General features: G+C 53.5%; 63 protein-coding genes. 51 read left to right on the forward strand and 12 right to left on the reverse strand.

The features are described from left to right. The first annotated feature begins 57 nt into the window (after positions 1-57). A complete protein-coding gene (locus HBA55_RS20800) occupies positions 58-429 on the forward strand; it encodes a VOC family protein (protein WP_166995388.1) in 372 nt (123 codons plus the stop codon). A 78-nt stretch (positions 430-507) separates the two neighbouring features. Here HBA55_RS20800 and HBA55_RS20805 read toward each other — a convergent pair whose 3' ends face one another. Both HBA55_RS20805 and HBA55_RS20810 read right to left on the reverse strand, forming a co-directional pair. Further along, a complete protein-coding gene (locus HBA55_RS20805; protein WP_166995390.1) occupies positions 508-1,224 on the reverse strand; it encodes a YebC/PmpR family DNA-binding transcriptional regulator in 717 nt (238 codons plus the stop codon). 89 nt (positions 1,225-1,313) lie between these two features. After that, entirely contained in the window at positions 1,314-2,315 is a 1,002-nt protein-coding gene (locus tag HBA55_RS20810) for a metal-dependent hydrolase (protein ID WP_166995392.1), read from the reverse strand. 215 nt (positions 2,316-2,530) lie between these two features. Between HBA55_RS20810 and HBA55_RS20815 the strand changes: the two genes are divergently transcribed. Both HBA55_RS20815 and HBA55_RS20820 read left to right on the forward strand, forming a co-directional pair. Further along, entirely contained in the window at positions 2,531-4,111 is a 1,581-nt protein-coding gene (locus HBA55_RS20815) for a methyl-accepting chemotaxis protein (RefSeq protein WP_166995394.1), read from the forward strand. Between the two features lie 20 nt (positions 4,112-4,131). Beyond that, positions 4,132-4,989: an Nmad3 family putative nucleotide modification protein gene (locus HBA55_RS20820; RefSeq protein ID WP_166995396.1), complete on the forward strand. Its 858-nt coding sequence runs from the start codon at positions 4,132-4,134 to the stop codon at positions 4,987-4,989. On the opposite strand, the gene HBA55_RS20825 is transcribed toward HBA55_RS20820, so the two are convergent. From HBA55_RS20825 to HBA55_RS20840, 4 genes are read right to left on the reverse strand one after another with little or no spacing between them, the layout of a single operon-like run. Continuing rightward, positions 4,986-5,744: a YciK family oxidoreductase gene (locus HBA55_RS20825; RefSeq protein ID WP_166995398.1), complete on the reverse strand. Its 759-nt coding sequence runs from the start codon at positions 5,742-5,744 to the stop codon at positions 4,986-4,988. The two genes, HBA55_RS20820 and HBA55_RS20825, sit on opposite strands and share 4 nt — an antisense overlap. Before the next feature lie 11 nt (positions 5,745-5,755). Next, the gene (locus HBA55_RS20830; RefSeq protein ID WP_166995400.1) at positions 5,756-6,418 is read right to left on the reverse strand and encodes an HAD family hydrolase; all 663 of its coding nucleotides are present in this window, start codon (positions 6,416-6,418) and stop codon (positions 5,756-5,758) included. A 39-nt stretch (positions 6,419-6,457) separates the two neighbouring features. Further along, a complete protein-coding gene (gene ubiG / locus HBA55_RS20835; protein WP_166995402.1) occupies positions 6,458-7,159 on the reverse strand; it encodes a bifunctional 2-polyprenyl-6-hydroxyphenol methylase/3-demethylubiquinol 3-O-methyltransferase UbiG in 702 nt (233 codons plus the stop codon). A 16-nt stretch (positions 7,160-7,175) separates the two neighbouring features. Continuing rightward, complete coding sequence (locus tag HBA55_RS20840) at positions 7,176-8,510, reverse strand: TRZ/ATZ family hydrolase (protein WP_166995404.1); 1,335 nt, start codon at positions 8,508-8,510, stop codon at positions 7,176-7,178. A gap of 263 nt (positions 8,511-8,773) precedes the next feature. Here HBA55_RS20840 and gyrA point away from each other — a divergent pair, with 263 nt between their 5' ends. From gyrA to cysN, 5 genes are all read left to right on the forward strand, one after another. Beyond that, the gene (gene gyrA / locus HBA55_RS20845) at positions 8,774-11,338 is read left to right on the forward strand and encodes a DNA gyrase subunit A (RefSeq protein WP_166995406.1); all 2,565 of its coding nucleotides are present in this window, start codon (positions 8,774-8,776) and stop codon (positions 11,336-11,338) included. A 20-nt stretch (positions 11,339-11,358) separates the two neighbouring features. Further along, positions 11,359-12,462, forward strand: coding sequence for a prephenate dehydratase (gene pheA, locus HBA55_RS20850; protein ID WP_166995408.1), 1,104 nt, complete (start codon positions 11,359-11,361; stop codon positions 12,460-12,462). 21 nt (positions 12,463-12,483) lie between these two features. Beyond that, the gene (locus HBA55_RS20855) at positions 12,484-14,706 is read left to right on the forward strand and encodes a bifunctional prephenate dehydrogenase/3-phosphoshikimate 1-carboxyvinyltransferase (protein WP_166995410.1); all 2,223 of its coding nucleotides are present in this window, start codon (positions 12,484-12,486) and stop codon (positions 14,704-14,706) included. Between the two features lie 202 nt (positions 14,707-14,908). Beyond that, on the forward strand, positions 14,909-15,820 hold the full coding sequence (cysD, locus tag HBA55_RS20860; RefSeq protein WP_166995412.1) for a sulfate adenylyltransferase subunit CysD: 912 nt from the start codon (positions 14,909-14,911) through the stop codon (positions 15,818-15,820). Continuing rightward, on the forward strand, positions 15,820-17,250 hold the full coding sequence (gene cysN, locus HBA55_RS20865) for a sulfate adenylyltransferase subunit CysN (protein WP_166995414.1): 1,431 nt from the start codon (positions 15,820-15,822) through the stop codon (positions 17,248-17,250). Before cysD ends, cysN begins: the two co-directional genes overlap by 1 nt. A gap of 257 nt (positions 17,251-17,507) precedes the next feature. Here cysN and HBA55_RS37870 read toward each other — a convergent pair whose 3' ends face one another. After that, the gene (locus HBA55_RS37870; protein ID WP_166995416.1) at positions 17,508-17,858 is read right to left on the reverse strand and encodes a ComEA family DNA-binding protein; all 351 of its coding nucleotides are present in this window, start codon (positions 17,856-17,858) and stop codon (positions 17,508-17,510) included. 162 nt (positions 17,859-18,020) lie between these two features. Between HBA55_RS37870 and pyrF the strand changes: the two genes are divergently transcribed. The 32 genes from pyrF to HBA55_RS21030 all read left to right on the forward strand — a co-directional run bounded on the left by pyrF (position 18,021) and on the right by HBA55_RS21030 (position 69,798). Continuing rightward, on the forward strand, positions 18,021-18,719 hold the full coding sequence (gene pyrF, locus HBA55_RS20875; RefSeq protein WP_166995418.1) for an orotidine-5'-phosphate decarboxylase: 699 nt from the start codon (positions 18,021-18,023) through the stop codon (positions 18,717-18,719). Positions 18,720-18,736: 17 nt separating this feature from the next. Further along, entirely contained in the window at positions 18,737-19,405 is a 669-nt protein-coding gene (gene cmk, locus HBA55_RS20880; RefSeq protein ID WP_166995420.1) for a (d)CMP kinase, read from the forward strand. Between the two features lie 17 nt (positions 19,406-19,422). Continuing rightward, on the forward strand, positions 19,423-19,740 hold the full coding sequence (locus tag HBA55_RS20885) for a lipopolysaccharide assembly protein LapA domain-containing protein (protein ID WP_166995422.1): 318 nt from the start codon (positions 19,423-19,425) through the stop codon (positions 19,738-19,740). 2 nt (positions 19,741-19,742) lie between these two features. After that, positions 19,743-20,912 carry a lipopolysaccharide assembly protein LapB gene (lapB, locus tag HBA55_RS20890; RefSeq protein WP_166995424.1) on the forward strand — a complete coding sequence of 390 codons (1,170 nt, stop codon included), beginning with the start codon at positions 19,743-19,745 and terminating at the stop codon, positions 20,910-20,912. 217 nt (positions 20,913-21,129) lie between these two features. Then, entirely contained in the window at positions 21,130-22,812 is a 1,683-nt protein-coding gene (gene rpsA / locus HBA55_RS20895) for a 30S ribosomal protein S1 (RefSeq protein WP_166995426.1), read from the forward strand. Between the two features lie 496 nt (positions 22,813-23,308). Continuing rightward, positions 23,309-23,611, forward strand: a complete 303-nt coding sequence (ihfB, locus tag HBA55_RS20900; protein ID WP_166995428.1) for an integration host factor subunit beta — start codon at positions 23,309-23,311, stop codon at positions 23,609-23,611. Positions 23,612-23,922: 311 nt separating this feature from the next. Next, entirely contained in the window at positions 23,923-25,728 is a 1,806-nt protein-coding gene (locus HBA55_RS20905) for a type I secretion system permease/ATPase (RefSeq protein WP_166995429.1), read from the forward strand. Between the two features lie 30 nt (positions 25,729-25,758). Next, positions 25,759-27,228, forward strand: a complete 1,470-nt coding sequence (locus tag HBA55_RS20910) for an HlyD family type I secretion periplasmic adaptor subunit (protein WP_206019891.1) — start codon at positions 25,759-25,761, stop codon at positions 27,226-27,228. Positions 27,229-27,236: 8 nt separating this feature from the next. Then, entirely contained in the window at positions 27,237-28,655 is a 1,419-nt protein-coding gene (locus HBA55_RS20915; RefSeq protein WP_166995431.1) for a TolC family outer membrane protein, read from the forward strand. A 5-nt stretch (positions 28,656-28,660) separates the two neighbouring features. After that, positions 28,661-29,806 (forward strand): glycosyltransferase, encoded by a 1,146-nt coding sequence (locus HBA55_RS20920; protein ID WP_166995433.1) that lies wholly within the window; start codon positions 28,661-28,663, stop codon positions 29,804-29,806. A gap of 55 nt (positions 29,807-29,861) precedes the next feature. After that, positions 29,862-31,073: a glycosyltransferase family 4 protein gene (locus tag HBA55_RS20925; protein ID WP_166995435.1), complete on the forward strand. Its 1,212-nt coding sequence runs from the start codon at positions 29,862-29,864 to the stop codon at positions 31,071-31,073. After that, a complete protein-coding gene (locus HBA55_RS20930) occupies positions 31,070-31,345 on the forward strand; it encodes a YfiM family lipoprotein (RefSeq protein ID WP_166995437.1) in 276 nt (91 codons plus the stop codon). Before HBA55_RS20925 ends, HBA55_RS20930 begins: the two co-directional genes overlap by 4 nt. A 1,094-nt stretch (positions 31,346-32,439) precedes the next feature. Beyond that, positions 32,440-45,456, forward strand: a complete 13,017-nt coding sequence (locus tag HBA55_RS20935; protein ID WP_166995439.1) for a beta strand repeat-containing protein — start codon at positions 32,440-32,442, stop codon at positions 45,454-45,456. Between the two features lie 203 nt (positions 45,457-45,659). Next, positions 45,660-46,250, forward strand: a complete 591-nt coding sequence (locus HBA55_RS20940; protein ID WP_166995443.1) for a TIGR02466 family protein — start codon at positions 45,660-45,662, stop codon at positions 46,248-46,250. 20 nt (positions 46,251-46,270) lie between these two features. Further along, positions 46,271-47,083: a SapC family protein gene (locus tag HBA55_RS20945; protein WP_166995446.1), complete on the forward strand. Its 813-nt coding sequence runs from the start codon at positions 46,271-46,273 to the stop codon at positions 47,081-47,083. Positions 47,084-47,238: 155 nt separating this feature from the next. After that, positions 47,239-48,510, forward strand: coding sequence for a tetratricopeptide repeat protein (locus HBA55_RS20950; protein WP_166995449.1), 1,272 nt, complete (start codon positions 47,239-47,241; stop codon positions 48,508-48,510). Next, positions 48,507-48,941 (forward strand): FAD synthase family protein, encoded by a 435-nt coding sequence (locus tag HBA55_RS20955; protein ID WP_166995452.1) that lies wholly within the window; start codon positions 48,507-48,509, stop codon positions 48,939-48,941. The genes HBA55_RS20950 and HBA55_RS20955 overlap by 4 nt, the downstream gene beginning before the upstream one ends. 2 nt (positions 48,942-48,943) lie before the next feature. Next, entirely contained in the window at positions 48,944-49,921 is a 978-nt protein-coding gene (locus tag HBA55_RS20960; protein ID WP_166995455.1) for a hypothetical protein, read from the forward strand. A 77-nt stretch (positions 49,922-49,998) separates the two neighbouring features. Further along, a complete protein-coding gene (locus HBA55_RS20965) occupies positions 49,999-51,033 on the forward strand; it encodes a DUF4214 domain-containing protein (protein ID WP_206019892.1) in 1,035 nt (344 codons plus the stop codon). Between the two features lie 197 nt (positions 51,034-51,230). Beyond that, entirely contained in the window at positions 51,231-54,929 is a 3,699-nt protein-coding gene (locus HBA55_RS20970; RefSeq protein ID WP_166995458.1) for an Ig-like domain-containing protein, read from the forward strand. 346 nt (positions 54,930-55,275) lie between these two features. Next, complete coding sequence (locus tag HBA55_RS20975; protein ID WP_166995461.1) at positions 55,276-56,607, forward strand: arylsulfotransferase family protein; 1,332 nt, start codon at positions 55,276-55,278, stop codon at positions 56,605-56,607. Continuing rightward, on the forward strand, positions 56,598-56,912 hold the full coding sequence (locus HBA55_RS20980; protein WP_166994895.1) for a hypothetical protein: 315 nt from the start codon (positions 56,598-56,600) through the stop codon (positions 56,910-56,912). The genes HBA55_RS20975 and HBA55_RS20980 overlap by 10 nt, the downstream gene beginning before the upstream one ends. Continuing rightward, positions 56,909-58,324: a sulfotransferase gene (locus HBA55_RS20985; RefSeq protein WP_166995463.1), complete on the forward strand. Its 1,416-nt coding sequence runs from the start codon at positions 56,909-56,911 to the stop codon at positions 58,322-58,324. Before HBA55_RS20980 ends, HBA55_RS20985 begins: the two co-directional genes overlap by 4 nt. A 128-nt stretch (positions 58,325-58,452) precedes the next feature. Further along, positions 58,453-58,665 carry a DUF6447 family protein gene (locus HBA55_RS20990; RefSeq protein ID WP_166995467.1) on the forward strand — a complete coding sequence of 71 codons (213 nt, stop codon included), beginning with the start codon at positions 58,453-58,455 and terminating at the stop codon, positions 58,663-58,665. Positions 58,666-58,769: 104 nt separating this feature from the next. Then, positions 58,770-59,420: a hypothetical protein gene (locus HBA55_RS20995; RefSeq protein WP_166995471.1), complete on the forward strand. Its 651-nt coding sequence runs from the start codon at positions 58,770-58,772 to the stop codon at positions 59,418-59,420. A gap of 297 nt (positions 59,421-59,717) precedes the next feature. Next, on the forward strand, positions 59,718-60,701 hold the full coding sequence (locus tag HBA55_RS21000; protein ID WP_166995473.1) for a GDP-mannose 4,6-dehydratase: 984 nt from the start codon (positions 59,718-59,720) through the stop codon (positions 60,699-60,701). Positions 60,702-60,728: 27 nt separating this feature from the next. After that, entirely contained in the window at positions 60,729-61,685 is a 957-nt protein-coding gene (locus HBA55_RS21005; protein WP_166995478.1) for a GDP-mannose 4,6-dehydratase, read from the forward strand. A gap of 56 nt (positions 61,686-61,741) precedes the next feature. Further along, on the forward strand, positions 61,742-62,521 hold the full coding sequence (locus HBA55_RS21010; RefSeq protein ID WP_166995480.1) for an ABC transporter permease: 780 nt from the start codon (positions 61,742-61,744) through the stop codon (positions 62,519-62,521). A 2-nt stretch (positions 62,522-62,523) separates the two neighbouring features. Further along, the gene (locus HBA55_RS21015; RefSeq protein WP_166995482.1) at positions 62,524-63,720 is read left to right on the forward strand and encodes an ABC transporter ATP-binding protein; all 1,197 of its coding nucleotides are present in this window, start codon (positions 62,524-62,526) and stop codon (positions 63,718-63,720) included. 17 nt (positions 63,721-63,737) lie between these two features. Beyond that, entirely contained in the window at positions 63,738-65,285 is a 1,548-nt protein-coding gene (locus tag HBA55_RS21020) for a methyltransferase domain-containing protein (protein ID WP_166995485.1), read from the forward strand. Beyond that, positions 65,282-66,370, forward strand: coding sequence for a glycosyltransferase family 4 protein (locus HBA55_RS21025; RefSeq protein ID WP_166995487.1), 1,089 nt, complete (start codon positions 65,282-65,284; stop codon positions 66,368-66,370). Before HBA55_RS21020 ends, HBA55_RS21025 begins: the two co-directional genes overlap by 4 nt. Next, positions 66,367-69,798: a glycosyltransferase family 4 protein gene (locus HBA55_RS21030; RefSeq protein WP_166995489.1), complete on the forward strand. Its 3,432-nt coding sequence runs from the start codon at positions 66,367-66,369 to the stop codon at positions 69,796-69,798. Before HBA55_RS21025 ends, HBA55_RS21030 begins: the two co-directional genes overlap by 4 nt. Positions 69,799-70,196: 398 nt before the next feature. On the opposite strand, the gene HBA55_RS21035 is transcribed toward HBA55_RS21030, so the two are convergent. Both HBA55_RS21035 and HBA55_RS21040 read right to left on the reverse strand, forming a co-directional pair. Next, positions 70,197-72,140 carry a polysaccharide biosynthesis protein gene (locus HBA55_RS21035; RefSeq protein WP_166995491.1) on the reverse strand — a complete coding sequence of 648 codons (1,944 nt, stop codon included), beginning with the start codon at positions 72,138-72,140 and terminating at the stop codon, positions 70,197-70,199. Positions 72,141-72,459: 319 nt separating this feature from the next. Next, entirely contained in the window at positions 72,460-72,972 is a 513-nt protein-coding gene (locus HBA55_RS21040) for a hypothetical protein (RefSeq protein WP_166995493.1), read from the reverse strand. 362 nt (positions 72,973-73,334) lie between these two features. Here HBA55_RS21040 and HBA55_RS21045 point away from each other — a divergent pair, with 362 nt between their 5' ends. Continuing rightward, complete coding sequence (locus HBA55_RS21045) at positions 73,335-74,081, forward strand: outer membrane beta-barrel protein (protein ID WP_166995495.1); 747 nt, start codon at positions 73,335-73,337, stop codon at positions 74,079-74,081. Positions 74,082-74,799: 718 nt separating this feature from the next. Here the strand turns inward: HBA55_RS21045 and HBA55_RS21050 are convergent. Next, the gene (locus tag HBA55_RS21050) at positions 74,800-75,348 is read right to left on the reverse strand and encodes a hypothetical protein (RefSeq protein WP_166995497.1); all 549 of its coding nucleotides are present in this window, start codon (positions 75,346-75,348) and stop codon (positions 74,800-74,802) included. Positions 75,349-75,569: 221 nt separating this feature from the next. On the opposite strand from HBA55_RS21050, the gene HBA55_RS21055 reads away from it, so the two are divergent. From HBA55_RS21055 to HBA55_RS21065, 3 genes are all read left to right on the forward strand, one after another. Continuing rightward, positions 75,570-76,316, forward strand: coding sequence for an outer membrane beta-barrel protein (locus HBA55_RS21055; protein ID WP_166995499.1), 747 nt, complete (start codon positions 75,570-75,572; stop codon positions 76,314-76,316). A gap of 223 nt (positions 76,317-76,539) precedes the next feature. After that, entirely contained in the window at positions 76,540-77,118 is a 579-nt protein-coding gene (locus HBA55_RS21060) for a hypothetical protein (protein WP_166995501.1), read from the forward strand. Then, positions 77,108-78,127: a DUF262 domain-containing protein gene (locus tag HBA55_RS21065; RefSeq protein WP_166995502.1), complete on the forward strand. Its 1,020-nt coding sequence runs from the start codon at positions 77,108-77,110 to the stop codon at positions 78,125-78,127. Before HBA55_RS21060 ends, HBA55_RS21065 begins: the two co-directional genes overlap by 11 nt. A gap of 236 nt (positions 78,128-78,363) precedes the next feature. On the opposite strand, the gene HBA55_RS21070 is transcribed toward HBA55_RS21065, so the two are convergent. Beyond that, positions 78,364-78,618 (reverse strand): hypothetical protein, encoded by a 255-nt coding sequence (locus HBA55_RS21070; protein ID WP_166995505.1) that lies wholly within the window; start codon positions 78,616-78,618, stop codon positions 78,364-78,366. Between the two features lie 200 nt (positions 78,619-78,818). On the opposite strand from HBA55_RS21070, the gene HBA55_RS21075 reads away from it, so the two are divergent. From HBA55_RS21075 to HBA55_RS21105, 7 genes are all read left to right on the forward strand, one after another. Next, on the forward strand, positions 78,819-79,415 hold the full coding sequence (locus HBA55_RS21075; RefSeq protein ID WP_166995507.1) for a recombinase family protein: 597 nt from the start codon (positions 78,819-78,821) through the stop codon (positions 79,413-79,415). Between the two features lie 55 nt (positions 79,416-79,470). Beyond that, the gene (locus HBA55_RS21080) at positions 79,471-79,857 is read left to right on the forward strand and encodes a hypothetical protein (protein WP_166995509.1); all 387 of its coding nucleotides are present in this window, start codon (positions 79,471-79,473) and stop codon (positions 79,855-79,857) included. Positions 79,858-80,463: 606 nt separating this feature from the next. Continuing rightward, a complete protein-coding gene (locus tag HBA55_RS21085) occupies positions 80,464-81,273 on the forward strand; it encodes a hypothetical protein (protein ID WP_166995511.1) in 810 nt (269 codons plus the stop codon). Between the two features lie 455 nt (positions 81,274-81,728). After that, the gene (locus tag HBA55_RS21090; protein ID WP_166995513.1) at positions 81,729-83,636 is read left to right on the forward strand and encodes a DEAD/DEAH box helicase family protein; all 1,908 of its coding nucleotides are present in this window, start codon (positions 81,729-81,731) and stop codon (positions 83,634-83,636) included. A gap of 375 nt (positions 83,637-84,011) precedes the next feature. Then, positions 84,012-84,350, forward strand: coding sequence for a hypothetical protein (locus HBA55_RS21095; protein WP_166995515.1), 339 nt, complete (start codon positions 84,012-84,014; stop codon positions 84,348-84,350). A gap of 84 nt (positions 84,351-84,434) precedes the next feature. Then, complete coding sequence (locus HBA55_RS21100) at positions 84,435-85,457, forward strand: hypothetical protein (RefSeq protein WP_166995517.1); 1,023 nt, start codon at positions 84,435-84,437, stop codon at positions 85,455-85,457. A 3-nt stretch (positions 85,458-85,460) separates the two neighbouring features. Continuing rightward, the gene (locus tag HBA55_RS21105; protein ID WP_166995519.1) at positions 85,461-87,335 is read left to right on the forward strand and encodes a hypothetical protein; all 1,875 of its coding nucleotides are present in this window, start codon (positions 85,461-85,463) and stop codon (positions 87,333-87,335) included. A gap of 872 nt (positions 87,336-88,207) precedes the next feature. On the opposite strand, the gene HBA55_RS21110 is transcribed toward HBA55_RS21105, so the two are convergent. Then, the gene (locus HBA55_RS21110; protein WP_166995521.1) at positions 88,208-88,879 is read right to left on the reverse strand and encodes a hypothetical protein; all 672 of its coding nucleotides are present in this window, start codon (positions 88,877-88,879) and stop codon (positions 88,208-88,210) included. Positions 88,880-89,219: the final 340 nt, after the last annotated feature.

An 89,219-nucleotide genomic window follows, 5' to 3' on the forward strand; every position in this document is an offset into this window, starting at 1 on the left:
CAGGCATGGTGTAGGCTGCAAGGCCCTTATTCCCGAAACTGACTCAGGAGAGATATTGTGATCGGATACGTAACCATCGGTGTCAAGGACATGGAAAAAGCCAAAGCGTTTTATTCTGAGCTGCTGGGTGAGCTCGGTGCCAAGGTGATTTTCGATATGGATCGCATCGCCATGATCGGCAAATCCGCCCATGAGCCAATGCTGGCTGTGTGCATTCCCTTTAACGAGGAAGACCCCAATCCGGGTAACGGCAATATGTTTGCCATTCCCGCTCCTGACAAGCCTACCGTCGACAAGCTCTACAAAAAGGCCATTGAGCTGGGTGCCACCTGCGAAGGCGAGCCGGGACAGCGTATGCCAGACGTATTCTACGGTGCTTACTTTCGCGATCCGGACGGCAACAAGGGCGCGTTCTTCGTCTTTGGGTAATTCAGTCGCTGGCGACTGCCGAGACCTCGGTGTCTCGGCAGTCGTGATGAGATAGATCCCAACCAGGATCCAAGCAGATTAGAGTTCGGCGTTGTGGTAAACCCGCTGAACATCATCAACGTCGTCGAGCATGTCCAGGAACTTGTCGAACATCTCGACGTCGTCGCCACTGACCGCCGTGGTGGTTTGGGGAACAAACTGAATCTCGGCCACTTCGAAATCAATCCCCTCAATAGCATTGCTCAGCGCCTGCTTGGCCTTGAAGAAGTCGGTGTGGGGAGCAAACACGGTGATCATGCCGTCTTCGCACTCGATATCGGTGACGTCCACATCTTCTTCCATCAGCGCTTCCAACGCCACTTCTTCGTCGTCACCCTTAAAGGCCAGAATGGCGCAGTGGTCGAACATGTGGGCGACGGAGCCCTGGCTGCCGATCTTGCTTTTGGTTTTGGTAAAGCACTGGCGCACATCGCCAAAGGTACGATTGGGGTTGTCGGTGAGGCATTCCACTATGACCATACAATTGCCTGGACCGAAGCCCTCATAGCGAGCCACATCAAAGTCTTCACCGCCACCGCCCTTGGCTTTGTCGATGGCTTTGTCGATCACATGAGCGGGAACCTGGTCTTTCTTCGCTCTGTCGATCATGCTGCGCAGTGCGAGGTTGCCATCGGGGTCCACGCCACCCTTCTTGGCGCAGACATAAATCTCACGACCGTATTTGCTGTAAATTTTGGATTTTTGGTCGGCCGTTTTGGCCATGGATTCTTTGCGGTTCTGGAAGGCTCTGCCCATGAAACTGACCTATGCTCTCAATTTTGTGCTCAAAACGCTGGATTCTACCTTTTCAGGGCTTGGGTGAAAACCGCCAGCGAGCACCCGGGCTATTCGACAATCATCTGCCAGAGGTCACCCAGAGCCTTGCGGCCGTCTCCACGATCCGTGTAATAACGGGCAAAATCCTGACTCGTGGCTCCCTGGTCAAGCTGGATTCCCCAAAGGGGATCAATCCGGTGGGGCAGCAGTGAGTAGCGGATATCCACGACCCGCCTGGGGTCATTCTGGTCCAGCGCAATATAACCGGCGGAGAACCATCTGAAGCGTTCAATATCGCGAGCCTGTTGAGTATCGCCGGTAAGCCAGGGCAGATCTCTTGCCAGATCAAGCTTGGGCACGCTGTCTCCTTGCCAGACTCGGCTATTGGACCAACCGGGTTTTACCGCATCCACATAAAAGTGCTGTTCGGTTTCGTAGACCACTTTCCACACCGCCAGGTTGCCGAAGCTGGGTTTGGCCTCCAGACGCTGGGGTTGGTGTCCGCGATCCCGGGCCAGTTGTTCGCCCAGTTGCAACGCCCGTTCATGTTGTATGGCGCCGAGTCCGATATAGGCCAGCCCCCAGATCAGGCCGACCAGGGTCAAGCCGCGCTTGCGGTGTACCGCGGCCAAAATCACCAAGGCCAGCAGCGGTAATGTGAACAGGGGATCGACCACCGAGATCCAGTCCCAGGCAAAGCGGTCATTGCTTAGGGGCCAGAGCAGCTGGGTGCCATAGGTGGTGCAGGCGTCCAACAAGCCGTGGCTGCCGTAGCCCAGCAGGCACCAGATGTAGATTTGCTTGAAGGTCAGGTTCCAGCGACCGGCTAACAGCGGATAAAAGGCCAGTGCGCAAATCAACGCACCGAAGGGGATAAACAGCAGCGAGTGGGTAAAATGGCGATGAAATTCCAGCGCCAGCAGCGGATCGCCCTCGGATCGAATCAGTACGTCCAGGTCTGGCGCCATACCGGCCAGCGCCCCAATCGCCAGCGCCTTGGCGAGCTCCCGCGGCCTGCCACGGGTCTGGGCAACGGCGCCGCCGAGGGCGGCCTGAGTCAATGGGTCCATGTACTGTTCTCCATATTCATAACGTCTTCCGTGCGGGCACCGGCAGGCAGGGATATCCAGTTTAGGGGCAATGGGACGCAGGAAAAAGCCAGGAAGCGTAAAGACAGGACTTTATCTTTGGCGCTTGACGCCGATATCTCATTCAGGAACTAAACTGAACTGGCAGGTCTATACACTGAACGCCAACACAGCCAACACAGAAGCAGGTTGAGATTATGAGCTTTCCCAACTCCATCGCCTTTCGCATTTCTCTGGGGTTCGCCATTAACGCGGTACTGGGTGTGGCCCTGGTGGCCGTATTGATCGGTCTGCACGGCGACGTCTCGAAACAGCTGATGGTGGTGGGGGAGCGTCAGTTACCTCAATTGTTGTCCATCGGTCACACTCGCACCGCCCTGGACCGTCTGCAGGTGATCGCCTACTCACGCTACGCACTGTCGTTGGATGCAGAGCAATACGACCGCCAGCGTCGGGAGCAATTTGGTCGGCTGCGCGAGGGGCTGGAACGTTCTCAGCTGAGTACGTCGGCCGGTCAGGTGGAGCAGGTGCTTGATCGGCTGGGCGCTACCATGAGCGCCGAGTCGGTGGATTGGGATCTGGCGCGAGAACAACTGTCCCAATTGGCGCAGACGGGCACACGTATACAACGCCAGCTTGATGAGCAGGTTGAGCTGATCGAGCAACAGACCTTGGAGGGGTCGCGTGAGTCGCTCTCCTTGCTGGAGCGCGCGACGGTGTTTGCCCAGGGGTTTGCGGTGTTGCTGTTGGTGTTCGCCGCCCTTGCCTATTGGATGGTCAAACAACTCGTGTCCCGCCCAGTGGAAGGCTTGGCTCAACGGCTGGATCAATCGGCCGCGGAACGGGATCTCGGTTGTCAGTTTCCCGCCAATCAGGGCGGTGAGGTCGGACTGATATCCGGTGCGTTGAATAAGCTCTACGAGGGTTTTCGCAGCATGATCGGCGTGGTCCACAGTGTTTCATCGGACCTGAATCAGGCCACGGGTGAACTCAACCAGGTGGTTACCCGCGCCAGCGCCAGTGTCGCGCAACAGATGCAGGCGTCCGGACGCCTGGTGGAGACCATGGACGATTTCAGCCGTGGCGTCGAAGAGGTGGCACACCAGGCGGACGAAGCGGCACGGGGTGCGGAAAGCGGCAAAAGCCAGGCACAAATTGGCGAACAGGAAGTCGACAAAGCGGTGGATCGGATTGCCATGCTGGCTGAGGAAATCGAAGTGGCCAGCAGTCTTATCGAAGCCCTGGGCAGTGAAAGTGCCCGCATCAGTGGATTAGTGGAAGTTATTCGCGAGATTGCAGACCAGACCAATCTTCTGGCCCTGAATGCCGCCATCGAGGCGGCAAGGGCCGGAGAGATGGGACGTGGCTTTGCTGTGGTAGCGGACGAAGTGCGCCAGCTGGCCACTCGCACACAGACGGCCACCGAAGAGATCCAGAGTGTCATCGGGCAGGTCGCCAGCGGCGTGGAAAATTCCGTACAAGCGATGCAGTCCACCCAAAGCTCCGCTGGCGAGGCAGTGGAGCAGGCGCGTAGCGCAGGCTCGTCGCTTGGCGACATCCGCACCGCTATCGAGGTGGTGGTGCAAGCCAATCAGAGTATTGCCAACGCCACCGGTGCTCAGCGTGAGCAGATGGGCAGTGTCGGCGACTTATTGAAAGCTCTGCAGGAGTTGTCGGAATCCGTGGAAAGTGAGACGCACACGGTGAGCGGTGCGTCTCAGTTGGTTGCTGAACGTTTTGCCGTGTTGAATCAGCAAGTGAGCGAATTCAGGCTATAGAGCACTGTGCTGGAAGTCAGGTGAAGCTGATCTTAAGCCGAAAGGGTTTCGATTCGTCGGCGGGAGGTTGTCCCAATCCGCAGTTTCCTGACGGTCGTTTGCTGGCGCTGCCTATTCCCGACCAGCGTTCGCGGATTGCCTATGGCGATCTCCATCATGGCGATGTCAATGTCGGCGACCTGGTGGAACAGTTAACGAAGCGTGGCGTCAGGGCGAATCACGGCGCTCATCTCGATCCCGATATGACTCCTGGTCATTATCGACGCTCTCAAGGTTGGAGACCCGTGCTGGGGCAAGCCGGTTCAGCTCAGGGGCATTTGCGCAAACAGGCGGTTGGGGTTGGAGATGTGTTTCTGTACTTTGGCCTGTTTCGTGAAATCGAGCACCTTGAGGAGGGCTGGCGCTTTAAACCCGGTGCGCCACCAAAGCATGTTTTGTGGGGATGGATGCAAATTGCCCAGGTTCTCAAAGTAGACGAATTGGATCTGCACAACGAACACAGTTGGCTGAGCTATCATCCCCATTGCCATGGCGAGGCCGATGACAATAACACCATTTATGTCTCAGCGAATCGATTAAAGATTAATGGCCGTACGACTCAATTGCCCGGCCATGGGGTATTTGCGAGCGCCGGAAAAAAGCAGATCTTAACGGACCCGGCGGCCCGATCTCCAAGCTTTTGGCGACTGCCCCGTTGGTTTTTTCCGGATAACGGCCAGCCACCACTGAGCTATCATGCCAAGCCGGAGCGTTGGAGCCGAGACGCTCGGCACTGCTTCTTGCGCAGCGCCGCACGGGGACAGGAATTTGTACTTGATACCCAATATTACCCAGATGCGATACGCTGGCTAAAGGGGCTGGTCAATTCCAGTTTCTAACTGCCGGCGTGACTGAATTGTTGTCCGCTGACGTCCTTACTGTCTGCGCCCATCAAATACACATACAGCGGCATGAGATCATCGGCTGATTTAACATCAGCGGGATTTTCAGCAGGGTAAGCCGCCGCGCGCATGGAGGTTCGGGTGGCGCCCGGGTTAATACTGTTGACACGAATTTGAGTGGTACCTTCAAGTTCCTGGGCCAACGTCTGCATCATGTTTTCGTTAGCGGCTTTGGACGCTGCATAAGCCCCCCAGAAGGCGCGGCCTTCGTAACCGACACTGGAACCGGTAAAAACAATGGACCCCGCGTCCGATTTTTCCAGCAGCGGCAGCAGTGCCTTGGTGAGCATAAACGGCGCGTTGACGTTGACCTGCATCACCCGCTGCCAGGTGTCTGCGGAATAGTTGTTGATGGGCGTGCGTTCACCCAGCTCCGCCGCGTTATGCAGCAGGCCATCCAATTTTCCAAACTCGTCGAACAAAGCCTGGGCCATGTCCTCGTAGTCTTTTTCGCAGGCGCCTTCGAGGTTAATCGGATAGATGGCCGGTTGCGGGCCGCCAGCGGCTTCGATTTCGTCGTAGACCATCTCCAGCTTCTGGGTGGTGCGACCGAGCAATACTACCGTGGCACCATGCCTGGCAAAGCTGAGTGCTGCGCTGCGGCCAATGCCGGCACCGGCGCCGGTGATCACAATCACTTTATCGTGCAAAATGTTACTGTCGGGCTGGTAGCCCTGAGGAAGGGTGTTCATGATGCTTGTCTCTACAGGTACTGCTTGACCAAGGGAATAATGTCGCTGGCGTGATCCACAATATGGGTGGCTTGCCAACTTGCCACCTCGGCGACGTCGTTAATATAACCGTAGCGTGTGGCGATGGTAACGCAACCGGCGTTACGGCCGCAGTCGATATCCCGTTGATGATCGCCCACGTAAATAATGTCTTCAACATGGCAATCGAGCAGACGCGCAGCCAGGTGCATGGATTCGGGATCGGGCTTGCGGTTTTGGACGTGGTCCGGACAGATGACGCAATCCGGGCTCAGCCCCAGTGCGTTAACCAGAGGCGTTGTATAGAGCTCCGGCTTATTGGTGGCAATGCCCCAACTGAGGTTGTTGTCCCGCAAAAAAGTCAGCAGTGAATCAATGCCAGGAAAAGGAGCGCTGGCGACGGCGAGATGATCCAAATACAAATCCAGCAAGCGCTGCCGAAGGGCTTCAAAACCCTCATCGCCTTCATCGAGCCCAAAGGCCAAAGTCACCAGTGCGCGGGCGCCATTGGATACGGTGTTTCGGATTGCCAGGCTGTCGAGGGGCGGCAGGGATTGTTCCGCCCGCAACCGATTGAGCACCACTTCAAAGTCAGGTGCCGTGTCCAGCAGGGTGCCGTCGAGATCAAACACCACGGCTTTTACGTTGTTTTTCATAGACGTCTGCTTGTTACTGCTATTTCCTAACGGCTGCCATCAAGCTTCTTTGGTGACGTGAGCCATGTAATTCACATCAACATCGTCGTGCTTGAGGCGGTACACCTTGGTCAACGGGTTGTAGACCAGCCCAGTCATATCCACGAGATTCAGGTCAGCCTGGCGAATCCAGGCTGCCAACTCGGAGGGCTTGATAAACTTGCTGTATTCGTGGGTGCCGCGGGGCAAAAACTTGAGCAGATACTCCGCGCCTACAATCGCAAACGCATAGGCCTTGGGGTTGCGATTAATGGTGGAGAAATACAGATCCCCGCCGGGTTTGCACAGTCGCGCGCAGGCACGGATCACCGAGGCCGGGTCAGGCACGTGTTCGAGCATTTCCAGACAAGTGACAATGTCATATTGCCCGGCCTCCTGGTCCGCCAACTCCTCCGCGGTGATGCGCCGGTAATTGACCTCGACACCACTTTCCAGGCTATGAAGCTTGGCGACTTGCAATGGCGCTTCGCCCATGTCGATGCCATTAACGTCAGCGCCGCGTTGGGCCAGACTTTCGGCGAGAATACCGCCGCCGCAGCCCACATCCAAAACGCGCTTGCCCGCCACCGGGGAGCGCTGATCAATATAATTGCTGCGCAGGGGATTGATATCGTGCAAGGGTTTGAATTCACCGTGTTTGTCCCACCAGCGATTGGCCAGGGCTTCAAATTTGGCGATTTCCGCCTGATCGACATTACTCATACTGTTTTGATCCGAATCATTTCTTTAACTTCGCTTGCCAGCTTTGGGCGTTTGAGCGTATCTCTGCTTCATCCAGGGTTTGCAGTTGCCCGCCACGCAGCAATAGATGGCCGTTAACCCAGACGTCGCTGACTTGTCGAGACACATTGCCGTACGTCAGCAGCGAGACGGGATTATACAGCGGCAGACTTTCCAGGTTGTCGACGGCGATGGCAGTAATGTCCGCGGCCTTGCCCACTTCCAGGCTGCCGATCTCCGCTTCCAGGCCCAGCGCCCGCGCGCCATTGAGTGTGGCCATGCGCAGGGCGGTGTGAGCATCCACGGCACCGGCGTCACCACTCACGCCTTTGGCCAGCAGCGCTGCTGTGCGCATCTCTCCAAGCAGGTCCTGATCATTATTGCTGGCGGCGCCATCCGTACCCAGGGCAACATTAACACCGGCATCCAAGAGCTTTTGCACCGGGCAGAAGCCACTGGCCAGTTTCAGATTGGATTCCGGGCAGTGCACCACGTGAGCACCGGTCTGGGCCACCAACTCGATATCCTGGTCAGTCAATTGTGTCATATGCACGCATTGCGTCTGAGGGCCCAACAGCCCCAGGCGATGGAGCCGCTGGATAGGGCGTTCGCCGCCGTTGGCAGCGACAGCGTCTTCCACTTCCCTGGCGGTTTCATGCAGGTGAATTTGTACCGGTGACTCCAATTGGGCGGCGACGGTGGCGATCTGCTTCAGAGGTTCGTCCGAGACGGTATAGGGTGCGTGAGGGCCGAACACCACCTCCACCAGCGGGTGGGATCGGTAGTCGTCATGCAGGGCCAGGCCCTTGTGAATATAGTCATCGGCATCTCGCCCCCAGGCGCTGGGAAAGTCAAACACCGGGAAGGTGATCTGGCAGCGCATGCCGGCCTCCACCGCCTCCCTCGCCACTTCGTCCGGGAAAAAGTACATATCCGAAAAGCAGGTGGTACCGCTGCGAATCATTTCGGCCATGGATAAGCGTGTGCCCTCACGCACGAATTCCGGGGAGACCCATTCGCCCTCCGCAGGCCAGATGTGCTCCTGCAGCCATGTCTGCAGCGGGTAGTCGTCGGCGTAACCGCGCATCAGTGCCATGGCGGCGTGATTGTGGGCGTTCACCAGGCCGGGAATGAGGATATGCTCATTCAGCTCGTAAGATTCTTCGGCCCGATACAGGCGGTGAGCGTCGTCCCAGGGCACAATTGCCTGGATGCGGCCCTGATGAACCACCAGGCTGCAGTTCTCCAGCACCTGCCCGTCGGGGACCACGGGAATCATCCAGCGGGCGTGGATCAGCAGGTCAACCAGTTGGGAGTTGTCAGTATCTGCCATGGGCGTTCCTTTTGTCGGCAGTCTGAACGTTTATTGGTCTGCCTTGAGTAAATAATGAACGGGTGGCGCGTGTCCGTTGCCAAGGCGCGCCAGTATAACCCGTTCCCGTGGAGGAGGGCACCGCTTTCAGGCGCCCATCAGGCCCCGCAGCGGGCGCTTTTTAAAGCACCGTATAGGTCCCTATGCTGTTGAATTTATGGTAGTATTGCGCGCTTTGGTCAAATCGAAAACCGCCGGCGGACATAATAAGGAATGCCTTTTATATGGGTGAACTAGCAAAAGAACTCCTACCCGTAAATATTGAAGACGAGCTGAAACAATCCTACCTGGATTACGCCATGAGCGTTATCGTCGGGCGAGCCCTGCCCGATGTTCGCGATGGCCTCAAGCCGGTGCACCGTCGCGTGCTGTTCGCCATGAGCGAACTCAATAACGACTGGAACAAAGCCTATAAAAAGTCGGCCCGTGTGGTCGGTGACGTGATCGGTAAATATCACCCTCACGGTGACTCCGCAGTCTACGACACCATCGTCCGTATGGCTCAGCCTTTCTCGCTGCGCTATATGCTGGTGGATGGCCAGGGCAACTTTGGCTCCATCGACGGCGATGGCGCGGCCGCCATGCGATACACCGAGATCCGCATGCAGAAGATCTCCCATGATCTATTGGCGGATCTCGAAAAAGAAACGGTTGATTTCGTGCCCAATTATGACGGCACAGAAATGATGCCTAGCGTTCTGCCCACACGAGTCCCCAACCTGCTGGTGAATGGCTCCTCCGGTATTGCGGTGGGTATGGCCACCAATATCCCACCCCACAATTTGCGTGAGGTGGTGAAGGGTTGTCTGGCGTACATCGACAATAATGACATTGGCATCGATGAGCTGATGGAGATTATTCCCGGCCCGGATTTTCCCACCGGCGGCATTATCAATGGCCGTGCCGGCATTGTGCAGGCCTATCGCACCGGCCGCGGCCGTATCTATGTACGTGCCAAGGCGGAAATCGAACGTGATGACAAGTCCAACAAAGAAACCATCATCATCAATGAGATTCCCTATCAGCTGAACAAGGCGCGTCTGATCGAAAAGATCGCCGAATTGGTAAAAGAGAAGAAGATCGAGGGCATCTCCGAGCTGCGGGACGAATCCGACAAAGACGGTCTGCGCGTGGTGATTGAGCTCAAACGCGGTGAAATGGGCGATGTAGTATTGAATAACCTCTATGCCCAGACTCAGCTGCAGAGCGTGTTTGGCATCAACATTGTGGCTCTGGTGGACGGCCAGCCCAAGCTGCTGAACCTTAAGGACCTGCTGGAGCACTTTGTCCGCCACCGCCGGGAGGTGGTGACCCGCCGTACCGTGTACCTGCTGCGCAAGGCGCGTGAGCGCGGCCATATTCTGGAAGGCCTTGCGGTTGCCATTGCCAATATCGATCCGGTTATTGAGCTGATCAAGAGCTCTGCCACACCTGCCGACGCCAAAGAGGCGTTGATCTCCAAGGGCTGGCCGGTTGGCGACGTGTCCGAATTTCTGGAGCGCGCCGGTGCCGACGCCTGCCGCCCTGAAGACCTGGAGCCTCAGTTCGGGCTGCGTGAAGGCAACTACTATCTGTCTCCCGCCCAGGCTCAGGCTATCCTGGAGCTGCGCCTGCATCGCCTGACCGGCATGGAGCACAACAAGCTGCTCGCGGAATATAAAGAGAAGCTGGAACAGATCGCAGAATTCCTGGAGATTCTGGGCAATTCCCAGCGTTTGATGGAAGTGATCCGTGAGGAGTTGGAAGAAGTTTCCAACAATTACGGCGACGAGCGTCGCACCGATATTCAAAGCTCCCAGCAAGACCTCACCATAGAAGATCTGATTACCGAAGAAGACCGCGTGGTAACCATTTCTCACGGTGGTTACGCCAAGACCCAGCCCCTGGATGCCTACCAGGCTCAACGCCGTGGTGGTATGGGCAAGGCGGCGACGTCGGTTAAGGATGAGGACTTCGTTGAGCACCTGCTGATAGCCAGCACCCATGACACCATTCTGTGCTTTACCAATGCCGGTAAGGTGTATTGGCTCAAGGTGTATCAGATTCCGGTGGCCGGCCGTCAGTCCCGTGGTCGACCCATGGTGAATCTGCTGCCACTGGAAGAAGGTGAACGCATTACTTCTATCCTGCCGGTTAAGGAATACGACGACGACCACTATATCTTTATGGCAACCGCCAAGGGTACCGTGAAGAAAACCACGCTCACCCAGTTCTCCCGTCCACGCAGCGTCGGCCTGATTGCCATTGATCTGGAAGAGGGCGATCGCCTGGTGAGTACGGCGATTACCGACGGTAACTGTGACGTGGTGCTGTTTTCCTCCAGCGGCAAGGCAGCGCGCTTCAAAGAAAGCGATGTTCGTGCCATGGGCCGTACCTCTCGCGGTGTCAGGGGTATTCGCCTGCAGGATGACCACAGCGTAATCTCCATGGTGATCCCGCAGCCCGATGGCAGTATTTTGACCATCAGTGAAAACGGCTTTGGCAAACGCACCAGTGTAGAAGAATTCCCCACCAAGGGGCGTGGCAGCCAGGGTGTAATTGGCATGCAGACCACCGAGCGCAATGGCGCCGTGGTTGGGGCGGTGCAGGTGTTTGCCGGTGACGAGATCATGCTGATTTCTGACCAGGGTACACTGGTACGTACACGCGTCGATGAGGTGTCGGTGTTGAGCCGCAACACTCAGGGTGTCAGGCTGATCAAGGTGAAATCCGATGAGCACCTGGTAGGCGTTGAGCGGATTCAAGAGAGCAGCAACGGTGAAGACGCCGAAGAGTCTGAAGGCGAATAAGTTCGAAGCGGTATTGAGACATGGCACAAGAGACTGAACAGCAGCAATTGGCCAAATTGCGTGATCGTATCGACGATATCGATCTGAAAATCGGTGAGTTGATCAGCGAGCGGGCCAAATGCGCCCAGGACGTGGCAACGGTAAAAAAGGCACACAGCAACGGTGGTGAGATAGTTTACTACCGCCCCGAACGCGAAGCCCAGGTGTTGCGCAAGGCCATGGAGCGTAATCAGGGGCCGCTGGGTGACGAGGAAATGGCGCGGCTGTTTCGTGAAATCATGTCTGCGTGCCTGGCGCTTGAGCAACCCATCAAGGTTGCGTTTCTGGGCCCCGAAGGCACGTTTACCGAACAGGCGGCGCTGAAGCATTTTGGTCATGCCGCGGTAACTACGCCGATGTCCGCCATTGATGAAGTGTTTCGTGATGTCGAAGCCGGCGCCTCACAATATGGCGTTGTTCCCGTAGAGAACTCTACCGAAGGTGTGGTTAATCACACTCTCGACAGTTTTATGGATTCCAACCTCAAGATCTGTGGCGAGGTGGTTCTGCGTATCCACCAGAATTTGATGGTCTCTGAGGTCACCAAAACCGACAGCATTACGCGCATCTACTCCCACTCCCAATCCCTGGCGCAGTGCCGCAAGTGGCTCGATGCCCATTACCCCCATGCTGACCGCGTCGCGGTTAACAGCAATGCCGAAGCGGCCAAACGGGTAAAGGGCGAGTGGAATGCAGCGGCCATTGCCGGTGAAATGGCCGCTGACAAATACGGCCTCATCAAACTGGCGGAAAAGATTGAAGATCAGCCGGACAATTCCACCCGTTTCCTGATCATCGGTACCGAGGGGATTCCGCCGAGTGGCGACGACAAGTCCTCGGTGGTGATCGCCATGCGCAATGAGCCGGGCGCTCTGCATGATCTGCTGGAGCCATTCCATCGCCATAAGATTGACCTGACGCGGGTAGAAACCCGTCCGTCACGCAGCGGTAACTGGAACTATGTGTTCTTTATCGATTTTAATGGTCATCTTGAGAACGAATCCGTGAAGCTGGCGCTTAAGGAAATTGGCGAGCGGGCGGCGGATCTGCGTATTCTCGGTTCATACCCGAAGGGCGTGCTTTAAATCGGATACTGTGGGTCGCTCATGGAACCCTGTGTTAACAAATTAGTCGTTATTGGCATTGGCCTGATTGGCGGCAGTCTGGCCGCCGCGCTTAAGCAGGTGGGTGGCTGCCGTGAGGTGATCGGGGTGGCCCGCCGCCAGGAAACCTGTGACGATGCCGTGCGTCTCGGAGTCTGTGACCGAGCAGTGCTGGGCATCGACCAGGTGGCTGGAGAGCTGGGCGAAGGCGATGTTATCTTTATCGCCGTGCCCACCTTGACCGTGGCCGCCATTCTGGCCCAGGTTGCGCACTGTGTCCCGGCCACGGTGACCATCACCGATGGTGCCAGTGTCAAAGGCTCGGTATTGGCAGCGGTACAGAGTGTATACGGTTGCCTGCCGCCTCAATTTGTCGCCGGCCATCCGATCGCCGGATCTGAAAAGAGCGGTGTTGAGGCCAGCGATCCGCACCTCTATGAAGATCACCGCGTCATCATTACACCGACGCCGGATAGCGGTCAGGAACACATTTGCCGTGTTACGGCCATGTGGCAGGCGGTCGGGGCTGAAGTTCTCACTATGCCGGTGACCGAACATGACGATGTGCTGGCGGCCACCAGCCACCTTCCTCACGTGATCGCCTATTCTTTAGTGGATACACTGGCCAATGATGCCGAAAATGAAAACATCTTCCGCTACGCTGCTGGAGGCTTTCGGGATTTTACCCGGATCGCCTCCTCAGATCCGGTGATGTGGCACGACATTATGAAGGCCAACCGGGACGCCGTATTGGGTGCCCTGGACTTATTTACGGACAACTTGTCCCGGCTGCGCGAGGCTATCGCCAGCGAAGACAGCGAGTTGATGATGGGGGTGTTTACCCGTGCCAAGGCAGCTCGTGACCACTTTACTCGAATGCTAACCAAACAGGCTTACAGTCAATCCATGCAACAGCAAGAAATCACTTATACCGTTAAACCCGGTGGCAACGTCTGCGGCGAACTGCGTGTTCCCGGAGACAAATCCATTTCCCACCGCTCCATTATGCTGGGCTCGCTGGCTGAGGGCGTGACTGAGGTAGAAGGGTTTCTGGAGGGTGAGGACGCCCTGGCAACCCTGCAGGCGTTTCGCGATATGGGCGTGGTGATCGAAGGGCCTGACCAGGGCAAAGTTCGCATTCATGGCGTAGGCCTGCATGGTTTGCAGGCGCCCCCAGGACCGCTCTACGTGGGCAACTCCGGTACCTCGATGCGCCTGCTGGCGGGTCTGTTGGCCGGGCAGGCGTTCGACAGTGAACTGACCGGGGACGAGTCTCTCAGCAAACGCCCGATGAATCGGGTGGCCAACCCACTGCGCCAGATGGGGGCTGAGATAGAAACCGGTGACGAGGGTCGTCCGCCGGTGAAAATCAAGGGTGGCGCCAAGCTTAAGTCGATCAATTACGACATGCCCATGGCCAGCGCTCAGGTGAAATCCTGTGTGCTGCTGGCAGGCCTGTATGCCGACGGCACGACTGAAGTGACGGAACCCGCTCCCACCCGTGACCATACTGAGCGAATGCTCAATGGCTTTGGCTACGATGTGAAACGCGAAGGCGCCAAGGCGACGTTGGCGGCCGGCGGTGCACTCAGTGCAACCCAGATTGAGGTGCCTGCTGACATCTCATCGGCGACCTTCTTTATGGTAGCCGCGGCCATTGCCCCGGGTTCAGATGTCACTCTGACCCACGTCGGCATTAATCCTACCCGCGATGGTGTTATCAATATCCTGCGCTTGATGGGGGCGGACATCACCCTGGAAAATCAGCGTGAAGTCGGTGGTGAGCCTGTGGCTGACATCCGCGTCAAATATGCCCCCCTTAAAGGCATTAACATCCCGCAAGACCAGGTGCCCCTGGCCATCGATGAATTCCCGGCCCTGTTTGTGGCGGCAGCCTGTGCCGAAGGCACGACCGTGTTGACGGGTGCCGAAGAGCTGCGGGTCAAGGAAAGTGACCGCATTCAATCCATGGCGGATGGCCTGGTGGAGCTGGGGGTTAAGGCCCAGGCTACACCTGACGGAATTATCATTGAGGGAGGTCCTATTGGCTCAGGCACCGTCGAAAGTCATGGTGACCACCGCATCGCCATGTCCTTTACCATTGCCGGCCTGCGCGCCGGTGGCGATATCGTGGTTAAGAACTGTGCCAATGTAATGACCTCCTTTCCCACATTTGTGGAACTGGCTCAAAAAGCTGGCATTCAGCTGTCGGTAGCCGACGCTTAAGAAAGACACCGTAGCAGCCCGCTTGAGGGCGACTCTGACCATTGTCGCGGTCAGAGCCCGCTGCTACAGTGCCATTCGGCGCTGATTGCCGGAATACCGTGGAATAAGCATAGAAATAAACAGTTCTTAATTTATGCCATTCAGGCATTTATAATGCCGGCCGTTTTGCCTAGACCATTTTTTGACACTAGAGACGATTTCCATGTCGACTGACTATAATCTGACCCACCTGAAGCAACTGGAGGCGGAGAGTATCCATATCATCCGCGAGGTAGCGGCCGAATTTGATAATCCGGTCATGCTCTACTCCGTTGGTAAGGACTCTGCCGTGATGATGCATCTGGCTATGAAAGCCTTCCATCCAGGCAAGCCACCCTTCCCACTGATGCACGTGGACACCACCTGGAAGTTCAAGGAAATGATTGAATTTCGCGATCAGCGCATCAAGGATCTGGGGTGGGATCTGTTGGTTCACATCAACCAGGAAGGGGTCGAGATGGGCGTCGGTCCATTTACCCATGGCAGCGCCAAGCATACCGACATCATGAAAACCGTCGCCCTGAAGCAAGCGCTCGACAAATACGGTTTTGACGCTGCATTCGGTGGTGCCCGCCGCGATGAAGAAAAGTCTCGCGCAAAAGAGCGCGTATACTCCTTCCGTGACAAGAAGCACCGCTGGGATCCGAAGAACCAGCGTCCGGAGCTGTGGAATATCTACAACGGCAAGGTGGACAAGGGCGAAAGCATCCGTGTTTTCCCTCTCTCCAACTGGACCGAGCTGGACATCTGGCAGTATATCCACCTGGAAGGCATCCCCATTGTGCCCCTGTATTTTGCCGCCAAGCGTCCGGTGGTCAATAAAGATGGCCTGTTGATTATGGTGGACGACGATCGCATGCCCATCGAAGACGGCGAGGTGATCGAGGAGAAAATGGTGCGCTTCCGTACCCTGGGGTGTTACCCCTTGACCGGCGCGGTGGAATCCGAAGCCACCACATTGCCCGAAATTATTCAGGAGATGCTGCTGACCACGACGTCAGAGCGTCAGGGCCGAGCTATCGATCATGACAGTTCCGGTTCCATGGAGAAGAAAAAGCAAGAGGGTTATTTCTAATGTCACATCAGTCCGACCTTATTGCAGAAGATATTGATGCTTATCTGGCTCAGCACGAACAGAAAGAGCTGCTGCGGTTCCTGACCTGCGGCAGCGTGGATGACGGCAAGAGCACATTGATTGGCCGCTTGCTGCACGACTCCAAAATGATCTACGAAGATCAGCTGGCGGCGATTGAAGCCGATACCGTCAAGCACGGTACCACGGGCGAAAAGATCGACCTGGCGCTGCTGGTGGACGGTCTCGCTGCAGAGCGCGAGCAGGGTATCACCATCGACGTGGCTTACCGCTATTTCTCTACCGCCAAGCGCAAATTTATTATTGCAGACACTCCGGGCCATGAGCAGTACACCCGCAATATGGCCACCGGTGCGTCCACCTGCGATCTGGCAGTGATCCTCATTGATGCCCGCCACGGTGTGATGACCCAGACGCGTCGTCATAGCTACATCGCTTCTCTGCTGGGTATTAAGCATATCGTTGTTGCCGTTAACAAGATGGATCTGGTGGACTTCGACGAAGCGGTATACGAGAAAATCAAAGCCGAGTATCAGGTATTTGCCAAGAGCCTCGGCATGGACAATATCTACTTTGTGCCCATGTCCGCGCTGGAAGGTGACAACGTGGTTAACATCAGTGAGAAAACGCCCTGGTATAAGGGTGGCTCACTGATGAATATCCTTGAAACCGTGGAAATCGCCGGCGATAAAAACCTCACTGATTTCCGTTTACCGGTACAGTACGTTAATCGCCCCAATCTCGATTACCGCGGCTTCTGTGGCAACATCGCCTCGGGCATCGTCAAGGTGGGTGATGAAGTCAAAGCGCTGCCTTCCGGTAAGTCCAGCAAGGTTAAAGCGATCGTCACCTATGACGGCGATCTGGAAGAGGCGTTTGCCGGCCAGGCTGTCACCCTGACCCTGGAAGATGAAATCGACATCAGTCGTGGCGATATGATCGTACACGCCAGTGCAGACGTTGCCCAATCCAATCACCTGCAAGCGCATGTGGTCTGGATGAGCGAGACAGCCATGCAGCCGGGCCGCCAGTACCTGTTCAAATTTGCCAGCAAGCAAGTGGCCGGTGAAATCGAAGCGATTGAACATCAGATTGATGTCAACACTCAGGAGCACGCTGAAAAATCCCAGCTGGATCTGAACGACATTGCCCTGGTGAATGTCGCATTGGAGCAACAGGTTGCCATTGATCCCTATCAGCAAAACCGTGGCACCGGTGCCTTTATCGTTATTGATCGCTTGAGCAATATCACCGTGGGCGCTGGTATGGTGAATAAACCGCTGGATCAGCTGCAGCAGGAAGCCGACGTGCCTGCCAATGTCAGTGAGTTTGAACTGGAGCTTAACGCGCTGATTCGCAAACACTTCCCGCACTGGGGTGCCGCCGATCTGCGTACTCTGTTGAAGAAGTAACTGCAGAAACAGCAGCGTTTGGCATGCGTATTTGCCTTCGTCTTTGCCTTTGCTTGGCGGAGGCAAATAAGTGTCATAATGAATGCTGCAGGAAGGTGGGCCGGCTCGAAGGAATCCTTCTGGAGAGTCCTTTGGCCCCTTCCTGGAATACACTGCGCTGTCCCTGCGCAAGCCCCCAATCGGTTTCCCTCGAGCCGGCCCAAAACTGATATCTAAGTGTCGGCGGTTAGCTCAGTTGCTTGCCTCTGGCATTGATACTACAGCTGGATCTTTTGCTGGTTTTTCGCCAGCGTCGAATCGCCGATACCCTTAATGACGGTCAGCTGGTCAATGCTGGTAAAATCGCCGTTTTTTTCCCGCCAGGCGACAATAGCCTGTGCCCGTTTTAATCCAACCCCTTTGAGCGCATCGGCGATTTCTTCGGCGGATGCCGTATTGATGTTGATCGAGACGTCCTGGCTCCAGGCCAGTGCCGGCGCCAATGTACAGGTGGCGAGTAGTGTTCCCACCTTCAAAAAGGAGCGAAAGCGGCTGGCCTTGGCGGTATGAGATGATCTGCCGATCGGGTGGACATTGCCAGATACACTGGCGGTAATGGTGTTGTTCATGATAAACCTCCTTGTTTGTGGAAGGGTAACCATAGCGCTTTTTGACCAACCGGGAACTCAGGAATCTGTATGAATTGCGCGACGCTATCGGCGCTCGCCGGAGCGGGGTTGTCAGGGTACAATCGCCAGCTGCGTAACTAACTGACAAGAGGTGATTGCTCAATGGCTGACTGCCCCCAAATTCTTGTGGCGATGGATTTCGACAACCAAGCGGCCTGTCTGGCCATGGCGGACCGACTGGATCCGACGCTCTGTCGTCTCAAAGTGGGTAAGGAGCTGTTCACCGTTGCAGGGCCGGCAGTCGTGGAAGCGCTGATGGCCAAGGGCTTTGAGATCTTTCTGGATCTCAAATTTCACGATATCCCCAATACCACCGCCAAAGCGGTAAAGGCCGCGGCAGAACTGGGGGTATGGATGGTGAATGTACACGCCAGTGGTGGCGGCAGGATGATGGCCGCTGCACGCAACGAGCTCGAAAAACGCACCGGGCCCAATCCCCTGCTGATCGCGGTGACCGTTCTCACCAGCATGGAGGCCGAAGATCTAAACCAGATTGGTATAGCGCGGGATCCCGAAGATCAGGTCTTGCACCTCGCCAGCCTGGCGCAGCAAAGCGGCATGGATGGCGTGGTGTGTTCTGCCCAGGAGGCGTCCATGTTGAGCCAGAAGCTGGGCAGTGATTTCTGCCTGGTCACTCCGGGTATTCGGCCCGCCGATGCGGCGGCCGACGATCAGCGTCGCATCGTGACTCCTAAGGACGCTATTGACGCAGGCAGCCATTATCTGGTGATTGGCCGTCCCATCACCAAAGCGCTGGACCCTGTCTCCGCCTGTCGCACTATCGCAGCATCAATTGCATAAGGATTACGTTCTCAACCATGACACATGTGATTACGATTGACGGCCCCAGTGGCGCTGGCAAAGGCACTATATGCCAATTGGTGGCGAAGCGACTGGGTTACCACCTGCTCGACAGCGGCGCGCTCTATCGGCTGACCGCCCTGGCCGCCGAACGCCAGGGGGTGGATTTTGAGGATTCCGATGGGCTCGCTCAGGTCGCCGCTCAGCTGGATGTGGTATTTAGCACCACGGAGCTGGGGGTGAATATTCTGTTGGCAGGCGATGATGTCACTCGGGCTATCCGGCAAGAACAGGTGGGCATGAATGCTTCCCGCGTGGCGGCCTGCGAGCCGGTTCGGGCGGCACTGTTGCAGCGTCAGCGGGACTTTCGCCAGGCTCCTGGTCTGGTGGCGGATGGTCGGGACATGGGAACCACGGTCTTCCCGGATGCGCCGGTCAAGGTCTTTTTGACGGCCAGTGCAGAGGAAAGGGCTAACCGGCGAGTCAAGCAGCTGCAAGAAGCGGGTCAAAGCGTCGATTTTAAGGCTATCCTTGAGGATATCGAACGTCGGGATAAGCAAGACAGAGAGCGTACGTCCTCACCATTGGTTGCAGCCGAGGATGCGGTTGAAGTGGATACCACGGCCATGCCCATAGAGCGGGTGCTGGATGTGGTACTGCAGTTGGCTCAAGAACGGCTGGGTTAACAGACAAGGAATTGATGATGAGCCTTATTAAAAAGCTGTTGCTGATATCGGCTGTCGTGCTCGGACTTATATTGGGCGTATGGTTTAGTGTTGAGAACTCTGCTCCGCTTTCTGTTGTGTTGCTGGGCATGCCCATGCCAGCGCTGTCCAGCGGCATTTGGATTACCGGCGCGTTGTTGTTGGGCGCCGGGTTGGGGTATCTGGTGAGCTGGTTCGCCACATTGCCCCTGAAAAACGAAAACCTTTCCCTTAAGCGCAAAATCAAGCGACGAGACAAAGAGCTGGAGCGGCTGCGCAAAGCGCCTCTGAGTGCCGGCGGGTCTGTGCAAGAGTAACCATGATCGACTGGGGTTTGCTGCTGTTAGTTCTACTGGCCATAGCCATTGGCTATGCGCTGGGCTGGCGCTCGCGCGGGGGGGCGGAGGAGCCCGATGCCCCGGTGCTGGAGCCCCACTATATTCAGGGGCTCAACTACCTGCTGAATGAGCAACCGGATGCAGCCATTGATACCTTTATCGGTGCCCTGGACGTCAATAGCGAAACACTGGAAACCCACCTGGCGCTGGGCAACCTGTTGCGCAAGCGGGGTGAAGTCAGTCGCGCCATCAAGATTCATCAAAACCTGCTGGCCAGGCCCGGCTTGGAGGGCGAGCGCTCCAAGCAGGTTCAGCTAGAGCTGGCGCGGGATTTTATTAAATCCGGTTTGCTTGACCGCGCGGAAATGCTGCTGCAGGAGCTGGCGGAAACCAGTGCTCATCCGCTGCGCACCCAGTGTCTCGAATATCTGATTGAAATCTATCGCGACGAAAAAGAATGGCAAAAAGCCATTGATGCCATCAATCAGCTCTCCAGTCGTCGCTTCGCCCGCCTGCCGGACCGCTGGCGTATGGTGCAGTCCCACTTTTTTTGTGAATTGGCGGAAGATGCACTCAGAAGAACCGACTACCTTGGCGCTCGCCGTCAATTGCGCGCCGCCGCTCTGGCGGATAAGCAATCCGCCCGTCCGAGTCTGTTGCTGGCTGAGCTGGAACATCGTTTGGGGCAGGACAAAGAAGCGATTCGTACGCTCAAACAGGTTTTCCATCAAGATCCATCACTGCTGCCGGAAGCGCTGCCATTGCTGAGCCAATGTCACAAGAGCCTGGGCATCCAGGATCAGCTGCGGGAATACCTGCATGAGCTACTGGAGCAGGGGGGATCGACACCAGTGGTGATGGCATTGGCAGAGCTGATCGCCGATGACGAGGGCAGCGAGGCGGCAGCGCGCTTCCTGGGGGATCAGGTATCCGATGGCCCGTCGTTGCTGGCGGTCGGTCAAATGCTCCAGTTTCAACTCAGCGATCAGCGCGAGCCGGACGAGAACATGCTCATGGCCAGCAACGCCATTCGCAATATCCAGAAAACCCGCCCCCATTATCGCTGTTACAACTGTGGCTTTAGCGGGCAGCAGATGCACTGGCTGTGCCCGGGCTGTAAAACCTGGGGCAGTGTAAAACCCGTGGAATAGCCCGCTGTACTGTGATACTATCCGCCGCCACTGTAATCGGGTGAGCCCGGTCTCGGTAGGTAGAATTCCCGCGCAAGCCAGCCCGGACGGGGGTTTTATCAATATTAATCGGCCCACACAACTGGCAGTGTGGTTAGCAAGTTTGCCAACACGATTGCCGAAAATCGTGTCATTAATGGTCAAAACTTCTGCTGTTACCTTTATATAGGTTGTCCTAATGAGCGAATCTTTCGCAGAACTCTTTGAAGAAAGCTTAAAGTCCGTTGATATGGTTCCCGGTTCTATCGTAACCGGCGTAGTGATCGACGTTGATAAAGACTGGGTTACTGTTCACGCAGGCCTGAAGTCTGAAGGTGTTATCCCTGCTTATCAGTTCCACGACGAAAATGGCGAACTGACCCTGCAAGTAGGCGACGAAGTTCAGGTTGCACTGGAATCCGTAGAAGACGGTTTCGGTGAGACCAAGCTGTCCCGTGAGAAAGCCAAGCGCGCTGAAGCTTGGAAGGTACTGGAAGCGGCTCACGAAGCAGACGAAATTGTTAAGGGTGTTATCAATGGCAAGGTCAAGGGTGGTTTCACCGTTGACGTATCCAGCATCCGCGCGTTCCTGCCAGGTTCTCTGGTAGACGTACGCCCCGTTCGCGAAACCGCTCACCTGGAAGGCAAAGAGCTGGAATTCAAGGTCATCAAGCTGGACCAGAAGCGCAACAACGTTGTTGTTTCCCGCCGTGCTGTTCTTGAAAAGGCCAACTCTGCAGAGCGCGAAGAGCTGCTGGCCAGCCTGCAAGAAGGTATGTCCATCAAGGGTATCGTTAAGAACCTGACTGACTACGGTGCCTTCGTAGACCTGGGTGGTGTTGACGGCCTGCTGCACATCACTGACATGGCCTGGAAGCGCATCAAGCACCCATCTGAGATTGTTAACGTTGGCGACGAGATTGACGTTAAAGTCCTGAAGTTCGACCGTGAGCGCAATCGCGTATCTCTGGGTCTGAAGCAGCTGGGTGAAGATCCTTGGGTAGAAATCACCAACCGTTACCCAGAAGGCGCCCGCACCAAGGCCAAGGTTACCAACCTCACTGACTACGGCTGCTTTGCCGAGATCGAGGAAGGTGTTGAAGGTCTGGTACACGTCTCTGAAATGGACTGGACCAACAAGAACATCCACCCATCCAAAGTTGTCAACGTCGGCGACGAAGTGGAAGTTATGGTTCTGGACATCGACGAAGAGCGTCGTCGTATCTCCCTGGGTATCAAGCAGTGTCAAGAAAACCCATGGGATGCCTTCGGCAAGCAGTTCGCTAAAGGTGACAAGATTTCCGGTAAGATCAAGTCCATCACCGACTTCGGTATCTTCATCGGTCTGGACGGCGGCATCGACGGTCTGGTTCACCTGTCCGACATCTCCTGGCAGGAAGCTGGCGAAGAAGCCGTACGCAAGTACAAGAAGGGCGACGAGCTGGAAACCGTTATTCTGGCTATCGACCCAGAGCGCGAGCGTATCTCCCTGGGCATCAAGCAGCTGGACAACGATCCGTTCTCTGACTACGTTGCCACCAACGACAAAGGCTCTATCGTTACCGGTACCATCAAAGAAGTTGACGCCAAGGCTGCTATCGTAGTTCTGGCTGACGACGTTGAAGCGGTACTGAAGGCTTCTGAAATCAGCCGCGAAAAGGTTGAAGATGCCCGTAACGCACTGAGCGAAGGCCAGGAAGTTGAGGCTGTGATCCTGAATGTTGATCGCAAGAACCGCAACATCAACCTGTCCATCAAGTCCAAGGACGCTGCTGAAGAGCGTGCTGCCATTAAGGAGCACTCCGCCAAGTCTGCTGAGGCCGCACCTGCTGCCACCATCGGTGACCTGATCAAGGCACAGATGAAGAGCCAGGACAAGTAAGTCCCAGTCACCCAAGGTGATAGTCCGGGGTTAAACCCGGACGGCGACAAAAAAGGCGGCTTCGGCTGCCTTTTTTGTGCCCCATCCTAACTGGTACGATCGTTTGTCAGCGATTTCCTACAAGCATTGGGGGGATTGTCCTCTGGCGCGATCGAGTCCTTTGGGCGACACTGATTATGCACAGGGAAGTTGACATGGAAGTGTGTGTTGACCAGGACGGGTCAAGGGATGCGCCCGGATGTAGCGGTGGGACAGGGAGTCTCTTTCAGCCAATTCCAGACAGGGCTTGGCTGTCCGCAGAGGGACGAAGCGGGGCGGCACCGAAGGGTGTCGCCCCGTTTTCCGTTCTATCTGGCCAAAAATTCTCGCAGCAGAAGGCCAAAAAATGCCCGAGTTGTTCAAATATCTCTAAATTGTCACTTGTTCCCAAATCCTCATCGTCCTATACTCCTTTGAAAACAATGAGTTAGGCGTATGGTGGAACGAAGGATTGCATATGACCAAGTCAGAGTTGATCGAACGAATCGCTGAACAGCAGGACCAGTTATCGCTTAAGGATGTGGAACTGGCGGTAAAACTGATGCTGGAGCACATGTCCCAGGTTCTGGCCGCTGGCGAACGCATTGAAATTCGCGGCTTTGGCAGCTTTTCTCTGCACTACCGCGCACCACGCATCGGGCGTAACCCCAAGACCGGTGATTCTGTGGAGCTGTCCGGCAAGTACGTGCCTCACTTCAAGCCCGGCAAAGAAATGCGTGACCGGGTTAACGATAGTATTCAGTCCCACCCTGCCCACTAGCCCATGTGGGCCATGATTTCGTTCATTGGATGATGACAGGCCTGCTACCGAGGGCATTTCAGCGGTTTTACCCGGCTGGCCCTTACTCAGATGAGATCCAGTTCTCGTTCTTGACGCTTTTTGCCACACTTTGTGTGAATATCCCCTTACACTGAGCCCCGCCATTGGCGTGATTTTGTGCCCTGTGCTATAGTGCCGCGCCTATCCGTACCCTTCCGCACCCCTTGAAAAAGCGGCATTTGGGCCCGATTTCCATGGAAGGCATAATGACAACAGCGACGGCCACCTGACCATTAAGACGATCTCCATCTATGCAGCAACAAAACAACGATTTCACTAAGACGGAACTGTTTGAGGCGCTAAAGTCTGTCAAACAGTATTTTGGCTACGCCGTGCTGTTCAGTATGGCGGTCAACCTGCTGATGATCATCCCCTCTATTTATATGCTGCAGGTGTATGATCGGGTGGTGACCAGTGGCAGTGTCTCGACCCTGGTGATGCTGACACTGTTGTTAGTGTTCCTGCTGGGCTCCATGGGGGGCTTTGAGTGGGTTCGGTCCCGTATTCTGGTGCGCGCCAGTACCCAGATCGAGAAAATGCTGCGTACCCGTACCTTTGATGCCACCTTTAAACAGTCGCTAATGACGGGTGGAATGAAAGGCAGCTCCCAGCCGCTTTCAGATCTGTCCGGGCTGCGTCAGTTTTTGACAGGGAATGGCCTGTTCGCCTTTTTCGATGCGCCCTGGTTTCCTATCTACGTGATGATCATGTTTATGTTCCACTGGAGCTATGGACTGGTCGCCGTATTTGCCGGTTCCGTGCTGGTGGTTATCGCTTTTCTCAATGAGAAGTTCACCAACAAAACCTTAAAGGATGCCAACACCGAGGCCGCCTGGGTCAGTAACTACGCCAGCAAAAACCTGCAGAATGCCGAAGTTATTGAGTCCATGGGCATGATGGGCGCGATTCGTCGCAAATGGGAAGAGCGCAGTGATCGCGTGCTGGCCCTTCAGGGCGACGCCAGCGATTCTGCGGGCATCTTTACATCGATATCAAAAACCTTTCGCATGACCGTGCAATCGCTGATCCTGGGGTTGGGTGCATACCTTGCCGTTAAACAGGAAATCTCGCCGGGCATGATGATTGCCGGCTCGATTCTGCTGGGGCGTGCACTGGCACCAATCGATCAAATGGTCGGTGCCTGGCGGGGCTTTTCTACTGCTCGCGCACAATACCAGCGACTGGAGCAGCTGCTGGAAAAAATCCCGGAAGACAAAGACCGTATGAGTCTGCCGGCCCCGAAAGGGGAGGTATCTGTAGAAGGTATCATGGTGGCGCCGCCCGGTTCTCGAACCCCCACACTGCGCGGAGTGGAATTCAAACTGGAGCCCGGTGAGATTCTCGGTGTTATTGGACCCAGTGCCGCGGGTAAATCCACCCTGGCCAGAGCGATGTTGGGCATCTGGCCAACCCTGTCGGGTAAAGTGCGGTTGGACAGCGCGGATATCTATACCTGGGACCGGGAAGAGCTGGGCCCCTTTATTGGCTATCTGCCTCAGGACATTGAGCTTTTCGATGGCACCATTGCCGAAAACATTGCCCGCTTTACGGAAATCGATTCGGAGGCTGTTGTCGAGGCCGCCCAGTTGGCAGGTGTCCATGAAATGATCCTGCGCCTGCCGGATGGCTACGATACTCAAATCGGCAGTCACGGTGGAGCCCTCTCGGGCGGCCAGCGTCAGCGCATCGGTTTGGCTCGCGCGCTCTATGGTAACCCTTGTTTTGTGGTTCTTGACGAACCCAACTCCAATCTTGACGAAAAGGGTGAGCAGGAATTGCTGGCTGCGCTCAAGCGCATGAAGGAGCGGGGGGTGACCGTGATGATCATCGCACACCGACCTCAGGTCTTGCTCAGTGTGGATAAGATTCTGGTGCTGGCAGAAGGCACCATGAAGGATTTCGGTACCCGCGATCAGGTCATGAGCAAATTTGTGAAGCCCTCAGCGGCAGCCCAAGCCGCACAGGCGGCACAATCACAGCAGGGGCAGCCCAAAACCATTCAGGGGCAAGCGCAGCCTGCCAACGGCGCCAATGTCGTGCCCGTACCTAATCGATAAAACAGACAGCTTGATGGATAGAATCACAGCATGACCGAGAAATCACAGGGAGCGGTCAACGACGCTCCTGATGCCGAAGAAAGCAAATCCACATTGCCCGAAGCACTGGACGCAAAAGCCGAGCCCGGTACTGATGCTGCAAAAGAGGGCGGGCCGGATCTCGCGCAGTTCGATACAGAGCAGCCGATTGATGAAGAGGCGGCCGACAATCTTGATGCTGAGACCGACTTTTCCAAACCTCGTCGAGTCGGCATGGTGCTCTTTATTCTGGTGTTTGGTGTATTTGGACTTTGGTCGGTGATTGCGCCGCTGGAAAGTGCGGCCCTGGCGCCCGGCATCGTTGCTGTTAAGTCCCATAAGAAAACCGTTCAACACCTGGAAGGCGGCATCGTCAAGTCCATCAATATCCGCAATGGTGACTTGGTGGAAGCCGAGGATGTGCTGATTGTTTTGGATGAGACCCAATCCCGCGCTCAGCTGGAAATTATTCGCGGTCAGTACATTGCTTTTAAAGCCAAGGAGTCTCGTCTGCTGGCCGAGCGGGATAACCGCAATCTGGTGGACTACCCGCAGGACCTTACCTCATTGGAAGATACCCGAGTCCAGGAAGAGGTGGCTTCACAGAATCAATTGTTCCAGGCTCGCCGCAGCTCCAAGATTGGTGAAATGTCGGTGCTGGAGCAGCGCATAGAGCAGCTGCAAACCAGCGTCAAAGGCCTGGAAGCCCTCAAGGACAGTAAAGAGGAGCTGGTGGTTTCCTACGGCGAAGAACTGAGTGATTTTCGCGATCTGCTGGACGAAGGTTATGCCGATAAAATCCGCGTGCGTGAACTGGAACGTAGCCACGCTCGCTTAAAAGGTGAAGTCGCTGAACTGATCTCCAATATCTCCGCCACCGAAGTACAGATTGGCGAGACCAAACTGAATATTCTGCAGCTGGATAAAGACTTCCATAGAAACGTTGTGGATGAATTGGCGGAAGTGCAGACCAGTCTGAACGATACCGAAGAGCGCATGAATGCGTTACTGGATACCGTAGAGCGTACTGAAATTCGTGCTCCTGCCAAGGGCATCGTACACGGTTTGCAGGTTCACACCTTGGGCGCCGTGTTGTCGCCCGGCACCCCGATTCTCGATATCGTACCGCAGTCGGATATTCTGGTTGTCGAGGCCCAGGTGGCGCCCATCGACATTGATCGGGTATTTATTGGCCAGGACGCAAAAATCCGCTTCTCAGCCTTTAAGAGCGCCACCACACAGGTGATATCCGCCGAGCTGATTTCCCTGTCTGCGGATCGAATCATCGACGAGCAAACCGGTATGCCGCACTACCTGGCCAGGGTGGAAGTCACCGATATTGGTTTAAAAGAACTTGGGGATTTGGAACTTTTGCCAGGGATGCCTGCCGAAGTTCTCATCAATACCGGGTCTCGCACATTGCTTGAGTATCTGACTCAGCCGATTACCGATGCGATGGCCCGATCCATGATTGAAGACTGAGATCACGCATGAAGCGAACTATGATCGCGAAGCTCTTGGGGGGGCTTCTGGGGGTTCAGGCTGGCCTGGCGTTTTCTGCCGCGGTCGACCTGAAGCAGGTTTTTGGCGTGGCACTGGAATCCAGCCCGCGTCTGAATATTGCCCGTCACCAGTTAAATGTGGGCATTGCCCAGCAGGATCAGGCATTTGGGCAGTTGTTGCCGCAGATTAGTGCCTCATCCAGTCTTTCGAAAAACCGCCGCTGGACCGAGGGCTCAATAAGCCCCATCACTGGTACTAGGGGTGAAGAAACATTCGAAGACTACGATGGCGAACGCTATAACATGCAGTTGCGCCAGGTGCTGTTTAACTGGCAGGCCTTCACCTCCAAAAAGCGAAGCGATATCGTCGTCGATCAGCGAGAAGCGGAGTATTTTGATGAGCTTGCGCTGCTGATGGTAGACGTCTCTGAAAAATACCTCGATACCCTGGAAGCACAGGACGCGCTCGAAACCGTACGTTCCGAACGCCAGGCGATCGAGCGCAACCTGCGCCAGGTTGAACAGATGTACGAGCGAAAGCTGAGCAAGGTCACTGACCTCTATGAAGTGCAAGCTCGCGCTGCAGCGGTCGAAGTGGATGAAATCGATGCTGAAAATGCGGTCGCCTTGGCGAAGGAGCAGCTGTGGGAAGTGGCTGGCATGGAGATCGACCAGTTGTTTGCCTTATCCGATGGCGTTGACGTGCCGGTGCTGGAAGGAGGCATGTCCAGCTGGGTGTCAAAGTCCTTGGCCGGAAATACTCAGATCAAAGCCCGGGCCCTTGCATGGGAAGCAGCCAAAACCAGAATTTCTGAGAGTCGGGGCGCCTACTACCCGACCGTCAACCTCGTGGGCACGGCAACGCAAAGTGATATCGGCCCCGATAACAACGACACCAATAAGTACGAGAGTACCTATCTCGGTGTTGACATCAATATTCCAATTTATTCCGGCGGTGCCAATTCGGCGTCGGTACGCGAAGCCATCTCTCAGGCGGACATCTCTCGCGAAGAGCTGGAACAAATAAGGCGAGAAGTCACCCGCCGCGCCCGTGCCGCCTATATGAATCTCCATTCCAGTCACAAGCGTACGATTGCGTCGCGTAAAGCCGTGGAGTCCACAAGTAAGGCTTCAGCCGCCATGCGCAAGGGCTACGAATACGGCACGGTGACTATCGTGGATGTACTCAATGCCCTGCGCGACGAATACACCGCCGTAAGAGATCTGCAGGCGGCACGTTATGCGCATATCAAAGCCATGCTGTATCTGAAGCGTGAAGCGGGAACACTGTCAGCCAAAGACCTGCACACCATTAATACCTGGCTAATCAGCCCGGAACAAGCCGCCGTTAACGACACAGCCGCAAAACACTCCGCACCGGTACTGCGCTCGGCCAGTAACGGATAAGCAGGATGACAGCAAGCGCCGGGGGCGCCCGAACCAACGTTCTGCACGTCTATAAAACGGCGATCCCCTATACCATGGGCGGAGTAGAACAGGTGCTTTACCAGCTGACCCAAAGCACCGCTGAACAAGGGTTTTGCCACCAAGTCTTGACGCTGCATGACGGTGACCGCATAGAGCGGATAGAACACCAGGGTGTGGAGATTACCGCGGTTCCCTGGTTTCTGCACCTGAACTCAACCCCCTTGTCGGTAAAATACCTGCGCGAGTTTCGACGCCTGAGAGAGCAGACGGATATTCTCCACTACCATTTTCCGTTTCCACTGCAAGACCTGGCTCATCTCTGTCTGGGCGGCAGAAAGAAACCGTCCGTGCTCTCGTACCACAGTGATGTGGTCAGGCAAAAATGGATTAAACCGATTTACACACCGGTGATGCATCGTTTTCTGGGCAGTCTTGATGCCATTGTTGCCGCATCACCTCAATACGCGCAGTCGAGCCAGGTGTTAAAGCGCTTTGCGGACAAGGTCGAGGTCATACCCTATGGTCTAGAGCAAGCGTCATATCCAGAGACCGACCCAGAGATGCTGGAACACCTCGCCAGTCATCTGGCGGACGGCTTCTTTCTCTTCGTCGGTGTCTTGAGATACTACAAAGGTTTGGAGTTCTTGATTGAGGCGGCCCGCAAGACGGGGTTGCCTGTGGTGATTGCCGGTGATGGCCCGTTGCGGGACAGGGTCGAGATGGCGGCAGGCCAGCACGCCAATATCCACTATTTGGGGCAGGTGACGGACAGCCAAAAATCGGCTCTGTTAAAACAGGCAACGGCCTTTGTGTTTCCCTCGCACCTGCGGGCCGAAGCCTTTGGTATCAGCCTCCTGGAAGCGGCCATGTACGGTAAGCCATTGATTTCGGCGGACATCTCAACGGGAACCACCTATATCAATCAGCATCAGCAGACGGGTTTGGTGGTGCCGCCGGGGTCAACAGATGCGTTGATGGCAGCCATGGCAGAGCTCTGGAACGACAGCCAGGCCCGCCACCAATATGGCGCCGCCGCCAGAGAGCGCTACCTGCATCATTTTACCCAACAGCGAATGGGCCAGAAGTATTCAGATCTCTACCGCAAAGTACAAGCCGGACGCCGCAGCTGACTAAAATTCGCTATCATTTATTCTCGAACTTCTGATTCAAGGCGCAGTCTCCTTCATGCCCAACCCCATCAATCTCTTAGTTAACGTCGATTGCCTGCGCTCCGAGCTCACTGGCATTGGCCACTATACCCACAACCTGCTGGTGGAACTGATCAAGGACCCGGCCATTGGCGAAGTGAAGGGAATCAGCGCATTGGGGCAGGTGACTCAAGATGAGCTGATGGGACTGCTTAAGTTGGAGACCTCGGAAGGAGAAGAGGCGAGGGCGGAAGCATCCTCCGTTTCAGGATTTAAGGCAAAAACCTTGGGTCTGGCCATTCGGGCGGCGAGGCATGTTCCCTATGCCCGTACTCTGGCGCACCACTGGCGCAGTCGAATGGCTAAGGCTCAGCAGGCAAACATAGAGGGTTTCTTATACTGGGAACCCAATTACACATTATTGCCGGTCAATAATCGGGCGGTAACGACCATCTGCGACATATCCCACGTACGCTATCCCGAATTCCACCCCGCCGAACGCATTGAGCTGATGGAGCGATTGCTACCGGAAACCTTTCAACGCTCAGATCAAATCCTGACCATCTCGGAGTTTACCCGCGATGAGCTGGTGGACTATTACGGGTTGAGGAAGAAGGATATCGCTATCGTGCCTCCGGCGGTATCGCCGGAATTCCGCCCGCGAGCCGCTTCAGAGTGCGAGAGTGTCAGAAAACGTTACAACCTTCCCGAGCAATTTGTGATGTCACTGGGCACACTTGAGCCACGCAAGAATTTGGTGGGTCTGATCGAAGCCTACGCCCAGCTGCCCAATCCGTTGCGTGAACAATACCCGCTGGTGATTACCGGCGGGGACGGCTGGCGACGTGGCAAAATTGAAGACGCGCTGAAGCAGCTTCCCCAGCACCAGTTGATCCGAACCGGCTACGTGGATCAGCAAGACCTCCCCCTGATTATTTCTTGTGCAACCTTGATGGCCTACCCCTCCTTCTATGAGGGATTTGGTATGCCGGTGCTTGAAGCCATGGCGTCTGGCGTCCCGGTATTGACCTCAAACCTGAGCTCAATGCCGGAAGTTTGTGATGGCTCCGGCATACTGGTCGATCCACACCGAGTGGAATCCATTGCCGAGGGCCTCTCCAGGGTGCTGGAAAACGAACAGCTGAGACTCGAAAAACAACAAGCCGGCTTGGCGGTGGCCAGTCGGTACAGCTGGCAGAATTCGGCAGCCATGCTGAGGGATGTCTTCGTTCAGGTGCAAAGCCGTTGAGCTTATTCAAAAAGCTGTCCGAATTACTGTCCGAGCACGACAAGAGGCAGCATTTTGGCTACAGTCTGGTCATTATGCTGACACTGCAATGGCTCATGCCTTTGTGGCTGGCCTTCCTGACCACCTTTCTCATCGGTCTTATCAAGGAAATCTGGGATCACTACTGGGGATCCGGTTTTTGTTGGCAGGATATGAAGGCCAACATGCTTGGGATTCTACTGGCAGTCCTGATCTACTTTATTCTTTTGATCGCGGTCGGCCCATTGCGGTGAAATCCGCCCTCTAAAATCGTCGTACATCTTTCGTTGTGTCTAAAAAATAGACTAAAGAAAAAAACAATAAAGGATTTGTGGCGAAGTTAGTTAATGTGCACTACGCTTTAGAGCGTTATAAGCTGTGAGCTTTAGCGATACATGACTACAAAGCGCGAGCCTTTGAGGTGGCGCAAAAAATCTTATCGGATTAAAAAATGAACAGCCTTGGCTGTGTTCCAGCACCACTACCGGAGTGCCGATATAGGATTACCTATATAAAGGAACAAAGAATACCCTGCAGAGGTGGAATCTTGACCGAATTCTTCCTGGCAACTCCTTTCCAAAATACGGTGCTGTGTTCGCACCGCGTTACACGAAACGTTAAAACAAATATGGAATGATTGAAGGAGGTCTGATTGAAGGAACGAGTTAAGTTGGCAGTTTAAATTGGGAAGCGGTAAAAAGTTTAAAAACTTGGGGCGTACATTTTATAGGCAATTCTCGCTTGTAATTACGAAGCTCAGACAGCAATGACAGGTATGACAGGATGTTCTGTCGTTCTTGCTTCTATATATAAGAAGCAAGAACAAGTTCTTTCGTTTCTCTCTTGTGGTTCCGCACTACTCGATTGCTAAACCGCAGCGATTCTTTTTTTGGCTGCGCAAGCTCCCTCCTTTATTGGGCTCTTTCCTTTCAAGCGTTCAGCGTTGACTGGATTCAATTCAAAACCTGTAAAAAGAATTCTGACTGCAATGACCTTGTCATGGTTTTCAGATAAAGCCGCGCGCCGAAAGTCATGGGCGCAGAAGCCGTTAAAGCCTTTTGCTCAAAAATTAAACGGCACAAACTAAGGCTCAAACATAAATTGAAAATGCATCACAACTTTATGGAAAGTAAGGGGAAAATGATTTGACAGCCTTGTAGACGGCAGTTATAAATGCAGCACAGGATGCTGGACTGCCCAGTGTTTGCTGCTTGCTATTTGTCGAAGCTTAGGTTTGTCAAATGAGTAGGGTAGGTAGTTGGCAACATCTTGGGGGGTGAGTGACCATTGGTTGATGAACCCAACTTTATAAAACCTAGGTAAAACCAAAAAACAAAGGAGTGCCATAATGGCTACTGTTTCTGAACAGATTCAGCAGATCTATATTGGTCTTTTAGGCCGTGCCGCTGCTCAGGCAGGCTTGGAATACTGGACCGAACAGATCGAAAGCGGAAATCTGACCATCGAACAGCTTCGCGCTAACATCGTCAATGAGCAGCCGGAATATATTGAGGGCTTGGGCTCACAGACTCGCGCACAGGTTGTTTTCGCCCTGTACGAAAATCTGTTCGAACGCGCACCTGCTGATGAAGGCCTGGAGTACTGGGTTAACGGCGGTGGTTCGACTGTAAATATCGATCAGCTGGTTCTGGCACTGATTGATGGTGCTTCTGCAGCCGATCAGCTGGTGCTGGCTAACAAAGTTGAAGCTGCTGAGTATTACACGGCTCAGCGTGGCAGTGCAGAGACCCACAACGCTGGTGACGCCGCAGCCGCTGTTGCAGAGGTTGATGGAACGGTTGCTTCGCTGGAAGCGTCCAAAGCCGTTGTTGATGGTTTGAACAACCCCGGCAACACCAGCAATACCTTTACTCTGCAAGAGAATACGACCGTAATCGGTGCTTCTGCCGGTCAAGATGAGGTCACTGAGCTGGTTAACTACTGGGGCGACCCAGACACTGGCGAAGGCATCCCCCTGGTTGATCTGCTTGAGTATGTTCGCAGCCTGACCGGCCTGGATTTCCACGAGCTGGGCTTGATCAACATTGCCAACGGCAACGACGACGGCCTGAATAATGGTGAAGAAGGTTCCCCAGGTTCCTCCACCGAAGTCAATGGCGGCATCGACCCCAATGACGCTCAAAACATCACTATCACCACTGGTGACGTAGGCGACGACAGCAACGTAGATGTTGTCATCTCAGTAACTGACTCTGACGGTACTATCCACCAGTCTGAAGCCAGCATCGCTGTAGAATACGTCGACTTCCTGAACGATCTGCTGCTGGATGGCGAAGACGGTGAGTCTCGTCTGTTCGAGAAAGAGATCATTGTCTCTGAAGGTGTATCCGGAAGCGCCGGTGAAGAAGTTCCCGTTGATATCGTTCTGACCACCACCACCAACAACGGTGGCACTGTCGAAGCGGGCTACACTTCTGCTGTAAACGACAAGATCGATGCGGGCCGTCTGGATCTGCTGCACAAAGCCTACATTGATGGCGGCGACGGGGTGAACACCCTGCAGATCAGCGCCAAGGGCGTTTATGCTCAGCCCAAGCAGCTGTTCAATATTGATCACGTCACTATTGAGAATTTGCCCAATGTTTACACGACTATCGACGACGATGGTCAGCCGGTAAATACTTACACCGACTATGGCTGGGGTGTATCCGGCACAGGCGAATTCGCAAACAGCGTACTGGACCTGCGTTACGCTCACGATATCCAGACCCTGACCATTACCGAAGGCGACTTCGAAGGTCTGGAAGTTTACGATCTGGAAGGTGGCATTGCACAGCAGTCCGTCGTTAACTTCGGAACCTCCGTGGTTGCTGGTGACGTCTTCGTTATTACCATCAACGGTGTTGATGTTAGCTACGAAGCTCAGCCCGCTGGCGCTGACCCCGTTGCTGACCCCGCGGACACCATCGAAGATGTGATCGCCGAGCTGGTTGCGGCCATTAACAATGACCCCACCGTTGGTGACATGGTGACCGCTTCTGCGGGTCAGAACAACATCAACCTGACCGGTGATGTGGCTGGTGCCGACTTCAACCTGTCCGTAGATGGCGATATCAACGATGAGCTGGTAGTCGAAGCTGAAGAGCCTTCCTCTGTTGCCAACAGCATCCCACTGGGTGACCTGACCATCAGTGGTGTTCGCAATGGCGCAACCACCATCCTTGAGGGCAACTTCTCTCGTGATGTCAAGGTTCACTACTCAGACGTTCAAGGTGATGATGGCATTAATATCACCCTGGACAGCGTTAACTTCACCAGCGGATCCGACCTGGATATCGCCCACAACTCCCCGACTCTGAACATTGAGTCCACCGGTGGTGGCAACACCCTGAAGGGTGAGCTGAGTGACAGTGGTGAAGCTGGCCTGCAAAACCTGAACATCACCGGCGACGCCTTCCTGTACATTCAGGACAGCATTGCCAGCGATTTTGCCGGCGGTACCCCAGCCCATATTGACGCCTCAGCCAACACCGCTGGTGTTGACCTGAGCATGAATGGCTACAACGACGAAGTTCACTTCGTTGGTACCCTGGACTCCGATGACCACTTCAGCAGTGTTAACAGCTCCAGCGGTCGCGATGTAAGCATTCAAGGTGGTCACGGTAACAACGAATTCTCTGTTGAGACCGACGGCAATGTTGTCGTTTCTGCAGGTGAAGGTAACAACGAAATCTGGGCTATCTCCAATGGCGACGACGAGCACGTTCTGGAAGAGAACGTAACCGTTACCGTACTGGGTGGTAACAACCACATTGGTGTTGAGTCTACTGACAAATTCACCATTTCTGCTGGCGACGGTGACAACCTGATCGAAGCCCAGGGTGGTGCCTTTGAAGGTGTAGCCGCAACTGAAACCGACGTCAGCGCTATCGTACTTGGTGACGGTAACAACCAGATCGATGCCGATGCAGGTGTTCTTGCTATTGTGGCCGGTGACGGTTCTAACCAGATCTCTCTGGGCGATAATGGCTACGACTTTGTTACCATTCCCAATGTTACGCCAGCGCCCATTGCATCGCTGAGCCTGACCGTTGGTGACGGCGGCAACTTCATCAAAGCTGTAAACGTCGCGACTGGTAGCATTACTGCCGGTGCGGGTAGTGACAGCATTGAGGTTGAAGGCACCGCTTATGTTGATTCTTCTATCAGCATCAATGCGGGTGACGGTAACAACACGGTAGTTGTTGCGGAAGTCGAAGACGTTACTGTAACCACTGGTTCTGGTGACGACAGCATCACCATCATTGGTGGCGATGTTGATTTTGACAGTGCCGACGATACTCAGGACGATCTTTCCGGTGAAAATGGCGACGAGACCCTGTTGGTCATCGATGCCGGTACCGGTAACAACACCATCACGTTTGGTAATGATGAAGCCACCAGCAATCAGGCCATTACTGCCATTGATGGTTCCAGCATCACCGGTGAAAACATCACCCTGGTGATCCAGTCCGAAACTGATCTGTCCCGTGCTGACGTTTCCGGCGTCACTGCTGTATGGATGGGTAACGGCGACGCGCTGACTCTGACAGTATCCCAGTTTATCGCTATGGGTGGCTCTGCTTCCTTTAACGTTATCGGTGAGTCCTTCAACGCCAAGTCCACCATCAACCTGATTGTTGACCAAGACACCTCTCTGGACGCGCTGGACATCGAGTCTCTGCCTCGTTCCATCGACCTGTCCTTCGAAATCAAGGACGGTGTCCAGCTGGAGCTGACCGCTCAGCAGCTGCATGAGCGCGTAATCTCTGAAGGCGTGTCTCTGTACAACGACATGAACACCGATTTCCAGAGCGGCACCGTACTGATCACTGGTGCTGGCACTGACTTCGATCCGTTCAATAACAACGATGCGGTTCGTACCGATGATGCCGACGCCACTTATCTGGGTGGTTCACTGTCCAGCGACTTCCACAATGATGCTGTGGCTGCTGGCGGTAACGGTGATGGAGATATCACACGCGACGAGTGGGGCTCTAACGTCCTGGTTGACCGTACTCTCACTGGCTACGATCGCCCAGCTGATACTCCTTCCTATAGCCGTCTCGTTATCGATACCGACAGTCTGGAAGGCGGTGTTCTGAACCCGTTCGACACTATCGAAACCTTCCTGCGTATTGTTGGTGACTCCGGTCTGACCTTCGAACCTGTTGCTTCTGGTGTAGACGAGTGGGGCCGCCCAGTCGAGAACGCGGGTGACTCCATTGAGCTGGCCACTGATAGCGAGTACTTCCTGATCGATTACTCCGGTGTGGGTGGCGAAGTTTCCGGTCTGGTTGTTGAACACTTCGAAAAAGCGACTGTTCTGGTTGACGGCGTCTGGATGGGCGGTGTCTTCGGTAACGGCATCAATGCTCGCCTGGATGTGAAACTGGAAGGCGATGTTGGTACTGACGAACAGGGCCTGATCTCCAGTGGCGTTCAGACCTTCGTAGTGGTCGACGCTGACGACGACCATACCTTCTACACTTGCGAGACCACACAGGATCTCGAAGTGCTGGGTATCCAGGGTCTGTACGATACTACCATCACCTTCGACAACACCGAGCGTGGCGTTGAGTTCTTGATGGAAGTCGAGTACGCCAAAGACGTTGGCTACGCCGTTGGTCACCTGGTGGGTGATTTTGCCCGCGAAGATGCCGATGCCGTTGTAAATATCGTAGGTCTGGATGCTCTGCCAGCAGGTGAAGTTCAGATGGTTGAGGGTATTACCCTGATCAACGCTGAATCTGCCACCATTAACATTACTGGCGGCGACACCGAGATCGATGCTTTCACAGGCGCCGACGTTTCCGAGCTGACCCTGACTGCCGATGCCGATGTGGAATTCCCAGCGATCAGCACTGTTGTTGATTCGTTCGACGCTTCTGGTGTTGTCGGTGAGCTGACCACTTCCATGGATCTGGCCGGTGAAGACGATGGCATGACCTTCGTTGGTGCCGCTGGTGGTACCACACTGACTGTTGATGACGCTGGCGTTGATGCTATCGACAGCATCTCTGGTGCTGGTGAGATCAGCCTGATCATTGATGGTACTGTTAACCTGACAGCTGCATCTCTGACCAACGTTACCTCTGTCAGCATTGGCTCCGGTGACACCCTGGTTCTGACCATCGCTCAGTCTGCCGCAATTGGCGAAGCCAATATTGTTGGTGACAGCGACATGACCTCTGTTCTGACCCTGGTTGGTCTGGGCGAGGAAGCATTCAGCCTGGCCGCCTATGATTCTTCTTTGACCTTTGCAGGTCTGAATCTGCAGGTTATCAGCGCTGATGAAGTCACTCTGCACCCTGACACTGATCTGACCGATGTTGCCAGCCTGGTTGTACCTGAAGGTACCGTGCTGAACCTGACAGCGGCTCAGTTCCAGCAGCTGAATGGTACCGGTACCATTACTGGCGTTGACGCAACTGGTGCGGCAAGCACTGAGTACACTGTTAACATCACAGACCTGACTCAGGCCGACGTTGCAGCTGGCCTGGATATCGCTCTGGTAACTGCAGAGAACATCTCCATCACTCTGGCCGAGAATGTAGATATTCCTGCTGATGACGCTCCAGACATCAACACCAGCCTGGCCGTAGGTGCAGGTGACAGCCTGACCATCAATATCGGCGACGACATGACTCTGGTTCTGCCTGAGGCTGAAGACGTTGACGGCGCGACCATCAATGGTGGCAGCAACTCCACTCTGGAATTCTCTGACGATACTGCCAGCGACGTTGATGCTTCTGGTTGGGATATTGACTTCCTGCGTGTTTCTTCTACATACGTTGCAGCATCCAATATCGACGATCTGTTCCAGGGATTGCTGGAGCGTGTTGAGAAGGTGGTCTTCCAGGGTCCTGACCAGGTTAACGCAATACCTCAGACTGTTACCCTCGAAGAAGGCATCACCATTACCGGTGGATTTACCATCGCTCGTATTGAAGATGATTACGAGATCTCTGACCTCACTATCAATATGGAAGGTGGTGTCGAGATTGTTGGTGATCTGACCATCGATTCTACCGATAAGAACGACGGCTCTGATCTTCTGCACAGCCACCTGAAGACACTGGTGATCAATTCTACCGGTACTGCTCAGAACCAGCTGTCTGGAGATAGTGAAAACATCATCACAGGTGATATTACTTCCGATGATGGCACTGTTGATGAAGAAGCAGATAACAATCTGCTGGATGTGACCATCAACGCAGATCAGGACTTTATCGTCACTGGCAATATCATCTTCGAATCCGTAACTGGTGACGATTCTTTCGGCTTTAACGATGACGATGAAGCTGAAGCGGTTCTGGCCATCAATGGCGCTGCGGACGTTACCTTTGGTATCGACACTAGCGATACTGACGTTGACGCCCTGACTGTCACACACAATGGTACTGGCACTGCCACTATCAATGTCGCGGCAGCCAATATTGACGCCGCCGACGCTCTGGCGTTCCAGGGAACCGGCAGTGTGGTATTGATTGTTTCCGGTACAGTTGACCTGTCCGACGATGACCTGAGTGCCGTAACTCAGATTCACCTGGCTGACGGTGCGGACCTGACCCTGTCTCAGGCTCAGATCGATGCAATTGGAGCTGGCAACATCACCATCGACGACGGCGATGCGGCTGATCTGAATGTGGTAGGTGTAGGTAGCACTCCGTTTGACGCCACCGCGTTTGACGAAGATATCGATATACAGGACATCACTCTGGTATCCGGCACAGTTACTCTGGATCCGGCCACTAACCTGACCGACGTTGATTCCATCATCGTTCCAGAAGGTAGCGTTCTGAACCTGACTGCTGCTCAGTTCCAGCAGCTGCTTGGTGCAGGCACCATTACTGGTGTTGACGCCGATGGCAATGCAAGCAGTGATTACACCGTTAACATCACCGACCTGATGCAGGCGGACGTTGACGATCTGATCACCACTGGCATCACTGCTGACACCGTTACTCTGGCGCTGGGTGAAGACGTTGACCTGACTGTAGGCGACGTTATTACCAACGTTGACGAAGTGTTCATGACCGACGGCCAAAGCCTGGGTCTGGCAACTTCCGATCAGGCTGACGGTCTGGACATTACTGGTGGTGCCAATACCACGGTCACCTTCCTGTTCGCTGAAATGGCGGGCACTGCTCTAGCACCCGTTAACGAAGATGACTCTATCGACGTTTCCGGCTACAGCATCACAACTCTGCGTGCCCTGGCGGTATTTGTCGGCGGTGTTAATGCTGAGTTCCTGCTGGATGATCTGAGCGAAGATGTCACCCTGAACCTGTTCTACGATCCGGATGCAATCGGTGTTGTTGTTCCTTACAACCGCTTCGTGGTTGTAGAAGAGAGCGTGACCTCTGCCGGTATCGAGTTTAACGACCTGGACGAGCTGTCCGCAGTTCGCAACCTGACCGTTACTCTGCAGGGCGAAGGCGACGGTGAGTTTGATGACGACAATGGTTCTACCATTGACGGCACCATTAGTGGCGGCGACGCGATCAACCTGGGCACCATCGTTACTGATCCTGCTGACACCATCACCACTTGGTTCGACACACTGACCATCGTGTCCGAAGGTGATGCAGCTGATGCGCCTAACCAGATCATCGGCAACATCTCTCCTCTGGATAATGGAGATGCTGATATTGTAGGTCCTCCGCTAATCGAGCATGCAGACAACGACCTGTTGACCGTTGCGATTAATGCGACTCACGACCTGAATATTGTGGGTGATATTGTCTTTAACTATGCTGATGCTGCTTCCGGCCGTAACAACGCAGACACCGATAGCGATGCAAACGTTGTGCTGACCATCACTGGCGACGCTCCAGTCTCCATTGGCGGTTATGTCGGTCAGGACGGTGACGGCGACATCGATTCCGTAACCATCACCAGTACCTCTACTGCTGAAGTGACACTGGGTCTGGATGCGGCTTCTGCTGTAGACGCCAACACCTCTATCGACGGCGGCGCGGGCGGTATAGCTCTGACCATCGACGACACTGCAGCCGTTGATCTGTCTCCAGCCACTCTGGCAGGTATCAACAGCCTGACCATTGGTGACAATGCCAGCGCGACTGCAACCATTGACCAGCTGGTGAATACCATTGGTCTGGCCAACATCACTGGCGGTACTAACTCCACACTGAACATTGGTCTGTACATGGGTGAAGAGATCGACGCCCAGGCTCTGGCTGACGACGCAGGTGTAGATATCGGCACTATCGTGTTTGCTGCTGACGCAGGCGACATCACTGTAGACGCCAATACCGACTTCACCGGTGTGAACTCTCTGGAAATCCCAGCGGGCACCACCGTGTTTATGACCGCTGACCAATTCGCTCAGCTCGACGGCATCGGCACCATCACTGGTGACGGTACTGTTCACATTACTGACTTCAACAACACTCACGGTGATACCGACTTCTCCGGTGTTGATGACGACGTACAGGGAACCATCTTCCTGGATGCCGCTGAAGCAGCTGTGATCATGTCCATCGACGGCGACCTGGCTGATCTTGACGTCTTCGCAGTTGAGCTGACCGCCAACAACCAGAGCGTAACCTTCTCCGGTCACTCTCAGGCAGATGGCCGCACGGTTACCACTGGCGACGCCATCACTGGTACACAGGTTGTGATTGGTTACGAAGCGCCGACCACTCAGATTGTGACCACCGACTACGCCAGCACCATTGACGAAGTACGCGTGTTCAACACTCTGGTGGCTGATCAAAACGTTGAAGATCTGCTGTTCGATCTGGCCTCTGCCATCGACGTGACTATCTTCCGCGCTGATGACGATGCCCCGGTTGACTCTACAGTGATTGAGTCCACTAACCGTGTTGTTAATGTCGAAGAAAATGTAACTGTAGACGGCGACCTGATCTTCAACGATCTGCGCGTTGATACTGAAGTTACCACTTTGACCATTAACCTCGAAGGTGGCGCCGACATCCAGGGTACAGTCAATATCCCGACTGTTTCCGATCCGATCATCCTGGACGAAACCGATCAGTTCCCTGCCTTCTTCGGTGAGCTGGTAATCAACTCCGACGGTGACAGCCCTAACTCCATCGAGAACATCGCTGCGGGTACTGAAGGTGGTCTTGGCACTGCTGAAACCTTCACTGTGACCTTCACCGCTGATACTTCTGCGGATGGTGACGGTACTATCACCTTCGACGGCGTGGTTATTACTGTTCCAGACGGCACTTCCGCCAATGACATTCGCGCTGCTGTAGTGACCGCCATCAACGATGCCAACGACGCCGGTGATACCCACTGGACTGCCGTAGCTGGTGCTGGTGCTGGTGAGGTTGACTTCACTCTGGATCACCCGGAAAACGTTGACGACGTTGTTAACGCTGACTTCGTGATCGCTGGCTCTGACACGACTGCCACTGTAGCCGCTGTCGTAGACGGTGCTTCTCCAAGCGAAAACAACCTGCTGGACGTTGTGATCAACGCCACTCAGGACCTGACCATTGACGAGATCGAGTTCTCTTCTCGCAATGACAGTGACGACGAAGCGACGGCCACTCTGGAAGTCAATGGCGCTGGTAACGTGGTTATCAACGATCTGGATACCGACGACGATGACGTCGACGCTCTGGTGGTTGACCACAATGGTACTGGTGACCTGACCATCGCTCTGTCCGAAACCATTCTGACAGTCGATGCCGCTGACGCTATCACTGTTGATGGTTCCGACGCTGCCGGTAACACCATCATCGCCGTACACGGTGACCTGAACCTGTCTGACGACACTCTGGTTGGCGTTAACGCGATTGAGCTGACTGCGGTTGATGCAGACACCACTGCCGCTGTTACTCTGACCACCACTCAGTTTGTGAACATCGGCGAAGCAGGCTTCAGCCTGGTCGACAACACTACTGGTGGCGTTGCTGGTGTACAGCAGATCAACCTGACCAGCTATAACGGTGAAGACATCCAGTCTGACGAGCTGAACGCTGATCCGGATGATGTTGAGATCACCATTCAGTCCATCACTGTTGAAGACACCAATGGTACAGTCACTGTTCCTGCCGGTGCGGACCTGAGCAACGTTCAGAGCATTGTGATTCCGGAAGGAACCACTCTGGAAATGACCGCTGATCAGTTCCAGTCCATGCCTACTGGCACCATCACTGGTGACGGTACTCTGAACATCACCAATCTGGATGACGACAATGCCGATATCGATCTGAGCACTGTTGCCGCCAACGCTGGTGTGATCAGCCTGGATGCTGCTGCAGCCACTGTTGTACTGAACGGTGTGACCGACGCAGCGGTTCTGGATGGCACAGGAACGGTATCTGCATTCTCTATCCTGATGACTGCAGACGGCCAGAGCCTGACCCTGTCCAACGAAACTCAGGCAGACGGTCGTACTGTTGACGGTTCTGCACAGACCAACACTACTCTGGTACTGGGCTTCGATAACGCTGACGGCACCGACGCCGACGCGATCATCGAATCTGCCGGCTTCGACGTAGACGATCTGTTCGTACTGGACGAGTTCGTAGACAACGCCACTGCAGGTACCTTCAACTTTGAAGAGATCTACAACGGTCTGTCTGAAGACGTGACTGTGACCATCTTCGAAGTGGGCGGCGCAGTTGTTGTCCCAGTTGATGCTACAGCCATCTCCACCACCAACCGTGTTGTGATTGTCGAGCCTGATACCGATGTGGTACCAGACATCGCCTTTAACATCCTGGATGGTGACGCGGAAGTTGCGACACTGAGCATCACCTTGTCCGGTAACTCCAACATTCAGGGTAGCCTGCTGCTGCCGACTAACCTGGATACCGATCTGGATCCACTGGGCGACGGCACTCAGTTTGCTCTGTACTTCCGCGGGTTGACCATCAACTCCGAAGGTACCGGTGCTAACTCCATGGGTGACATCTCTGCGGTTGGTGCAGGCGCTCAGGAAACCTTCTCTCTCACCTTGGACGCAGCCATGGCTGTAGTTGGTGGTGACACTGTCACTTTCGACGGCACTACTGTTGATCTGACGGGTGCAGGTGACGAACTGGGTGCAGCCGCGCTGATTGCCGCTGCTGAGTTTGAGAACTGGACTGTTGCCAATGGTGGTGGTGGTGTTCTGAACTTCACCAGTATCGTTAACGGTAACGTCACTGATCCTGTGATTGGCGACTTTGTATTCTCTGACGAGGACGGTGCCAGTACTAATCTGACCGGCGTCGTAGGTGCCAATGTTGACGGTGCAGCCGAAGAGAACAACCTGCTGGACATCACTATCAACGCTGATACTGATGTAACCATCGGAACCATCTTCCTGCAGTACCAGACCAACTCCCTGTACGATGTTGACGATAACCCCATCGCCACTCAGGAAGCGACCATCACCGTTAACGGTGCAGCGGACGTAACCATCACTCAGGTGGATACTACCGACATTCACGTGACTGGTGTGAACCTGGTTCACAATGGTACAGGTACCCTGACCGCACCTGGCGCAAGCCCTGGTCTGGATCTGGGCGCTGGTACTACCACTGTGACCTTCGACGGTACCGGTAACTTCGTCTTCGGTTCTGCTGACGATGCGCTGACTGATCCGGATGACGTAGATACCTTGCCTGACGCTTCTGGTGTTAACGGTGCAGCATTGACTACCATCGATGCCTCTACCCTGACTGGTGATCTGGATCTGGGTACCATCACTGACGTTGACGAGAGCGACTTCACCTTGACCGCTGGTTCTGGTGTGACCACCGTTAGACTTGGCGATGCCAACAACAACGCTGGCGCCATGAATCTGGATTCCCAGGGTGATTGGACCTTCGATCTGTCTGCGGCTGCGGCTGGCAGTACTCTGACTCTGTCCGATACTGTAACCATCCCAGACATGACGGGTGAAGCTGCTGCTGATGCAGGTTCTCTGACCATCAACACTGGCGCCAATGGCGTGCTGGTAATCGACGGCAACGTTGACCTGCGCACCCTGGTGGACACTGACGGTAACAACAAGCTGGATCTGACTGGTGTTGTTGAAATCAACATCCCAGCCGGCTCTTCGCTGCAGTTGACCGATGCTCAGTGGGCTGCTTTCACTGGCACCATCACTGGTGACGGTGCAGACCTGCTGTACATTGATGACACTAACGTTGCTGCCTTCGGTGGTGGTGCTGCTATCGACCTGCTGGACGTTCGCGGTGTTAACGAGATTCAGATCGATGATCAGACCACTGGTCTGAATACTCTGACTCTGACCTCTACTCAGGCGCTGATTACCAGCACTGTAGACACTGTGTCCGACCCAGACGTTGTTGGCGATGCCGGAGACCTGGATGCGTTCACCACTGTCAATATTGATGTAGACGCTGCGGCTGACATCAGTGACGTGGTTGGTGGTGCAACCACTACCACCATTGACGTGGACGCAGGTGTTAACGCTGCACTGACTGTCAGAAACACTCAGATGGGTGCTCTGGCTGCCGGTGACACCAACTTCGACGACGACTTCGAAGAGACTTCCGGCCTGAGCATTGTTGCCCAGATCGTAACTGGCTTCGACTTCGTATCCGGAGATGCGATCCCAGGTGACCAGACCATCACCGTGACCATCAATACCCGTGATATCAACAACAACATCACGGATTACAGTGTGTCCGGTAGCGCTATTGCCATCGCCAACTCTTCTGATCAGACGATCACTGAGTTTGCAGCGGTAAGCGCGGCTGATGAGACTGCGTTCGATGCCATGCTGGCCGGTGCCAGTGCTATCGAGCACACCGGTGTAGGTTCTGAAGCCAGTATCCGCGATGGTGACGGTGTTAACACTCGTGCCCTGACTGCGACTGCCGGCGTTGAAGACACCTTCGTCTTCATCGGTACCACCGGTGGTGTTGCCGCATCGCTGGATATTGACGCTGATGAGTACGTGTCCATCACCGGCTTTGCTAACGCCGATGGTGATCAGCTGGACATCTCCGCGATGATTGCTGCTGATGGTGAAGGTACTGCTGCTATTACCTCGGTAGCTAACAACACTGGTCAGACAGTAGACGCTGCGAATACCAATGTGTACATCTTCGCACAAGACGCTTCTGCCAATGATGTTGATATCACCACCGACGATAACAACGACATCGCTGACTTTACTGATCTGGCTGATGTTGCTGCATGGTTGGATGACGGTAGTGACACTGACTTCCTGCAGAGTGATACTCTCAACGAAGTTCACTACCTGGTGCTCAACGATGGTACTGATTCGTACATCTATGAAATCACAGATGCAAACGATGGTGCTGCCGTGACTGCCGGTGAACTCAACTTGGTAGGTATGGTCAACGGTGTACTGGTAGCTGCTGACTTCACTATCGCCTGATCCTAGGATCAGGAAGAAGAGGGGGATAACCCCCTCTTCAAAACGATAGAAAGTGAATAATTCAGTTAAAGAGGCGAAAACAGTTACCTTGAGTGACAGCCAGTAGCCTCGGCACCTGCCATAAGGTGCTGAAATTAAAAACCCAAGCCAAGCAATTGGCTTGGGTTTTTTTTTACCAGATACCGATCAACGAGAACCCGAATATGAACATAACGGCAGAATGCTCCGATTACTTCGTCACACGGGTCTGGCGCTTCCAGCTGCAGGAATTGCAGCAGTTTCACGAGCAATGGCTGGACCTGGTGAATAAACTTCGACAGGCTTCACCAACTCCCGATGCAAGACGCTCCACGCGCAACGGCTGGAAAACCCCCTACGACCTGTTCAAAAGAAAGGAATTTGAGGTGCTGCAACACACGATTCATGAGTGCACCCGACATATATTCAAGCAAATGGCGGTAGATCCGGCGCTAAAATTCAAGGTCAACGGTTCGGTCAATATTACTGATCCGGAGGGTTACAACCGCCAACACGGGCACAGCAATACCCTGTTTGTAGGTTGTTACTATTTACAGGTGCCTGAGAATTCCGGCGACATTTGCTTTACCGATCCTCGCCCCGGCGCCAAATATGCCCCCTTGAGTTGTGCCAGTAACCACGGTTCCAGTAATATCAACATTTCGCCGCGGGAAGGCGATCTTCTGATGTTTCCCTCCTGGCTGGAACACTCGGTTGAGACTAACGAATCCAGCGAGTCACGCATATCCATTCCCGTAAATATTGACTCCGTTTAATGGTTGTCCGGAGCAGACTTATGAGTAAAGATGAAATAATTGCCCTCAATCCAGAAGCTCACCGCTTCCACGGTTGGCAGCGCTACCAGAGCTACGCTTATACGGCCAAGGCCTCCATGGTGCCGGTAGCCATTGCTGAGTTGCAGCACCTGCTGCCACTTTACACGTTGGCATTCCGAAAGAGCTCAGCTGAGCAGTATCAGCTGGTTGCGGTATTGGGATTTGAGCCGCAGGACAATCTCTGTGTCAATGCTGAAGGCCGCTGGAAGCTGCCCTACGTGCCAGCGGTGTTCCGTTCTTATCCCTACGTTATGGCAAAACACAAGGTTGCGGAGGAAGAGCGCAATGTGCTCTGTTTTAACAAGAGCAGCGGCCTCTACAGAGAGCTGCCAGACGAGTCGACAGGCGAGATGCGCTTTTTCCAGGACGATGGCAGTCTGGCACCCCATATGCTGAAGCTGGTTAAGTTTCTTGAGCAAATGACCCATTTCCAGCAGGTGACACAAAATGCGGTCAACGTGCTGGCCGAAGAAGGTCTGCTGGCTGAATGGACTTTTATTAAAAAGGACCAAGAGAAGCAACTTCGCCCCATGCAGGCGCTCTTTCGCATAGACCAGCAGGCATTGGCTCAAATTCCGGCCGATACGCTCAAGCGACTCCAGACCTCCAATGCCCTCACCATTGCCTATGCTCAATCTTTTTCCATGGCACGACTGGGCGTACTGGAACAGCTGCACAATGCTCGCCATTCCCAGGCGCAATCCCAGCAATCTGCCCAGGATTTCTTTATGACAGACGGCGATGACTTGGGTTTCGATTTTTCGGGCGCGTAGTGGAGGAGCTTCTAACCGTTCTCATCAAGCGTTAGCGGATGAGTGCCAATATTACTCGATCCGGCCACAATAAGAGCAACAACCAGATGCCGTTTTTACAGCCACAGGCACTTTCCAAGCACAATAAGTTCTTTTAAAAATGTAATCCCACACACATGTCCGACTCGAAATCGATATTAGAAGAGGCCCAGAACCTGTTCACACAGCGCGAGTATCAAGCTGCCCGCGATAAACTATTGCCCCTGGTAGACCCAAACGGTAAGGGAAGTGAACAAGGTCCGGTTGCCAACTTGCTTCTTTCTCAGGTATATGAGGCTCAAGGCGACTACCAGGCGGCTCATGAGCTTTATCGTCTGACGGTAAAGCAGTATCCAGGAGAGCCCGTTACCTGTCTGCGTTGGGGGCGCCTGCTCACGAAGCTCCACTATCCGCAGGAGGCGGCCCGGATCTTTCAGCTTGGCTTGAGTGATACCCGCCACAGGCTTGAATTGACGGATGAACTGGCTAAAGCAAAGATGGCGTCAGGAGACTTTAAGGACGCAAATCAATGGGCGCTTAAAGCGCTGGAGTTAGCGCCTGGACACCCGGTTGGTTTATTCACGCTGGCAAAGGTGTCGAAATGCCGAGGTCTGCTACCCCGGGCCAATAATCTCATGCGAGAGTGTCTGTCCAAATTGCTTGAATCGCCCCCAAAGGCGTCACAGCGGGCTGCTCAGCGGAATGCCATCAACATTAAGCTGGCGGAAGATCTGCTTTGGAAAACCTTGTCCCAGCTAGAGTCGGCAGGCGTGCATGCCTTTGCTCATGCGGGAACGCTACTGGGGCTAGAGCGCGAAGGGCATTTACTGCCCTATGATAAGGATATGGATATAGGGTTGCCCTTTGAAGAAATACCCGCGGCGCTGGAGCTATTGACGCGTAACGGTTGGATGGAGCTGGACGCCTCCTATGGGCTGGTGAACCCCCGGGCACTCTTTCACCGGGAAACCGGACACTATTTAGACCTTTGCGGGTTTCAGGTCGAGTCCGGGAACTCGGTAACCATTGGGGGGTTTTGGTGCGCTAACATTCCATCTAAATGGAACCGTATCACTGAATTTCCAGCGCTTCAGTTACAACGGGTTTCAAAGGAGGTGGGTGATGTTTGGTATGTCGCGGAACCTGCCAAATGGCTTGAAGCCATGTATGGCGATTGGCGGACCCCCGATCCAGAATTCGATACTGTGGTTACAGCTCGAAACCTCAGGGGATTTTCCCCGTTGACGCAATACTACACCTTAATGAAAATCATCAAATACTGGTGGGACGGACGCATTAACAAAGCTCTCTCGCTGTGTGAGGTTTTTCTCCGGCATCTGCCTAAAGATGAATTGCTGCTTCAGATCCGTGGGACACTACGGGCATTGGTGCGGGAGCAGCAGCCATGAGACGCGTGCTGGCCATAGGTGTATTTGATCTCTTGCATGTCGGGCATTTGCGTTATCTGCAGTATGCCAAAGCGCAAGGGGCGTCTTTAACCGTCGCCGTAACACCTGACGAGATCTGCTATCAGACAAAGGGAAAGAATCCGACAATCGTTCAAGAGCAAAGGAAGGAGCTTGTGTCAGCTCTGGCCTGTGTGGATGATACCAAATGGTTGCCCGGCACAACGGAAAACACCCAGGAGGCGGCTGAGTGGATCAAGTCCTGGGGAGTGGATGTAGTGGTGGTGGGCGGAGGCTGGGAGGGCAGCAAACGTTGGCAACGTTTGAGACCCTTGCTTGAGGGAGTTGGCATCGAGGTCTCTTTTGCACCCGCCACAGAGAATATTTCCACAACGGACATTACTCAAAGAATTCAAGAACTAAACGGTAAGTAAATTTGACTCGGACCTTGAACGCAGGCCTGCACGGATTTGGCCGCTTTGCACAGCATTTATTATTTTCCTGGTTGAGCCATTCCAGACAGTTTTCCATTCCTTATCTGGTGGATGAAATACTGTCTCTTGAGGACGTGTATCAGCTGATTACTGACCATGATCGCCTGGATTTTTCTCGCTTTTCACCTCGTCTTGGGGCTGAAGGTGTGGTCTTGACCCACAGCGATGGGGGCGAGGTGGAAATCAATTACACTTGTGGCATCGCAGCAGAGGTTCCCTGGCTGGGGGAGGTCGATCTGTGGCTGGAGTGCTCTGGCCGGAATTCCAGCATCGCTGCCTGTGAGCCCTTTTTGAAGGGCAGAACCCGGCAGGCGATCATTTCAGCCACATGCTGGGATGCTGATCAAACCCTGGTAATGGGGCTTAATGAGAACCAGTGGTCATCGCGGGCAAAAGTGCTGTCCTATGGCTCGTGTACGGTTAATGCCTTCGTGCCTCTGGCGGATTGGCTGCATCAGCAATACGGCGTGCAACAGGCCTATGTAAATGTTGTGCACAATCTTCCACGGCACCAACTGCCGGCACACTCGGATCCTGAATGGAAAATCTGTACGCTCGAAAAAATGGCGCCACAGCTGTTGCCTTGGTTGTCAAATGAGCAGATCTTTGTCAGCTATGCCACCGTACCCTATACCGGCGGTTCCCTGATTGAGTTTAACTTCCGTCTGAACCGCGTCCCCTCCAAACAAGAGGTATTGCAAAAATTGCAGCACGCGCTGGAGAACACCCTAAAGGGGCTCTACCGTATCGAGACAGAGGACCCCGGTGTGGCCGGTGTGTTGGGGGCTCGAGAGAATGCCGTATTTCCTCTGTCTGGCATCGAAGTCATAGGCGACAATCTTCGCTTTAGAGGCTATTTTGATAATGAAAACTCCGCTGTACGTTACTTGCAGCTGGTCGAGTTGATTGTTGGAAATTGACATAAGCCGTTGGCTATGCCCCAATCACTATAGAAGAGTTTAGAACTTCACTCCGCTAATTGATGGAAATTGACGCCATGCTACCGTTTACCACAGATAGGACATCTATAACCGTTCAAATTCAGGAAATCTACATCGGCTTGTTGGGGCGTGGAGCCGCTCAAGCCGGGCTGGATTACTGGGAGGCAGAGTTAACCGAAGGCCGACTCACGATCGAGCAGCTCAGGGCAAACATCGTGAATGAGCAGCCCGAGTATCAACAAAGGCTGGGTGGTGCCACCAGAGAAGTCATGGTTATTCAGCTGTATGAAGATCTGTTTGGTCGAAATCCCGATCAAGCCGGATTGTACTATTGGTTGTATGGTGGTGGTCAGAGTGTCAATGCAGACCAGCTGGTGCTGGCACTTATTAATGGCGCCTCTGCGGCGGATCGAAAGACGCTGGATGAAAAAGTGGCTGCGGCTCAGGCCTACACTGACGAGGCCGGCGACGATTTCGATCTGGAGGCAGCCGCTCGAGCCATTGATTTGCCTGACAACAGCGTAACTCTGGAAGGAACGGAAGAGGGTGAGCTTCTTGAAGGAGGGTCTGGATATGACGAGATTAACGGCAATGGTGGCGACGATCAACTTGAGGGGAAATCCGGGAATGACGTCCTCAGCGGCGGTGCCGGTGATGACGATCTAGACGGTGGATCTGGTGATGACACCCTGCTCGGTGGCGAGGGTGAAGATTTTCTGGATGGCGGCAGCGGCGACGATCTGCTGGAAGGAAACGGTGATGATGACCAGCTGGATGGAGGCAGTGGCAACGACACGCTTGTCGGTGGTGCAGGCGATGACATTCTGACGGGTGACGGGGACGACGATCGTTTTGTGTTTACTCCAGGAGATGGCATGGACACTATTACCGACTTTTCAGCAGGGGAATCTTCGTCTCAAGCGGACAAGATTGATCTTTCCGGTTTCGGTGCATTTGATGATTTCACTGACGTGCAGGACGCTGCAGAACAAGACGGTGACGATACCGTCATCGATCTGGGCGGCGGGGATCAGTTGACGTTACTGGGTGTCACCGCCACTGATCTTCATGAGAACGATTTTATTTTCTGACGAACCCCTGTTTCGAAATGGGGCGCAGCGACCCCATTTCGGAATCCCACCGATTTTTTATATCCAATTGGCATAAGCTGATTTTGTCCTTGTGACGCCTGTCTCCCCATGGATTGACCCTTCTGAACTAAAATTTGAGACAAAAGTCCAACTAGTTCTGCTTTCTTACACATGGATCGTTTAATCAGAGGCGAGTTATGTCAACCATTGCTGACACTATTCAACAACTCTATATAGGCCTGCTTGGCCGTGCTGCTGCCATCCCCGGTTTAGCCTACTGGACCGAGGAAATCACCTCCGGCATCCTGACCATTGAGCAGCTACGCGCCAACATTGTTAACGAGCAACCCGAATACCTGCAGGGTCAGGGCAGCATGACCCGTAGTGATGCAGTGGTCGCACTCTATCAAAATCTGTTTGAACGCGAGCCGGCCCCAGCTGGATTGGAATACTGGGTCAACGGTGGTGGCAGTACGGTTAATTTTGATCAATTGGTCTTGGCCCTGATTAATGGTGCCTCAGAAGCAGACAGTGCGGTATTGGCTCAGAAAACAGAAGCGGCACAAAGTTATACGGAGCAGGCCGGCGACAGCTTTACTTTGGAAGACGCCGCACAGGCTATTGCCAACGTGATTAACGATGCTCCCACCCAAATAACCCTCAACAAAGCATCAGTCGCAGAAAACGATTTGGGAGCCGTTGTTGGTGAGCTGACGGTTATAGACCCGGATGAAGAGGATCAGCACACCTATCAAGTGAATGATGAAAGGTTTGAAATCGTTGATGGTCAGCTGCAGCTCAGGTCCGATCTCAGCCTGGACTTCGAAACACAGTCCAGTGTACAGATCGAGATCACCGTGACCGACGAAGAAGGGCTGGAACTCACTCAGCTGTTCGATATCGAGGTTACGGACGTCAATGAATCCCCCTTTGATTTACAGGTCACTGATACCGTAGTGTTGGAAAAAATCGCCGGCGCGGTAGTGGGAGACTTATTTGTATCCGATCCGGATATCGCCGATAGCCACCAGTTTTCTGTCGACGATGACCGATTTGAGGTGCTGAATAATCAACTGCGATTAAAAGCCGGTGTCTTTCTGAATGCCGATACCGACGAGGCGATCTTCACGACCATCACGGCTACTGACAATGGCGGGTTGAGCACCAGCGCCCAATTCGAGATACAGGTAACCGCTGTCAATGAGGCACCTACAGCGATTGCATTAACCGATCTCACTTTTCAGGAGAACATTGTTGGCGCCGAGGTTGGTGAGATTACGGTTTCAGACCCTGATAGTGGTGATAATCATGCCTTCAGTTTGAGCGATGAGCGTTTTGAGGTCGTCTCGGGCACGCTGAAGCTGAAGAGCGATCAGGTGATCGACTTTGAACAGGAATCCGAAATCCCTCTAACCATTGAGGTAACAGACACGGGTGGTTTGCAGTTTCAGGACCAATTTCAGTTAACGGTTACCGATGTTAACGAAGCCCCAACGGCCATCAGTCTGGATAATGATGATGTCGACGAAAACAGTGCGGCAGCGATCATAGGGCAGATTGAAATCAGTGATGTGGATGCTGGTGACAGTCACCAGATATCGGTCAGTGATGAACGCTTTGAAGTGCAGAACAACACTCTGAAATTGCGCGAGGGCGTTGCTCTGGATCATGAAGCTGAATCCTCCATTAACCTGACATTAACGGCTGTGGATAGCGGCAGTCTGCAACTGCAGCAGGCATTTATCATTCAGGTGAATGATATTAATGAGAACCCGACCGGCATTCAGCTTGGCGGCAATACTGTTGAAGAAAACAGCGATGCTGCCACGGTAGGAAGCATTGATGTGATCGATCCGGATGCGGAGGATCTGCACACCTATTCCGTCAGCGATGACCGATTTGAAGTCGTTGATGGAGCCTTGAAGCTAAAGGCTGGAGTGAGCCTGGATTTCGAATCGGAGCCACTCATAGACATTTCTGTGACGGCCACGGATTCGGGCGCATTGAGTCTGGAGCGGGCTCTGGAGCTTGAGGTGCTCAATACGAACGAGGCTCCGACAGACATTCAAGTCAGCAACCTGACCTTAAACGAAAACGATACGGCCGCAACCATAGGTTCCGTCAGTGTCTCCGATCCGGATGCCAATGATACTCACACATTCCTGATCAGCGATGAACGTTTCTCAATCCTTGACGGTCAAGTGCGTTTGGCGGATGGACAGAGCCTGGATTTCGAAATAACGCCATCCGTCAATATTGATATTACCGCCATAGATGAAGGTGGTTTAGCGTTGCTGCGCAGCTTTACAGTGCAAGTGCAAAACGTTAATGAGTCACCGGCGTTCGACGACGACAGTCTGGCATTGGAAACCGAATTTAACACGGCCTTTCAAGGCTTGGCGGCAGTGACGGATGTCGACTCAGAGGCGTTGGCCTTTTCGATTTTTCAGGCTGCCGACGACGGCTTGGTGACCATAGATGGCGACGGCAACTTTGTCTATACACCGGAAGACGGCTTTGTCGGCAACGATGAATTTACCTTGCAGGTACAAGACGACGAAGGGCTCACAGACCTCTTGCCCATATCCATCACTGTGGGCGATTTAAGAAGTGCAGCGGAGGCGTTCAGCCGAGTGGAAGCGGGCATTGATGCGAGCACTCTGCCGTTCGACAATGGCCCGGACTATAGCGATCTTGATTCCGGAATTCATTGGGATTCCACTAATCTCACCTTTGCCTTCAATACCTCTATTCCCAATTTCTACTTCGGTGAAGATATTGATCTCAGCCAGTGGACTCCGCTGACCACGGCGGCCAGAGATGCCGTGCGGGATATTATGCTCGACCTTGAGACATTCACGGCATTGAACTTAACGGAAACCAGTTCCACCAATGGCGATATGAATTTCAATGCCATCTCACACGAGGAGGGTACAGATGCCTTTGCCTACTATCCTTCGGGCTCCCAGCTGGGTGGCGATGTCTTCCTCAATATTGAATACACCACCACTGCTGATTATCGTCAGGGCGGAAGCCCCTATTCCACTGCCGTGCATGAAATCGGGCACGCTCTGGGTCTGAAACACTCGTTTGATACCCCCAACCCGCTGGACAGCGCTCTGGACAACAACGACTACACCATCATGTCGTATACAGAGTCTCGCAATCTGGTCGTCAACCTGGATTACGACACGGTAACCAGAGGTATTACGGCGGCCTGGGAATACGAGGCCATGCCCGAAGGGTTTCAGATTCTGGATGTGGCGGCACTGCAAATGATCTACGGGGCAAACCAGGGCCATGCCGCAGGAGATGATAGTTACACCATCGGTTTTGCAGACCAAACCTTCAAGACAATCTGGGACGGCGGCGGTGAAGACCTGCTGGAGCTTTCTGCCAGCACCGGAGACAGCGAAATAGATCTGCGTCCCGGCACCTTGTCCTCTGTGGATGTCAGAACCATTGACGAGCAAATTGCTGCGGCGCTGGCGGATCTGGACGCACAGGGTGCACCCGACTACACCGACTTTGTCACCGAGGTCTATGAAGACGAAGCCGCCAATATATATACAGGCGAGAATAATCTGGCCATCGCATTTGGGGTGTGGATCGAAAACCTCAATGCCGGGGCGGGCAATGATCTGATCTATGACAATGCCGTGGATAACCGTATAAGCGCCGGTGCGGGTGACGATACCATAAGAGTCTTCGGCGGTGGCTTTGACTGGGTGGATGGCGGTGGCGGCACTGACCGAGTGGAGCTGGATGTCCACTCCAACTCAGTCAGTGTTGAGTCGCTTGATGACGGCTTTATCGTCCTTGGCCAGGACTTTGCCGTGGAACTGGTGGGTGTGGAGACCATAGGTTTCACCGATACAGACTTTCCGCTTGCCTGATGGCCGCAGAGGCTGCAGTGGCGCGTCGTTTGCCGGGGTTACCCTTCGAATGCCGATTCGGGTACAATGTGCGCCACCGAATTTACATAGAAGCCAACTAATCTGTGCGCGGAGAAAACGTTTTCAGGCGCCACTGTGCGGTATACAACGGTTCAGATCTATACCATAGCCCTCAATGTCCATTCCCTCCAAGGCCCAATCCTCCCATTCATGGGATAAATAAGTCAGGCTCCGCTAGAGGCGGGGGTGGAAGATTTTGCCGGGCTGATGGATCAAGTATGATCCCACCTGCTCTGAATCCAGTGCGTTGTACCCGTAAATGAATAATGGAGTCGAATCGATACCTATGAAAAAAGGACTTACCGAACGGATACTGACGGTCAAAATAGATGCCTGGGCCTTTATTCTGTTTTTCCTCCTGGGGATGGCGTTGACTGTGACCACAGCCTGGTTTGTCTGGTATAAATCCACGGGCGGTGAAAAAGGGGGGAGCCTGGGGGATATTGTGATGGGGATAGCGAAGGCGCCTGACCCTTTCATCAAGGTACTCCTCGCCGAGAAAAAGGTTGCCGAGATCATCCAGCCACAAATCAAGGATTTTGACCAGTTTGCAGGATTAAAATCGCATCAGCAGGATGTTGTAGATGATGGCTTCTTGCTGATATCCGCCTATAGCGATGCTAACGGCGTCAGCTCGGTATTTCTTTATGATCTTGCCTCACAGAAGATAGTCCATGAATGGATACCGCCAATAGACGACTTATTGGCACAAACAACCTACAGAAGCGAGGAAAGCAAAAAGCATAACTTCAGATCACAACACCCGTTACTGCTCGACAATGGCGACGTGCTGATCACCAGTGGAGAGGGGCCGCTGCTTCAACTCAGCGCTTGCAACAAAATAGTATGGAGTGTGGATCGACATTTTCACCATTCTATCGAACGGGCTGACAGCGGAGAGCTTTATGTTCCTATCGTTTCTCAGGGGCTCAATGTTCCTTTTCCTCTCAGAAATGACGGGGTGGCAAAGGTGTCCGCGGATGGCCGGATTATCGATGAATGGTCTATTTATGAAATGCTGTCTCGCCATGGGTATGAGGGGTTGCTCCTTGGCTTTGGACGCGCCGAGTGGGACCGTATGCACCTGAATGATATTGAACCCATTGCGACAGATGATGAGTTTACTAGGGCAGGTGATCTGATGCTCAGCATTCGCAACCTGTCAACGGTACTGCTGTATCGGCCATCGACCGACGAAGTCATTTGGGCAAAAACCGGGCCTTGGATCAATCAGCATGATGTTGATTATCTGGGCAACGGCATCTTTACCATTTACGGCAATGACATGGTTCGCGCGCACGCGAAGGATGTGTCCTATCACGGATATAACACCATTTGGCAGTATGATCAAAAAACTGACGAAGTTTCTGCATTTCTTTCTCTTGAAGATGTGTCAATCAATACGATTACAGAAGGACGTCATCGGGTGCTGGGTGACGGAGATGTTATTGTGGAGGATACCAACGCTGGCCTGATTCACCGGGTAAACCAAAAAGGCCTGGTTTGGAGCTATGCACATGGTTTAGGCAACGGCAAAATCGGTGCGCTGCATTGGAGTCGGTATCTAAAAAAATCCGAGTTAGACCTTAACTGGCTGGAGGAGCTTCAATGCCAATAGTGATGAACAATAGACTGGGCAGGAATTGTGGCGTCGCGGTTGCGCTCGCTTTGCTGGCTTTGCCGGCTCACGCCTATCTGGGCCCTGGAATGGGTATTGGTGCCTTCGGGGTTTTTCTTGGCATTATCGTCTCATTTCTGGTCGCTGTTTTCTCGTTGATCTGGTTCCCGATTAAACGCCGCATTCGTGCAAAAAAAATGAAGGCAAGTGCTGAAGCGCAGACCGAAACCGAGGCGCCAGACAACGCCTGTCATCAGGGCCACGAAGCCGCCGACAATAGCTTACAGGCAAGAGATATCAAGTGACGCTGGCTGTTCTTGCAGTGGCAACTGTTGTGGGAGTGTTCCTGTTCAGCTGCACAAAGTACCGCCTTTACACCACCAACATCATTACTGGGGCCAGGAAATCTGCCCGGCTGGTGGTCAATGGGGCGATCAGTGATCACTGGAAAGAGCGAGTGCTGCCACAGTACTCACTGATCATCTTCTCAAACAGCCTAAAACTATTTGTTTCTCTGGCGACGTTATTTGTCCCCTTTGCATTGTTTTGCCTTGCGTTCCAATCAGAAGAATTCGATCTGGCAGGTGATGCCGCCTCCTTACCGGGCGTACTGATTTCCACATTCTCAGCCTGCCTGTGCCTGCTTGTTATTTCACGGGCAAAGGTGGCTGATAAGTCGGGTTATAATGTCTGGGACCGACTTCTACACCGCCTGGTGCTTTCCAACAACACCGTTGGTGAAGCCTTCTTCGACATCGAACTTGGCAGAACGTCGACCTCTGAGGCAGATATCCGCAAGGCCAAGCATGTCTTCGTTGCCGGATTGGCCCGCAGCGGCACGACGATATTAATGCGATCTCTCTATGAATCGAGGCAGTTTTCGTCATTGACCTACACTGATATGCCCTTTGTGCTTGCTCCCAATCTTTGGAGATCGCTTCGTGGCACATCCAGGCAGGGAGCAATGCAAGAGCGCTCTCTTCAGGATGGCATCAGGGTCAATTTTGAGTCTCCGGAGGCGCTGGAGGAGGTTTTCTGGCGAACCTTTGATGGCGAAAGCTATATCAAACCCGACAAGATGGTAAGACACCCAGTTGCGTCTTCATTGATCGAAAAATACACTGCCTACATTGGGGCGATTACAAAGAACTACGGGAAGGATAGATACCTCACCAAGAACAACAACAACCTGCTGCGGCTCGAACCACTGTTGAGCAACTTTGAGAATTCTATTTTTCTCGTTCCCTATCGACACCCATTGCAACAAGCCAACTCACTTCTTCGAACCCATGACTTGATGACAAAGGAGCAAGGTGAAGACCCGTTTTTCAGAAAGTACATGAGCTGGCTGGCTCATCACGAATTTGGCTTGGACAAAAAGAGGATGTTGCTGGAGGGTAATGTACCGGAATACGAAGCCCCGGTTTTACTGGAATTCTGGTTGGAAGAATGGGTGTCGGTGTATGGGGCCATTGTCACCCTGGCGAGTCAAAATGATCGCGTGGTACCGATTGGTTATGAGCTGTTGTGTGACAATACCGAGGCCTTGTGGCCCAAGATTGCGAAAAAGACGGATACCGGTTTCAGGGGTATTCCCGACATGATCAAGTCTCACAAAGACGTAGACTATAAGGGCGATGACGAAATCCTGTCGAAGGCCACAGAGACATACCATAAACTCAATGAGCTTTGCGCCAGGAACCTCAACGGCGAATGAGATAACGTCATCGACTTGCCTCTGCAGTCCAGACAAAACACTGAGTTGAGCCCAAATCCAATGCAGTGTTAGACTGCCTCACTTCATTCAATAACAATGGCTCTTCAGGCCATTCCCAAGGAACCCCAATGAGCAACGAAAACCCCGCCACTGTGAACATCGACGGCAAAGAATTCAAAGTTGACGACCTCAGCGACAATGCCAAGGCGCTTATTCAGAACATCAGCTTTGGTCAGGCTGAAGTCCGCCGCCTGCAGGGGCAGTTGGCTCTGGCCCAAACCGGCCTGCGCACTTACCAGCAAGCCCTGGCCAAAGAACTGCCAGCTGAAGAAAAAGCCTGATCAATTATTGATCGCTTTCCGTGGCGGCTCCCGGTTTTTGAGTCGCACGGAACTCGGAGGCCGACACGGCTGGACAATGAGCGGTATAGTTGTACGGTAAAAAGATGAGCAACAAAAAGCACGAAGACCCCAGTCAATCCGACTCGTCTGAGACCTCACCTAACAGTGATGGCAAGAACAGTGCAGCCGATTCCAGCAACCAGATTACCTTGCTGGAAAAGCTCACAGTCACCTATTCAAGTCGAGAAGATCGGCTTTGCATGTCCGCTGCTACCCATGGCGGAGACACCTACGTCTTCTGGTTAACCCAGCGCTTTGGCCGCGTACTTTTACCACGCCTGATCGAGTGGGTGGAGAACCAGGGTGAAGGCCTCCTGCAGCCCAACCTCAATGAGCGATCCAGCCAGCGGGCTTCCCTGGGGCCGATCAATGCCAAGCAGGCGGCAAAGCAGCAGGCCCAGGCACAGATGCAACAGCGTCCTTCGCAACCCGTGCAGCCCGCCAAAGATTCCCTGGAGCAATTGCTCCACTCTGTGGATTTAAAGCAGCTCAAGCAGCATTTGTTGTTGATTATTCCTCTTAAGGAATCCGGCAATAAAGTTGGGGTGCAATTTTCCCAAACGGCTCTGTCCCAGTGGCTCGGTATTGTCTACAGAGCCTATGTGGAGGCTCAATGGCCCCTGGAAATCTGGCCGGAATGGTTCTCCCTGGCCCAGGAAAAACCTTCAGAACTGCTCGACGCCAAACTGCATTAATCCCATTTTCTCATGCAGCCTTATCCCATTGTGTGGGATGGTTTGATATATCAACCTGTTGGCCTGTGGAGGCTGCGTGCTGCGTCTCGATTTCTGTACTCACCAGATACAAACCGAAACAATTTAACGGTCTGCAAGCTATTGATATTTAATAAATTTTAGTTTGTGATCTGCATCTCGTTGCGGCCGCAGTGCGGGCAGCTGGAAGCGGTTGCGGCCGCTACTAACCCGCCCGGTTTGGTGGTATTATCCGCGGTCAATTTTCAAACACATCGATGTAAATCCAGAAGGTTACCAATGACTGCGAAAACCGCTTTTATCACTGGCATTACTGGCCAGGACGGCGCTTACCTGGCCAAGAATCTATTGGAGAAGGGGTATAAGGTGGTTGGCGCCATGCCCCGCCGCAGTTCTTCCGGGGTTAACCTCTGGCGTTTGGATTGGCTGGGTATCAGTGGTCAGGTGGTCGAGGAAGATTGTGATCTGCTGGATGTGGCCAGCTTGATTCGCGTACTGACCAAGCACCAACCGGATGAAATCTACAATCTCGGGGCTCAGTCCTTTGTAGGTACTTCCTGGTCCCAGCCGTTGTTGACCGGGCAGGTGACCGGTATGGGCGCCGCCAACCTGTTGGAAGCCATGCGCCTGGTCCGACCTGAGGCTCGTTTCTACCAGGCCTCGACTTCAGAGATGTATGGGCTGATCCAGGAGCCCATGCAGTCCGAGAGTACACCGTTTTACCCTCGCTCCCCCTATGCGGCAGCCAAGCTTTATGCCCACTGGATGACGGTCAATTACCGTGAGAGTTTCGAGCTGTTTGCCTGCAGTGGCATTCTCTTTAATCACGAGTCCCCCCTTCGCGGTCTGGAGTTTGTGACTCGCAAGGTGACGGACGCCGTTGCCCAAATCAAACTGGGGCTTAGCAAAGAGCTCAGATTGGGTAACATAGATGCCAAACGGGACTGGGGGCATGCCCGTGATTATGTTGAGGCCATGTGGCGCATGCTGCAGCAGGAAACCGCAGACGATTATGTTGTCGCCACAGGTCGTACCACTACCGTGCGTGAAATGTGTGATATTGCCTTTAATCATGTTGGGCTGAATATGGACGACTACGTGATCATTGATCCCGAGTTTTTCCGCCCCGCTGAGGTGGATGTGCTGCTGGGTGATCCATCCAAAGCCAAGAAACAGTTGGACTGGCACGCGCAAACCAGCCTGGAGGACATGATCGTAGAGATGGTGGACGCCGATATCGTCCGTCACCAGGCCGCCAAATAACCAAGTGCCTGCAAGGAAGGCTTAAACATGTATAAGGGCATATTGGTCACGGGTGCTTTTGGATTTGTGGGCTCCACACTGGTGCCCGCATTAAGGCAAGCATTTCCGCATGCCAGAGTGACGGCACTGGGGCATGAGCAGGAGTCGCCGGCGGCTTGTGATTCTGTGGTATGCGACATAACCGATGGCGACGCGGTCAGGCGATTAATTCAGAGTGTTGAGCCCGATTGTGTGATTAATCTGGCGGCGATTTCTCATATCCCCACCTCCTTTGATCAACCGCAACTGACCTGGCGGGTTAACTTGAATGGCACTCTCAATCTGCTGCAGACGCTGACTGAGTTAAATCTTCCAGTGACATTCTTGCAGGTGGGTTCCGCCGACAGCTACGGGCGCAGTTTTGTGGGTGGAGAACCCTTGGATGAAATGGCGCCTTTTCAGCCTTTGAACCCTTACGCGGCCAGTAAGGCCGCTGCCGATATTGCCGCCTTCTCTTACGTGGGGCGGGGCAAACTGAAGGTGATCCGGGCGCGACCTTTTAATCACACCGCTGCAGGCCAAAGTAATCAGTTTGTTGTCTCCGCTTTTGCGGAACAGATTGCGCGGATTGAGGCCGGTCTGCAGGAGCCCGTTGTCCAGGTGGGTAACCTGGATGCCAAACGCTGTTTCCTGCATCTGGATGATGTCGTGCAGGCCTATGTGGCACTGTTACGCCATGCCGAGAAGATTGAGTCAGGAGATGCTTTTAATATTGTCGCCTCTGAACCCGTCACCATTGCATTTGTATTGGAATCCTTGATCAGGCTCAGTTCGAAGTCGATTCAAGTACAGCAGGATCCCGATCGAATGCGTCCTACGGATATTCCCGTGGCGATGGGAACGGCTCAGCACCTTCAAGCGGTTACCGGATGGCGTGCCGAGCACGATCTGAACGATATCCTGGTCGATGTATTGTCCGCCTGGCGCAAACATTATTCCGTTTAGAACTGATGTCTGAACATTCTGAGTCTTCTATCCGGGTCAAAAAATAGGACCGATTCTTGAGAAATGTCGCCGTACTCTTGACCTTTACCCGTCAGGACCTGATTGATCGCTACTCCGGCTCCGTGCTGGGGGGAGCCTGGTCGCTGTTGATGCCGCTGGTCAATATTCTGATTTTCACGCTGGTGTTTTCCGAGATCATGGGCGCCCGTTTAAGCATGGCGGGTATGCAGCAAAGCGAGTACAACTACAGCCTTTATTTGGTATCGGCGATGCTGGCCTGGAACTGTTTTTCCGCCACGGTGACTCGCACTACCACCATCTTTCAGGATAAAGCCGGCATTATCGCCAAGGTCAGTATCAGCTTGCGTACATTGCCGCTCTATCTGCTGCTGTCGGAAAGCACTATTTACGTTATTTCCATGGTGTTCTTTCTGGGGTTTATTGTGCTGATTGATTTCCCGCTCAGCTGGAGTTTGCTGGCTCTGCCGGTGGTGTTTGTCATACAGCAGGTGATTGCCTATGGGTTGGGCCTGATCTTTGCCACCTTTTCGGTTTTTCTGCGCGACATCCGCGAGCTGGTGGATATTGTCTTCAAGGTCTGGTTTTGGTTGACCCCCATCGTCTACGTCGCCGATATTATTCCCGACCATTGGGCCGGTGTGCTGGCCTATAACCCGGTCACACCTTTCGTGGATGCCTATCGTGACATGGTATTGCTGCATCAGCTGCCCAGTCTGCAATTTCTTGTCGTCACGACAACGGTCGCCGGTGTTACATTGGCGCTGGCTCTGTTCATTACCCAACGTTTGCAGCAGGATATCCGGGACTTTATCTGATCATGATCCAGGTCGAGCAACTGACAAAGAGCTTTAAGCTCTACCCACAGCCCTCGGATCGTATTAAAGAGCTGTTTCTGCGACGTCCGTTTCACACGCGGCATCGCGTACTCAACGACATCAGTTTTACCGTCGCCGATGGCGAAGCGCTGGGTATTCTGGGTCGTAATGGCGCGGGAAAATCCACCTTGCTGAAGTTGCTTACCGGTGTGCTGGTGCCCGATAGTGGTCAGGTCGCCTTAAGCGGTAAAGTCACCGCATTGTTGGAGCTGGGAACCGGGTTCGATATGAACCAGACCGGTCTGCAAAACATTGTCATCAACGGCCTGCTGATTGGCATGACGCCTGCCGAAATCGAAGCGGTTCGTGATCAGGTCATCGAGTTTTCAGAACTCGGCAGTTATATCCATGAACCGCTACGGACGTATTCTTCTGGAATGGTTATGCGCCTGGCTTTCGCTATTGCGATCCACGCTAATCCTGACGTCTTTATCATCGATGAGGCGCTCTCTGTCGGTGACGGTCATTTTCAGCAAAAATGCATGCGTCGCATTCGCCAGTTTCGGGCTGGCGGTGGCTCAATTCTGTTCGTGTCCCACGACTTGAATGCGGTCAAGATGTTATGTGATCGAGCTATTGTTCTCGACCAGGGCAATCTGGTGGTGGATGACGAGCCAGAGGTGGCGGTCAATGCCTACAACCAGATTCTCGGTGCAGGCGATGATCTCGACGATACCAGTGAAACCCGTGATAAGGGCTATGGCAGCTTCGAGGCAAAAATTGAAGCAGTCGAGCTGATCGGACAAGACTCCCGTGCTGACATTGTGACCAGTGGCGAAACGGCAACATTGTCTGTCCATATGCAAGGACACCAAGATGTTGGCGAAATGACTCTGGGCATAATGATCCGTGATCGCTTTGGTCAAGACATCTTCGGTACCAATACCCATCATATGGGGCAGTCTCTCGCCATCGAACAGGGCGAGAACAAGCGATTTGACTTTCACTTTCCGATGCATCTTGCTCCTGGTAAATATACCGTCACTGTGGCGGCCCACGAGGGGATGGACCATACCCGTCACTGCTATCACTGGTGGGACAATGCCGTCAGCTTCGAGGTGGCGGGGATTCGCGGTGCGCCCTTTGGCGGGGTGTGCAACCTTCAGCCGACTTTCACCGAAACCTGCGCCCAGGACTAACCACAAGGTAAGACGCTATGTTGCGCCCGAATAATCCGGAAATTGATTTTGAGCTGCTAAATAGGCGCATTCAGGAATCCCTGGATGCCTATATTGATGAAGGCAGTGCGGCCAACGCCTTTGATCCCGATGGGGCTATGGCTGATTCAGAAGACGAACAAACTGTTCCTGTGCAGGCGTGCGAAGAGCATGCACCTGTCGATCCCGCCACCAAACCGCCGGTGCTGGCGTATGATGATTGTGAGTTTGTACGGGAGGCATACAAGCAACTGCTAGGGCGCGAACCTGACCCCGAGGGTCTGGAACACTATGCAGCGCTGCTGCGCGAGGGGGGCGAAAAAACTCAGCTATTGGAGCGGCTGTGGCATTCCGAGGAGGCTCGTCTGTTTCGCGAAAACTCGCCTCATCAGGCCAATCTTGGGACTGATCTGAATAAATATCGTTCCAAACAAAAGTTATTTCAATTGCCGCTGGTCGGACCCATCTTACGCGTTTTGAATGGCTCTCTGACGCTGCACAAATACAAACTGTTCCTGAATGCACGCCTGAATCACAGTTTCCGTTTACATCAGGAACAGCGTCAAGAGCTTAATCAACGCTTTAACGATCTGCAGCAACATGTGCACCAGCAACAGTCACATCTCGAACATCTTCAGGCGCATTTGCACGATACCCAACAAAAGCTGATTCGCCTGGAACGAAAACACCAAACGCTGCTGGGACGACTGAAAACGGATCAATCCGACTTACTGCAACGCGAGAAAATTCGTGACGAAGCCGTGCAGCAACTGAGACTGCGTCTGACGGCGTTGGAAAGTCGACCTGTTGCAGCGAGTGCCGCTACTGTCGATGATGCCGGCACCTCGGCACCCGTCGCGGCGACAGCTACGGATTCCTCTTCCATCAACGAAGCTTTCTACGCAGCGTTTGAAGAGCACTTTCGCGGTGACCGTAAGACGATTTTGGAGCGCATGCAGTACTACCTGCCGTTGCTTGAACGTTGTGAACCGCTGAAAAGTGGCGGCAAGCTGGTGGATATTGGCTGCGGTCGGGGCGATTGGCTCGATCTGCTGGCATCACAGGGTTATCCGTTACTGGGTATCGACTTTAATCACCACAATGTTGAAGCCTGCGTGGAAAGAGGCCACGAAGCCATTGCCACCGATGGTATTGAATGGCTAAGGCAGCAACCGGATAACAGCATTGCAGCCATCAGCTGTTTTCACGTTATTGAACACCTTCCCTTTGAAGTACTCAGCAGATTGCTGGATGAGAGCCTGAGAGTCCTTAGGCCTGGCGGATTGTTCTTCGCTGAAACACCTAATCCAGAGAATTTGGTGACGGGCATTACGCATTTTTATACCGACCCCACTCACCTGCATCCACTGCCGCCGGCGTTCAGCGAATTTCTGCTGCAATACAAAGGCTTTGGCGATGTTGAGTTGCATCGACTCAATCCGATACCAGAAGAGTTTGCGTTGATAGAACATGGCGAAGTGGATCGTCGGTGTAACCAATATTTTTATGGGCCGCAAGACTATGCGGTTGTCGGCATAAAACCATGAGTATCAGTATTCATCAGTTTGCCCCGGCAACGGCCATGGGCGACGGGGTTACCGGCGGTCTGTTTTATACCAGGGAAATGCTCCGAAAATTGGGGTATCGCTCGGAAATCTATGCCGGCACCGTGCCTCCGGGATTGTCCGACGAAATCCATCTATCGCCTTACCTTGACGTCACAGATTGCCAGTTGCTGCTGGTGCACCATTCCATGGGGCACGAGTTTGAACAGTGGTTATATGACCTGGACTGCCCCAAGGTCCTGATGTATCACAATATTACACCAGAGCATTATTTTCTGGAGGACTCTCCAGAGCACTTTTTTGCCAGCATTGGCCGGGAACAACTGCGAGCCTGGCCTCATCGCTTTGTCGGTGCCGTTGGTATGTCTCCGTACAACAGTCGTGAGCTGAAGCAGGCCGGTTTCTCTCCGGTTGCCACCTTGCCTTTATTGGTAGATCCCCGCCGTTTTGATGGTGCCAGCGTGGCACCGGTGGATTCGGAGCGACGTGGAGAGGGGTTGCTGCTGTTATCAATTGGGCGTCTGGTCGAGAACAAACGCCAGCATTTACTCGTCGATGCGCTCTGGCATCTCCGTCAGATGAATCCGGAGCTGAATGCGACCTTGTGCCTGGTGGGCGAAAGCAGCAGTGCCCGATACGATGCCGCGCTGCGGGCTCACGTCCAACGCCTGGGGTTGGAGCCGCATGTCTGGTTTACCGGCAAGTGTTCTGATGCGCAACTGCGTTGGCTGTTCGAACAGGCCGATACGCTTTGGTGCGCCAGCGAGCATGAGGGTTTCTGCATGCCATTGGTGGAGGCGGGTTTTTACGGTGTGCCGGTAGTGGCGTTCGATAGCTCCAATATTGCGGATACCTTGGGAGCATCCGGACTATTGCTGGACGATGCAAACCCTTCACAAATGGCGGCTGCAACGGCGATGCTGAATCAGGATTTGGATCTTCACCAGCAGTTGGTTCGTTCCGGGACTGATAATCTGCAGCGTTTCTTACCGCTTACGCTGCAACCCCAATTGCAGAATTTTCTATTGTCGTTGGGGCTCTGGGTGCATGAGGACGCAGCGTCTTGAGCACGCTACCGGCCATTCATCAGTTTTCACTCTCCTGCAGCCCGGGTGACGGTATTACCAATGGGATGTTTCTGATACAGCGGCTGCTGCAAGCGGCAGGTATCGAATCGGAGATTTACTGCGAGGAAATCCATCCGTCGTTGGCCGATCGAGTGTGGCATCGATTGGATTATCAGGGTGCGGCACAACAGGTACTGCTGATTCATCATGGCATAGGGAACGGTTTTGAAGCCTGGCTTCGGGCACTGCCGGATCGTTGCTTTATGGTATTCCATAATATTACGCCCGCTCGTTTCTTTGCCGAAGATGATCCCATTCAGCCCATGTTGGAACAAGGCTGGCAGCAATTGGATAGTTGGGCGGATTGGCTCGAAGGGGCGATCGCGGACTCGCGTACAAATCGTGAGATTCTCGAAGCGCATGGATACGATCCGCTGCACTGCAAGGATATTCCTTTACTGGTGGACTTGCAGCAGTTTCAAACAACGGTTGCGGCGGATAGTTTTCGTCCCTTGGAAGATGAGTGCGCGCTGCTGTTTGTCGGACGTTTGATGAAGCACAAGAATCAACACGGTTTGATTGAAACATTGCATCACTTGCGACAAATGTCAGGATTGAACGCGCGCCTCACCCTGGTGGGCAGTACCGATGACAGCGCCTATGTGGAAAAACTGGATCGGCAAATTGATCGTCTGGGTTTACACAACCATGTCAGAATTACCGGAAAAGTTCCTGCCGGCGAGCTAAACGCCGAATTTCAAAAAGCCGACCTCTACGTGAGCCTGAGCCATCACGAAGGTTTTGGTATGCCATTGGTGGAGTCCATGGCTCAGCGCTTACCAGTGCTCGCCTACAGCGCCCCCGACAGCAACGTGCACCATACCATTGGTGCAGCCGGTATGGTGCTGGACAAGGACGACCCCAAACTCTGCGCGGCCACCATCGAAGCGCTGATGCAATCTCCACGATTGCGAGCGGCGATAACGAAAGCCGGCTCTGAGCGTCTGCAGGCGTTTGAGCCGGTGAGGCTCTATGAAGAGCTGGCGGAGTTTCTGCAACGGTTTAACATTCAGCTGCCGGCAACGCCCTCAAGTCTGGCATTAGACGCGCCTGCGGGCCAGTTGCAATACCTTATCGAAGGCCCATTTGACAGCAGTTATAGCCTCGCCATCGTTAACCGTGAATTGGCCCGTGCCCTGAATCGCAGGCATCCCGGGAAAGTGGCGTTGCGCAGCTCCGAGGGGCACGGAGATTTTGAACCTGACGCTGATTTTCTGCAGCACAACCCCGATTGCGCAGCCATGTTCCGGTTGGCGAGAGTGGGGCAGTCCCGGCAGAACGCCAAAACCCATCTGCGTTTACTGTATCCGCCGCGGGCACAAGGCCTCAAGGGCGACGTCAATGGTATGGGTGCCTACGGCTGGGAAGAATCGGTGCTTCCGTGGGATGTGGTCAATGGCTTTAACCGCCATCTGCAATTTGTTTCCACCATGTCTCACTATGTCAGCCGCACGCTGATTGACAATGGGGTGACGACACCGATTCATACGATAGGCATCGGCGCCGATCATATACTGGCCACTGAGCCATGTGATGCCCAATTGCCGGAACTTGGGCAGGGCTTATGTTTCTTGCATATCTCATCCTGCTTTCCCCGCAAAGGTGTTGACTGTCTGTTGGGGAGCTACGGTCGGGCGTTCAACGATGCCGATGATGTGACTCTGATCATCAAGACCTTCCCCAATCCTCATCATCGTATAGAAGAGCAGTTGCAAACCTGGCGGCAGAGTGTGTTTCAAAAAAGGGGCCAGCAGGCACCACGGGTTATTCTGATCAATCAGGATCTCGATGACGCCGCCATTCGTGCGCTGTATCAGCGGGCCAATGTGTTGGTCGCACCGAGCCGTGGTGAAGGCTTTGGGCTGCCAATGGCGGAAGCCATGTTGCACGATCTCCCGGTGATTACCACGGCCTATGGTGGTCAGGCGGATTTCTGCAAGGACGATACGGCCTGGCTGATTGACTATCAGTTTGCTCGTGCAAATACCCATATGGATCAGAGTGCATCGGTTTGGGTCAATCCGGACGTTGAGCACTTGGCGCAGTTGCTTGGGGAGTTTTATCGGCAACACCAGTCCGGAAAGCTTCGCGAATTTACAGCTGCAAGAGTCCAAAAGGCGCGGGCCTTGATTGAACGCGAGTATACCTGGGACGCCGTTGCCGAACGCCTGGATCTTACTATGCAGCAAGCGCCTGCACCGCTGTTGGATGCGGAGCTTGCTTTTGGCTCTCTCACTACCTGGAACAGTAAATGTGGTATTGCCACCTACAGTAAGTTGCTGTTGCAGCCTGCGCTGTCGAATACCTGGATTTTTGCAAACCGTGATGCGGAATTGACCGAAACAGATGGTGAACGGGTGTTGCGCTGTTGGGAGTCGGGTTCTGACGACGATCTGACCCAGGTGGCCAACGCGGTGCAAGAAGCCGGCGTAAGGCAGTTGTTGATTCAGTTTAACTTCTCGTTCTTCCGACTGAGTCATTTGCGGCAGCTACTGCGCACGCTGTATCAAGGTGGCGTGCAGGTGTTACTGACTTTTCATTCCACCGCGGATGTGATCGAGGGCGAGGTTACCAAGTCGTTACGCGACATTCTGCCAGAATTAAAGCAGGCGACTCGATTGTTGGTTCACGGCACCGACGATCTCAATCGTCTGAAAAGCTATGGGCTGGTGGATAACGTTACGTTGTTTCCTCACGGCGTGGCGCTGCCTTCAAAAAAACCACCTGCGCCACCTCAGTCTATTCGTGAGCATTTCAATCGTGTTCACCAAAGCGGGCGCAAGAGAGTTATCGCCAGCTATGGCTTCCTGTTACCCCACAAGGGTGTTCGGCAGTTGATCGAAGCCTTTGCTGAACTGAGCTGCACTCGGGATGATTTGCATCTCTTGTTGATGAACGCCTGTTACCCGGTGGACGCCTCTGAAAAAGAAGCTGCGGAGTGTCGGGCTCTAATTTCCCGCCTGGGTTTGGAGTCAGAAGTCACTATGGTGACGGATTTTCTTCCAGACCATGAATCCCTGGCGTGGCTCACTGAAGCCGATGTCATTGTGTTTCCTTATCAGCACACCCAGGAGTCTTCCAGTGCGGCGGTTCGGTGGGGGTTGGGTGCCGGTAAACCGGTGATGTGTACACCCCTGCCGATTTTCGAAGATGTGGCTGAGGCTGTTCGCTTTCTGCCAGGGACTGAGTCTGCGGAATTAATGGCCGGATTAGACCAGTGGCTGCAGGAGAGGTTCAATGACAAGGAGCAACTGCAGCGTCAACAAGTGTGGTTGCAGCAGCATGATTGGCAGCGGCTTTCAAAGCGTCTCAAGTCAATGCTGACGGCTTTATACCTATATTCCGCTGAGGGCTCGTTGCCCCGCTGAGGGCTTGTTGTCCCGCTGAGGGCTCCTCACTGATCTGGCGCCGAATGGCTACCAGCTGCGGCGAAGTCGCCCTCAAATAGTGCTTTCTGTCCGCAATCCGAGCAATCTGGTGGATTTGTCAGCACTCATTGGTCATCTTTTTAGGTTGTGATTCATAGGATTGTTTGTTAGTCTAGGAAATCTGGGGTTTTATCAGGACCGATTGCATGGATTGCGGTAGCCTAGGTAGAGCTTGCTCAGTCTCTGAGTCTGCTCTTTTTTAGGTCCTGACCACAGATTTGCGCCTGGCGCGAGAAGCAAATTCAGACCGCTCCCTATGGAGCGGTTTTTTTTTGGTACAGGATTCACAGCACCTTCAAACACGAGAGCGCCATCCCGTGAATCCAAGGGTTTGGTGGTCAGACCGTTTTTGCTGGAGTGACCACGCGAAGGGGTTGGGGTTTGACCGGCTGGTACACGAGGTCGTTGATGTGGCCGCTACCTGAGTAGGCTGTCGGGGTTTTCTTCAGAATGGCCTGTACCGCCTGGCAGTCCCACTCATGGCAGGCAAGGCTCAGGGCATCAATCAATTCAGTGACCTGCTCCTGGCCAATGGAAGGGTCCAAGGCCTCGGTGATGCGGGGATGCTTGGTGCCGACCACATTGTTATCGATCAGCAGTTCCTCATACAGTTTTTCACCTGGCCGCAATCCTGTGTAGGCAATCTCAATATCGCCTTCCGGAAGTTCTGCCGTGCGCACGGTATAGCCACTCAGCTGGATCATCTCTCGGGCCATATCAGTAATCTTTACGGGTTCACCCATTTCCAGTACATAGGTCTCGCCCCCTTGAGCCAGGGCGCCGGCCTGAATAACCAGTTGAGCTGCTTCAGGAATCGTCATGAAGTAGCGAGTGATTTCCGGATGGGTTACGGTCACGGGGCCGCCCTGGGCGATTTGTTCACGAAAGCGCGGTACTACGGAGCCGGAAGAGCCCAAAACGTTGCCAAATCGGACCATGCAAAATCGCGTGGTGCGGCTGTTGTCCGCTACAGATTTTAATACCAGCTCTGCCAAGCGCTTGGAGGCGCCCATAATATTGGTTGAGCGCACAGCCTTGTCGGTGGAGATCAATACAAAGGTTTCTACGGATGTGATCTGGGCGGCTCTGGCGCAATGAAGGGTGCCGAATACATTGTTGCGCACACCTTCAATCATATTGTGTTCGATCAATGGTACGTGCTTATAGGCGGCGGCGTGATAAACCGTCTGCACGTTGAATCGCTTCATGGCGCTGACCAATCGGCCTTGGTCCTGGACCGAGCCCAATAGGGCGATCAGGCGCAAATCGAGCTGTTCGTTCTGAACGTGAGCCTGAAGCTCATTTTCTATTTGATAGAGGTTGTGTTCATTGAGTTCAAACAGGATCAGTGCCCGGGGTTGGAATTGGATAATCTGCCGACACAGCTCAGATCCGATGGAGCCCCCGGCACCCGTCACCATCACCACCTTGTCGCGAATGTTGGCCTGCATCAGTTCGCCATCGGGTTGTACCGGGTCTCGCCCCAGAATGTCCTCAATCTGAATGTCCCGTACCTCTTCAATGTTGGCTTGGCCTCGAGTGAGGGCCTCAAGAGGTGGGATGGTCTGGATCTGAACCGGATACTTCTCCAGCTGCCTGACGATGTGAAGGCGGTTGGCCCGTTCCACCTTGCCCAGTGCAAGAAAGATATTGCTGGCCTGATGGCTGACAATAAGTTCTTCAAGGTCGCTGCTGGCGTAGACTTGGAGTCCTCGAATCTGGCTCCCCTGCAGGCGACGATCATCATCAATAAAAGCAATGGGCTGGTAATCTTTGCTCTGGCGCAAAGAGTCGGCCAGCAGGCGCCCGGCACTGCCGGCGCCATAAATAATGACTTTGGTGTCGCCGAGAGGGAACAGCAGCTGAACCACATTTCGCACCATGATACGTGGCAAGCCAATAAAAAACATGGCCGTCAGCAGGTAGATCAAGGGGACGGAGGTCGGCATGGAAGAACCCAACAGTTGGGCACTCGTGGCCAGAGTCGCTGTGCTGATCAGCAGACCGATAAACACACTGAACGCGGCATCGTGAGCCATATATCGCAGGATTGCGCGGTACAGGCCCAGGCGGATAAACGCGCCAATCGACACGCTGATGGTCAACAGGAGGCAGGTCAGGTCTGTTTGTGTGGGGCTGATCCAGGGTTCGCCAATGCGAAGTGCCCAGGCCAGATAGGCGGCCAGGCAAAGGCCAATAACATCATAGGCAACAGAAACCAGCCGTTTGGTTGGGCGTGCAGCTTCGAGCAGGGGTTGCAGCAGATTGTGCTTTAAGATCATTGGGCGTCCATGTTGGTGAGCGTCGTTAGCTTCTCTTCCGGCTGAGGGCAGTAGCAATATTCTTTAATACAAGCTGCGTGCTCAATGGCCTGGGTGGTTTCGGGTCCGACAGCGGTTGTAGCGCCTTGTTCCCTGGGGGCTCGACGACTGAATATCCCTATTTCGTTGGGTGCAAATTCTAACGCGCCGGCCGGCATGAGGAAAGGGTTTCAGGCCCTTGAGATTGTTTCAAAATGTACGGTTGGGTAACCAGAGGAGCCTGTCGAACTGCCCACAGGACGTCTTTGCTATGCCTGCGGGCGTTCTGGCAACAGTACGGTTATGCTTCTTCGGCATCATCGACAGGACACGAGCTGCACTGACAGCTGAACACGTTATCCTCACTGACATCGATGACATTGGTGAAGACCATGGATTGCGCTTCGCAAGCCTCTCGGCAAGCGCCTTTCGCGCTATTGGGGTTGTGCCAGTCGCCTTCTATTTCGACGTCAGTCTGGTCTTCTTCGGTTATTTCACGGTCTGACTCGTGTTTGGCCAGATGCCGCTCACCAGCCCGCTCACCCACTACGATGGTCTCGAACAGGTCTTCTTCAGCGTCATAGTGGCAGATGGCAACCTTGCCCCCGGGGCGCCCTTTGGCTTTGTCATTGCCGCCTGCATTATTGTCGTCGCTATTGCCACCCGCATTGCTACCAGCGGCATCGCCCTTGGAATTCTCGCTTGCATTGGTCTGGGCGTTTTCGTTGGCATTTGCATTAGGTCCTGCCAGTGATGTGGTGCTCCACAGGCAAGCCGCAACGAATAGGGCAATCAATCTGTAGCTGATTCTCATGATTTTTCTCCTAAAGTCCGTCTTTGAGGCGCGGTATGGCTTAACAATCAGTTTGCACATTTTGGCACTAATTTCCACCTCGGGTGTAAGACTTGTTGGTTGTAGTGTGACGAGAGGTTATTCATGTGCTGCATATAGATGCTCTGCTTTGCCGGGGTATCAAAGTGAAGCAGTCTATAGGCTCTTGCAATAGTGAGGCATGTTTGGTCTGTATTCCGTTGCCTGAGTCACATCTACAGGTTTATGGCGTGATATTCATCTTGCCGCCTATTACTTCCATAGGAGGCTGGATGCGGTAAACTGCGCTCTGCGGGGATAGAACCTGCTGAAACACCCAATGGACAATCAATCAGGGAAGGCCTATGCGTATCAGCATCAAGAAACTATTCCCAGCACTACTATTTGCCTCCTGTTCAGCCTTCGGAGACCTATACATCGGCGGTGGGTACACCTATAGCTCTGTCGACTTGGATGGTATGGAGGTCTTTGAGTACCCAAATGCTGGCTCTCCCACCCTCAGGACAGATCTCACCCAAGGTCCGCCGCTGATAGGTGCCGGGCTCGGCCCCTCAACTGGCTTAGGGTTCACGAATTTCGCACCTTTCGATCCATTCGTTGAACTGGCAGAGGATAGGTTCGACGGGTGGAGCGTGCTCCTGGGATATCGTATCGACGGGCCGTGGTCTGTCGAGTTGAATTACTTCGATGGCGGAACTGAAAGTACAGCGCGATATCTCGCGGGCACCAATATGTCAGCAGAGACCTCACTCGAAACTTTGAGTCTTGACGTATTGTGGAGCTATCAGTTGGCTTGCCTGTCGTCAGTTTCCCTAATTGGAGCTGCCGGTGTGGTGTCACAAAGAGTGAAGACCAAATTTCAGTATGGAGCTGTGCAGTGTCCAGGGGGTGACCCATCTGCCTGCTTTCTGTCGGCTTTAAGTGCTTCTAATACTGAGACCGACACCCGGTTACAGCTAGGTCTTGGTGCCACCTACCAGCTCACCGAAAAGCTGTCCGCACGAGCCATGGTCAAGGCGGTGCCCGGTGGATTTGATTTCAGCGACGGCACTCCGTACTCGCTTGGTGTTAGCTTGATTTACGAGATTTAATCAGGGCGGTGGTCGAGAGCTTTGGGCGTAGAGGGCTTCCACCCATTACCCCAAAATAACAAAAAATGCTCTCGCGCTACTTCCATTTGTTCTCCTTGCCTCCATTCCCCGATAGCGCCTCAATGGCTTCGGCCAGTGCCACCGAGCCTCTTTAGGTGGTTCTACGTGGGTACAGCACTGCAGCTCGTTGGGCAGCAATCTGTGGGTCAGTGGTTTTCAGGGAGACTCTAACAGTCTGTCCGAGAATTTTGCGTTTGAAGTGATAGTGTCCGGCACGGATGGCCAGATATTGAGGGTATTTTTGTGTCCGCATGAAAGTGGTCCAGAAGTGGTCCAACGAACACCGTTTGCCAACGTACAAACGAAAAAAGCCCCGTAGATGGTAGTCTACAGGGCTTTCTCTTATATGGCTCCGCCTGCTGGGCTCGAACCAGCGACCCAATGATTAACGAAGCAGATGCCCTGTAGCCCCCGCCAGCTCTGGCTTTCCGCGTTTCTGGGGGTGTGCTTGCTTGCCCGGTAGAGTATCACCAGAGTAGGGGCTTTGTCTCCCCCGACGGATGGTCTACAGGCTAAATGCCTCCATTTGAACGCCAACTGTATGACCCGGATTGAAGGATGTGAGGTGGTCGGATTGAGCCCACAAAAGGGGACTTTAGGGCACATATAGAAGAAGGAAGAGGGCGGGCAGAGCACCCGCTGAGGCAAGATGTGGCTATTATTTGTGCAAGTGGTCTGCCAGATGCGTCACCTCGCGCTCTTTATCTCCTCGGTTCTTTTCTGCAAGTCGGGCCACTCGAATCTCTGCGGCAGTGAGTATCTTGCTTTCAACTTTATTCATGCGGTTACTTAGGAGGTCTAGCCTATCGGTGAGACTGACCATCTGATGCGTTAAATCCTTAGTTCTTGGTTGTACCATCGTCATTAAGCGTTCTGAATTCTCGATGCGCTCTCTCAGTTGGTACAGCTCTTGTTTCATCTCTAGGAAGCTATCGATAGCGGCGGCTTTCCTGAGTTTATCGGTGTCGTTCAGGCTTTTCAGTTCAGCTGCATGTGACTCGCTGACCTCCTTTAGTCGCGCTTCAGCTGCATCAGCACGGTTCTTCTGTGCCTCAATATGCGGGCGTACCTTATCCATGAATTCCTGCATATCGATGGCCTGAGCTTCAGCTTGTTTATCGGTCTGATGAAACCAATAGGCTATCGCAATAATGGCGGTGGAGTTGGCGAAGAGCCAAAGCGTGAGGGTATCGGTAAAGTCGAGCATCTGGGGTCCTCCCTGTCGGTGTTCGTCGGTACATCCTGTAGCCGCGCAATGATGAGACTTGTTCGGCTTGCATTCTGTGACCTGCGTCACATCCAAAGGTTCTTGACGCGATAGTCATTCTGGCACCGATTACTTCCATAGGAGGCTGGATGCGGTAAACTGTGCTCAGCGGGGATAGGACCTGCTGAAACACCCACTGGACAATCAATCAAGGAAGACATATGCGTACCAGCATCAAGCAGCTGCTCCCGGCACTACTACTTACCTCCTGCTCGGCCTTTGGAGACCTCTATATCGGCGGAGGGTACACCCTTAGCTCACTCGACTTGGATGGTTCCGAGCTGTTTGGAGAGCCGGGCATTGGATTCAGTCCAGCTACCGGAGAGCTTACGGGTCCGCATTTTACCGCCCACGCCATTTTTCCTCCGCCGCTGGCAGTTGCCGCATTCGAACCAGCACTACTATCAGTGCCCGACCTCTCCGAATTCGATGAAGACAATTACAACGGATGGAATGTTCTCCTTGGATACCGCTTTGATGGACCATGGGCTGTTGAGCTGAATTACTTTGATAGTGACACGGAAAGCAGTAGCGTAAGCCATGGGCTCGCCACCGTAGAGGCTTCCGTCGAAACCTTGAGTCTGGACCTGCTGTGGAACCATCAGTTGACTAACTGGCCTGCGGTGTCGCTGATTGGAGTTGCAGGCTTGGTCTCTCAGCGAATTGAGGCTTCCTATCGGATTCCTATCTCACTTGATGGACCTATCGTTTCCCCGGTACCGATACCGAGAGAGATTACCGATTCCAATACTGAGACCGACACCCGGTTACAGCTAGGACTCGGCGCTGCCTACCAGTTCACCGAAAAACTGTCCGCACGAGCCATGGTCAAGGCGGTGCCCGGCGGGTTTGAATCCAGTGATGGCACACCGTATTCGGTGGGCGTCAGCTTGATTTACGAGATTTGATGGGGTCGGGTGTTAGTGGGCTTAATTATTCGGTGAGAGTTCCCTGTTAATGTGAGACACGATGAATTAACATCGCCAGAGTCTACGGACGGTAGTTGAGGCTTGTACATAGTCGGACGCGTAAGTAAGGAGTTAATACTAGGCTGGGCTCCTAATTGTAGCGAGTGATTCCGAAGCCAGTGCTCGTATCTTATACAGTGGTTCCGTGCTGCATTGCGTATATATGGAAGTAAAAGATTTCAAAAGCACAATCTCCCAGTTTGAGCCAGAAGTGCTGACGCGCGAGTGTCTATATCGGGATTACGTTCATGCCCTCCCAGAAGCTGTACGATATGCGGAATATATAAATGCAATATCTTCGGATTACGTAAATTCAGACCACATCGCAATAATGGGCTCAGGGAACTGGGGCTATAGTCTGAATCCGGAAAAGAGCTTTCGTCCGTTCTGCGAGAAGTCAGATATTGATGTCGTGATTATCTGCCCAGAGACTTTTCACGAGGTATGGGAGGAGCTGCGGGATTATCACAGAAGCAAGTATTACATGCTCAATCGGTACCAGCGGTTAGCTTTGAAGAGGAACGGTGAAAACGTTTATTCAGGCTTTATAACTCCGAAATGGATACCCAACAAAGCGTCACCCACAAGGTTTCAGTATGACATCAATACAAACAACTATTCCAATGAGAGTGTCGGCTACCGGCAGGTGAATATGATGTTTTTCAAGAATCAAACCGAGGCTATCGACTATTATGTTCGGGGTTTTCGGCTGGCAAAAAGGGCAATCAGAGATGGATTATGATGTAAGTTTGCAGACGATATCCTGGTTTAATGGTTTGAGAAATGATGACCGCCTAGAGATTAGTCCAAAGTTCCAAAGACGCGCAGTATGGCTTGAGAAGGAGAGGGCTGCACTTATGGATACGGTGCTCAAGCACTTGCCGTTCCCTGAGGTGTATATTCAAGTAGTCACTGATGCAGATACTGGAAGGCAGACGCATGTAGTAGTAGACGGTCAACAACGGATTACATCAATCCTGAAGTTCATAGACAATGAGTATCCCCTACCCAATGACGACGATTGGAGCGGTGAGTATTTTAGGGATTTGTCGGCTGACGTAAAAGAGTCCTTCTGGGATTACAAGGTCGTTGTCCGCACCCTCCGAAAGACCAACGACGATGAAATCAGGAGCATATTTTCTAAGTTGAACACCAATAATGTAGCCTTGAATGACCAAGAGTTGCGGAATGCTCGTTATTCCGGCAGGTTCAAGCAGGCTGCAGAGAGGCTTGCTGACAATCCGTACTTTCAGAGTATAGGGCTGTTTACAGCGAGAGATGTGAGGAGGATGCTGGACATTGAGTACGTTAGCGAGCTTTTGGTGCGTCAGGTTTTTGGGATAACTGCAAAGAAAGATATGCTTGAGCCGGCCTATGTAAACTTTGATGAAGATTTTCCATCCGAGTCTGAGTATGAGGATGAGTTTAATGCAACAATAAATCTAGTGCGTTCCATCGTGGATAACAGTAATAAAATGGTCTTTAAATCCAAGGGGAATTTTCACTCTCTTTTTGGAGTTTGCCTAGAGTACTTCAGGAAGACCGGGAAAAATCAATTTAAGAAATCAGAGGTGGTTAGCGAAGAAATTACTAGGCTGGTACTAAAGGCCAAAGCAGATGATTTTGACCCGAATGAGCCGGATATTGAAAAGTATGCCGATGTGTCAACGCGGTCAACATCGGATAAATCCAGACGTGCCGAGCGTGAGCGTATTCTGGCTGGTATTGTGAGTCGTGTGGAAGGTGAATAGTAGGGTTTCTAAATGCTGCCTGAGAGTTTTCTCATGGCCTTTAGCGGTTAAGGCTCAGGCGCTAAAAATGAATCAACCCCTCCCGAAAATCTGACAAAAAATCTGTGAGACCATGCCCGAGCTGCAACCGCGCGCGTATATATAAGGGGGGGGGGTAGGGGGCTTCAACCCGTGCAGCCCCAAATGGGACTCCTACCGCCAGCCTTCCGTAAACTTTCCGCCTCTTTTTTCTTTTCTCACTGCTCTGACTGAGGGTGCCGTAAATGTCCGTCCCGGTGCTGCTTGGTGTCGACTACCGCCAGCTCACTCACTGACACCGAAGGCTTCGAAATCGCCATTTGGCCGATGGCGTAGCGATGACCGAGAGTGGCCAACAGAATTACCAAGCAGGCTAGCACACTGACAATAGCCAGTCTGGAGGAGGGCGGAGTGGTTGTCTGGTAGGGAGCTTGTGGTGGTCGCGGGGACCAGCTGTCGGTGTCTTTGCTCATATCCTTATGTCTCGTGTGGTTTATCTTCCGTGTGCACCAGATTAGACCACAGGTTGGTTGTCGGTGCCAACAATCCGAAGTCTCACAAAGTATACATTCTGGAGCGCCTGAAGGGTTGCCGTGGAATCAGGGCTTGACGTGTATCACAAAGTGTCTCACAATGTTTTTCTCAAATAGCCAAGAAGGATGTGAGACATAAAATGAGCGCCATCAAGGGACAGAAGGTAGGGTACGCCCGCGTTAGTTCTTATGGACAGAGCCTGGAGTCACAGCTGGATAAGCTGGCCGAAGAGGGTTGCGAGGAAATCTTTCAAGAAAAGCGGTCGGGCACGCGGGCAGATAACCGACCGGTGCTGCAGGAGTGCCTAAAGTATGTACGGAAGGGTGACCTTCTGGTGGTCTGCAAGCTCGACAGACTGGCTCGTAGTGTCGCAGACCTGCACAAAATATCTGAGGCACTGCAGGATAAGGGGGTAGGATTGAACATACTCGACCAGAAAATAGACACCACGACGAACACCGGTCGCTTGATGTTCAACATGCTGGGTGCCATAGCGGAGTTTGAGAATGACCTGCGGAAAGAACGACAGCTGGAGGGCATCGAGAAAGCCAAAGAGAAAGGCGTCAAGTTTGGCGTGAAGAAGACGCTGTCGGAAGAACAGGTAGAGGCGCTACGGGCGGACATCGCCTCTGGAGAGAAGTCTAAAGCGGCGCTTGCCCAGGAGTACGGCATCAGCAGAGCAACCTTATACCGCTATCTCTCGTCCTCTGAGAAGAATACCGAGACTACAAATTAACCAATCATTCAGGCCACGTACGGCCATCACCGAGAAACACAGGAAGTAAAGTAATATGACCACTGCAGTAACCGGCAACACTATCTTCAACATTGACGGAGTATCTGTAAGAGCAGCGCAAGCAATCGCCTATGCCTGCCAGCTGGAGTCAAATCGTAGGGCTCTGGCGGAGACTATCGGCGTACAGCTCAAACATGTTGACTCTCATGATGTGAGGAACTGGGACAATCTAATGGAGCTGACACCGACCGAGAAAGATGTACTGCTCTTTCAGAAGGATACACAGCTCGATCTGATGGCAACTCTAGTGCAGGGTCTGATGGACCGCATGACCGCTGAGCAGGTGGACAAGCAGGCATGCCGGGAGTATGTCGACCAGTTATTGACGGGTGACTTTGAGACCAGCCTGACGGAAGCTGAAGACATATTGAAATACGTGTAATTGGCGCTTAGAGTTCCGGCATTAAGGCACCGTGTAGCAGCCTAGATATTGCCAGAATCGGGGCTTGACGCCTCAGCTATATGTCTCCATAAGGAGCCTTCGCGGCTCCTTTTTCGTATCTGCTCGACCCTCTAATTCCCAAAACACCCCCTTATAGAGAAGCCACGCCTAATCCTCTCTCAAAATCAATAGGAACCCCTTATAGAGAAGCCCCATCTAATCCGTTCTCAATATTAATACCCGACCCTTATAGAGGCTCCCACCTCACCCCCTCAGAATTAATATCACCCCCTTTAGGAACAAGCCAGCGTGATTCGGCTGTTGTTGCAATCGCTGATAGTGGCAAGTCGGGCTGCGCTCAGTCCCCAGACCACGAATCAGTGTGAAATCACGATGTCGACCATTTCGGCGTCGTTCGCCACTTTTAGTGATTGTGTACGCTTATAGAAGAACGGTGGTTTCGACTAACTTCTTTTTCTCCAGCATTGCGATTTTCAATATCGAAACATCCTTATGAAGGACCCTATGTAGCGCATTTAGAGCACTCACCAGACCCACCTCACGACATCCAATTGGCGACCGAAATCGACAAAGGAAATGACAGCCATGACGAACACAGCAACAGATACCAGTAATACCAACAGTAACCAGCAGCCACAGATTGACACCGACGGTCTCGTGTTGGCCTTGCCGCCTTCAAACCGCGAGGTAGCGAAGAGGACCGGCAGTAGGTTCTATAAGAATGGCAACCAGTGCATAAATGGCCATACCAGCCATCGCTACACTTCAACCAAACAGTGTGCCGTCTGTGTGAAGGAGTACCAAGACCGCTATGACCAAGACCCAGAGAAGCGCAGAAGGCGGTTAGTCCAAGCTGTAGAATCACATGCTAGGTCGAGGGCTGTTGAGCTGGGACAGGTTCCGAATGACTTCGATAGTGAAGAGGTCAGGCGATACTACGCCACCGCAGCGGCATTGGCGGAACAAACCGGTGTTTCTCATCACGTCGACCATAATGTCCCTTTATGCCGAGGTGGTCTTCATCATCACGATAATCTATCGGTCATGCCCGCCGAAGCTAATGTGTTAAAAGGCAGGAAGACTCTATTCGAGTGTCAGCAAGCTGCTTTTTCCGCAATTATGTTAGACGCTCTTAAGATGCCGAAATACTTCAACGACCGCTTCGGGTGCTCCCTGGAAGAGTATATCGACCAGCCTCTATTATCGGATGAGTACTACTTTGACATTGATGGCGGCCCTGATGTCGAGACCCTCACGGACTCATGCAGTGACGGTGAAGTTGACATTTCAATGTACAGAGAGGGCGACCAAGTATGTGTCGTAGAGTACGACCTGCAGCCACCTACAAACATCAGTATTGTCGACCCAGCAGAAGCCGGTGAACGAGTTTGCTAATCGTGTTGGTTGCTACTACTTCAATAGCAATCCTCTTGATTAGAGTGCCGTACAGTAAGCCTATGAGTGCCAATGGGTCTTGTAGTCACAGACTTTCAGAATGGGTTTATTACAAAGGTAATAGCACCCGACCTGCAGTGCTGCAGAACTCGGTCGCGAGCTAAAGCTCTTACCCAAGACCTGCTACGCGATTCAGTAGACCCGACGTCTTTCTTTCCGCCAACCCTCTGAACTCCTGAAGTGCTCCACAAAGACATATTCTTTAGAGCAATCCGGGACTTTAACTTCTGGTCTCTCTCAGATGCGTATGACATGACGCAGTCACTTCGGGAGTTCGACCGATTCCACCTGACGCAGTCAACGGAGGTCTTTATGCCGCAGTAAATCACCGCCAGCAATACCACCACAAAATCAACCGAAAGAACCGTTCAATTGACAACCCAATGAGGAACTACGTGAACGAACTAACAGAACAACAAGTAACCCAAGCGTATCTAGAGGTCCGGCAGAAGCAGGCCATGATGCAGAACAGAGAGCTGACACCGTTTGCCGATGCGGTCGCACAGTCCATCCAACAGGCCGCCTCAAAGGCCGTACGGGAGGCCAGAGAGGAGAAAGAAGGCGTGACCTTCAACGTGGTCTCAGCGCCGACAGGCGGCGGCAAGACTACAAGCAGTGTCGCTTACGCTCTGGCCCGTCGGAAGGTCGACCCCGAGTTCACAGCCGCATTCATTCTGCCCACCGCTCAGCTCTGCAATGAGGTGTACGAGTCTCTGATGGACTTAGCCGATGGTGACCAGTGTAAGGACATTATGGTTTGGACCGGTGCTCACGATGCGGCCTGCTCTGAGCAAAAACGCTATGACCGCTTCGGTCTTCAAGGGGTCGACCTCTACGACAAGGAGGGTCTGTTAACGACGCCTGTAATCGTCGTGACGCATAACAAGTGGTTAGCTGAGATGAAAGACGACAAAGACCGTGGCGTACGTCGGTGTAACGGTAATCTCCGTCAGTGTATATTCATCGACGAGAATCCCGAGCTGGTCGAGCTTATCGAGCGGGTGCCATCTGATGTCGCTAAACTTCGTGACTTCGTACAACAAGTCGACTCCGAACATCCCTGGCTACCATTGTTAAAGATCGTGCAGGAGCGTATGGATAGCGACTTCGAGTCTGCCGGTGCCAAATATAGTGCTCCTGAGCTGGTTTCTCTAGCAGAGTCGGAGGAGCTAACAGTGGAGCGACTGAAAGCTCTACATGCTGACTACATTGGTTATGTGAACGAAGCGATGGCAGCTTCTCATCAGGCAACTCTAATGTTTCTGAAAGCTGCTTCAACCGGCTATGTATTCCTCAGTCGACAGCAGCCCAAGTCCTTTGTGGCTTATCTGACAAGCTTCCGACCCGCACCGGGGTATGTGTTGTTGGATGCTACAGCAGATTTGACAGGTCTCTATCAGTTGATGTCTGGTGTCGACTCCGTGGATGTGCCGAAGGTGAACTACTGCAATCTTGGTCTCCGCTACATTGAGCATCCTGCAAGGTTTAAACAGGTTCGTGACTTCACCAAGAGTATCAGTAAGGCTCGTGAGTACGTCGCGTGGATGCGAGACCATATTCTAACTGCCACCGAAGAGGGCGATGAGGTGCTGGTGGTTACTCATAAGAAAATCGTCGCGGACTTCGAACTGTTCAGGCCGGACGATGGTAGCCGGGAATTGTGGTGGGATGGAAGGCGTATTCATTGCAACCATTGGGGATGTGGAGTCGGTTCCAACGACTTTAAGCATGTAAAGCACGTCTTTCTGTTCTCGGAGTTCCATCGTCCGGGTAGGGCGACTGCAGGCAACGTGCTAGCACTGGAGAACCGGAAGGCTGTCGATGCTGACTTCTCACAGCTTCAAGGCGGTCTGCAGGGTAAGTTCCTCCGGTCGGCTGAAGGTCATCTCCTGCGGTGGGCCAAGCAGCTTGCCTGCCGTGGCAATGTGCGGAACATCGATGCCGATGGTAACTGCGGTCAGATGACCTTGCATACGTCAATGGAGTTGGAGCGCTTGGTCAGCAATATCGAGCTTCTATTCCCAGGTGCGAGGTTGATAGAGAGTGTTAGGTGCGACAGTAACGTCGGGAACGATGTGTTGGCAGACTTGTTGACCTCACCGGATACGCCGGAGACCTTGAGTTACTCGGAGTTGGCAGACCAGATCGGAGTATCTACCAAGCAGGTCAGTCCGAGATTAGACGCGAAGAAAATACGACCTTTGGTGGTCGCCTTCGGTTGGCGTACAGCCTCCGCGAAAGAGCTCGGTCTCTCCGGTCGTAGCAAATACCTGACTCGTCTGCAGGTTTCTGAAGCTGCGTAAAGTCTCTCTCCAGCAGTACACCAAGCGGCCACTTTCGGCCACCTCAAAGCCCACCACAGCACCCCAGAGCAAAATCGTGCTTTCTCCCGTGCGTGTGCGTGGTCGGCAATCAAAAATTCTTGCAGAATCAACTAGTTAACACGTTAAGTAGCCTGCGAGTCACCTGAAATACCCCCTCAGACAGTACCAAAAGCCCCATTTAGGTCGCCTTTTGACACCAAAATTGGACAGCTTTTGGTCACTTTTTACCATCTATAGGAAATCAACATGACCACCCCAAACACTCAAATTGACACCGTACAGGGCACCCAGCAGGCAAGCTCTCAGCCCGCCTTCACTCAGCAAGATGCATTCACGTTCATAGGACTAGACGCCATGACTATCGGCGACTATCTGTACCAGCAGGGTCTCCCCGCAGGATTTGCCCTGTGCGATGTGCCGAGCCATGTACTGACAGAGCGCGCAGATGCACCCTGCGACCTTTGCGACTCTGATTGTGGCGACCAGTGCTCCCTCGGAGAGGACGCTATGTTTGATGCGGTGATGGACATCGAGGAAGTGCTGAGTGACCGCCTGAGTCAGATGTTCGTCGACGCATACGGCGTTCCTTCATGCTTCACCGGTATCCCAGTGTTTCCGAAAGCTTTCCTGGACGAATACTTTCTGCCTCAGTACCGCGCTCTCATTCTGGACTGCTTCGGTCTGTCCCAGTAACAGCGTATCGGAAGAAACCATCAGGCACCTGCAGTCTCACTGCGGGTGTCACAACAACTTAATCACACAGGAAACCATAATATTATGGACAGTAATACACTCAGAGCCCTAGCAGTAATGACCCAAGAGGGCGGCAACTACTTTCGGCACCTGTCGGTCGAAGCGAATCGCACCAAGCGGCTAGCTGAAGCCCGAGCGGAGGCTGACCGTGTCCGCAGGGAAGGCTGGACTCACGATGCTGAAGTCCGTGCAGAACAGCGAGAGATACGGCAGGCAGACGCAGAGACCGCCTTCGAGCGGCAGAAGGAGCTTATAGGTCTGCGGCAGGAGTCGCAGCTCGATACCCACACCCAGAAACTGCAAGCCACCAAAGACTTTAACGACGCCAACCCGACTCACAAAGGTCTTCGCAAAGGTGTCAATGAAGCCGGTGAGGATGTGTGGTATCGAGAAGATTCTCGCGGTCAACTGGAAGAAACCGACGTTGGTGTCTCCTATGCTGGCGACCCGGTAATGGCCCAGTACAAACAAATTGATTCCATGCGGAAGGAGGTCAACGCAGAGGTCAATAAGTCCGGCTATCATGACCTTAAGCAATCCATGGGCAAGATGGTCGACGCATACCGCCGAGGTAATCACATGTCGGATACCGCCATGGTGTTCTACTTTCTGAAAACGCTGGACCCTCAATCGGTAGCCCGAGAGTCTGAAGTGGCATCTGTGGAGGGTGCGCGCGCATGGTTCACCGAGAACCCTAAGACTGCCGCAATGATTCCCGCACCGCTGCAGCAGGCCATTCAGAGCTTTCATGGAGAAGGTAAGCTTCTGCCAGAACAGCGGAAGCAGATTCTCGACCTCACACTGGCGGCCTATAACAACAAAATGGACAGTATGGACAGTCTCAAGTCGAGCTATGGAAACATCGCGGACGGCAGGAAGTGGAATCAGTCCGACATCGGCCTGGACCGTGTCGACACTTCTCGTGTCACTCTGGAATCACTGAAGCCTGATGGTCAACTGATGCAGGACATCGGTGCTACCGGCGCTGGTGTTCATCCGTCAGGAATGCTGACCAAGGAACAGCTTGCTGAGATTTATGGAGTTTAACGAATGACAGTATCAACAGACCGGCTATATGCCGCCTTACAGAAGGCACACGCTGCCGGTAACTTTGACCATGCTAAGCAAATTGCAGAACACATTAAGGCTGCACAGGCTGACCCCGAACCAGACTACACCGAGGGCATGAGCGGTGCCGATAAGTTCATCGTCGGTGTCGGGCGGGGCATGACAAATGTTGGCAGAGGTGTACAAGACGCCTACTACCGAGCCACAGGCGACGATGATTCACTGACTGCTCTGAATAAGCGTATCGAAGCCGACGAGGCGTCCTGGCGTCAACTTGCAGACTCCTCAACGCTGGCCAATGTCGGCGAAGTGGTCGGTGAGGTCGCGGCTACTGCACCTGTAGGTCTTGGTGTCGGCGGTGTGGCTTCTAAGGCGGGTCTGCAGGTTGGCTCTAAGCTACTACCTACGGTCGCTGTCGGTGCCGCTGAAGGTGCGACCACTGCAGCTATAGTGCAACGTGGTGGACTGGAGGAACGCCTTGAGGCAGCAGGAGAGGGCGCGCTGTTATCCGGTGCTACTTCTGGTGTCGTAAACGTCGCCGGTAAGATAGGCAATAAGGTATTGAACCGGGGCAAGCACTTTACCAGTGAGGCAGCACAACGGGCTGATGAGGTTTATGAACAGACTGGAGTGCCGATTCATCTGACGGACATCATGCGTGACGGTGGTGTCCTGCAGAAAGCGGAAAGCCTAACAAACGACGTTCCTTTAGTTGGTACGGGAGCCGGGAAAATCGCGCAGAACAAGGCAGCACAGCAAGCGGTCAAGAGTCGTATCGATACTTTTAGTCATGACAATTTCGCCGACGCTGAGTCAGCCCTACAGGAGGCAATCAGAAAGCGATTCGACGAAGTGCAGGAGACCAAAGGCAAGTTGTATGGTGATTTCTGGAACGCCCTCAACGACTTCGGTCCGGTGCCCCGTGATAAAACCAATGCGGTCATCGATAGGTTGCTGCAGGAAGACCAAATGGCTAACGGTCTCGGTGGAAAGTTCAGCGCGATGCTCTCCGCAATTCGCGAGACGCAGGACGGCAGTGCCGCTACATTACACCGCCAGATGCAGCGAGTTATCGCAAAGTCTAACAATAAGGCGGGTGGTATTGATAGCTTCGAGGCTAGTCAGATGCGGGAGCTTGCCGACGCAATGAAGGAAGACGCGGTGCGGCATGCTGCGAGTCTGGACGCTCAGGCGGCAGAAGGTGTCGAGGCGTTGAGCACCAAACTATCTGAGGCGGATCTGTTTTACCGAAAGGAGGTCTTACCGTTCAAGCAAAACAAGGTCTTGAAGACCGCTCTGGAGAACAACGAGACCGAAGCCATTATGCGGCAACTGAAAGCTTCTGGAGGGTCGAAGCACCGCACGAACACTCTGTACAACGCTTTGACCGATGAGGGTAAACGGCGGATGCAGTCAGCATTTCTCCTGGATGCCTTTGAGAAATCTTTCGTCCACGATGTGTTCAGCCCGAAGACCTTCCGCAGTCACGTGAAGAAGCTGGGGAGTACCACTGGTGTGCTGTTCAAGGGCGACGATAAGAACGTGTTCGAGGGTATCATGTCTCTAATGGAATACACCAAGAACTCCGCACAGTCTGCGCATAACCCCCCGAATGGCCATCGGCTAGCAATGGCTGGTTTGCTTGGGGTCGGCGTCGGTGTGTCGCCAATGGTTGCCGCCAAGATCGGCGGTGCGTCTCTGCTCTTTAAGTTCATCACGCAGAACCAGCAGGCACGGAAGCTACTCACGTCGACCGCAAGTCGAACTGCTAGCACACAAAGGCTAGACATGTTGGTCGACCACTTCGGTGCCGTCCTCAGTCGAGCCTCTGCGTTGCAGGCAGTCGATGAGCCTTAAGTAATAATGCTGACCGCCCGTATGTCATTATGCCGATGACTGCGGGCTTTTCCTCATATCACCGATCATTTGGTAGCCCCAGTGGATAACCTGTGGGGCACCGAGCGTCACCGAAAGAGGTCCATAACAATCGTCAAGATTGCTCGGACGTCCACCAGTAATCTCAATAAAGGTCGCGTGACCTTTCGGTAATCACAAAGAATTTTCTCAAGGGATGATGTGTATCTGAAGTACAACATATTTACTCCGACGGTCAGTTAAATGTTGGCGTTCCAGGCCGATCTGGAGGCATCCTTGACCGTTGTGATAATCGAGCTTACACGAGCGCCGAACGTACAACCAGCCGGAAAAAGTACCAATATTAAGGTTTTTTCCAGAAGGTGTAGCCCAGAATTGACGGAAAGCGACAACAGCGGAACCGCAAAAATTCATGCATACCTGACACTCTGGGTTACCGAAAGGCGCTGCCGTGACCTACTAGATGGGCGGCAGGACCGCGTTGAAGGTGTTTATGCACCCTCAGTGTCTATATTGATAACCCGTCATTTAGTGGTTGTTCTTGATGTAGATCAATGAAGGTGGTCAGGTGGTCATTGTATGGTCAGGATGGCCGAAGTAGTGTCGTCGATAGGGGGCATGATTTAGACTATCGCGTTGCTACTTGATGGGGGTGAGCAGAGAAGATCAAACAGCTGGCTAGAATTTATCAGCATAAGCTGCAATTTCTTATACCTCTCGAAAACCTGATGCAAACGTGGGTGCTCGGGGTTCTTGGCGTCGGTTACTGTTGACTCTAAAGCCCTGTGAGGTTTTCTGTGATGATGTAGTCCATGTGTTATCTCGCGAACTTATTCCGGTATGGTGCAATGCTCTTATAGGAGGCCAAGTGCTTCTATCCGCCGGGCTGCATCCAGCAGATCAGTTAAATTCGCAACTTTCAGATCGACCAATATAGGCTCTCTGCTAAGCAACTGAAGGTGCTGAACCTCATCTGAGCTTACAAGTTCCGTGTTTAGAAAATACGCGGTTCCCGGTAGTCTGTCCTGCCCTGTGTATTCAATGGTAACCAGGGTGTGCAGCTTGAGGTTAACATAAACGTCGTGGCGCTTGGAATGCTCCAATGCACTCTGGTTTAAAGCGAACAGTTTGGCGTGATTATCTGGGTCCGTAAATTCGGTGATAAGTCCGGTCGGGTTAGATGTGGGGAAGCTAGCAGAGTAGTAGCCTACCACTGGAACTAGTGTTTCTGTGTACTCATCCCCTGCGTGAAGGACTTGCACGTAGGTGCGGGCACGCGCTTTGATGTTGTTAACAAGCGTACCGGCATGTGTCACGCTCAGAACAGAGTTGTCATACATTTCGGTGGTTGGGTTTTTAAGCTGCTCCTCTTTCACGTGGAAGAAAGGAGCGCGTTCGTGGGTTGATGAATCTGCTTCTTTCTTCTGTATGATGACCGCATAGGCTGTCAGGGAGATTGTAATGCTTGTTGCTATGGCAGACCGTAAGGTGGCGTATTTCTTTAATGATACCAGCAGTGCTTTCAAGCTATCTTGGTCTCTGGGTGACTTAGAATGGAGCGAAATTATAGCAGATATTGCGGCGGAAACTTGCCACTGTAACCCTTGATTTTGCTGATGATACACAGGCGTTGGGTGTGTTCACAGTGTTCGAGGTCATTTAGATGGCGATGGTTGATGAAAGATGTAGAGAATGCTTCCTATTTGAATATGTTCTTTAGTTTGGTCTCTATCTCCTTCGGGAGCGTCTAAAATTCTGTGTCAGGCCGGGTTTAGGCGTTCCCGCATAACATCATAATTCAATAACTTCATCAAGCCGGCCTTCAAAGAATATGGCGAGCTGCGACAGGGTGAGCCCCCAGTTTTG

Origin of the sequence: Pseudomaricurvus alkylphenolicus (genome assembly GCF_011683955.1) — a bacterium.
In the GTDB taxonomy this organism is placed as follows: Bacteria; Pseudomonadota; Gammaproteobacteria; order Pseudomonadales; family Cellvibrionaceae; genus Pseudomaricurvus; species Pseudomaricurvus alkylphenolicus.

What these genes read in the sequence shown, in the direction of transcription:
- HBA55_RS20885 (WP_166995422.1), top strand. Translation starts at nt 19,423, where the DNA reads ATGAGCCTTATTAAAAAGCTGTTGCTGATATCGGCTGTCGTGCTCGGA.
- HBA55_RS20965 (WP_206019892.1), top strand. Translation starts at nt 49,999, where the DNA reads ATGCTACCGTTTACCACAGATAGGACATCTATAACCGTTCAAATTCAG.
- pheA (WP_166995408.1), top strand. Translation starts at nt 11,359, where the DNA reads ATGGCACAAGAGACTGAACAGCAGCAATTGGCCAAATTGCGTGATCGT.
- HBA55_RS21085 (WP_166995511.1), top strand. Translation starts at nt 80,464, where the DNA reads ATGACGAACACAGCAACAGATACCAGTAATACCAACAGTAACCAGCAG.
- HBA55_RS21080 (WP_166995509.1), top strand. Translation starts at nt 79,471, where the DNA reads ATGACCACTGCAGTAACCGGCAACACTATCTTCAACATTGACGGAGTA.
- HBA55_RS21065 (WP_166995502.1), top strand. Translation starts at nt 77,108, where the DNA reads ATGGATTATGATGTAAGTTTGCAGACGATATCCTGGTTTAATGGTTTG.
- HBA55_RS20915 (WP_166995431.1), top strand. Translation starts at nt 27,237, where the DNA reads ATGAAGCGAACTATGATCGCGAAGCTCTTGGGGGGGCTTCTGGGGGTT.
- HBA55_RS21035 (WP_166995491.1), bottom strand. Translation starts at nt 72,140, where the DNA reads ATGATCTTAAAGCACAATCTGCTGCAACCCCTGCTCGAAGCTGCACGC.
- HBA55_RS20940 (WP_166995443.1), top strand. Translation starts at nt 45,660, where the DNA reads ATGAACATAACGGCAGAATGCTCCGATTACTTCGTCACACGGGTCTGG.
- HBA55_RS21060 (WP_166995501.1), top strand. Translation starts at nt 76,540, where the DNA reads ATGGAAGTAAAAGATTTCAAAAGCACAATCTCCCAGTTTGAGCCAGAA.
- HBA55_RS21040 (WP_166995493.1), bottom strand. Translation starts at nt 72,972, where the DNA reads ATGAGAATCAGCTACAGATTGATTGCCCTATTCGTTGCGGCTTGCCTG.
- HBA55_RS21025 (WP_166995487.1), top strand. Translation starts at nt 65,282, where the DNA reads ATGAGTATCAGTATTCATCAGTTTGCCCCGGCAACGGCCATGGGCGAC.
- HBA55_RS20810 (WP_166995392.1), bottom strand. Translation starts at nt 2,315, where the DNA reads ATGGACCCATTGACTCAGGCCGCCCTCGGCGGCGCCGTTGCCCAGACC.
- ubiG (WP_166995402.1), bottom strand. Translation starts at nt 7,159, where the DNA reads ATGAGTAATGTCGATCAGGCGGAAATCGCCAAATTTGAAGCCCTGGCC.
- cysN (WP_166995414.1), top strand. Translation starts at nt 15,820, where the DNA reads ATGTCACATCAGTCCGACCTTATTGCAGAAGATATTGATGCTTATCTG.
- HBA55_RS20970 (WP_166995458.1), top strand. Translation starts at nt 51,231, where the DNA reads ATGTCAACCATTGCTGACACTATTCAACAACTCTATATAGGCCTGCTT.
- HBA55_RS20935 (WP_166995439.1), top strand. Translation starts at nt 32,440, where the DNA reads ATGGCTACTGTTTCTGAACAGATTCAGCAGATCTATATTGGTCTTTTA.
- HBA55_RS21050 (WP_166995497.1), bottom strand. Translation starts at nt 75,348, where the DNA reads ATGCTCGACTTTACCGATACCCTCACGCTTTGGCTCTTCGCCAACTCC.
- cmk (WP_166995420.1), top strand. Translation starts at nt 18,737, where the DNA reads ATGACACATGTGATTACGATTGACGGCCCCAGTGGCGCTGGCAAAGGC.
- HBA55_RS20975 (WP_166995461.1), top strand. Translation starts at nt 55,276, where the DNA reads ATGAAAAAAGGACTTACCGAACGGATACTGACGGTCAAAATAGATGCC.
- HBA55_RS21070 (WP_166995505.1), bottom strand. Translation starts at nt 78,618, where the DNA reads ATGAGCAAAGACACCGACAGCTGGTCCCCGCGACCACCACAAGCTCCC.
- pyrF (WP_166995418.1), top strand. Translation starts at nt 18,021, where the DNA reads ATGGCTGACTGCCCCCAAATTCTTGTGGCGATGGATTTCGACAACCAA.
- HBA55_RS21055 (WP_166995499.1), top strand. Translation starts at nt 75,570, where the DNA reads ATGCGTACCAGCATCAAGCAGCTGCTCCCGGCACTACTACTTACCTCC.
- HBA55_RS20815 (WP_166995394.1), top strand. Translation starts at nt 2,531, where the DNA reads ATGAGCTTTCCCAACTCCATCGCCTTTCGCATTTCTCTGGGGTTCGCC.
- HBA55_RS21000 (WP_166995473.1), top strand. Translation starts at nt 59,718, where the DNA reads ATGACTGCGAAAACCGCTTTTATCACTGGCATTACTGGCCAGGACGGC.
- HBA55_RS21020 (WP_166995485.1), top strand. Translation starts at nt 63,738, where the DNA reads ATGTTGCGCCCGAATAATCCGGAAATTGATTTTGAGCTGCTAAATAGG.
- HBA55_RS21045 (WP_166995495.1), top strand. Translation starts at nt 73,335, where the DNA reads ATGCGTATCAGCATCAAGAAACTATTCCCAGCACTACTATTTGCCTCC.
- HBA55_RS20955 (WP_166995452.1), top strand. Translation starts at nt 48,507, where the DNA reads ATGAGACGCGTGCTGGCCATAGGTGTATTTGATCTCTTGCATGTCGGG.
- HBA55_RS20805 (WP_166995390.1), bottom strand. Translation starts at nt 1,224, where the DNA reads ATGGGCAGAGCCTTCCAGAACCGCAAAGAATCCATGGCCAAAACGGCC.
- HBA55_RS20840 (WP_166995404.1), bottom strand. Translation starts at nt 8,510, where the DNA reads ATGGCAGATACTGACAACTCCCAACTGGTTGACCTGCTGATCCACGCC.
- HBA55_RS37870 (WP_166995416.1), bottom strand. Translation starts at nt 17,858, where the DNA reads ATGAACAACACCATTACCGCCAGTGTATCTGGCAATGTCCACCCGATC.
- HBA55_RS20945 (WP_166995446.1), top strand. Translation starts at nt 46,271, where the DNA reads ATGAGTAAAGATGAAATAATTGCCCTCAATCCAGAAGCTCACCGCTTC.
- cysD (WP_166995412.1), top strand. Translation starts at nt 14,909, where the DNA reads ATGTCGACTGACTATAATCTGACCCACCTGAAGCAACTGGAGGCGGAG.
- HBA55_RS21015 (WP_166995482.1), top strand. Translation starts at nt 62,524, where the DNA reads ATGATCCAGGTCGAGCAACTGACAAAGAGCTTTAAGCTCTACCCACAG.
- HBA55_RS20830 (WP_166995400.1), bottom strand. Translation starts at nt 6,418, where the DNA reads ATGAAAAACAACGTAAAAGCCGTGGTGTTTGATCTCGACGGCACCCTG.
- HBA55_RS21100 (WP_166995517.1), top strand. Translation starts at nt 84,435, where the DNA reads ATGGACAGTAATACACTCAGAGCCCTAGCAGTAATGACCCAAGAGGGC.
- HBA55_RS20920 (WP_166995433.1), top strand. Translation starts at nt 28,661, where the DNA reads ATGACAGCAAGCGCCGGGGGCGCCCGAACCAACGTTCTGCACGTCTAT.
- HBA55_RS20825 (WP_166995398.1), bottom strand. Translation starts at nt 5,744, where the DNA reads ATGAACACCCTTCCTCAGGGCTACCAGCCCGACAGTAACATTTTGCAC.
- HBA55_RS20995 (WP_166995471.1), top strand. Translation starts at nt 58,770, where the DNA reads ATGAGCAACAAAAAGCACGAAGACCCCAGTCAATCCGACTCGTCTGAG.
- HBA55_RS20910 (WP_206019891.1), top strand. Translation starts at nt 25,759, where the DNA reads ATGACCGAGAAATCACAGGGAGCGGTCAACGACGCTCCTGATGCCGAA.
- HBA55_RS20925 (WP_166995435.1), top strand. Translation starts at nt 29,862, where the DNA reads ATGCCCAACCCCATCAATCTCTTAGTTAACGTCGATTGCCTGCGCTCC.
- HBA55_RS21105 (WP_166995519.1), top strand. Translation starts at nt 85,461, where the DNA reads ATGACAGTATCAACAGACCGGCTATATGCCGCCTTACAGAAGGCACAC.
- HBA55_RS20980 (WP_166994895.1), top strand. Translation starts at nt 56,598, where the DNA reads ATGCCAATAGTGATGAACAATAGACTGGGCAGGAATTGTGGCGTCGCG.
- HBA55_RS21005 (WP_166995478.1), top strand. Translation starts at nt 60,729, where the DNA reads ATGTATAAGGGCATATTGGTCACGGGTGCTTTTGGATTTGTGGGCTCC.
- lapB (WP_166995424.1), top strand. Translation starts at nt 19,743, where the DNA reads ATGATCGACTGGGGTTTGCTGCTGTTAGTTCTACTGGCCATAGCCATT.
- HBA55_RS20855 (WP_166995410.1), top strand. Translation starts at nt 12,484, where the DNA reads ATGGAACCCTGTGTTAACAAATTAGTCGTTATTGGCATTGGCCTGATT.
- HBA55_RS20905 (WP_166995429.1), top strand. Translation starts at nt 23,923, where the DNA reads ATGCAGCAACAAAACAACGATTTCACTAAGACGGAACTGTTTGAGGCG.
- HBA55_RS20950 (WP_166995449.1), top strand. Translation starts at nt 47,239, where the DNA reads ATGTCCGACTCGAAATCGATATTAGAAGAGGCCCAGAACCTGTTCACA.
- rpsA (WP_166995426.1), top strand. Translation starts at nt 21,130, where the DNA reads ATGAGCGAATCTTTCGCAGAACTCTTTGAAGAAAGCTTAAAGTCCGTT.
- HBA55_RS21095 (WP_166995515.1), top strand. Translation starts at nt 84,012, where the DNA reads ATGACTATCGGCGACTATCTGTACCAGCAGGGTCTCCCCGCAGGATTT.
- gyrA (WP_166995406.1), top strand. Translation starts at nt 8,774, where the DNA reads ATGGGTGAACTAGCAAAAGAACTCCTACCCGTAAATATTGAAGACGAG.
- HBA55_RS21075 (WP_166995507.1), top strand. Translation starts at nt 78,819, where the DNA reads ATGAGCGCCATCAAGGGACAGAAGGTAGGGTACGCCCGCGTTAGTTCT.
- HBA55_RS20990 (WP_166995467.1), top strand. Translation starts at nt 58,453, where the DNA reads ATGAGCAACGAAAACCCCGCCACTGTGAACATCGACGGCAAAGAATTC.
- ihfB (WP_166995428.1), top strand. Translation starts at nt 23,309, where the DNA reads ATGACCAAGTCAGAGTTGATCGAACGAATCGCTGAACAGCAGGACCAG.